Here is an 82,823-nt window from a genome sequence, read left to right as displayed (position 1 = left end):
CTTCTGCCCAGTCTTTCTTGGTACGGCGTTCCCGTACACTTACATGCCTGAAATTTGCCAATGTCTCTGTGAATACAAAAATGCTACATGTTCCTTCTCTGGTATATTCAAAATCTATTTTTTCTTTCGCCCCCGGCCGTATGGACAAAAGCTCTCTGGCCTCTCCAAGAAGCTGATAAGGTTTTTCGTCCATACACACGACAGGAACTTCCGGATGAAAAGGCAAAGAATAAATGTGAAGGATATCTTCCATACAGGCAATGAATTCTGCATTTTCTTTCGGTGGAATACACCAATAATCACTTAGGTGAGGTTTAAGTTCATTTTTTTTAAAGTAAGACGGACTGTTTCATCGCTGATATCCTCTACGATTTTTAGTTCAATCAACTTCTGTGTCAGCATAACAACGGTCCAGCGGGAATGCCCTCGCGGTACCTCACCGCAAGCAATCTTTATTAAGGCAGCCTCGATATCCCCTGTCACCTTTCTTCGGGAATTTGAAGAATTCGAATTGCGTTTATAGGAGAGTGCGTACTCAAGACCTTTGGTGCAATACTCATTGATAATCCTGGTCACAGTACCTCGTGCAGCATGATAGGTATCTGCTATTTCCTGATGAATTAATTTAGACTCTGCATTTTCATCCAGAGCAAGTAGTATGTTAGCACGTTTAATTGTTCTGGCATGGCTTGAGCTGTCATTAATGACAGTACACTAGTCACCTTAAGATCTTAGAAAATGCATCATAATATAATTTCTCATTATATGTTTTATATGAAGATTCTTACTATATTTTGTTGAAAAGTGACAAAAATTATTGGATTAATCAAAATGAACTTTACAAATTGAATAAACTATGATATAAAATGCATATAGGCCTATAAATAATTTAATAAAAACTTGATGCGGATTGTTACTGGTTGACAGGCAATACTAAAAGTGATTCTTTACTTGTTTTATAACAAGTTAGTTACTTTTGTATTGACCTGTTTTTTGTGTTTTAAAGGAGGTGTCGTGTGAAAATTGCAAAAATACTCAATAACAATATTACAATTGCTGTAGATGATCATGGGAATGACATCATTGTCATGGGATGCGGTGTTGCATACCAGAAGAAACATGGTGATGAAGTTGATGAAAGTAAAATTGAGCGTATCTTTACAAAAAGTGTCTCTGAACTTGGCAAAAAGTTTGAGGCTCTGTTAAAGGAAATACCTCATGAGTACTTGGAGGCGGCGGATCATATCATTAATAATGCAAAATTACGTTTGGGAAAAGAATTGACGAATAATTTATATTTGTCATTAACCGACCATATATATTTTGCAGCCCAGCGCAATAGAGAGGGATTGGAATTTCGCAACAGGCTTCTGTTGGAAACAAAAATGTTGTATAAAGATGAATTTAAAGCAGGTATGGAGGCTATAGAATATTTAAATGAGAGATTTTTCATTTCTCTGCCGGAAGATGAAGCGGCATTTCTTGCCTTGCATTTTGTCAATGCCTCCTATGGGATGCATATGAACGAAACCCTTGAAATTACAAAGATTGTACAGCAAATCAGAACAATAATCAGAAATTATTATCGTATAGAGTTTAATGAAGAATCCCTGGAGTATTATCGGTTAATGACACATTTAAAATTTTTTGTACAACGAATGGTGACCGATAAAAAACAACCATCCGATAATGAGGATTTACAGTTACTAAAGATGCTCAGTGAAAGATACAAAAGCTCATATATATGTATGCAGCGTATTATGAAGTTCTTGGAAAAAGAGTATAATTATTTAATTACTCCATCGGAACAACTGTACTTAACCATTCATATCGGCCGTATTTCAAATGAATTTCAATCGAAAGAATAGAAAGAGGTGTAATTATGATCAACGTAAATCAACTGGCATCTGATATTATCAGAGAAGTAGGTGGTAAACAGAATATAAAAGAATTGTTTCACTGTGTTACTCGTTTGCGTTTCTATTTAAAAGATACTTCGGTTATTAATGTTGAGAAAATTAAAAAGCTGGATGGTGTTTTGGGGGTTCAATTTCAGACGGAACAGCTTCAGATCATCATTGGTAATGACGTAGAAATAGTATACAATGCAATTATTACTAAAACCGGCTTTGTGATGGATCAGGAAACAAAAGAAAAGAAGGAAAAAATGCGGATTGGAGGATTCTTTGAGACGATTTCAGCAATCATCCTGCCGATTATTCCTGTTATGGCTGGTACCGGTATTCTAAAAGGTATTATTACCATCATGACAAGCTTTTTGGGCTTTGATTCCGCATCAACGTTAATTACTGTTATGAGTATCGTTGCTGATACAGTGTTCTACTTTATGCCATTTTTTATAGCGTATACCTCAGCAAAACGATTTAAAACAAATATCCCCATGGCGTTATTACTGGCCGGATTCCTTTTATATCCGACGATGACAGCGGGTCTGGCAAATAAACTTGGACCAATGAGCCTGTTTGGACTTCCTATTCCGTTTGTAAAATATGCGGCAAGCAGTATCCCAATTATTCTTAGTGTTTATGTTATGAAGTACATTTACAAATGGGTGGATTCGATAGTACCACAGTTATTACGTTTGGTATTTACCCCATTAATTGTGGCTGTAGTTATGGCACCAATTACTTTAGGAATTACCGGACCTATTGCAAATTACATAAGTCTGGGCATAGCAAATTTATTTACATGGTTATTTAATACATCTCCTTTATTGGCAGGAGCAATAATTGGAGCCACACGTTCCTTACTTGTCTTTACCGGTATGCATTTGTCTCTTGGAGCAGTTATTTTGCAAAATATTGCAGTGCGGGGTTATGATGTGATTCTTCCGGTTAATACGATGGGTACAATGGCAATATTCGGAACCTGTTTAGGAGTTTGGTTTAAAGTAAAGAAGGCCGAGAACAAATCTATAGCAGCATCTGCTTCGATATCTTCGTTTTTAGGTATTACGGAACCGGGAATTTATGGTATTTTATTAAAGTACAAAAATGCATTGATTGCTGATATGATTGCAGGTGGAATAGCCGGCGCTTTTGTAGCATACTTTGGAGGTACCTCAAATGCATATGTAAACTCTTGTATTTTATCTCTTCCTGTTTTTGTAGGTCCTGGATTCTGGGCAGTATGTGTTGGAATGGCGATTTCCACAGTTCTTGGATTTTCGATTGTTGTATTTTTGGGCGTTGATGAGAAGGAGGGTTCAGAGAAGCAGAAAGCTGAACCGGCAAATAATGAAATAGCCGAGAATGGAAGTAATACAATTGGGTCAATTTATAGTCCGATTCAAGGGAAAAGTGTACTTCTGAGTAAAGTATCGGATAAGGTATTTTCGTCGGAAGTATTGGGGAAAGGAATTGCTATAATTCCTACTGGTTTGGAGGTGAAAGCACCCTTTGATGGTACGGTAACTACTGTAGCAGGACATGCTCTGGGGCTCACTTCAAGCGATGGGATCGAATGTGTAATTCATGTTGGACTGGAAACTGTAAACATGAAAAAAGCACCGCTTGATGTAAAGGTACAACCAGGAGATCAATTTAAAACCGGTGAGCTATTGGCTTATATGGATATCAAGGCGATCAAGGCAGCTGGTTACGATGCGATAACACCAATTGTTATTACAAATAGTGACAATTATAAGGATGTATTTACTAATCTTGAAAAGGAAGAAGTTGTAATAGGCGAAAAAATACTTACAATCATAATGTAAAGGAGAAATTAAAATGGAAGAAAAGAATTATAAATTCCCTGACGGATTTTTATGGGGTGGTGCAACCGCGGCTAATCAGATAGAGGGAGCCTGGAAGGAAGATGGTAAAGGAATAACGGTAGAAGATTGTTTGCCATATCGTGAAGTAGGTATTGCAGATTTTACGAAGCAGTTTCACTTCACAACGAAGGATATGGAAGAAGCCTTAGCTGCGGGAGCAGATTCCAATTATCCAAAACGGCGTGGGATTCAGCATTACCATTACTATAAAGAGGATATACGTCTGTTTGCAGAAATGGGTTTTAAGGTATATCGAATGTCAATTGCGTGGTCGCGAATTTTTACAGATCCCAGAGATGAAAAGCCAAATGAAGCTGGAATTGCCTTTTATAAAGATTTACTAAAAGAGTGCAGGAAATATAATATAGAACCGCTGGTTACACTTTCTCATTATGATCCGCCATTGGTTTTAATTACAGATTACCGTGGCTGGTATTCCCGTGAGGTTATTGATTTGTTTATAAAATATGCCAAGGTATGTTTTGAACAATTCGGTGAATATGTAAATTACTGGATTACTTTTAACGAGGTAGATGCTATGCTCCGCCATCCGGTTACCAGCGGTGCACTTGTCGAAGATCGTTTTCAGGATATGAATTTTGAACAGGCCATCTATCAGGCAATGCATCATCAAATGCTGGCAAGTGCATTGGCAGTAAAGCTTTGCCATAGTATATATCCAAAGGCACAGATTGGATGCATGATGACAAAACTCTGCTTTTATCCATTTACTTGTAAACCGGAAGATAATCTGGCGACACAGCAGCGAATGAGAGGAATCTACCGATATGTAGATATTCAGGTATTTGGCGAATATTCACTTCATCTATTGAAAGAAATTGAAAATAAGGGATGCGAGTTAGTAATGCTTCCAGAGGATAATAGTATTCTTAAGGAAGGAAGAGTTGACTTTGTAAGCTTCAGTTATTATATGACAAGCTGCATGGCTGCTGAAACGGAAGGACTTGATATGGCTCCGGGTAATACCGTCAATGGAGTGAAAAACCCGTATCTGGAAAGCAGCGAGTGGGGGTGGCAGACGGATCCGATTGGGCTGCGTATTTCGCTGGTGGACCTGTATGACCGTTATCGTGTTCCGCTATTTATAGTAGAGAACGGGCTTGGTGCAAAGGATGTTATTTCAGAAGATGGAAAAATTCACGATCCATATCGCATTGAGTATTTACGGGAGCATGTGAAAAATATGAGTCTGGCTATCAATGAAGATGGGGTGGAATTGATAGGTTATACCTGGTGGGGCTGTATTGACCTTGTATCGGAATCTACAAGACAGATGTCGAAGCGTTATGGTTTTATATATGTAGATGTGGATGACTATGGCAAGGGCACGTATAAGAGAATGCCGAAGGATAGTTTCTACTATTATAAAAAGCTTATTGCAGCAAATGGTGATGTTTCAAATATAAATTAATTACAGCGGTTAAATAAATGAAGGAAGTTTATGGAAGCGGACGATGACCAAGGGGGTTGTTATGGAGTTTTGTTACACGAGAACCCTTATTCCACTGTTATGTAGTGACCTCCTGTCAAGAGTAAAATTTAGGGAAATCACTTTTTTCTTTATTCAGTATTAACTCCAATGCCTGAGGACATCTGGAAAGAATTTTTTCATTTTCAATGGTATAGCAGCAAAGTGTATAGCTTGTGGAATGGACATCCATTCCAACATAGATTATAATGTTCATGTAGTGACCTCCTTTTATATGCGGTAATCCCTGTTACTATTAGTCTTAACAATTAATCGTACAGGTAAATCCACGATGTTATAAAATGTGGGGTCACTACATATTGTCTAAAGCGGCAGAAAACGTGACTAGGCAAATCAATGCCAAACTCGCTGTAACAAATAGGGCTGTGTTAGTCATCAAGCTCAAACAGTGGCATTGTTTTACCTAGTCACGTTTCCTGCCGCTTACGTGTCATAAGAAACCTCTTGAGACAAAATGTCAAAACAACCCCCTTGGTCATCTGTGCATATCTATTATTTGATCTTATGCGTTTGCTGTGCTTAAAGATAAAAAAACAATAACTGTCCAAGGGTTTATTGCCAACCCCCAGATGATTTTGGCTTACCTTTCGTAATTTTCTATTGAGGAGTTCCCTAATGACACTTAAATGGCAGCAGCTGTTCCTAGGTAAAATTATACCACTGTCTGAGCTCACAGCTCTTCATTGATACAACCTTCCAGCGAGTTTGGTATAATTTCACCTGCCAGGAACAGCTGCTGGCATTTTAGTGGAATTCGGAACCCCGAACGAGAAAATTACGAAAGGTAAGCCAAAATCATCGTCCGTTCCCAACCCCCCCCTTTCCTTCCTACAATCCTCACAAGCTAAACGCTTGAGTAAATAAATCGTGAACAAAATTTATGCTTCTCAACAATTCACACTAAATAATAAGAAAAATTATCAAAAGTAAAAATAATACTTGCCTATACATACAAGGTGTGGTATCTTCTAATATATAAATGAAAATGAATATCAATTGCATAATATACTGAAAATTTACATAATAATATTAAAAGCCGAAAGGTTAACCGTAGACTAAAGCAGTAAAAGAGGTGATTATATGAGTATTGTTATTGTAGGAGGCCATGACAGAATGGCCTGTACCTATAAAGAAATATGCAAGCAGCATAATTGCAAGGCAAAGGTATTTACCCAGATGCCCGCTAATTTCAGAACCCAGGTAGGAAGTCCTGATTTATTGATTCTTTTTACCAATACCGTGTCCCATAAGATGGTGGTATCGGCATTAAAGGCAGTGGACGGAGACGATACCATCGTGGAAAGGTGCCATAGCAGCAGTGCCTGTGCACTAAAGGACATCTTATGTGAATACTGTAAATAACAATAAAATGGGAGGATTGCGATATGAGCAAAATTAACGTTGTATACTGGAGCGGTACGGGAAATACAAAAGCAATGGCAGAAAAATTAGGAGAGGGTATTAAAGAAGGCGGAAAAGACCCGGAAGTAACGGAAGTTTCCAAAGTGAAGGCAGAAAGCTTAAAAGACGAGCCGGTATTTGCACTTGGCTGCCCCTCCATGGGAGCGGAAGTTCTGGAGGAGGAAGATATGGAGCCCTTTGTTGCAGAGCTTGAGCAATACGTACAGGGTAAACAAATAGCCTTGTTTGGTTCCTACGGCTGGGGTGATTGTGAATGGATGCGCGATTGGGAAGAACGTTTAAAAAATGCCGGGGCACAAATAGTAAATGGTGAAGGCATTACCTGTTTAAATGAACCTGAGGAAGATACGCTTTCTGCATTGTTTGATTTAGGAAAGAAACTGGCAGAATTATAGTATAAAGAGATTAGCCTATCAGTCTGGCCGCTGCCAGGAAACTGATAGGTTCTTTTTTTATCCAGCTCCCGTGTATATCACAAGCTTGCTTGTGGTACTGCATAAATAAGGGTGGGAATTACGCTTCTAATAATTAATTCACAAAGATTCTGTGCATATCCGGTAAAACAGTTATATTCTTAAGCTTGACTCCCTTGTAGAAAAAGGAACAACGTGATAACATAAAGAAAACAGTCAGGAATACTGCGACAAAGGAGGTACACACTATGAGTGGAAATTTAAAAGAAAAGGCACTTAGGACCTTCACCCATGAAGGAAAATCCTATGCTTATTACAGTATATATTCATTGAAAGAATTAGGCTTTCCCATTGAAAAACTGCCCATAACAATCAGAATTCTGTTGGAAGGAGCACTGCGGCAGCTTGACAATAACCGGATAACGGAGGAGCATATATATAATCTTGCAGGCTGGATGAAAGAGCAGAAAGAGGCAGCAGAGGTCCCTTTCAAGCCCTCCAGAGTGCTTCTTCAGGACTTTACAGGTGTTCCTGTTTTGGTGGATTTGGCTTCTATGGGACTTGCTCTTAAGGAGGAAGGAAAAAGAAGCGGTAAAGTAAGTGACATCCATCCGGAGATTCCTGTCGAGCTTGTTATTGATCACTCTGTCCAGGTGGATTCTTATGGAAAAGCCTCCTCCCTTTCTGAAAATATGGCGCTGGAATATGAGCGCAATAAAGAACGGTATGAATTCTTAAAATGGGCACAGAAGTCTTTTAAGAATCTTCGTGTAGTGCCGCCGGGAATGGGAATCATCCATCAGGTGAATCTGGAATACCTGGCATCTGTGGTTACAGAAAAAGCAGAGGATGGAAATACCCTGCTGTTTCCTGATACCCTGGTAGGAACCGATTCCCATACTACCATGATTAACGGCCTTGGCGTTCTGGGCTGGGGAGTAGGAGGCATTGAGGCAGAAGCAATTATGCTTGGAGAACCCTCTTACATGATGCTGCCGGAGGTGGTTGGAGTCAAGCTTACGGGAGAGCTGAAGGAAGGCGCTGCGGCAACAGATCTGGCATTAACTGTAACTGCCACGTTAAGAAAACTGGGCGTAGTAGGGCAATTTGTAGAATTCTTTGGAGACGGGCTTGACAGCCTGACATTGGCAGACAGGGCAACCATTGCCAATATGGCGCCGGAGTATGGCGCTACCTGTGGTTATTTCCCCTTTGATGAGGAAACCTACCGCTATCTTTTGCTGACTGGCAGGCCAAGGGAGGAAGCAGACCGGATAAAGGCTTATTTAACAGAAAACGGGCTGGTAAGAAGAGCAGAAGAAGAGCCTGAGTATACAAAGATGGTAACTCTTGACTTAGGTACCGTAACGGCTTCCTTATCGGGGCCTAAAAGGCCTCAGGATATTGTACCCCTGCAGGAGGTAAAAGAATATTTTAAGGAGTGTGTAACCAGAGAGACAGGGAATAATGGCTATGGACTCTCCGGAGAAGAATTTGATAAAAAGGCAAAGCTTTCTTTAAAAGAGAGCGAAGTTGATTTAAAAACCGGTGATATTGTGCTGGCGGCCATAACCTCCTGTACCAATACTTCCAATCCTTATGTAATGCTTGGAGCGGGCTTGATGGCAAAAAAGGCAGTTGAACTGGGACTCAGTGTTCCGCCCTATGTGAAGACTTCTCTGGCACCGGGCTCAAAGATTGTCAGTGATTATCTGGATAAAGCAGGGCTTACACCTTATCTGGAACAGCTTGGATTTCATACCGTGGGCTACGGCTGTACTACCTGTATCGGTAATTCGGGTAAATTGCTGCCAGAAATTGAAAAGGCGATAGCGGAGGAAAATCTGCTTACCGTATCCGTGCTGTCCGGCAACAGAAACTTTGAAGGAAGAATCCACCCTTTGATTAAGGCAAATTTTCTGGCATCTCCCATGCTGGTTATAGCTTATGCTCTGGCAGGTACCATTCTGATTGACTTTGAGAAGGAGTGGATAGCAAAAGACCGTGATGGAAAGAAGATATTTCTTAAAAATATATGGCCTTCTTCCAAGGAAATCCAGCTGCTGATAAAGACAGCACTGAAAGAAGAGATGTTTCGGAACAGGTATGAAGAGGTATGGCTGGGCAATGATAAGTGGCAGGAGCTCAAAACGGAAAAAGCTGATACCTTTGCCTTTCATGAGGAATCCACCTATATCCGTAATCCGCCATATTTTGATTCTCTGATTCCCAAAGAAAATCCTGAAAACAGCCTGAAAGAGCTGAAAGTATTGGCAAAGTTCGGAGACTCTGTCACAACGGACCACATTTCACCGGCTGGAAACATTGGAAGAAATACACCTGCCGCCGGATACCTGCTGGAAAAAGGGATTGCGGTAAAGGATTTTAATACCTACGGCTCCAGAAGAGGAAATCATGAGGTCATGATGAGGGGAACCTTCGCCAACATCCGTATTAAAAACCAATTGGCAGAGGGCAGGGAAGGAGGCTTTACCAGGTATTTTAAGACCGGCGAAATCCTATCCATATACGATGCCGCCCTTTTATATAAGAAAGAAGAGACAGGCCTTCTTGTTATTGCAGGAAAGGATTACGGAATGGGCTCCTCCAGAGACTGGGCTGCTAAAGGAACCGCTCTTTTAGGAGTAAAGGCCGTTCTGGCAGAGAGCTATGAGAGAATACACCGCTCCAATCTTGTTATGATGGGAGTGCTGCCCTTTGAATTTATGGAAGGGGATTCGGCAGACAGCCTTGGACTTACGGGAGAAGAGATATTTACCTTCCATTTTGAAGAGGGAAAAAATGTCCCGGCTTTCGTTACTGCGGTTAAAGGTGAAAGTAAAAAACCTTCAAATACCAATGTATCTTCCGGTACCACAAGCCAGCCCGGGGATAGCATCACATTCCAGGTAAAATTAAGAATTGATTCCCTTGCTGAGTGGGACTATTACCGCAATGGAGGGATACTTCCGATGATTGCAAGAAATCGAATGGTAGTAGGCCGGAAGCCATTGACATAATTTATTTGATACTGTACTGGGAATATTTCTTCGGAGATATTCCCACTGCTTTTGTAAAGGATTTTAAGAAGTTGCTGTAATCGTGAAAACCACTGTCCTCACAGACTTCATTTACAGTCCTTCCCTGGGCTAGAAGTGCCTTTGCAATGGTAATCCGCCTTGCGGTTATAAATTTATTAATGGTAGTTCCCGTTGCGGCCTTGAAAATGCGGCAGATATAGGACTCACTTAAGAAAAATTGCTTTGAAAGGTGCTCTATGGTAATGGAATCACTGATATTCTGGTTGATGTATTCCAGAATCTGGTCCACCTGTCTGTTATACTTAAAATCCTCCTCCCCAGCCTCCAGACGGCAATGGGCATAGAAGGCTTTATTTAAGAATAGGAGAAGCTCCGTAAAGGCACTGCGCTCTAAAACATCCGTGCCGAAGCCTGTGGGGCTTGTTATTTTATAGATGTAATAAAGAAATCGCTGCTGTTGTTCCTTATCCAGGGAAATACGGTGGGAGAAGCCCGCTTCCCGGTAGGAAAAGCAATGGTTTAAATCCGTTGAAGGGGTGGATAAGGATTTTATCAAATCAGGATGTATGGATAAGACAATCCGCTCATGTATGGTACTGTCAATTTGGGACAGGTAATGACTTTCATAGTTGTTTATAAGGAATACATCACCGGGCTGGATGGTGTAAAAACGATTGTCAATCAGGAACTGCCGGCCGCCTGAAATGGAGTAATAGACCTCGTAGCAGTCATGAATATGCATATTCATGGGCTTTTCCTCTTGATAAAGATGCGCCACGGCAAAATATTTCTGGCTAATGCAGGCTTCTACTGCTTCCTTGCAGGAGGTATATTCTTTCATGAGAGATCCTTCCTTTCTTCTAAGTGCTATGAGAACAAAATTCTTTAAATTCTACTATCCCTGACCTACTAAAACTAAATATAATTATAGCAGCGCTGTTCATAATAAGCAAGTTTTAGAGTAATAAATGACAGGAATAAGTAAAAATAGTATGATATACTGCTTATAACAGATAAAAATAATAACAAATTTCATAGTGAAAATCAAACGACAGGCATAAAGGGAGGATAAAACCATGGAGCTCAGAACAGCAGCATCACCCAAGGATGTAAAATATTATACAACAGAGAGGCTAAGAGAAGAATTCTTTGTAGATAATCTTTTTAAACCAGGAGAAATAACAAGTGTTTACAGCCATATTGACAGGATCATACTGGGGGCTGCGGTACCGTTAAAACCCATAATGCTTACACCCGGAGAAGAAATCCGGGCGGAATACTTCCTGCAGCGCAGGGAGATGGGCATTATCAATGTAGGCGGAAACGGGAAAATTAAAGTAGATGGTACCGAATATGCTCTTAAGGGCAGGGACGGAATGTACATCGGCATGGGGGCAAGAGAGGTTATCTTTAGCAGTGAAGATGAAAATAATCCTGCGAAGTTCTATTATAACAGCGCACCTGCCCATAAAGCATATCCAACCGTATATATTAAGCCGGAGGATTGCGTACGTGTGGAGCTTGGTTCCCTGGAACAGTCAAATCACAGAACCATTACGAAATATATACTTCCCGGACAGGTGGAAAGCTGTCAGCTGGTAATGGGACTTACCAGTTTAAAGCCCGGCAGTGTATGGAATACCATGCCATGCCATACCCACGACAGAAGAATGGAAGCCTACCTCTATCTTGATCTTCCGGAGGAGGCCCTGGTCTTTCATTATATGGGAGAACCCAGCGAAACAAGGCATATTGTAGTCCGGAATGAACAGGTTGTGATTTCGCCAAGCTGGTCCATTCATTCCGGCTGCGGTACCCAGGCCTACTCCTTTATCTGGGGAATGCTGGGCGAAAACCAGGATTTTGACGATATGGACGGCGTGTCTATGAGTACTTTACAGTAAAAGTGAATATTTGCGGAGAAGGAGGATTTCTATGAATATTTTGGATACATTTTCTTTAAAGGGAAAGATAGCACTGATTACGGGGGCTTCCTACGGTATCGGCTTTGCTATTGCCAAGAGCTATGCGGAGGCAGGAGCCATCATTTGTTTTAATGATATAAAGCAGGAGCTTGTGGATAAGGGAATTGCAGCTTACAGGGAAGAGGGCATTAAAGCCTACGGCTATGTCTGTGATGTTACCAAAGAAGAAGACGTAAAGAAAATGACAGCCCAGATTGAAACCGAAGTTGGTGTAATTGATATTCTGGTTAACAATGCCGGAATTATTAAGAGAACTCCTATGCTGGAAATGTCCCCCGAGGATTTCAGGGCGGTAATCGATGTGGACCTGAATGCTCCCTTTATTGTCTCCAAGGCAGTTATACCAGGGATGATTAAGAAAGGCCATGGGAAAATCATCAACATCTGCTCCATGATGAGCGAGCTGGGAAGAGAAACAGTTTCCGCCTATGCGGCTGCCAAAGGCGGACTTAAGATGCTGACAAAGAATATTGCGTCAGAATACGGAGAATTTAACATTCAGTGCAATGGCATCGGACCGGGTTACATTGAAACTCCCCAGACAGCACCCTTAAGGGTAAAAGGAAATCCCTTTAATGATTTTATTATTTCCAAAACACCTGCTGCAAGATGGGGCAGGACAGAGGATTTAATGGGGCCTGCCGTATTTCTGGCTTCAGAGGCTTCTGACTTTGTAAACGGACATATCCTGTACGTAGATGGCGGTATACTTGCTTACATCGGCAAGCAGCCTGGCTGAGAAGCAAAGCAGAGTAACCCAGCTGATAGCAGGCAGCCCAGCTAAGAGGTAAACAGACACGGCTAAGAAGCAAGTGAGCCTGGTTGAGAAACAAACAGCCCAGCTGAGAGGCAAGTAAGCCTGGCTGAGACGCAAGCAGCCCAGCTGAGAAGCATGGTAGCCCGGCTGAAAAGCAAGAGCCTAGCTGAGAGGTAAGTAACCCAGCTGATAGCAGGCAGCCCAGCTTAGAGGTAAACAGACTTTCGGTACATTATTAAGTGAATAAATTGTCTAATCATATATTAACAAAATAACAATTATAAAGTTGATATCCAAGATTGAGGAGAAGATGGAGGCAGGTATATGTTAGAGCTTAAGGTAGTTGATAAGAATGGGAATTTGCTTGCCCTTAATAAGGGAGAAGGGGAAGTGAGCCTGGTATATAAGGAAGAATACAAGGAGGGGGATAAGCTTCTGATTACCTCTTCAAAGAAGGACTGCTTCCTTTATATCCAGGTTGATGATGCCCTTGGAACTGCCCTTGTTTATATAACAAAGAATGAGATAACCTATCAGATACCCTTTGAAGAAGCAAGGTTCTCCCTCTCTCCGAAAGCTTTTTCCGGTAATATTCATCTTCTTTCCGTGAGGGAAGTGATGGAAGAGGAGAAGGAAAATTACCGTAATCTTGCACAGAATGTAATGGACCAGCCTGAAGTTGACGGATGCTATCCCCATGCATCGGCTAACGCAGAGACCAGAGGGGAATCGGTTTTTGCGGCAAAGAATGCCATTGACGGTGTGATCGAGAACCATTCCCATGGAAATTGGCCCTATGCTTCCTGGGGCATCAACAGGCGGGAAGATGCGGAATTTAAACTGGAGTTCGGAAGAAGTGTCATTATAGATAAGATAAATCTTTATACCAGAGCGGATTTTCCTCATGACAACTGGTGGGAAAAGGTTACCCTCGCCTTCTCTGACGGAAGCATTTCTGAATTGGAATTGGAGAAGAGCGATAAGGCCCATGTCCTGAAGTTAAATGGGAAAAAAGCAGAATGGCTCCTGCTGCATAAACTGGTAAAGTCAAAGGACCCCTCACCTTTTCCGGCACTTACACAGATAGAAGTATACGGAAGAGAAGCATAAGACAAAAAATTACATAAATGGGAATATATACAAACGACCTGCTGCAGAATTAGCTTATTGTTAGCTTTTTTGCAGCAGGTTTGTCAGTTTAAAGAGAAAAAGAAAGTATGAATCTTTCAGGAGAACTAAAAAAAGGGTACAAAAATAGAGGGAAGTATATTATAATACAATAGAGATAAGCATATGGAAAATTATTACAAAATCCTGACTGCTGTATTACAGTGGATGCTTATTGGTGATGCAGAAGAATGAACAGAAAGAAAGGAAAGCCATTATTTTGCCCCCTGGAAAGGAAGCAAATTTTTGGCAGGGCAGCGCGGGATGAAAGGAATAATATTAGCAGGAGGATCCGGAACCAGGCTGTATCCGGTAACAAAGGCAGTATCAAAACAGATACTTCCCATCTATGACAAACCGATGATATACTATCCACTGTCTGTGTTGATGTTAGCCGGCATAAAAGAGGTGCTTATTATATCAACACCAAGAGACCTTCCGGTATTTGAAGAATTACTGGGGGACGGGACGGAGCTGGGAATGTCCTTTTCTTATGCCGTACAGGAGGAACCCAGAGGCCTGGCGGAAGCTTTTATCATCGGAGAAGAATTTATAGGGAAGGATAATGTCGCTCTTATATTAGGAGACAATATCTTTTACGGCAGGAGCTTTTCCGGGACCCTTGACAAGGCAGCTTCCAGAAAAGAAGGTGCGACCATATTCGGATATTATGTAAGGGACCCCAAGGCATATGGAGTAGTGGAATTTAATGAAAGGGGACAGGCTGTGTCCATTGAGGAGAAGCCGGAGCATCCGAAATCCAACTATGCCGTTCCGGGATTGTATTTCTACGATAATGAGGTAATTGAAATAGCAAAGTCCATTAAGCCTTCCGCCAGAGGAGAGCTAGAGATAACTGCTGTTAACAATGTCTACCTGGAAATGGGAAAATTAAATGTCGAGACCATGGGCAGAGGAATGGCCTGGCTTGACACAGGAGGGCATGATTCCCTTTTGGAAGCCTCCAATTTTGTTGCCTCCATCCAAAAAAGGCAGGGACTGTACATATCCTGTATTGAAGAAATAGCCTACAAGCAGGGATTTATCGATAAAGCCCAGTTGATTAAGCTGGCGCAGCCTTTACTAAAGACAGAGTATGGGAAATATCTGCTTGACATAGCAAATGGATTATAGGAGGGAAAATAGTAAAAAATGGGACAGTTTCAATTTACACCTTTAAATATGGAAGGTTTATTTCTGATAGAGTCAAAGGTCTTTGGAGATAACAGGGGTTATTTCATGGAAACCTATAATTATGAAGACTTTAAAAAAGCAGGAATATCCGATGTTTTTGTGCAGGACAACCAGTCCGCCTCCTGTAAGGGAGTATTAAGAGGGCTTCATTACCAGAAGAATTACCCCCAGGGAAAGCTTGTAAGGGTAATAAAAGGTGAGGTATTTGATGTTGCCGTTGATATCAGAAAAGGTTCGGATACCTTTGGCAAATGGCATGGAGAAATCTTAAGCGCGGAAAATAAGAAACAGCTTTATATTCCCAGGGGCTTTGCTCATGGCTTCCTGGTATTGTCCGAGGATGCTGAATTTGTATATAAATGTACGGATTTCTACCATCCGGAGGATCAGGAAGGGATTTCTTACAACGATCCGGCTATTCACATAGACTGGCCCATAAAAGTAGGCATGGAGATAATCCTGTCAGAGAAGGATAAGGTAAACGTTGGGTTGGAAAGTATTATATAAAGTATGGAAGAAAGGTTAAATATATGGAACGCAGAATACTAATAACTGGTGCTAACGGACAGCTGGGACTTGCTATCAATCAACTTTTAAGTGAGAGAGAAGATATCACGTTAATTAATACCTGTTTGTCGGAATCATCGGCCTATTGCCCTATTAAGCTGGACATAACCAATCCCATGGGAGTTATGAATCTGGTCCAGGAACTTAGCCCGCAGATAATTATTAACTGTGCAGCCCATACCCAGGTAGACCTGTGCGAGAGTGACCAGGAGAAAGCCTATACCATTAACGCCTTGGGGCCGAAGTATTTAGCAGAGGCAGCAAAGGCAGTGGAAGCAAGGCTTATACATATTTCCACGGACTATGTCTTTAGTGGAGAGAAGACAGAACCCTATACAGAGGAAGATGACACAGAGCCCCAAAGCGTATATGGAAGTACAAAGCTGGCCGGTGAAGAATTTATAAAGAGCATCTGTGATAATTACCAGATTGTAAGAACTGCCTGGCTGTATGGCGAGGGCAAGAATTTTGTAAGGACCATGCTGCGCCTGGCGGAAGAAAAGAAGGATATCAAGGTGGTATCCGACCAGTACGGCTGCCCGACCAGTGCGCTGGAACTGGCAAGAGTCCTGGTATTTCTTATTGATAAAGAGGAAAGCGGTATTTTCCACGCAGTATGTGAGGGAGTTACTACCTGGTATGAGTTCGCAAAGGAAATCTTCCGGCTGGCGGAAAAAGAAGTGAATCTTTCTCCGATTCCAACAGAAGAGTACAGGGTGGCTGCTAAAAGACCTGCCTACTCCGTTCTGGATACCGGAAAATTAAATGCAATGGGCTGCCATTTGAAACACTGGAAGGATGCCTTAAAGGAGTATATGGACGGTCTGGCAGCAAGTGAACTTTAGCTATGGGCAAAAATGAAGAAAGGAAGCCACATAAGAAGCTGTACAGCTTTATTTGTGGCAGCGTGGCAAAAAAATGAGGACATACCTTGTTACAGGAGGAGCAGGCTTTATAGGCTCCAATTATATTCATTATATGTTTGAGACCTATGGACAGGATATACATATTATCAATGTGGATGCCTTAACTTACGCAGGCAACCCTGAGAATCTGAAAGCGGTAGAGAACTATCCCAATTACACCTTTATTAAAGAAGATATCAGAAACAAGGAAGCGGTACTTGAAATATTTAAGAAGTATGACATTGACAGGGTGGTGCATTTTGCTGCGGAAAGCCATGTGGACAGAAGTATCCTTAATCCCGAAGTCTTTGTCAGTACCAATGTACTTGGTACTTTGAATCTGTTAACGGCTGCAAAGACTGCCTGGGAAACGGAGGGGGGATATAAGGAAGGAAAAAGATACCTTCAGGTTTCCACCGATGAGGTATATGGGTCCCTGGAGGATGGGGATACCTATTTTTATGAGACAACGCCCCTGGATCCCCACAGCCCCTATTCTGCCAGTAAGGCTTCAGCGGATATGCTGGTAAAAGCCTATATGGATACCTTTCAATTCCCGGCTAACATTACAAGGTGCAGTAATAATTACGGTCCCTTCCAGTTCCCGGAAAAACTTATACCTCTTATGATAAATAACTGCTTAAAGGGTGAAAAGCTGCCGGTATACGGAGACGGAAAGAATGTCAGGGACTGGCTTTATGTAAAGGACCATGCCAAGGCCATTGACCTGGTAATGGAAAAAGGAAGGCTCTTTGAAGTTTATAATGTAGGCGGTCATAATGAAAAGCAGAATCTTGAGATTATTTCCTTAATGATAGAGACCTTGCAGGAGCTGCTGCCGGAAGAAGACAGCAGGAGAGCACATATTAACGAAGGACTTATTAAATTTGTGGCAGACAGAAAGGGCCATGACAGGCGTTATGCCATAGCGCCGGATAAGATCCGGGATGAAATCGGCTGGGAGCCGGAGACCTCCTTTAAGGACGGAATACGTCTTACAATAAAGTGGTATCTTGAAAATAATGGGTGGATGGAGCGTATTACAAGCGGCGAATATCAAAATTATTACAAGGAAATGTACCGCTAGTCCCACTGAAAATGTCAACTTTACGTCAAAATAATTACAGATTTATTACAAAATGTTATATAAAGGCTTGCAATCCTAAAATTGGTATGCTATAATTATTACATAATTATTAATTGAATATTACCGGTCATTAATAGTTGTATCATTCCTGTAATATTTGCAGGGAAAATTAAGTGGCATATGCCAATAACAAGGAGCCTATTATGAAATTCAGAAAGTTACTATTGTGTATGTTAGCAGGAATATTTTTAGCAGGCTTTGCTAATATATACACATATGCAGCAGAAGAAGATCAAAATGTTACAGTTAATACAGATACCACTGATAAAACAGCTGACACACAGAATGATGCGGCTAATACAAATATAGTAACTGTTCCGGACAGCACGACCGAGGATTTACAGAAACCGGCTGATGCAGCAGGAACTGCCAATGCTGATACAGCAAAAGAAGAAACAGCAGCGGCAGACAACACTACGGTGAAAGAGCAGGAAACAAAAACTGCCGATACTACGAAAAAAGCACCTGTAAAGACCAAAGCTAAGAAAGCGAAAGCTGCAAAAACAGCAAAAGCAAAGGTAACAAAGAAAGCAACCGTAAAAGCAGCTGCCAAATACAGCAAAGCTGACTTAAGACTGCTTTCTGCATTGATATATTGCGAAGCCGGCGGAGAGGCTTATAACGGAAAGCTTGCAGTTGGTATCGTAGTTATGAACCGTGTTAGAGTATCCGCATTTCCGGACAGTGTAAAGTCGGTTATCTATCAGAGATATCAGTTTGGACCGGCAACCAATGGTTCCTTAAACAGAGCACTTGCAGAATATGATAACGGTAAATTCAATTCCCAGAATGAAAAAGCATGTGTCAGAGCAGCCAAAGAGGCTTTAAGCGGCGCAAGAAATATAACGATAGGCGGAAAGACCAAGAAGTTTGGCAGCTATTTATATTTCAGCGGCAGATTAAGAGGTTATACCTATAGACTGGGACATCATCAGTTCAAATAATACGAAATCAGGATAAAGCTGTTATGATTGCCTTTTACAGGCGGTTGTAGCAGTTTTTTATTGTCTGCGTGCCCAGTTTTGCAAGGGCAATACTTGATTAATTGACAGGCCGGCGGCCAAATGATATACTTAAGCGCATAAGCAAGATGTCGGGAGGCTATATATGTCTGATAAGCGAATTACCATGAAGGATATAGCAATAGAAGCAGGTGTTTCCACTGCCACAGTTTCCTATGTGCTGAATTATTCAGAAAAGGAAAGAATAAGCCATGAAACAAGAATGCGTATTTTTGAAGCTGCCAATAAGTTAAAATATGTGCCGAATATGACAGCCAAATCCCTGGCGAGCCAGAGAAGCTACCTGGTAGGAATCATCCTCAACATGGGTGGAAAGGATAAAAAGAGTAAAGTATATCAGTACTATGATCTGGCCAGAGAAATACAAAGGTGCCTGTACCCAAAAGGATATGATGTGGTGTTATTATCCACGAAAGAAATGGAAAAAGACTACAGCATAGGCCAGAAGCGCTCTCTGGATGCGGTATTTGTTATGGATATGGACGAGGAAAGCATCAAAGCAATTGCCTCACAATATTATGTCCCGGCTATATTTATTGAAGGTTATATAGCGGATCCGATTTTCTGCAAGATACTGACCAGCTATGAAAGTGTACTAAAACAGGCAGAGGAACAGTTAGGAAGTAATTACTATGTTATTATGGAAGACCATGCCAATAAAAATGTCTTACAGACGATAGCAAAAAAGGTACCGGAAAAAAATATTTTTATAAACCGTTATGATGCAAGCCTGATACAATTCCTCCAGGAACACTATAATCAAAAGGGGCTTGTAATAGGTGAAATACTTGGCATGCAAGTGGAAAACTATGTGGATAACCGGAATATTTCGGTGGTAGTCAACTCGGAAAGAGACATTATGCTACTGCCGGATACGAAAACCATCGTAATCAGTAATAAAAAGAAAGCCGAAAAAGCAGTAGAAATCATGGACAGGCTCCTGCGCCTGGATAATCCCAATGAGGTAGAACGGGTGACCTATATACATCCGATATAAAGCTTCTTAAGGCATAGACGTAGCTGATCTGATGTTGTTGATGTATCATTGTGAAACGATGGATGAGCAAGGCAAAACAACCAAAGCAACCAAAGCAAAATAAAACCAGGTATCTCAGAACTGAGCAAATTTGGTTATGCTAAGTAAAACATAAATGAAGTTGAAAAAGAGGGAATCGTGATTTTAAACAAAACATGATTACTTCTTTTTTTTATTACTTTAGCTTTTAAGTACTTAACAAAACAAAAAAGGATGGAAGGTTCAAGAAAAGAGTAAGGTTGCAGGAAGAGGCATCTGCTTAACAAAATGCTATTAAGTTTATTAAGTTAAAAACAAACAAAAATATCTTTGTTTAAATTGATGAAAATATAAAAAATGCACAATTTGAATTGACTCAATAACAAATAAAAGCTATAATTGCAGGTAGTTAAGCGCATAAGTAAAACGTTATGAATGCGAATACTCAATCGTATGAATAATGTAGGAAGCAGGTATGAGAAATGAGAAAGCATAAGGCATTATGGCTGTCTGTCTTTCTATGGGGAAGCGGACAGTTTATAATATGCAGACAAAAAATGAAGGGCTTGTTCTTTTTTATGATGCAATTGGTGTTCATAGGAATTGAGCTGTTCAGCGGTTACTGGATTCAATATGCCAGTGGATTGATCCCGGATTTTTCTATCAGACTTCACGGAGGTTTCTTCACCAAAGGAATCTGGGGGCTAATAACTTTAGGTGAGAAAACCGGAGGAAAATATGGAGATCATTCGGCCATGCTGTTGATCCGGGGAGTTATAGCTCTGTTTGTTATCATACTGTTTGCACTGATATACCTATGGAATTTAAAGGATGCTTATTATTCAGGCCTGATGATTGACAAAAATGGTACCTGCATAAATACAAAAGAGGCCTTTAAGAGGTTTTACAGCAGGAATTTTCCTTATTTTATTTTAATCCCGATTGGAATACTCTTCTTATTTATTGTGGTCATGCCAATTGTATTTTCCGTGCTGACAGCTTTTATAAATTATAACAGGGATCATCTGCCGCCAGGAAAATTATTAAGCTGGGTAGGGATTTCCAACTTCAGGAAACTGTTTACGGTACCTATCTGGTCCCATACATTCTTAAAAGTAATAATCTGGACAATTCTCTGGACGCTCATAGGGACCTTTAGTACATATTTTTTTGGTATGCTCCAGGCGTTAATACTGAATCATAAGGCGGTGCGCTGCAAGAATATATTCCGTACCATACTGATACTTCCCTGGGCAATACCCCAGATGGTATCACTGCTGGTTTTTCGAAATCTGTTGAATGGTCAGTTTGGACCGGTAAACCAAGCCTTGCTGAAGCTGGGTGTGATTTCTGAGAATATCCCCTTTTTATCGGACCCCTTAATAGCAAAGATATCCATAATAGTAGTAAATCTATGGCTGGGATTTCCTGTTTTTATGGTTATGATGCTGGGGGTATTGGCAAATCTTGACCAGAGCCTTTTTGAAGCTGCTGCCATTGATGGGGCTGGCAAATATCAAAGCTTCTTAAAAATTACCCTGCCGCTTGTCTTTCAGGCAACAGCCGCCAATCTGATTATGAGCATGGCAGGGAATTTCAATGCCTTTGGCGCGATTTATTTCCTGACCCAGGGCGGTCCTAACAATCCGGATATGCAGTTTGCGGGAAGCACGGATATCCTGATATCCTGGATTTATAAGCTGACTCTGAATCAGCAGATGTATGATATTGCTGCCGTTATGAGTGTATTGCTGTTTGCCGTAATCGGTGCGGTTTCCTTCTGGAATTTCAGAAGGACCGTATCCTTTAAAGAACTATAGGAGGGCTGGAGATGAAGAAAAAGATAACAGTATTCTTACTGCATGCTGAACTTATATTGATATCACTGGTGGTGCTGATACCGGTTATATGGATTGTGTTGTCCTCCTTTCAGAAGGGCAGCGGCCCGCCCGCAGCCATTAACTTAAAAGAGCTTACCCTGGCCAATTACAGCCGCCTGTTTTCAGAGACCAGTTATGATCTATGGTTTTTTAATACCTTAAAGATTGCTCTGGCAAATATGGTCCTGTCGGTGCTGCTGATTATGATTACAGCCTGGATTATGTCAAGATTCCTGTTTTGGGGAAGAAAGGCAGGGCTTATGGCAATTATGATATTATCCATGTTCCCTACCTTTTTATCCATGACAGCTATTTATACCCTGTTCCTTACCCTTGGGCTGGTGGGAAACTCCATCTCCCTTATCATTGTATATGCCGTTGGAGCGATACCCTATAATACCTGGCTGGTCAAAGGTTACCTGGACGGAATACCAAGAGCTATCGATGAAGCGGCCTATATGGATGGCTGTACCCGGTTACAGACCTTTCGGAAGATAATTCTTCCTATGTCAAAGCCCATTATTACATACTGTGCCGTATCCCAATTTATGCTGCCGTGGATGGATTATATCCTGCCCAATATTTTGTTATCAGGAGATAAGAGCAGGACTCTGGCAGTGGGGTTATTCGCTCTGATTAATGGCAAGGAGAGCATAAACTTTACGGTATTTGCCTCAGGGGCAGTATTGATTGCAGTACCTATAACGATTATATTTATAATCTTTCAGAAATATCTGGTACAAGGGATTTCGTCAGGAGCGGATAAAGGGTGACAATTTTATTAATTAAATTTTTATGTCTGGAGAAGAGCAATACTGTAATTCAACTTATATAGTATGAATTCAGCTTATATAATCAGAGGAGGAAAGAAAGATGAAATGTAGAAAAATTCTCAGTATTTTACTAATGGCTGCACTGGTTATCAGTATGCTTGGCGGCTGCAGCAGGAACATTCCCACAGAACAGCAAGGGGATAAACAGGGAGGTGACGGAGCAGCACCGACGGAAGCAGCAGGAGATGCAACAGGAGCGGAAGATAAGGAGGCTGCCGTTACACCGGAAGAGGGTGCCAGTCTTAGCTTCTGGACTCTGTCCGGCTACCTGGAATACGGAAAAGCAGTAGCGGAATTATTTGAAAAGAAATACGGCGTTAAAGTGGAAGTACAGGAAAACGGACTGGACTCCGTTAACAAAATGATGCTGGATGGCCCTTCCGGTAACGGAGCGGATATCTTTATGGCAGCTCACGATTCCTTTGGAACGGCTAAAGATGCCGGTATTATAGCTGAGCTAAGTGAAACGGCTTCCGGCACTGTTAAGGATAGGATTAATGAAACAGCGGTAAAAACAGTGACTTCGGAAGGTAAAATCTATGGTGTGCCTGTTTCCATAGAAACTTATGCTCTTCTGTATAATAAGAAACTGGTAACAGGTAAGCCTGCTTCCACCTTTGAGCAGATCAGGGATGAAGCCTTAGCATACAATAATGCCGGGGCAAATAAATTCTGGTACCTGACTGTACCCACGGACGGTTATCCCGCATATCCTTTCCTGAGCCTTTATGGCTTCCAGCTCTTTGGAGCAGATGGTACCGATGGTGATAATCCGGGGTTTGATTCTCCTGAATTTGAGAAAGGTCTGGAAGCAATCGCATCTTTGAAGAAAATTATTCCCATTAAAGCCGATGACTTAAAGATGGAGACTATGTCACTTTTAGAGCAGAATTTTAAAGACGGTAAAACTGCCTATTACCCCATTGGACCATGGCTGATAAAATCCCTGAAGGATGAGAATATTGACTTTGGTGTGACTGAACTGCCTACTTATGACGGCAAGACCATGAAGTCTTTCAGTGCAGTGCAAAACGCTTATGTATCCGCATATACCAAATATCCCAAAGCTTCGGAGCTCTTTGCAACCTTTCTGACCAGTGATGAGGCAGCGGCACTTCTATACAGCAAATGCTATAAGATAACGGCAAACAAAGATATCTCAAAGGTAGAAGGTTTAAAGGATGACGAACAGTTAAGAGTATACTGTGAAGAATTTACCAAATCTGTGCCCATGCCCAGTACAAAACGGATTTCCTATTATTGGACCATTGCCCAAAGCGTGTTAAGTGCTGTATTTGACGGTACCCTTACACCTCAGGAAGGAGCTAAAAAGGCACAGAAAGACTTTGACGCACTGGTAGCCAGTGAATAAAAGCAGTAAATACGAAGAAAAGAATAAAGAGAGGAAAGTGCTATGATATTTTCATCCATAATACATGAACCCAAAAGTGCACTGTCCTATGCCTATGATGAAAATACTTTGCATCTCAGGCTGAAAACAGCCAAAGGCGAAGTGAAGGAAGTAAAAGTACTGGCTGTTGATCCCTTTAATTGGATACCCAGGGGAGACGGGACACCAATATATGATTTTGACAAAAGCTCTGTCATACAGATTACCATGGAAAAGGAGCAGGTAACAGCGACCCATGACTGCTGGTTTGCGGAGATACCGGATATAAAGTGGAAAAGAACAAAATATTGCTTTATTGTTACCGGGGAAACGGAAACTTATATCATAGGAAGCCGGTACTGGATTCCCTATAAGGAAGCTGACAGCGTTTTGTATAACCTGGGAAACTATTATAATTACCCCTATATCAATGAAGAGGATCTATACAAGGCTCCGGACTGGGTAGCTGATACTGTTTGGTATCAGGTATTCCCGGAACGCTTCTGTAACGGGACGCCGGAGGACGGAAGGGATGTCCTGCCATGGGGAAGTGATGCCCAGGATGGCTATCATAAGAAATTCGGGGGAAATCTGGAAGGAATTATAGAAAAGCTTGATTACATCAAAGAATCCGGATTTAACGGAATATATCTGAACCCAATTTTTGAATCACCTAGTTCTCATAAATACGATACAACGGATTATTTTAAGATCGATCCGGAATTTGGTGACAATGACATATTTGGACGTCTGGTAGAAGAAGCCCATAAGCGTGGAATAAAGGTAATGCTGGATGCGGTATTTAACCATTGCGGATTTTATCATCCCTTTTGGCAGGATGTCCTCAAGAATGGCGTACATTCCAGGTACTTTGACTGTTTTTATATCCTGGACCCGGAAAAACCCTTATATAGCGGAGAACTGATTGACGGACTTCCGGCGGAGTGTCCCAAAGAATTGCTCAACTACCGGACCTTTGCCTATGCCCAGACCATGCCAAAGTGGAATACGGGAAATCCCATTGCCAGAGAGTATCTGCTTAAGGTAGCGGCTTACTGGATTGAGGAGTACCATATCGATGGCTGGAGGCTGGATGTGTCGAATGAAATATCGCATGATTTCTGGCGGGCATTCCGAAAGACTGTTAAGTCCATTGATCCCGAGGTCTATATTTTGGGTGAAAACTGGGATAATTCCTATCCCTGGCTGCAGGGGGACCAGTTTGACGGAGTAATGAACTATGAATTCAGCACACCTGTATGGAATTTTTTCGGAACAGATAAAGGGAATGAAATGAAAATCCATGGGGAGGAATTCAAAGCAGCGGTCAGCAGGCTGCTGGCAGACTATCCCAGGCATATTACAAAGAACCTGTTCAACCTGTTGGACAGCCATGATACGGAACGAATCCTCCAGGTAGTACAGGGCAATCAGGATATCGTAAAGCTTGCCTATGTATTTCTCCTGACCTTTCCCGGATCTCCCTGCATCTATTATGGCAGTGAGATTGGAATGGGCGGCGGTGAACACAGCAACAGGCAGTGTATGATCTGGGATGAGAGCAGGCAGAATAGGGACTTATATAATGTTATCCGAAAGCTTGTAGGTCTAAGAAAAGAAAAGGAGAGTTTCCGGACAGAGAACTTTCAATGGATAGATCTGAATACTTCCATGGATACCTTGCTGTATAAAAAAACAACTCCCGAAGAATCACTGTATGTCCTTCTGCACAACGAAGAAAGCCCGGGAGTACTGGATTTACCGGAAGACTTACAGGGAACTGCCGGCATAGACTTAATGACCGGGAACAGAATTCAACTTGAAAAAAGTATTGCGCTTACATCTTATGATTACAGACTGTTTTCCTTAGAAAATAAGTAAAGCCACGAATATCTGGAAACAGCACCTTTTTGACTTCATTGGTTTATACCAAACCTATTCAGAAAGGTGCTGCATTTTCCATATATCAAAATTTGCATTTCCATATACTATTTTCCATACAACTATAGCTATTTTCCATTTGACTAACAAAACGCAGTATGCTACAATAGCCTTGTTGTAAGCTTATGTAAACAATATCAGAAAGGATAAGAATATCTCCAGACAGGAGTATTCCGTGTGAATAAGAAATGAGCAGAACATTCAATTCTATACAATTGAATAACTATTTTTATACGGAATGTTTATTACTGCCTGATAATTTTGCAATGTGCATATAAGAGGCTTTATTACAGCCAGGCCGGAAGGGTGTGTCCCTTTTTAAGCAAGATTTATAATTGAATAAATTCAGCCGGTAAACATTTTCCACAAGGAAGGTGTTTTTTTATTGCCCCAAAACAGGAAGAAGCTTATTTTATTATTGGAGTGCACATTGGCAGCGGATAATTGAGAGGAGAATGTGTATGTTGGATATAAGAAATGTAACGATAACAAACAGAGAAGATAACAGATGTATTATTAAGGATTTTAATTTTACCCTGAACAGGGGACATAAAGCAGTAATAATAGGAGAAGAAGGCAACGGTAAAAGTACCCTGCTCAAATTTATCTATGACAGATCAATGATAGAGGATTATTGTGATTATAGCGGACAGGTAACAGCAGGTATCCGGTGCGGGTATCTAAAGCAGGAGGCAGATCCACAGTGGCTGAAAATGAGTCCTGCAGAATATCTGAAGGATAATGATATTTACAGCATAAGGGATGATAATATCTGGGCCCTTAATCCGGACCCCATGATTTTTACCTCTACGGACCCTATTCAGAACCTGTCGGGAGGAGAGCGGGTCAAGCTGCAGCTGTTAAAGCTGCTGTCAGAGGAACCGGAGGTGCTGCTTTTAGATGAGCCCACCAATGACCTGGATATTACTTCCCTGACCTGGCTGGAGGAGTTTCTTAACCGAACCGATAAGCCGGTTCTTTATGTATCCCATGATGAAACCTTGATAGAACGCACGGCAAATGTTATAATTCATTTGGAGCAATTAAAAAGAAAAACAGAACCTCACATTACGGTCAGCTACATGTCCTATGAGGAATATAAGGCAAAACGGCTGGCTTCCCTTGACAAGCAGGAAATGACGGCAAGGAAGCAAAGGGAGGAATACGAGGATAAGGTGGAACGGTTCCGCCAGATTTATGACAAGGTGGAATACCAGCAGGATACCATCTCCAGAGGAAATCCGGCCGGAGGAAGGCTCTTAAAGAAAAAGATGAAGAATCTAAAGTCCCAGGAGAAGAGGCTGGAGAAGGAAAGGGAAGAATTTCTTGAGATTCCTGATACGGAGGATGCAATCCTTTACGATTTTCCGGATACCATTAATATTCCCAGGGGCAAAAGAATACTGGAATTTTCCCTGGAGGAATTAAAGGTGGGAGTGAAGGGGGAAGAACGGATTCTTTCCCAAAATATATTTCTTCGGGTTATGGGACCGGAACACATTGCCATTATCGGTGATAACGGTACGGGAAAGACCACCTTGCTTCGAAAGATTGCAGAAGAGCTGCTTGCCAGAAGGGATATAAAGGCAGCCTATATGCCTCAGAATTATGAGGAGGTTTTGGACTTTAGCCAAAGGCCCATCGATTTCCTGAATACCAGCGGCAGCAAAGAGGATATCACCAAAGCCTTTACTTATATGGGAGGTATGAAATTCACCAGAGATGAGATGGAGCACACCATCGGGGATTTAAGCGGAGGCCAGAAGGCCAAGCTGATTCTTCTTAAGATGATATTAGATGGAGTGGAAGTATTGATACTGGATGAGCCTACAAGAAATCTGAGCCCTCTGTCAAACCCTGTTATACGCGGGGTGTTAACCTCCTATAAGGGGGCTATCATAAGTGTTACCCACGACAGAAAATATATGGATGAAGTAGCGGAAAAACTCTACCGTCTGACCGAAAACGGGCTTATTATAAGTGAATGAAATTCTTTACCTGTGTCAGGAGTAAAAATATCACTTCAGGTATTTTTACTCTTGACATAAAAAAAACAAAAGTATGGCCTATATTAAAAGAAACTTATGGAAATGGGAAAGCAGACATAACAATAGGCAGCGAGAGGAGAACAGAATGATCAGGACTATTATACTGGATATCGGACAGGTATTAGCAGCCTTTCGATGGGAGGACTATTTAAAGGAGTGCGGCTATGATGATGAAACAAGAGAAAAGGTAGGTAAGGCTACGGTGCTCTCCCAATATTGGGGCGAACATGACAGGGGAGTGCTTTCAGATGATGAGGTCATGAAGCTTTGCTGTCAGCTGGACCCTTCTGTAGAAACAGAAATCAGAAAGCTTTTTCAGGAGCTTACCCAAACCGTTGTGGAATATCCCTATTCCAGAAATTTCATCAGGAGCTTAAAGGAAAATGGCTATAAGGTCTATTTCCTGTCCAATTACGAAGGGGGAAGCTTTGCCTATGCCAGAGAGCATTTCACCTTTATCCCGGAAGCGGACGGGCAGGTAATATCCTATGAAGTAAAGCATATCAAGCCGGAGAAAGAAATTTATGAGGCCATCATTCAAAAATATGGCATAAATCCGGAGGAGTCCGTGTTCCTGGATGATTCTGCGGCAAATATCAAGGGTGCGGAAAGGTTTGGGTTCCATACAATTTTATTTACAGATTATGAGAAAGCTCTTGGAGAATTGAGAGAGCTGGGAGTGAGAATTTAATTTTATGGAACGTGATGATATCATTATACGTAATGCCATTGTACATATACTGGATTCTACCATAGGGATGCCGGTATTTTCCGATCAGCTTCTGGAGCTGGGACCGGACCTGAATGACTTCCTGCGGGGGCATATTTACAAGATAGCTGTCAGTGATGATAAGAAGCACTGCCGTTTTAATGACGAAGAGGGCTTTATGTACAAATGTATGAAAAGCTTTCGGGAGGAGGATATCATTCCTGCAAGTCAGGAGATGTCTGGCTTTCTATATACCATAATGAACCAGAATATCACCATTCCGCCTGGGGATTTCTTTATAGTTACCTATCAGACGGACAGTACCCCTTATCTTGCCCTTTTAAAGATGAATTATAAGGAAACATATATTCACTACGCCTATTCCCAGGAGGGAGTCAACTATAACGATATTATCAAGCAGAAGGTAACCTTGCCCTCGGAAGGTGCAAGACTTTCTGAAGCAGTACTGATAAATCTGCAGGATTTCACTCTTCAGCTGGTAGAGCGCAAATACGAAATAAACGGAGTGAAGGCCAATTATCTCTCTGCTATGTTTTTAGAGTGTGCTACGGAGCTGTCCCAAAAGAGCAAGCTGAATATTATAACAAAGGCCGTAGAGCAGGTGCAGGAGAAGTATTATGGAGATGATTTTGATAAGGCAATGGAAATAAAATCAGTTATCCATGAGGAATTTACCAACCAGGGAGCCATCAGCGTGGAAAATGTCAGTGAAAAGCTCTTTGGCGAACAGGCGGAAATGAAAGAGGAATTCAACGAAAAACTTAAAAAATACAATCTGGAAACAGAGGAAGTAAAGCCTGTCAACAAACAGACCACAAAAAAATTTGAAAAGCAGTATCTGACTACGGATACCGGGATTGAGATAAATATTCCAATGGAGCAGTATAATGATAAGAACAATGTTGAATTTATCAATAATCCTGACGGTTCCATATCCGTTTTGATTAAAAATATTAATTCTATTACAAGTAAGTAATAGACAAGCTGGAGGTAGCAGAATGAGACTCAGAAGAATTACGTTATTCCTTGGCATTGTAATGATGATAGCTGTTCTGGCAGCCTGCCATAAGAAGGAAAAAGATAAACCGGTAGAGGAAACAGTAACCACAAGCCCCACCATTACCGTAACTCCGGAGATAACAAAGGAAGTGACCCCCACGCCTACAGAGGCCCCTTCTCCATCCGTGACAAAAGAGGGCGGAAAAGAGCCGGAGTCTGAAGTTAAAGAGGATGAGAAGGAAGAGAATGAGGAAGGCAAAAAGGAGGAGCTGACAGAGGAAGAGGCTACTGACAGAATCAGGAAGGCACTGGTGGATGAGAGCTATTACTATGAGCTCCTGGATGACCATTTGAATGTCGATGACAGGATTTATTATATCTTTCAGGTCAGTGATGAAGGCAAGGTCATTTCACCGAATATTATTGTAGATAAAACCTCCGGTAAGGTAATGTGCTATGGCAGTGACGGGACCACCGCCTCCATTAAAAAGCATCCTCTGTATAAGAAATCCGGAAGCTCTCAGAATTCAAAAGTATCTAAGAATAAGAAAGAAATTACAAAAGAAGCTGCCCTTCAGAAGCTGGAAAAAATTTCCCATAAGACCTTGGGCTTATCAAAAGCTCTGACAGAATATACAATTATCTATGATGATTGGCTTTCCACTATTAAAGGCAAAGAATGCTATGGAATCAGTGCTTATGAAAAAGGAGACTTAAAGGATACCGCTGCAGGCTTTTATTATGTGGCAACGGATGGCAACAGGATTTATCTTTATGATGTCATTAAGGATAAGACAACCGATATTACACCATGACGTCCATTAAAAAAGAAGCTTCCTGTTTTTCCTGAGAGAAGGAAGGGCAGAAGCTTCTTATTAGTTCCGGAAGAAATGCGGTACCCAATAATTTTTTAGTATTTTACTGCAGCATCCTCAAAGTTAAAATTTATTGCAGTTGGAATAAAGGTAGAACTTTTTGATTTCCATTTATAAGTCAATTTAAATTCTCCGATAAAGAAAGCAGGTGCCACCTGAGCTGGAAGAGTAACTGTAAAATAAGTATCCTGAAGGTCATATTGTATTATTGATTCATAGCCGACAGTATTAAAAAAATGGGATAGTTCAGTATCCGGACAAGTTGAAGTCCAGGTATTATTATCAATTTTTATTTTAACAACGGGAGCATCAATCTTCGAAATGACATTGTCCTTCAGTACATCTAATGGATTTTCAATTTTTAATTCTTTTAATGTCTTTTTGTTCAATATATATAAATTTTCTGTGTGGACACCTGAGCCTGTTCCTGTTGTACAGATTACTGCAATATAATTACCTTTTAGTGCACTAACGCTGATAACAGCACTTGAGCTGGTTGAACTCTCCCAATCGAAATGCTTGACTTTGCTGCCGGACTTTAAATAAAACCCTTTATACATGCCATCTGATTCTTTATCATAATAAAGATAAATATTTTCTTTTGCGTTTTTGGCAATTAAGTGTTTTTGGTCGTAATTACTTGCGCATACTGTAGTTATTGGTATAGAAACAAATAACATAATCAATATTAGCGATAATGTGGTCAAACAAATCAAATTTTTCTTTTTCATAATAAATTTCTTCCTTTACCTATATTTTGTAAAATTAGTATAACTTATCCAGTAGTCATTTTCAATTGAATTTTACAATAATATGGTAGTTTTTGCTTTCAGCTATTCCCCCAAAGCCTGACCTAAATCATAGATTAAATCATCTACATGCTCCGTTCCGATAGAAAGGCGGATGGTATTAGGCTTGATACCGGAAGCCAAAAGCTCCTCCTCATTCATCTGGGAATGGGTGGTGCTGGCAGGGTGGATTACAAGGGATTTTACATCTGCCACATTAGCAAGGAGAGAGAATAATTCCAGTTTATCAATAAACTCCATGGCTTCTTTGGCTCCGCCTTTAATCTCAAAGGTAAAGATAGAGCTTCCGCCGTTAGGGAAATACTTTGTATACAGTTCGTGATAGGGATTATCCTTAAGGGAAGGGTGGTTCACACTTTCAATCCTGGGATGCTTTGTCAGAAATTCTACGATTTTCAAGGTGTTTTCCACATGACGTTCCACGCGGAGGGAGAGAGTCTCCAGGCCCTGTAAAAAGAGGAAGGAGTGGAAGGGGCTGAGGCAGGCACCGGTATCCCTCATCAGGGTGACGCGGATTTTCGTAACATAAGCGGCAGCGCCCATTGCCTTGGTAAAGCTGACACCGTGATAGCTGGGATTGGGCTCTGTCAGACCGGGAAATTTACCGGAAGCCTCCCAGTCAAATTTACCGGAATCAATAATCACACCGCCTATGGCAGTTCCATGTCCTCCGATAAATTTTGTGGCAGAATGCACAACAACATCAGCACCATATTCTATGGGACGAAGAAGATAAGGGGTGGCAAAGGTATTGTCAACAATCAGCGGAAGCTTATGCTTATGGGCAATTTCAGCTAAGGCGGCAATATCAATGATATTGGAGTTGGGATTACCAAGGCTTTCGATAAAGATGGCTTTGGTATTGGGCTTAATAGCCTTCTCAAAGCTGCCTTCCTCATCCGGGTCCACAAAGGTTGTGGTAATGCCGTATTCCTCCAAAGTATGTGCAAAGAGATTATAAGTACCCCCGTAAACGGTTATGGCAGAAACGATATGGTCACCTGAGTGGGCAATGTTGGTAACCGCATAATGAATAGCCGCAGAGCCGGAAGCAGTGGCAAGGGCAGCGACACCGCCCTCCAAGGCAGCAATTCTCTGCTCAAAAACATCGGAAGTTGGATTTCCAAGGCGGGAATAAATATTACCTCCTTCTGTTAAACCGAATCTTCCTGCGGCCTGCTTTGAGTTTGCAAAAACATAGGAAGAGGTCTGGTAAATGGGGACGCAGCGGGCATCGGTAGCGGGATCGGGCTGTTCCTGGCCTACATGGAGCTGGAGAGTTTCAAAATGGTATTTGCGTTCTTCTGACATAGTATCCACCTTTCTACATACATAATTTTATAGTTTAGATAACATAATCATTTCCGCTAAGGCTGTTCTGCTTATCCACCAAATCTGCAAGGGTTATATTATCTACTACATTATTAATGGCTTCGTACAATTCCTTCCAGACCTCTAAGGTTGCACACTGGCTGGTTCTTGAACAGGGGTCGGCCCCATCCTCCAGGCAGCTTACAGGAGCCAGACTGCCCTCGATCAGCCTTAAGATCATTCCCACGGTATATTCTTCCGGTGCCTTGGCAAGACGGTAGCCGCCCTGGGCGCCTCTTGTGCTTTTTACATAGCCGGCACGGCTGAGCTGGGTAATAATTTGTTCCAGATATTTATCGGATATTTCCTGCCTGGCAGAAATACTCTTTATAGTCACGTATTCACCTGTGTTGTGAAGAGCAAGGTCAAGCATTAAGCGCAATGCGTAACGGCCCTTTGTTGATATTTTCATTGGTTCCTCCTTTAATAGATTTAGTTATTACCTTATAATAACATCTGAATAGTAGGATTTCAAGTAGACAATGAAAATTATAAGCATATTTTGTAAATAACATGGATATTTATTATATTTGACAAACGGGAGCTTTACCAATAAAATAATGAATAACGAGAAAGAATAAGAAGAAAGGTGGCATTATATGAAACGGATAACCAGAAGAACGACCAAAGGGCAGATTATGCTCATTATGCTGCTGTTTGTTGTACCGCTTTTGGCAATGCTGCTCCTCTATAATGTTTACATGCTGCGGGTATTGAATAAAAAAATAACCCTGAATAATGAGAATACCATATATTTGTATGAGACACTTCTGGAGCAGGATATCAACAGTGCCCAATACTACCTTTCCAACTCATTGGCAAATGACAGGAACTTTCTTCGATGGAATTACCAGCTGGATACCCTTGAGACATATATGTGCGGGCAGAATATCATCGAAACTTATGAGGACTATCTGAATACCCATAAAAATACCATAGGGGCTTTGTTTGCTTACTCGGAAAAATACGATATGTTCCGTATCAGCTACAACAAGGAAAAAACTTATCGGTATGAGCAAAAAACCGCCATAAAGAACTATCTTTATAAGATCATGAAAGAAAATAAAATAGGCTCCGGTTGGTCAGTCTATAACATAGACGGCAAAAAATATGTTATGCTGATACTAAAAAACGGTGCCACCTATGCCGGTACCTTTATCGATTTTGATTTGGTGATAAAGCCCCAGGACAAGCAGGGAAGCGGTGACATTGATTTTCTTATGTATGCTTCCATGGAGGGGGAGCCTCTGATATATCAGAATTATTTGGAGGATAACCATATTGAAATCAGACAGACCAAGAAGAGCTATTATATAACGGGAAACAAAAATAATTTTATGGTAGTGCAAAGACCGTTGGTCTCTGCCGGTATCAATCAGCTCTATATCACTCATTATCAGGGGATTTTAAATTATATGGATGTGAGCCAGATAATCCTCCTTACCATGTCCTGCCTTATAACGCTGTCCCTGCCCCTTGTATATCTGATTCTGCGAAGAACTTACTTTGTGCCTCTGAACCGCCTGATTACAACGATGGAGTCCATCAAGGAGGGAAACATGGAGGCAAAAATGAGTGAAAACTATCAGATTGATGAATTTCTGCAGGTCAGCAAGACCTTTAATGAAATGATTGAACAAATCAAGTGGATGAGAATTGCTGCCTATGAAAAAGAAATGGAGACAAAAAATGCCCAGATGCAGTATCTGCAGATTCAGATAAGACCCCACTTCTTTTTGAACTGCCTTAAGAACTTTTATGCTCTGGCAGAGCAGAAAAAGTTCCAGGAAATACAGGATATGATAATCGTACTTTCAGATTATCTCAGAAGAATGTTCCGGAATAATTCCGTATTGATATCCGTGTCCGATGAGATGGAGAATGTCAGAAACTATATCCTGCTGCAGCAGATGAGCTTATCCAATCCGCCAAGCTGCAACATCGATATTGATACGAGCCTGATGGACTTTCAGATTCCGCCCCTGTCCATTCTTACCTTTGTGGAGAACTCGGTAAAGCATGGGAGGCAGACGGATAGAAATTTAATCATATCCGTCAGAATTTCATTTATAAAAGATGAACAGGAATCTTTTGTGTGCATCACCATCCTGGACAATGGGTCCGGCTTCCGGGATGAGGTTCTGGAAAAAATCAACGGGACAAAGGGAGAGCTGGACAGGGAAAATATAGGTATCAGCAATGTAAAGAAGAGGATAGAGCTCATATACGGTGAAAGAGCCAACATTATCTTCAGCCGTTCAAACGGTTCCTGTATAGAAATCTATCTGCCCTATGAGAATAAAGCAAATGAGGCGAAAAAATGACAGTATTAATAGTAGATGATCAGACCATTGTAGTCAGCGGAATCCTATTTGGAATAGACTGGAACAAGCTTAAGGTGGACCGTACCCTTAAGGCCTACAATGCTTATGAGGCGAAGAAAATATTAACGGAATATCAGGTGGATATTATGCTCTGTGATATTGAGATGCCTGCGGAGAACGGATTGAGCCTTTATGCCTGGACCAAGGAGCAGAATATGGACCTGGAATGCATCTTTCTGACGGCTCATGCAGATTTTATGTATGCGAAAGAAGCAATCCGGCTGGGAAGCTTCGAATATATCCTTCAGCCTGCGCGATACGAAGAGGTGGAGAATGCCATTCTCCGGGCCATGGAAAAAATACGGGCCAAACGGAAAAAGACAGAATACTCCTCCTACGGCAAGGTACTGTATGAGAAAAAGGATGTTCTTTTAGAAGGTCTGCTAAAGGAGGTATTTCTGGGAAAAGGCCAGGATGTGGAAGCCTCCTGCCAGACTCTGGAGACCCTGGGGGTCCATTTAAAAACAAGCAAGCTGGGGTATGTCTGCCTGGTTCACATTCAAAGGTGGAGTATGGCAATCGATTCCTGGGAATCCCAGCTGCTGCGCTATACAATGAATAATGTGGTATCGGAGCTGTTTTCCTATTATGGACAGAAGGTGCTGCTATTACAGGTGGACAGGGAAAATTATGTGTTTACGGTATACACGGAGGAAGTCCTGGAGATGGAGGAGGAGGCGGTTTTCCGTCAGCTGAACCAGCTCGTGGAGGTCTATGATAAACATTTCCAGTGCAGAATCGCCTGCTACTATAAAATCTGCCATGAGGTCAGCCAATTGCCGGTATGTATCGAGGGACTGATTAAACAAAGAGAAGATAATGTAGCAGCTTTCAGTAAGGTATTTATGCCGGAAAAGGCGGAAAAAGCAGCGGAGAAGGAAGAAGCGGCGCAGAATCTGTGTGCCGGTCTGGAAGAACTGCTCCTTAACGGTGCGGCTGAAAGCCTGCAGAAAGAGGCCTTTCAGATACTTGACCGTATGTATGCGGAGGAAGGGCTTGGAGCGGATTTTCTTCGACGATTCTACCATGAATTTATGCAGCTGGTATACACTGTTTCAGACCGTCTTGGCATAAAGCCCGGACAGATATTTGAAAGCCAGGAAGTGTTAAAAAGGTCCCTGACGGCATATACCTCCGTAGAAGAAATGAAGTGGCTCATAAGCTATGTTGCGGCATTCTTTAACGAGACCCTGACCTCCGATGAAAAACAGAAGAATCAGATCGATACGATTTTACAGTATATCCGAAGCAATCTGGACAAGGATATCCGCCGCTCGGACATTGCCGACCAGGTATTTCTTAACCAGAATTATGTTTCAAGGTTATTTAAAAATGAAATGGGCATCTCCCTGAAAGAGTATATCATTCTGGAAAAAATGAAGCTGGCCCAGATTCTGCTGAAGTCCACCAATATGTCCATCAGCATGATTGCCTCAAAGGTCGGCTATTCGAATTTCTCGCATTTTTCCCAGACCTATAAGAAAATAATGGGGGTCACGCCGGTAGATGACCGGTTAAGAGAGGATGGAAAATAAAAAAGTTACATTTCTGATAAGAAATGTAACTTTTTTGTTGGTATGGGAGCAAAGTGGTTATTTTATTAATGATAAAAGGTAACAGAATTGGTAGAGCAGGTTAAAAAAGAAGTGTAAAATGGGTACATAAACATTGGAAGGAGTAAAGAGGAGTAATGAAAACTATATTTGGTAAAAAAACAGCAGCCCTGTTATTAATTGTAACAATGATAACAGCAGCGCTTGCAGGCTGCAGCTCATCCGGTAATAAAAACAGCACACCGGACGACAAACAGACACAGGGGAAAGAGGAGGATACTTATACCGTTACAATTTATGCACCTTATGCAGCTACTACAGAGGAATGCGAGGCTATTGCTGCCAAGGTAAGTGAAATAACAAAAAAATTGATTGGCTGTGATGTTGAACTGGTACGTAATGTTACCAAGGAGCAGCTTAATCTTGCCCTTACATCAGGAGAAAAGCTGGACTTATTCTATGCATTTCCCTGGGAAGTATCCCTTTCTTCCATGGCTTCCAGCAATCAGATCGTAGCGATGGATGATTTACTGAAGCAATACGGAACGGATATGCAGAGTACCATATCAGAAGATGACTTTAAGTGTGTAACGGTAGGGGGAAAAGTCTACGGTATACCAATGAATAAAGACAAAGCCCAGGCAAGAGGCTTTTTAATGGACAAGGCTATCGCAGATGAGGTAGGAATCGATTACAGCGTAAAGAAGACCTATGACGAGCTGGAAGCTGATTTACAAAAAGTAAAGGATGCCCATCCGGATATCTGGCCTATCGTAGCAAATGCCGGAACCATGATGAGACCTTTACCGGTGGATACACTGGGAGATTCCCTTGGTGTTCTTGAAAATGCCTTATCAGACAGTACAAAGATTGTTAACCTTTATGATTCACAGTCCTATAAAGACTATGTCAGCCATATGTATAAATGGGCACAGAATGGCCTTATGATGCCCGATGCTGCAAATACCACAGAATCCTATGATGCTTTAATCCACTCCGGTGTAGGCTTTGGTACCTTTACACCAATTAAAGCCGGCTTTGAGGCAGAGGAAACCAGAAAATGCGGTAAGGATATTGTTTCAGTTACCATGTACGATTCACACTCCATTACAACTATGGTTAATGCTGCATGGTGTATTGCAAACAACAGTAAGAAACCTGACAAAGCAATGCAGATGCTGAACCTGATATATACCAATCCCGAAGTTGCTAATCTTCTGGCAAATGGTATTGAAGGAAAGAATTATAAGTATGTGGATAAAGAAAAGAATATCATTTCTTATGCAGACGGCGTAGATGCTTCCAATACAGGATATTCCGTAGTAGGCTGGGCTTGGCCGAATGAGCAGATAACCTCCGTATGGCAGGGAGATGACCCGGATGTATGGACAAAGCTTGGTGAATTCAACAAATCTGCCAAGGCTTCACCGGCAAAGGGCTTCGTTTGGGATAATTCCAATGTATTAAATGAAGTTACAGCCTGCCAGAACGTAGTAAGCAAATATGAAGCAAGTTTGGATTGCGGCTCTGTCAATCCTGACGATGCACTTCCAAAAATGAATGATGAGTTAAAGGCAGCAGGTCTTGACAAGATAATTCAGGAAAAACAAAAGCAGTTGGATGCCTGGCTGGCAGACAACAAATAATTCAGAAAGAATATCCGGTAGTGCGGCAAGAAAGCATTGCCGGATATCTGTTTAAGAAATAAAGGAGCCTTACATGAAAAATATCCCCAACAAACCCAAATACAGATTTAAGCAGTTAAAAAAATTCCTTCCCTTTTATCTGATGATGCTCCCCGGTATTTTATACCTTATTATCAATAATTATATTCCCATGTTTGGAATCGTAATGGCTTTTAAAAAGTTTGACTATAAGCTGGGAATGTTTAAAAGCCCGGGTATCGGTTTTAAGAACTTTGAATTCCTTTTTGCCACAAAGGATGCCTGGACGATTACCCGCAATACATTAGCTTATAATGCGGTATTTATTATACTTGGCACCCTGGTGTCTATCGCAGTGGCAATTCTACTGAATGAAATCAGAGCTGACAAGGCAAAGAAGCTGTATCAGACAGTAATTCTGATCCCTTTTCTAATCTCAATCGTGGTTGTCAGCTATATTGTATATGGATTTTTAAATAGCCAGACAGGCTATTTTAATCAGACCCTGCTGCCTTTGTTTGGTGCGAAGCCCATTTCCTGGTATTCTGAACCGAAATACTGGCCCATTATCCTTGTAATTGTCCAGCTATGGAAGAGCTTCGGCTATAACTGCATTATTTACTATGCAACCTTAGTGGGAATTGACAAAGGTTATTATGAGGCAGCTGTTATAGACGGAGCGGGGCGCTTTCAGCAGATACGCTATATCACCCTGCCAGGCTTAAAAGTAACCGTTATTACCTTGACCTTAATGGCTATCGGGCGTATATTCTATTCCGATTTTGGACTGTTCTACCAGGTACCTATGAACAGCGGAGTTCTTGTGGATGTTACCAATACAATCGATACTTACGTATACAGAGGACTGACTCAGCTGAATAATCTGGGAATGGCTGCGGCAGCAGGCTTTTACCAGTCCGTTATAGGATTTCTTCTGGTTCTTAGTGCCAATGGCATTGTACGAAAATTCAGCAAAGAAAATGCACTGTTTTAAAGGAGAAGACCTATGGTAGAAAAAAGCAAAACATTTCAAATCGTTGCCCATACAATAATGATAGTACTGTGCCTGTTCTGTGTCATCCCAATCCTGCTGCTTATCAGCTCTTCCATTACGGCAGAAGGTACATTGATGAAAAGCGGGTACAGTATCTTACCCGGAAAAATTGATTTAACTGCTTACAAGTACCTTCTGTTTGACAGCAATTCCATCGTCAGAGGATATGCAGTTTCCATCATTGTAACAGTTATAGGTACACTTATAAACCTTACGCTGACCACCCTGCTGGCCTATCCCTTATCCAAGAAGAATCTGCCGGGTAGAAATATCCTTGCATTTTTTGTATTCTTCACCATGCTCTTTAACGGCGGGCTTGTGCCTTCCTATATGATGTGGACCCAGATGTTCCATATTAAAAATACCATATGGGCACTTATCATTCCAAATCTGATGCTCGGCGCCTTTAATGTTATCATGATGCGTGCTTATTTTGCTACCAATATACCGGAGGAGGTCATGGAGGCTGCCAAGGTTGACGGAGCGGGAGAAATGCGTATATTGCTGCGAATCGTGCTTCCTATGTCACTTCCCATTCTGGCGACCCTGGTGCTCCTGGTCGGCCTTGGATATTGGAATGACTGGGTTAATGGTTTATACTATGTAAATAAAGATGAATTCTACAGCATCCAGGTATTTTTAAATAAAATGCTCCAAAATATTGATATGCTGAAAAAGGCAGCTGCAGCCGGAGCTTCCGGAGCTCCCATGCCCTCTACGGCAATCCGAATGGCAGTGGCTGTTATCGGTGCCGTTCCCATACTGATTATTTACCCCTTTTTCCAGCGGTATTTTGTTAAAGGTATTGTAGTCGGCGCGGTAAAAGGTTAAGCTGAATAGATGCTGAACAAAGCAGGACAAGTTAAGATAAAGCAAGATAAAGAAGAACTATGCTATTTTTTACAGAACAAGGTGGATTGCGTAGAATAAATCAATAAAATGAGGAGGGATAAATAAATGAGTTTTCCAAAGGATTTTTTATGGGGGGCGGCTGCGGCTGCCTACCAGATAGAGGGCGGAGCAATGGAAGATGGCAGAGGACCTTCCATCTGGGATGTTTACAGCCATGATAAGCGCATTGACCCCAAAACCGGACGTATGAATATCGATAACGGAGATACCGGTGATGTAGCCTGTGACCATTACCACCGGTATAAAGAAGATGTTGCCCTGATGAAGAAAATCGGCCTGAAGGCATACCGCTTATCCATTAGCTGGTCCCGTGTATTACCCGAAGGAAAGGGAGAAGTAAATGAAAAGGGCCTGGATTTTTACAGTGATTTGGTGGATGAGCTTTTAAAGGCCGGAATCGAGCCCTATATTACCCTCTTTCATTGGGATTTGCCCCAGGCACTAATGAATCTTGGCGGATGGTCAAACCCTGACAGTCCGGACTGGTTTGCGGAATATGTAAAGGTCGTAACAGACAGGCTGTCCGACCGTGTAACCCATTGGATAACCTTTAATGAACCCCAATGCCATGTTATTATAGGGCATCTGCTGGGAGAATGTGCGCCAAAGCTTAAGCTTCCCTGCCAGGAGGTATTTCAGGTAATGCACCGTGTATTCCTTGCCCACGGTAAGGCAGTGCAGACAATAAGAAAATATTCCAAGGTGCCCTGCAAGGTGGGCTATGCCCCCTGTGCCACCGAGGTGTATCCGGTGACGGATAGGGAAGAGGATGTAAAAGCAGCCAGAAAAGCGGCCTTTGATACCTCTGCTGAGAATTTATGGAATACCAGCTGGTGGATAGATCCCATTATCCTTGGAAAATATCCGGAGGATGGGGTAAAAGCCTTTGCTGAATACTTTCCGGAGTCCCTCCTTAAGGAAGAGGACCTGAAGCTCATCAGCCAGCCCTTGGATTTCCTGGGAATTAATCTATACAGGGGTGCTGGGATCAAACATGCGGAGGGAGGATATGTGCAGGCCGAAAATAAGACCGGCTTTGACCGTACAGCTTTTAAGTGGCCTGTTACACCGAGAATTCTTCACTATATGCCGAAATTTCTTTCTGAAAGGTACCAGCTGCCAATACTGATAACCGAAAATGGATTATCCATGGCGGATTGGGTAAGCCTTGACGGGAAAGTACATGATCCTCAAAGAATAGACTTTATGCACAGGTATCTTTTAGAACTGTCCAAGGCAATAGAGGAAGGTATTGACGTTATCGGATACTTTGCCTGGTCCATTATGGATAATTATGAATGGTCCCAGGGGTATGGAGAACGCTTCGGACTGATCCATGTTGATTTTGAAACACAAAAGAGAACCTTGAAGGATTCTGCCTATTGGTACCAGGAGGTCATAACCACGAACGGAAAGAGTTTACAGGGATTGTAAGCAGTATATTTTTATGGTACAATAAAAAATGCACCATAAAAATACGTAACGGGAGATGATTTCATGGTAGAGCATAATAGCGGAAAAGAAGTAAATGAGCTTGCCTGCAGGCATGAAGGAGAATTAATCCCATCCGGCAAAAGGGAAGTGGCAGGAGCAGTTAATGCAGATACCTGCCGGGAACTAATCAGAGAAGCCATAGATAGTCTGAAATACTCTTATACACCATATTCCGGTTTTAAGGTAGGCGCTGCCTTGCTTACAAAAAACCATAAGGTTTATAAAGGCTGCAACATTGAAAATGCATCCCTTACACCTACTAATTGTGCAGAGAGGACAGCCTTTTTTAAAGCGGTCAGCGAAGGAGAAAAGGAATTCCTGGCAATAGCAATTGTTGGCGGTAAGGACGGCATATTAGAAGATTACTGCTCCCCTTGCGGAGTATGCAGGCAGGTTATGATGGAATTCTGCAATCCCAAGAATTTTCTTGTAATAATTGCAAAGTCAGAATATGATTATTGGATTTATTCACTGGAGGAGCTGTTACCCTTAGGTTTTGGCCCTGCTAATTTAACAAAATAGGAAAATAGGATAGAAAAATAGAAGTGCCTTAACAAGTAAAATGTCTGTTAAGGCACTTTTTTGTTATATTTTACTAAAAATCATGTCAAAAAATGATGAATTTTGACTTGACTGATTCCCTGGTGAAAATTAAAATGATAAATAAAGGTAATAAAAATTGAGAACTGAATAGAGGAGGTACTATGGTGGGAGAAGCGTCGTCAAGAAGGAAATTAGGAACGAAAGGTAGAATGATATCTATCCTTATACCGGTAGTTACACTTTCAATTGCAGGTCTGCTAACAATAACTTTTATTACAGCCAGAAATATCATTCTGGATTATGGCAGTGAAATTGTGAAATATCAGGCAGAAGCCAACGTCAAAGAAGCAGAAAACTGGTCCGGCGAAATACTCAGCAGCCTTACGGAGATAAAAAATACGCTGGATTTTAAGCAAATGGATGATACCGATACCATAAACTACCTTGCAACTACCAAGGATAGAAATCCCAATATGCCCTTAGGTGTCTATATTGGAGCAAGTGACGGAAAATTACTGAATTCCTTTGATTTTGTTCCTGGAGCTGATTTTGTGGTAACAGACAGGGATTGGTACAAGGATGGGGAGCAAAGGGACAGCTTTGCCTTCGGAGAGCCTTACACCGATGTGAATACCGGTGATTACTGTATAACGGCATCAGCCAGGCTAAAGACAACGGACGGAGCAGTGAGGGTTGCTGCAGCAGATGTTTATCTAAGTGAAATAACCACGGAAGTAGCCGCCATGAAGGTCCTTAATACCGGCGCTTCCATGCTGATCGATAAGAACAGCGGAGTGATTCTTGGTTATAAGGATAAAGAACTCATATCAAAAAAACTGGAAGCCGGCTCTGATAATGCTTTGATTTCAGGGATAGCAGAACAGCTGGGCAAGAGCAATAATAAAGTATTCACCTTAAAGGATACGAAGGAGTCCTATCTTGGATATCTTCGGGATATTGAAGGAACTGATTGGGTATTGGCTTCCTATGTGCCCAGAAGCGAAGTGCTCTCCTCTATCAACAAATTGATTATAATTGTGGTCCTTGGCTCTATTGCAGCAATTGCGCTGTTAGCCTTTATCATAGAAAGAGTTTTGCATTTTGTTATTGTACCCATTAAGAAAGTAACAGGAACCATTGAAGAGATTACAAAAGGCAATTTTACCATACAGGTGGAAGTAAAAGGTACAAATGAAGTAGCAATAATGACAGAAGACCTCCAGAAGTTTATCAAAACCATGAGGGCAATTATTAAACAATATTATGAGCTTATAAACAAATTGAACCTGCAGGCTGAAAGCAGCAGCGAAGCGGCGGAGAGCCTGACGAATTCAGCTAAGATACAATCCTCCTCCATGCAGGAGCTTAACCTGACAGTGGATGAGCTGGCTAAGACCATCAGTGAAGTAGCAGAAAGCGCCTCCTCTCTGGCACAGGTAGTTTCCCAGGCAGATTCAATCAGCAGGGATGCCGGCACCAGGATGAAGGAGACCGTAACACTTTCAAAGGATGGAAAGCAGAAAATAGATAAAATCAATCTGTATGTTCAGGACGTTGAGAAAGACATTTACAGCCTGGAAGAAGTAGTGGAAGAGGTAGGAATTTCAACTAGGGAGATAAATGATATTATTTCCTTAATTGGTGAGATTGCGACCCAGACCAACCTACTGTCCTTAAATGCCGCAATTGAGGCTGCAAGAGCCGGTGAGTCCGGAAAGGGCTTTGCAGTCGTAGCAGAGGAAATCCGAAAACTGGCAGAGACCAGTTCGGAAGCGGTAAGCCGGATAACCGGAAATATCGGAAGGGTCAATACCCTGGTAGACAATACTATTAAAAAGACAAAAGAAAGTGTTGTAAGCATTGAAAACAGCTCCACTCTGATAAAAGAGACCAGTGCTGCTTTTGAAGACATTTTTATGGCAGTTAATGAAACGGATGCCCTTGTAAAGTCTCTCAGTGAAAGAGTTCAGGAAGTGGATCAGGTAGCGGTATCCGTTGCGGCAATCACCCAGGAGCAGTCGGCCGGCGCCGAGGAGATATTAGCTACATCGGCTGAATTGTTAGCAGCTGCCACGGAAGTAACAAAAATCAGCGAGGTGGTAGGAGAGGATGCTTCCAGTCTTGCTCTTACTGCTTCCGATTTGGAGAATAAGTTAGAATTTTTTAAACTTTAGGAACAAATCCAACAAAAAACACTTGACAAAATAGTGTTTGATAAATATAATATAAAAGTACCTGTTGAGAGACAAGTACTAATGGGATCTTAGCTCAGCTGGGAGAGCATCTGCCTTACAAGCAGAGGGTCATAGGTTCGAGCCCTATAGGTCCCATTTTTATGAAAAAACAAAGAAAATAAAAGTCCTGGTTGAACTTGGCTTTTAGTTATTTGCTTATACATGGCGAAGTAGCTCAGTTGGCTAGAGCATGCGGTTCATACCCGCAGTGTCGGCGGTTCAAATCCGTCCTTCGCTATTAGAAAGATTGTCTTACCGACAGTCTTTTTTTGTAATATAAAATTTTATAAAAGGAGTAATTGCGGTATATCCTATAGAGAGAAGGATACGCAAAGTGATATAGATGCGGATAGGTTCAGGATATGATGTACACAAACTGGTGGAAGGCCGGGATTTCATAATCGGGGGAGTTACAATTCCCTATGAGAAAGGATTGCTGGGGCATTCGGATGCGGATGTTTTGACCCATGCCGTCATGGACAGCCTGTTAGGGGCAGCAGCCTTAGGCGATATCGGACAGCATTTTCCCGATACGGATGAGGCCTATAAAGGGGTCTCCAGCCTGGTATTATTACAAAGGGTAAAGGAACTTTTGGAGGAGAATTTTTATCTCATCGAAAATATAGATGCGACCATTATTGCCCAAAAGCCCAAGATGGCACCTTATATTCCAGCCATGAGAGAGAATATAGCACGGGTTCTTGGAATACAATTAAATCAAATTAATATAAAGGCAACTACGGAGGAAGGTCTGGGCTTTACGGGGGAAGGGCTTGGTGTAGCCTGCAATTCCATGTGTCTTCTGACCAGTGCCGCAGATTACCGCTACGATGACAGGAGCTATGAATATCAGGGAGCGTCAAATGGCTGTGCCGGCTGCAGCGGCTGTGCTTTAAAAAACAAGTAAGGGTAAGAGGGGATACCATTGCCGGTGCTGTATAGGGCAGGAACATCTGCCGTAACTTAATACCGGAAAAGGTAAGCTCAAAACAGGAAGCTGTACAGAAAAGGATGCAAAGGAAAGGATGGGTGAAGAACGCAGGATGGAATATGAGATATTTACTTCCCTGGAGGAAGCCAGAGAAAAGGGAATAGAGAAGGTCAGAGAAGATATCTACTGTCTTTGGCAGGAATGCTTTGGGGATACGGACTCTTATACAGATTTCTATTTTCAATGGGTGGTTCCCTATAACCGTATTTTCACCCTGTATAAGGAGGATAAATTATGCTCCATGCTTCACCTTAATCCTTATACACTGGCAGTGAAGGAGAATGAGGTAAAAGCCGACTATATAGTAGGAGTTGCTACCAGAAAAGAAGAACGGAAAAAAGGATATATGGGACTTCTGATTGAAAAAGCACTTCAATGGATGTATGAGGAAGGAAAGCCCTTTACTTACCTGATGCCGGCAGCGGAGGCAATTTATTATCCCTATGATTTTCGCAAGGTTTACACCCTGGAAAACTGGGGGATGGAAATGGAAAAAGCAGTCATAAAGGGAAACAGTAAAAATACCGGCAGCAGGCTCGTAAAGCTTACTGCCTCAGACATAGACAGCCGGAGAGTGCTTACGGAATTTACGGAGGATATCCTAAGGCGGGAATACGATATTTATGCCCTAAGAAGCCGTAAGTATTATGAAAAGCTCTTGGCTGAGATGAACAGTACAAAGGGCGGAATCGCACTGGTATTAAAGAAGGATGAATTAATCGGATATGCAGCCTATATGCAGGATGATGGTTTTCAGATTGCGGAATGCATCTATGAGCGGTCAGATAAGGAAGAGGTACTCTTGGAGCTGTACCGTGAATTCTCATCGGGTCTTTCTCTTAGTCTTAATGACAGAAAAGCAGATTTTGAACCTGCCATTATGATGAGGATCGTAAATCTGAAAGCATTTCTCCTAAGCCTTTATTCCGAAAGGGAAATTTCCCTTGTAATAGAAGCAAAGGATGAAAGAATTGCGGAAAATAACGGGGTTTTTCATCTTGTTACCAGCAAAGAAGGAAGCAGTGTTGACAATACGGAAGAACCGCCCATGCTAAGGGGAAATATCTCTGACCTGACACTATTGTTCTTTGGTAAGCTGGAAGAAGAAAAAAAGAAGGAGCTTATTACTGTAGAAGAGAAAGACAGTGTGCTTGCTGTTTTATCAGAGCTGAAAATTGGCAACAGGCTTTTTCTGAATGAGATTGTTTGATTGTAATTGACATTTTGATTACTTTTGCATAGAATAAGTATATAATATTTGAAAAGCGATGAACAGAAAAGTAGTCCGTAAAAGGGCAGCAGAGAGAGGATGTCACCGGCTGAAAACATCCTTTACCCGAATACCGATGAAGTGCATCTGGGAGCTGATTAAGTGAGGCTTAAGCTTAGCTTAATCCGGTCTGGACCGTTATCCTTTAAGAGTGCAGGTGATTTTTCCTGCATAATAGAGTGGAACCGCGGATAACTTCGTCTCTAAGTGAGACGGAGTTTTTTTATTCTTTTCATTTGCTTATTATTGAATAGCGATAGTATGAAAATTAAAAAGCAATTTTCATACACAAGATTGAGCCTGCGAAATCCTCGGCCCAATCTTGCGGCGCGTTGGAAAGGCATGGCGGATAGTATGAAAATTAAAAAGCAATTTATTTTCAATTTTGGCAGTTTCGCAAGTAAACTTGCGTATGCATGGGATTATTATATTAAAAGGCAATTATCACTTTCAATTTTTTAGCAGTTTAACAAGTAAATTGCAAAATGTATGGAGGTTATTATGGGTATCATAAAATATATAAAGGGAGAAATTGAAATCATAAGAGAGCGGGATCCCGCTATAAAATCCTCATGGGAGATATTTTTATATCCAAGCTTTAAGGCAATACTCAGATATCGTATAGCGCACAAATTCTATGAGCATAAGCATTATTTTCTGGCCAGGTGGCTTTCCCAGAGAACTGCCAGAAAGACGGGAATAGAGATTCATCCGGGGGCAACGATAGGAAAAGGATTGTTTATTGACCATGGGCATGGAGTGGTAATTGGAGAAACCGCCATTGTGGGCGATAATGTCACCCTGTATCAGGGAGTGACCCTGGGAGGAACCGGGAAGGAAAGCGGAAAAAGGCATCCGACCCTTGAAAATAATGTTATGGTCAGCGCCGGGGCCAAGATTCTTGGTTCCTTTACGGTAGGAGAAAATTCCAAAATAGGAGCTGGCTCCGTAGTTCTTTCGGAGGTACCGGCTAATTCTACTGTTGTTGGCGTTCCGGGGCATGTGGTCAAGCGGGATAATCTGAAGGTGCCAAGAGAAGACATGGACCAGGTGCATCTGCCGGACCCTGTATTTACAGAACTCTTAAGCTTAAGGGCGGAAAACTGCCGTTTAACGGAAGAAATCAAACAACTCCAGTATGAATTTAAGATGATGGAGTCCTTGAATAACAGGCCTAGTGAGGAAATCTCCTTTGACAACAGTATGCTGTAACAGGAAATAATAAAAGTATGAAGAACATGGGTATCCATTTCAAATAAAAATTTTAAAACTATACTATAAAGAAAATGAAATCAAAAATGATTATTAGGAAAGAGGTTACTATGAAAATCTATAATACCCTGACAAAGAAAAAAGAAGAATTTATTCCTTTGGAAGAGGGCAAGGTAAAGATGTACGTCTGCGGCCCCACTGTCTATAACTATATCCATATCGGCAATGCAAGGCCGATAATAATTTTTGATACCGTAAGACGTTATTTTGAGTATAAAGGATATGATGTGAATTTTGTCTCCAATTTTACGGATGTAGACGACAAGATTATCAAGAAGGCAATCGATGAGGGTAAAACTGCCGCAGAGATATCCGAGCGTTATATCCGGGAATTTAATAAGGATGTGGAAGGGTTAAATGTAGAGCCCGCTACCCGTAATCCGAAAGCAACGGAAGAAATTGACGGAATGGTCGAGATGATTGCTGCTCTTATTGAAAAGGGGCATGCCTATGAGAAAAACGGCACGGTATATTTCCGTACCAGAAGCTTTCCGGATTATGGTAAGCTTTCAAAGAAAAACATCGACGATCTGGAAGCCGGAATACGTATTGCTGTAAATGAAGATAAAGAAGACCCCATGGATTTTGTGCTCTGGAAGCCGAAGAAGGAAGGAGAACCCTTTTGGGAATCTCCCTGGAGTGAGGGAAGACCCGGCTGGCATATCGAATGCTCGGTCATGAGCAAGAAGTATTTAGGGGAAGAAATCGATATCCATGCAGGCGGTGAGGATTTGATCTTTCCCCATCACGAAAATGAGATTGCACAGAGCGAGGCCTGCAACGGAAAAGAATTCGCCAGATATTGGATGCACAATGGATTTTTAAATATAGACAATAAGAAAATGTCCAAATCCACCGGAAACTTTTTTACTGTCAGGGATATCAGCCAGAGCTATGATCTTCAGGTACTGCGTTTCTTTATGTTAAGTGCTCACTACAGAAGCCCCATAAACTTTAACAGGGATCTTATGGAAGCATCTAAAAATGCCCTGGATAGAATTCAGACGGCAGCAGCTAATTTGGAGCATTTGATAGATACAGCTGGGAAAATTGAATGTGAGATGGTCAGCGGGCTGTCAACGGGAGGCAGTCAAGCTCTTTCCAAGGAAGAAGAGGAGCTTTTAAAAGAAAGTGCAAAGCTTCAGGAGAAATTCGAAGCAGCAATGGAGGATGATTTTAATACTGCGGATGCAGTATCTGCTATATTCGAACTGGTAAAGCTTTCTAATACCTACGGTACAAAGGAGTCTTCTCCTGCCTTTTTGAAAGAATTACTGGATAGGATAACCTTATTGTGCGGCGTTCTTGGAATTAAAGCTCTTAAAAAGGAAGAACTCCTGGATGAGGAGATTGAACAGCTTATCAAAGAGCGCCAGGAGGCAAGAAAGCAGAAGGACTTTAAAAGGTCGGATGAAATCAGAAATCTGCTCCTTGAGAAGGGAATTTTATTAGAAGATACAAGAGAAGGTGTACGATGGAAAAGGGCATAGAGGATGGCGTAATCCGTAACATAAAGGAGACCTTTTCCCTGCCGGATACGGATTTAAAGACATATTCCCCTTTAACGCTTGCCTTTATCGGGGATGTAGTATACGATTTGATTATCAGGACTTTGGTGGTAGAACAGGGAAATGCACCGGTGAATAAGCTTCATAAAAGAGTAAGCAGCCTTGTCAAGGCTTCTGCTCAGATGGAGCTTTACCACGGAATTGCGGACATGCTTACGGAAGAGGAGCTTTCTGTTTATAAAAGAGGGCGCAATGCCAAATCTTTTACAACTGCCAAAAATGCTTCCATATCAGACTACCGCTCTGCAACGGGATTGGAAGCTTTGGTGGGATATTTGTATCTGGATAACAGGCTTGACCGGGTTCTTGAGCTTATAAAAGTAGGGCTTGAAAGAAGAGGCACAGGAGCAGAGGCAAAAAAGAAAGAACCTGAAAAGCAGGTACAGCAAGACTGTGAATTAACAGAATAGTTGAAATATTTATTTATGCCGTAAGCAGGCTTACAATTTATAAAGAAATAGTTTTTAGACAGAGTATGTTCAGTTAAATATGAATAGATTGGTTATTCAGAAAAGAGGTTAGGTTGAAAAATGCGTTATTTTTCAACTACCTATTTAGAAATATCAAATCAAAGGTTTGATATTACGAAAGGAGTTAAAATGAGGTACGAAGAACTTACCATAGAAGGAAGAAATGCTGTTTTGGAGGCATTTCGCTCGGGAAAGACCATTGACAGGTTATTTATCCTGGATGGTTGTCAGGACGGTCCTATCAAGTCCATCTTAAGAGAGGCAAGGAAGGGTGACACCATCCTTAACTTTGTGAAAAAGGAAAGACTTGACCAGCTTTCAGAAACCGGGAAGCATCAGGGGGTTATAGCCTATGCCGCAGCCTATGAATATGCAGAGGTAGAGGATATTCTAAAAGCGGCAGAAGAAAAGGGGGAGCCGCCCTTTATTATTCTCCTGGACGGAATAGAAGACCCGCATAATTTAGGAGCAATCCTTCGTACCGCCAATCAGGCAGGGGCTCATGGAGTTATTATACCAAAAAGAAGAGCAGTAGGACTAACCGCCACTGTTGCCAAGACCTCCGCAGGGGCAATCAATTATATTCCCGTGGCGAAGGTTACCAATCTTTCAGTTGCCATCGAAGAGCTGAAGGAAAAGGGTCTTTGGTTTGTATGTGCGGATATGGAAGGCGAAGTGATGTATAAGCAGAATTTGAAGGGACCAATCGGCCTTGTTATCGGCAGCGAAGGCGAAGGCGTTGGAAGGCTGGTTAAGGAAAAGTGTGATTACATGGCTAAGATTCCTATGTTTGGAAACATTGATTCCTTAAATGCATCTGTGGCTATGGGAATACTTGCTTATGAGATTGTAAGGCAAAGAATGGCTTAATATCAATTATATGAATGATAATAGGGCTTTTGGGGAAGGATTTATCCGGAACTTTTCTGCCTTTGGATAGAAATAAAGACCCCTTAGAAAATGACCTGGTTCCAAAGCCAATAAGCCTTTGGAGCGGATAAGTCATCCACTAAGGGGTTTATGAATTTACGCTTCTTTCATTCTCTTTTGCAGATAGCGTTTCTTGTATTTCAGCCTGCTGTAGGCCGTAATCCTGTTGATATAGCTATGATTTACAATACCGCCTACTACACCGATCAAGGGAGTACCCTGAATGAATTTGGCGGTAAGAAGTACCTCGGAAAAACAGGAGGAAGCAGCCTTCATCTCCTTCTTGACATCCACAGAAGGAAGTGCTCCGCTGTCTATCTGTCCGGCCAGTTGATCCACTCTTAAATTAAGCTCCTCCTGTTTCTTTCCCTGCAACAGGGCAGCCTGTATCAGAAGGCAGATATAAGCCTTTTCTTTTTCCGTGTCATAGGGAAAACCATAGCTTATGGAAATCTCGTTTACGGATTTAATTATAAGGGCCAGAAAAACCGGAATATCCGGCAGGCCGATTCCGAGTATTCCTAATATGCCTCCTTCCACTGCGGAAAAGGTAGAATTAAACCGGCTGGAAGAAAGGGAAGGTTTATCCAGCTCTTTCAGGTGTTTTTTTGTCAGCTTTCTGTTAACGGCATGGTTATTAATATCATAATCTACCCGGAGTCTGTCTTTGTTGTAGGTTTTTTCGATAACGTCGATTCCCTTATCATAAATTAGTTCAAAGGCCTTAAAAAAGGCTTTATCCAGTGTTTCCTTCAGATTATCCGGAATTTTATCCCTTACCTTTTCAAGGAGGGGATTAATTTTGGTCTTAAAATAAGAATCATCCTTAGCCTGAAGGAAATGTTCTTCTTTTTTTTCTACTTCTTTTATTTGTTCCTCTAGCAGCTTCTTCATAATCGTTTCCTTTCTATGGATTAATGTTTAAGAGTGTTCTTTCAATTCACTATTACAAATATATGATATCCATTTTCGGATTCTTACTGAAATTAGATTTAAAGTTGATTCTTTTCTGATATTAATAAAGAATTATATCTTATAATTAAAAATCCTTCAATTAAAATTATAAAATGTTTTAATTAAAAAATAGATATTTCTATGAAAAATTGCAGATAAATAGCAACAAAAAACTGGAAATCCACAACCATCTATGATATACTGATTACTGTTTAAGAAAACAATATAAATCAAAACGCATAAGGAGGTGGCTTTACATGGGAAGCTTTGTATTTCGTAGTGTTAATCGTATTATTGTAATGGAGGGAATGCTGTTTGACTTACAAAAAAGGAGCAGATGTATTGCCGGACCAACTGTTAAAGGAAGTACAGCAATATGCTGAAGGATGTCTTGTTTATATCCCTAAGAGGAGCAGCAAGGCAGGCTGGGGACGTTTAAGCGGAACCCGCGAATGGATTGATAAGAGAAATGAAGAAATTACCTGCTTATTCATGCAGGGAGAACCGGTTAAAGAATTATCGGAGGAATATCATCTGAGCGAAGATACTATTAGAAAAATTATATATAAGAAAAATCAGATATAATCATTCTTACCCTGGTAATGCTAAGGAGGCTGTGAGATAATACAGTTGACCGGTCGATTCCATGAGGAAAGGGGATGGTTGTATTGTATCACAAATTAGAGGTGTTTAAACTCTAAGGAGTAAGGAGGGACTGTTTCGAAGCTAACCTTTTAGCGGAGAAACGGTCCCTTTTTTATGCTGTGAAGTAAAAAACGCATTTCGAAGAAGTTTTTGGCTTAACAGTTGGTTGGGAACAGGAGTATTATGGGGAATATATCAATGTTTTCAGTCGGATTCATCTTACAAAAAGCAATGAATTCTATAAAGGATTCATTGAGTAAGGGGAGCGAATATGTTATTCTTAATAATACCATATTTCCAAAGAAATGCAGCAGGAGTACTCAAAGAGGTGATAGATAGTGGATCAGGAAAAAGTAATAGATTTATTATGTGAGAGAGCATTGATAGAAGAAAATGACCCTGTAATATATAAAATATGGGAAGAATTAACTGAATTATTGAGCCAAAATTTAGATGAAACGATATGTTTCTTAAAAGGATGTACCGAGAATCAATTGTATTACATAAGTGAGATTTTTGAGGATATATCATATAATTTGAAAAGCCCAAAGTTTATTCAGGTATTGTATGATTTAAATCATAAATACCCTGAATTAAATATGGAATCAGATATAGAATTAGCAAAAGAGTATATGGAATAATGGAGCAAAACAATGGACATGGAGTCGTTTTATGAATTTCGCTCGGAAGTACGAAAAAAGCTAGGCAGAATTTATTTCTTTCCGCAGAATATGGATTTGTATGCTGAAGGTATCGTGGAATTATTTTTATTAGATACAGAAATTACAAAATTCTATTTATCGAATTGTACTAAGAATGAAAAGAAATATTTATTGGAACTGGCAGAGTATTTACAACAGACTAATAAAAATTTACAAGTGGCTAAAATAATTATAAGAAGCTTATCGTCAGCAAAAAAATGATAGAGTAACATCCCAAAGATTGTCTAAACCTCCAAATTGAAGTAAGATAGAATTACTCACCTTGGAGGTTTTTGGATATAAAGAATATTAATTGGGGATTAGTTGGCGTTTTACATAGGAGGTAGAGATGGATAATGAAGTTTGGGACTTTTATACAGGGTATGAAGGAGAAGGAGAAATTCAATTTATTCAGATTCTTGACAGTGGCAATAGAAACATCATAAGAATATGGGATGGATATTTTGACGATATCATGGATAAAATCGAGCCAGAAGCAAGCGGTTGGACTGGCTTAGCGTATTGTTATAATCTTGTCGTAGGGTGGTATGATGAAAGTCCATGGAAAATACCTAATACTATAAAAGCATTGCAGCAGATTAAACAAACTGAAAAGGCAGAATTTCGGTTTCAGGAATCTAAAAGGGTAACAGAAGAAATTTGCAATCTTTTGAGTAATGCAATTGATAATGACAATGTTGTTTATATCGCTAGAGAATAATTTAAAGATGGAAGAAGTATTCGATTTTTGATAATCAGGGAGAAAATAAATGGATTTTGAATTATTATTATTTAGTATTAAAACACAAGAGGAATACGGATACTTTTTAAAAGGGATACTGGAAAAAAATCTGAAGGTTGATTTTACATTTAAACATAGCGAAGATGATATTAGTTTGTGTTTTCAATGTATGACGATTAGTCTGGACTTGGAAGAAATCTTTGGTTTAGATGTAATAGAAGAAGACTTTAATTTTAAAGCAAATCTAAGCGCTCGTATTCAAGTTTTTAGTAAATTCTATAGTGATGCATTAGATATCATTTTCAGAGTAATAAAAGAAATAACAATGAAGTCGGATTGCAATTTATTGTTGTTGGGAAATGGATCAAATGTAATTATAAAAAAGGATAATGGCAAATTTTATTCATCAGAACTCAAGGATTATTATTATTTTGAGTTTCCATTTGAAATATTAGAAGCAGATATTGCAAGATCATAAATTTGCTTTAAAATGCTTACTAGCAGCACGGCCTACGCCAAGAGTAGCAGCCAAATAAAGCCTATAATATAGGGTAACAGAATAAAACAAAGCAAGGTAGTGAAAAGTACCATGATTATAATAGATTGGCTTATAAAAAATTTCTTTTATAGAATTTCAAATAAGGAGGCTTAAAAGTGTCGTCTTCAGTTTCGCTAAATGTGAAGTTAGATTCAAATAAATTGTTTAACTGTAAAGAAGTTATAAACCTATTACTAAAATTTGGATGGAATATCCATAAAGATGGTAAAATCACATTTTTACCTTTAAAGGATGACGATATGTATGATTGGACAACATCAAATATTACCTTAGGTGAATTTATTAAACTGGTGGATGAAAAAGATTATGCGAAAGAGATAGTGGGGGTAGAATTATACTGGGAAAACACGGACATTGGTGGACACCTGCTGATGTTTAATAAGAGTGATTTTTCTTTTGCATTGAACATCCATACTAAATATATAGGAGAAAAGGACAAAATCCCTGATTTTAACTGGTATGTTGAAAGGATAATACCGTATTTGAATCTGGAATACCATGTGATGGAGTATGAGTTTGAATTTATTTATTAATAGGAAAGTGATAGTCTTGCGGCGCGTTGGGAAGGCATAATGTAAAAATTAAAAGCAATTTTCACTTTTTATTTGAGCAGTATCGTAGGTGGGCTTACGATATGCATGGAGGTATAATATGGATAAAGTAAATTACGATGAACTGTTTACAGATACAGATGTTAATACTGGAGAGGATATATTTTTTATAGATAGCAGTTTGAAAAAGCCTTATAATGGGGTAGTTTTTGATTATTTTAAAGGGGCCCTATCCTGGGAATTTGAGGTGAAAGATGGTTTTAAGACTGGAATAGAAAGGAAGTATTATGATACTGGGGAGTTAATGGATGAAAATGAGACAGATCATAATACTGTAAACGGAGTAGCTAAAGAATTTTACAGAAATGGAAATATTAAAAGTATAAGTGTTGTAATACATAATGTTTTTATTGATAGTATTTTTTATAACGAATCCGGAAATATAATTCGTAAAACTTTGATAAGTGAAAGTGATAGTAGTTACTGGCTTGTAGAAAATAAAATGGAGGAATACAGAGAAAAGTATAAAATAGGTAATTATAAGAGCCAGTAATTCAATTTTACCAGAAGTCAAGAAGAGGATGGTATACCTTAGTTGACTGCGATAATATTAAAATCTTTAAAATACGGAGGTAGTTGTTTGGATGAAGAATTAGAATATATCAAAGAATTAGAAACATACAAGCTGATCGAGATAGTGCAAGATATATTGGGCTTTGAAGAAACAAGCGCAGCATTGCTTGAATTATATAATAGAGATATTAATATAGCCTTTGAATTAGGCATAGATATTCTTGATAATAACAAAGGTGATGATTATTTACAAGCTATCGTTTTCGATATTATATATTATATTAATCCCAATCGTACATTGGATAGCATATGTAAGCGAAAAGCTGAGATAGGAGTAGTTTTATTAGGAGATATCATGTCTGAAATGTCTATAGACTATTATAGTAGCGCAGAAATGGAAATGTCTGACAAATTGTTATATATGTTACTAAGAAGATATAGTAGTCTTAGCAAATATGAGCAAGAAAAAATAATTAATTATTATATGGAATTTGAAGAGTTTCTTAAGAAAAAGGGAGATTTGGAGAGTTGATTTATTAAAGAAATAGTGGTATTGACTCTATAGAGGAGAGCAGAGGATGGAGAAGGAAAAATTATCATCGGTAAAACACTTGGAAGGAACCCCTTTGTATTGTGAAAAATACAAGGAAGAAAGTAAGCTAAATTATGTTATGCATGCAAGAAGAGAATGTCCTTTCTATAACAGTAATAATCCAATAAAAGTAGAGAAGACAAATGATTTGAGAAATAAATTAAATGGAGGTTTATTTGGCTTTTGTATCGGTGATGCATTAGGAGTTCCAGTAGAATTTTCATCAAGAGAAGAAAGACAGATGGATCCGGTAAATGAGATGCGGGCATATGGAACGCACCATCAGCCATTTGGAACATGGTCAGATGATACATCCTTGATGTTATGCTTAATTGAGGCCATTAATCATGGTTATTCAATTAAGAGTGTGGCAGATAATTTTGTTAAATATTATACAAAGGGATATTTAACACCATATGGTGAAGTTTTTGATATAGGCATTTCAACGAGGATTGCTATCGAAAAATTACATGCTGGTATAAATCCGATTGAATGTGGTGGTAAGGCAGAAAGTGACAACGGAAATGGCTCATTGATGCGCATATTACCTTTAGCGTTTTATGGAAGAAATATGAATGCAGGTGATTTAATTAAAATGATAGAAGAAGTTTCAGCGTTAACACATGCCCATAAGCGTTCCAAACTGGCATGTATATTTTATACTGTTTATGCAATTCAGATTATATCGGGTAATAACAAAAAAGATGCATATGAAATAACCATAAATTTTATAACGGATAACTGTTCAGAAAAATATTCTGACGAATTTGGTAACTACAAAAGTATATTAAGCAGAGAAGTATTAAAATATAATGTAAGTCAAATAAAGTCTTCAGGATATGTTATTGATACATTAGAAGCAGTTTTATGGTCGTTTTTGATATCAGATAATTATAAAGATGCTGTTCTGAAGGCTGTTAATCTAGGCGGGGATACTGATACTATTGCAGCAATAGCGGGTGGCCTTGCAGGTATATATTATGGATTTGATAGTATACCGGATAAATGGGTACAAGGCATTGTCAGAAAAGAAGAATTGTATGATATATTTACACAGTTTTCAAGTCTTCTTGAGTAGTAATAACAGTATTTAAAAATCGTTAATTAAATACAACGTTCGACTAAAAGGAAGGCTGTGAGAAATAGCATTCATTCCCGGTCATACTGAATTAAAATTGTTACTTTGGATAAATGGGTATGAGGATTTCAGAAGATAAAAAATATTACTTAAAATATTATTTAGACAGTATTTGCTTCCTTGGAAAGCTGCAAGTTAGTACCATAAAAAGTCTAGCTCATTCAAATGAATAGGGTGCCGAGTATATTTCATGCTCCTTTGATTCAAGTGATGAAGATTATAAAGAAGGTTACATTACTTTGCTATTTTGGAAACCCGCCGATGATGATACTATGGCCTTTGGTGAAAACGATATGTTCTACGAACATCTGTCTGGATGTGTGAAACATTTATTTTAAAAGATAGTAAAATTAAAGATGAAATTCATTCCTATTTAGAGCAAATAAAAGATGTTCTTAAAATATAGCTTAACCTGAGCATTGTATAAATTTTATAATTTATATATAAACTAAGGAGTTATCAATCCATCCATAAATTAATGTTGGTATAGAAAAATTTTTGTCGTATTTATGGGAAAATAAATTTATTTAAAGATTATGCTAATGAATTTAGATATTATCCTATTTAAACGAACTATAAGAAGAAAAGTACTTAGAAATTTAAAACATCTAAGTACTTTTTTTATTTTGAAAATCTAAAAAGTAAAAGAAATTTTACAAAATACCTAAAAATGATAAAAAAATAAAAATTATTCATCATATTATCCTTATAAGATTAAATGACCTATTTAAAAAATTGAAAATAAGAGTTTGTAAATATCAAAAGTTTGCAAAAAACCAGTATATAAAGAGAAGTGAAAATAAAAGGCGAGGTTTGATTTATGTCAGATTTTATCTTAGAGTATGATATGTTAGAATCCATAGCAGTATATTCAAAGTGCTTAGGTAAATATGCAGAGGAATATGGGGAGAGCCTGGAATACAAAATCATAAGTGGAATTGCAAACGTTACAGGTCCTTCTTCCGGGTATCTGCAGAATGCAGGTGATTCAGTTAGGGATAAAGTCAAAGCTTTAAAACAAAAATCCGATACTTTCTATCATTATGCAGAACAAATAACAAATCTGCGGGAAGTAGCCGAACGAATTGACCAGGAAGTAGCAGATGCGATTGCAGCACAAAGAGGGTATTTCCTGGATCATAATGAATCCCAGCGGCTTGATGACTGGAAAGTAAAGTTATTGGGGTTATTAGTGGATATCAAAATTCGTAACCGTCTCTTAAAAAGTATTGCAAACTTGTTGATGGGTTCCAATATTATAAATGAGTTCCTCGAAGATTCCATCAGACATTGGTATGAATGCGGGAGAGGGAAACAAATTATTAGTCCAGTAGTATTCAATAAAATTGAGCCGCTGTATTATATCGTAGGATTTCAATTAAAAGAGCCAGGAATTACTGGCTTATTTAGCAAAGAGGTGTATAATCTGTTATTAAATGATCCATTTAGCTTTTGTGACTTGAATGGAAATAAAAATAATGGTAAGGTGGATTTAAAGAGTAATATCAAGCAAGGGTATAAGAATTCCAAGGGAAGTCCCGCCTGGTCAATAACGGGCAATTTCTTTTCAGGGGTATGGGATGGAGTAAAGGATTCAGTTGTTGGAACCATAGCTGTTGTAAGTCACCCTGTAAAAACAATAAAGGATTTAGTAAAGTTAGCCACTCTCTCTCAGAAGGACCTAGTAGAAATCGGCGCTAAAGCAGGATTTGCTTATTGCGAGAAAATGATAAATGGGACTCCTGAAAAAAGAGCTCATATGGCCGGAAAACTTGTGGCAGAAATTGCTTTGCTGGTAGCAGGGACTAAAGGTGTGGACAAAATTGCAAAAGCAGTAAAGGCAAGTAAGGCTGCAAAGGCTGCAAAAGTACTGGATAATCTGGAAGAGGGGAGCTCGGATTTAAATAAAGTAAACAGTGTTATAGGAAAAGCTGATTCTACTCTTGAGAAGACGATTAAAGATACATATAAACCTGGTAAGGTAGATACGGAAGTGGGGGGAGCGGATGAAATAATTGAGGGTTCGGGGAAAATTAAAGGTAGCTGGAAGAAGCATTTGACAGAAGCAGAGGGTTTTTCAAAAAGAAACGGTGTAAAAGGAGCACATACACAGGAAGCTTTTGATAAATATTTTGCAGAACAAAATATTAAATATAAAATTACCGAAACCACTAAACATCCAACAATAGATGGAATAAAAGATGTAGCATACCAAATTCAAGCAAAGGATTATAGAGGAGTTCCGATTGAAGGACAATACAATACATCAACATACAAAAAGACAATTATAGATACATCTAAAATTTCGACAGAAACAATAGGTCAGTGGGCAAGTGAAGCATTAAAGAATGGCTCAAAAACTACTTTACCCAACAATAATATATATTTTAAAGGGACTGCTAATAATGGTCTAAAATTTGAAGGTTGGATAAATTCAACAACAGAAACATTCGATAGTTTATATCCCGTTTTAGAATGGTCAAATTAATAGAGTTAGGAGAAAATTTATGCTTACTGAGAATCTAGAAAAAGAAAATTTGGAAAAAATATTTGGAGTCTACAATGATAATATTGATGTAATGATACTATCTTTAAATTATTGTTTAGGAGATAGTACACTTAAAACATTAAACAATATGTTAAATGGTCAAGGAGTAGGTGGTAACAGCATTGGATATTTCTTTCCACAAAACTTTGATCTATGGGATGAAGATTATTTTGAAAAAGGTGTTATGTTTCAATGGGGGATAAGAGGAATTATTGTCGATAATCAAACTTTTTATAAATATCTGAAGAGGGGAGTTAGTGAATTTATAAAATTATATCCTAAAGAACAAACAGATGCTTTCAAATTACTACAAGAAATTAAAGTGAAATATAACTGTTTAGACGATGATAACAAAAATGTAATTTTAAAAGAATTAGTATTTAATGATTAATTTAATATTAATTGAAACATTATCAAAATGACACATTTTATGCCACTTACAAACCTTTTAATCAAGTGATTGAAACCTACTTTAAAAAAATAGTCTGATTTTATGCCATTTGGCAAACTTAAATGCCTTTTTATATCAAAAAACTGGCACTATCGACTTTTGCTGGTGTTGCGGAAAGGTTTTTATTCCGCAACTTTATCCTGCATCATTTTTGATCCCATGGTTTACCCCTGTTTTAGTATAAGGATTGATAGGAGAATTTCCGTTTTCGGATATTAAAATTGGTTGCAAATGTGCGATCTGAGATATGTAAAAAACTGACATACATGCGACTTTTTATAAAAGCATAAGAAAGACGAACAGGAGGTCGTTTTACTTTTGTAATTTGGACATTTTGCGATTGCTACGCTTGCCTTATTAGATGATGAGAAATATAAAAATAATTTTAACAATACATTTAATAAACTTAGTGAGAATGATAAATTCTTAGTTAACAATTTTATAAAAGCTGAGGCATATAAGCTGTTAAAAGAGAGCTTGCATAAATGAAATTTCTTTTTATACGTAAACCTGGTTATGACTTCAATGCCTTAAATCCGCACACTATAAAAAGCCCTGTCAGAGAGTGCACCAAAGTTTGTATAAACCTAAAGCTGATGTAAAAAAGAATTACTCAGTTTGGAGGTGTTTTGTAAAAATAATTCGGTACCATAAAGACAAGCTTCAGTTGTTTACTATTTATAAATGTAATAATTTGCATAAATATATTGTAATTTGGTAAAATAGCCCTTAATATATAAGTATGATGCAAAAGAATATCAAAATTAATATTATTAGGGAGGGTATATGAAAATCAAAAAAATATCTATTTTTATATTTGCGTTTTTTATTACTTTATTCTTTTCCACAAACTATTCTTTAATTTCATCTTCTGCAGCGACTTCTGGTGCTATAGCATTAAACACAACAACTTCCTATTTGGTAAAAGGTGAAACGACTGTTCTAAAGGTAACAGGAATCTCAGCGAAAGCTACCTGGACTTCAAAAAACAAGAGGATTGCAAACGTTTCTTCATCCGGTAAAGTCACGGCAATTACATACGGAACAACAACAGTTGTAGCTACTGTTAATAATAAAAGCTACACCTGTAAAGTGATTGTAGTGGATCCATCTGAATTATATTTGAAGCCCTCCGCTGAAATTATCATGGTTGGCGGTAAAGAGGTAACCTTAAATCCCCAATCGTATTTATACAGCACAGTTGCTATCCAAAAGATGGGTATAACCTATGAAATAACCGGAAATGACAGTATTAAAATAAGCTCTGCTGGTGAGGTAACCGCTGCGAAAGCTGGAAAATTTAAAGTGACGGCTTATATTCATGGAAAAAAGTTTGGAACTGTTTCAATCACAGCAGATGACTTTAAAGGATTTTCTGATTCGGAAGCCAATGTAGCAGTAGAGGATACTAAAGAAATTTATTTTGCGGATAACTATAAGCTGTATGATAAGCTGCATAATGAAGATGTTAATGTAACTTCTTCTGACCCTAAGGTGGTAGAGGTTAAATTAGCATATTCAGTAGAGAATCTGGACTATTACTATGGAATTGAAATTACTGGTGTAGCAGACGGTACAGCCATTGTTTCAGTCAACGTTTCCGGAGTGAAAAGACAAATAAAGGTTACTGTCGGAATAGGGACTACAGTACTTGCACCTGTAGATGCCGTAAAGACTGGTAATTATACTGGTTATACCGGGAATTCACTAGAAACATTAAAGTGGGTAAGAAAATTCATTGATTCTAACAATCTAATGTCTTCTTCAGTAACAGATAGAGAAAAGGTATCAATTATCCAGAATTACCTTATCCAGAGCTATAAGTCTAATGTTGGAGACACCGTTTACAAAAACAGTATCTCACGAATACTTTTTGATGGTGACGGAGTCTGTGGTGATTATGCAACAACATTTTGTTTTTTATGTGAATGTATTGACCTTCCTTGCTATTATGTTGGAGGTGTTTCAGATAATGGTAGAGGTGATGGATGGGTAGGGCATGCGTGGAATAAAGTACAAGTTGATGGAATCTGGTATTATATTGATACATACTGGTGCGCTGGTTTACATAGCCTTGATAAGTACTATCTGACAACAGATTTATGGAGTGACCATAAGGTAGGAGAAGGAGAAGAAGGCTATTATTCTGATATTAATTTTAGCCGGTATGCTACATATATCTATGATTTAGGGTGACTTGAGTCATTATATTATAATCATCTTATTAGTACAGCTTATTGATAAAATAAATTTGATATAAATTGATTATATAAATTGATTTTAATTAAGTATAAAAATATTATCTCAACTGATATAAACTATATTAAAGTAAAGTACTTAGAAATTAAAACTTCTAAGTACTTTTTTATGTTCTGAAAGTATGGCTAGAGAAAATAACTCTTAGAATATACCCAAAATGATTAAAAACCTTAAATTATTCATCATATTATATCTATAAAAAAACTTGACTTTTTTTGATCAAATTTTGGTGAACGGAGGAAAACAAAATGTTAAGAAGGTTTTTGAAAAAACAATTAAAACCATATATAAATAGTACTAAGATTCTTAATAAAATAGCATTTCTTATTCTAATACTTTTTTGTTGTTGTTTTGTTTTTTCCTTAAATAATGCTTCTACTTCTGCATATACTTTGGCGGAAAAAGGAAGTATGATTGTGCCGGGGGTAGTAGGAGGAGGTAATTGTACTATTTATCCCGTTACTCATCCACTCTTTATCGTCCAATTATATAAAACGGAAGGAGGTATGAAAACAGATACAAACGGATTTAATAATCAGGCTAATACCATAAAAACTGTTATTCCGCATGCGTCGGAAGAGGCGTTATGGTTATGCTCCAATGTTTTGTCAGAATATCTTATCAATCAGAATTTTAATACGGCAGAGCAAGTCTATTTAGCTCGAAAGTCAAGTATAAGTGCGATGTCAATGGATCTTTCTGGTGGGGAAAATAATAAGAAATCAACAGGGCGTATTAAATATCTCTCTGAATACAAGACAACAGAACCCAATAAGGATTTTAACAACGGTATTTTTTATAATACATTGCTGCAATATTATATTGCTGATAATAGAAGTTTTAAAGCTTTAGCAAATGACAGTAAGTTTGCTGTTTTACTGAATAAACCAAGTGATGCTGGAGTAATGAATTCACTAAAGTGTTCTATGGAGCTTTGGTCCTATATTACAGAAGTAAATGCAAAAGGGTCGAGTGCTGCCGGATGGAGTTACACTATCGATACAAAACCGAAAATTGATGGTTTTTTACAAATAAATGTTCCGTCGGATAAACAACACAAAGGTGGTGAATTGTATGAAGCTGGTTTAAAAATGAATGACTGGAGTACTTCCAGTTTAAATCAAATCACAACCAATAAGCAAACGATTACAGTTGGCGAAGCATTTAATTTGCGATATCTGGATTTACTAATTACATTATATACCATTGCCAATAATAAAGAATATTGGAAAAAAGGTATTATAAGCTATTTAACGGATAATAACGGTGCTTCTAACATTTGCATTACATCCGGTATTGTTGAGAGAACAACCAGTATAGGTACTCAGGGAGGAAATGTAGAGCCGGCAACAGTTCTTGCTCCTTGTAACGATGTAACTCAAGTAGCATACCGTATAGGAGCAAATTACAATTTATCCGACAGGAAATCTTCAGAAACAGTCTATGAAAAGGCAAAAAGTACAGAATATTTAGAAAGGCTTAAAAAAGCGGTTTCCTTATCTCAATCTAGTACATATTATCATACTGCTATTTACGATCCGGCAATAATAAGCCGTATTATACCAGAGAGGGTAAGAAAAGTCAAAAATAACAAGTTGATATGGGGAGATTCATATAATACAACCAGTGTAAGTAAATTTCTCTGGTTTAAAATTGAAAAAGAAAAATGGTATGGTGCAAATTGGGTATTAGAACCTCCAATTTCTACTGCAGCAGTAAATTACCGAGCAGTATTAAAAATTGACTCAGTTAACTCCAATAAATTAAATAATAAAACAGGTCCATTTTATCAAAAGGGAATGGTTAAAATTATATTGTACAAACTTAAAGATCTTTTTTCAACAGAGATTTCAAATAATCAAAAAACTGTTAAAACTAAAGATGAAGTTCATGTTCAGGTTGCATTAGAAGCACTTGCTGTTAAAGATGGCACTCCTGGAAAACCGGCTCTGCAAGAGTGGGAAAATTTTATAAAGAAAAATACTATATCAGATTTTCAGATAAAAATTATACTTTCAAGAGCCATACTTCCCCAAAAATATGATGGTACAAGTTTTACAACCATTCCACTAGATAGTAGGGAATTTCCACAAACTCATGCAGGTACGAATGAATGGTGCACTTCTAGCAAATGGATACCTATAACGGCTCAAAATTTATTAATACTGCTACAAGGTAAAAATTCAATTGGAGAGTGGAAAGATAATTCTATTCCGACATTAGATGTTACGGAGGGCGTAGCAAAGGATATTGCTTTGTGTTCGAGAGTATATATTCAATATAAAGCTAAGAATGGCAAGTGGTATTACTTAACTGGAAAAGAAGGCAATACAACTGAAAAATTGTCTATAAGTAATAAGAATACAACTATAGCTGATATAAAAGAATCCAATAAAACTACAATTGAATATAATTGGAAAGCAAATACTTCACCTCCTGGTGATACAGTTGACTACCCTTCCGACACATGGACCTCCGAAGAACCATCCTTAGCCTATGCAGAATTAAAAGAAGGCTCCTTTTCCAACGAAACCTCCATTTTCAACGAAACCTTCGAGGCAATGGCCGGTGTACCTACAACAAGAACCTTGTACTTTTCATCCGGTGGAAATGAATTCATGGCTGACTTGCAGGTAAATTATGAAGCCAATAGCTCAGCTGTCCGAAAATATACTTCCCACTTTAATGGGAATGAATGTGAGTTTAAGACCGGAGATCAGGCAAAATCCTATACGGTACCATCCCCGCCTGGAAATCCTTCTTCCGATGTAACGGTTAACGTACATGAGGGGGATGTTACAGTATCGGCAACATGGACAGGGGATATTCCCAATAAAGCAACTGCTAAGACCGTTACAGCCTTACATGAAGCGACAGCAACGTGTCCGGCAATACCCGACAGAACCGCCTATAATGCTGCAAAATCCCAGGCAAGCTCCTGGGCGAGCACCTTACAGGGGTATTCCATCAGCCATACAGCAGCTTCTGACGGAAAAACCAGAAAGGTCTTTTTCTCCAATGCAAGTATAACGTCAGATAGTGCGGTTGATCCCGTGACTACAACGGCAAGTGACAGTAAGCCCTGTTCCTATAAAGATCCTTCTTATGATTCAAAAGGAAATATTACATCTCCCGGTGTGCCTTGCGGAAATGAAATGGCAACAGCAAAAGCAGAACCGGGTCCAACAGGCAGTTATACAATTACTGTTACAGCAACAATACCGGCCCATGTTATCTGCGGACCCTGCTGTCAGCATGACCTGCCTGCAATTTCAGACACATGGACCCAGTACATTTCCTATGACACGATTGATATTACAAAATGCAAAGTATACAAGATTCAAAAAGGCTATGTTACCGGAATGGATGAAATTACTTATAACAGTGATGAAAATGTGATTGCTTCGATTACACAAGGTGACCCTAATATTTTTTATAATATTGCAGCCTATAATAATCCGGCTTTTTCAAATGGTACTTTAACAAATGCATCTCGCATAGGGCGTATCCGATATACCCTGCAGGAAGCACAGGGAGATGATGTGTATTATGAAGAGATGGCATCCGGCGTTACAAAGCGTACCAATAAATGTGATGGTATGGCAAGTACCGTATGCGCCTCCAATCCAGTTCCGGCAGGGGGAAAAGGACATAATGAAACTTACGCAACGGGATGCTTATATACAAATACGGCATTCAAAAATGAAGAAAGAAAAAATATAGCCACCACTGGGGTAAAGAATGCATATAGTTCTGAAACTGATACAAAAGACCTTGCAACGGCAGAGTGGCAGAGGTTCTGGCAAAGAAGGAACCAGTCCGTAACGGCAACGGTTATTTCGGATATGCTGATTTTACAGACTTCAAGCGGTGACCAAAGCCCCGTTTACTTTACAGAAAATTCAACAGCAAAGGCACAGGAAAATTTCCCTACCTTAAGAGCTGTTGCAAACGGAAGTACCAGTATCAAATCAAACTCAAATGAGGATAAGGCACTGAAGGATACTCAGGATTCAGTCGATGCGAAGTGGGCAAAAATGTGGACAAACAACACCTCTTCCTTTGCAAAGGTCGTACCAAATGGAATCAATGTCGGCTCCTATAATGGTAAGTATAATACTCCGGCTGCGAAGTACCAGGGAACCGGCAACGCTGCTGTAATATCCACCAGATTTGACAATGATACCACTGTATTTTCTTCGGCAAAGGATGAATTAGGGCTGGCACAGGTCAGCAGTAAACAATCCTTCCCGAAATCGGCTTATGGTGCTGCGAACATTGCTTCATCCGGTAAATCACAGGCACGTATGGACAGAGTAACAAACTTAAGAATGTATGCGGATAAAATAAAGCAAAAGCCCACAAATAAAAATGCAGAATATATTACCGGAGATTCCTATGTCTTTTACCTTCCAATCCTGAAATACAGTTTGGCTAACGACAGCAAAACCGGCCTTGGCGGCAGTACATACCAAAATAATGAGGTTGGGGAGAATGAACAAATTGCCGACGACGGAACTGCAGACGGTGAAGTATATTCGGATACCTTTGAGGAAAAGGAAAGTGACATCTTAAAAGCTGCAGGGTACAACTATGGACCCGGACTAATATATAAATCGAAGTATTCTGCTTATAATGATAATTCTGATTATAAGGTTAACAATATCGTTACTTTGGATGCGGTGTCCGTGCAGAATGCCATGATAGTAAAATCAGGTGTGGAGGATAAGCGTACAACGGATGGTATTGTGAAAGATGCAATGAAAACCTTGTCGGCCCTTGAAAAATGCCCGGGTACACCGGAATTATGTGAGTACAGGGTTCTAAACTGTAAATATACACTGGATACAGCAAGCCTTTCATTTGACTTTGAAGATAAGATAAATACCGATACCGGTTCAGAAGATGATGGGGCATACGCGCCTTATACCGGACAGACGATTAAAAATAACCTTGTTAATTCAGACGGGGCGCATACCTCTTTTGAATTGCCTGATTCAATGACTTTAATTTTGGGAGATTCCGGGTATTCGGGTTTTGGAACAGGGCAGATGGTCAAAATAAGCGGAACTGGAAGTAGAATGACCTTTCCTTATAACGATTGCCAGATAACAACAACAGCCAGTTCAAGAGTTAAAATTTCAGCAGATATATACCTGCCATCAGCTCCTGCCGCAAATACAATGTTGTTTTCTATCGGCGGTGTCGGATTGTATGTTCCGGCGAACAGTACTTCTCCTGTATTTGTCACCAGCACAGGTCAATCGAGAGCAGCGGCTGTAAACATTATTGGTAAAAAGGTTAAAATTGCAGCAACCTTCAGTCTGGGCTCTTTATATGACTGTGAATTATCAATTGATGGGGCACAAGCAATAGCGCAGATAACAACCGGTCTGACAGAGGAACAGATTGCTGCAGCAGCTGTCAATGATGACATGAGAGGAAATGGTCTTAGTATCGGATGCTGGAAAAATGACAACAATTATTCTACGAATTTCTATTTTGATAATGTTGTTATTACGAGATGCGGCGGAACACTGAAACATACTGCAAGCTGCTATACAACGTATAAACAGAATGATTACTATTTCCAAAATCTTTATAATGGTTTGACAGCAGCAGGTACTACCATTGACTGGACAGCAAAAAATGATGACGGTACTTACGGAAATACCTCTATCTATTCAAAGCATGAGCACTCCTCCTCCTGCCTAACAATAGACAGTAAAGGTTACCAGATAGCGTTGGCAGAGGCGAAAAATGGTGACTGGACATCATTAAAAAAGGAACTGGGAACAACGCTCTTCAATATGGTAGTATCAAAATTTGACATAGACACAAATAATGTCGTAACCGTAGGAACCGTTTATAATTTCGCATACACAGGTAATTATCAGACATTTAAGGCGCCCAAAGCAGGCAAATATATATTTGAAACCTGGGGAGCACAAGCCAGCGGTTCCTATGCAGGTCTTGGCGGTTATTCGAAGGGAACTTATTCCTTAACTGCAGGACAAACAGTAAATATTTATGTAGGCGGTCAATATGGTTATAATGGCGGCGGGACATCAATGGGTAATGGCGGCGGCAATGAAACCACTTATGGCGGCGGTGCATCGGATATTCGTGTTGGCGGGATGGCATTAAGCGATAGGGTAATAGTCGCTGGCGGAGGCGGCGGAGGTAGTTATAATGGCTCGTGGTATCCTGGTATAGGTGGTAATTATGCATATGCCTCTTACTCCTTGGGACAGGGCGAGGGTTACTCCCATGGATGCTCCAACTATGTTGGTGCCGGCGGAGGTGGCTACTATGGCGGCGCAGCCAGCTCTGACGGTGCGTCAGCAGGAGGACAGGGTGGTTCCGGATATATCGGTGGAGTAACAGATGCCAGTATGTCTTCCGGATTAAGAGCCGGTAATGGAGCGGTGACAATAACCAGTATTAAAACATTTCCGGAAGATAGTGAGCTGTTCGATTACATTAAAGCCAACATGAATTTAATTCCGGATATTGTGACTACAAACAGGGCGACTATCATAAACCCGATATGGAATTGTAAAGAAATTAACAATACAGGAGCAAGTTTTACCGAAAAAACCGTGTTATCCTGTACCGAACCCCATCACTTTGGCAGCCATTATGATTTTTCAAGCACCATTTGCTGGGATCCATGCAACGATGATAAAAAACACGAGCATACGAAAACAGAAGTATTTGACGCTAATGGTACTAAAGTAGAACAGGCAGCTTATGTGACCCTTGATAATTTCTTTAAGGTTTATTTCCCCAATACCGGTGATTTTTACGGGGACGGTTCCTATGGTCTCCTGCAAACGTCTGTGAACAGAGGTAAGGGATACAGCCAAAACATGGATACAACCGAATGGACAAGAGAGAAATATGTTAAGTTTGACTTTGATGTTCTGTATGAAAGAAATGGGGTATGGGAAAATCATCAGGCAGGAGACTGGATTTCACTAGAGCTTATTGATAAGTCAACTACAAATACTTATACCTTAAGCGGAGGAAAAAACCTCTCCTTAAACGGAAACACTTATGTATTTGATACTGTGAATAACCTGATGAACTATAATGGGGGCAGTACAACTCTTGTTGAAGGCGGTACAATGGCTGTAATTGACGGAAAGATTTTTGTTTTAAACGGTAACGGTACAGTTAGTGTAAGCAGCCCTTGTACGGAATACAATTTCTATTGCCTGCTGGAAAACAACGAAGCATCCTGTATTGAAGCGCAATTTGCAGCTGAAGCAATTAATTATGATGACCAAAGCTCTATAGATGCTCCTTATGCTGGCAGCGGAGACCATGAAGAGGAATTTGATATCTATACATATAAAAATACGTATATAACTAACAAAGATAGATTCGGTGATTTAACTTCTCATCACACTGCAAGGAAGTTGGGCTATCTTGACATTATCGGACGAATCGGAAACTTAATTGTGGAAGATACAGATGATATACGGTTCAGTAACTACTTTAAAAAGTCAACGGTTACAAATAACGATGACTGGATAATCCAGGGTATTGTTTCAAAAGTTGACTGTTCCATTTCTGAACATTATCTGTCCTGGCACAGGAATTCAGCCGGATATCCCTTAGCGGCTGATGTCCGGGGAGAGCAGGTAAGTGAAGGTACGAAATACTATAATACCTGGGGTTCCCAAGAGTGGACGGTAAAAGCAAAAAGTGATGGTATGGGGTTATCAGCGGATAAGAACTCAAATGGTATTCTGCAGACGGATCAACAGAAGCTTGGGTATAATGTCCTCTATGATATCACTACAATGGGTGATTATAACCGGTACTTACAGGTTATACCTTACTTCTATGCATTGAACAAGAGGACAAATGAACTTACTCCTGTTGATGTTTACATCAATGATAGTGGAAATACCAGACCGATTAATTATTTTGGCTTATATTCGGAATATATGGATAGTGATGGAAAGTATCTTGATGGTTATGAAACCTTAGCAAATAAGCTGTATAGGTATACGATGTATCTGAATTGGACGGACGAGTCTGCAAGACGCAATTATACTGCCGGAGGACGTGAATCAAGTATTACAGATGCAGTAAGAGATTACTTCATCGAAGATATAAATGATTCTGAAGGGGAACTTATGGGATATAAGTACCTAACAGTACCCTATGGAAACTATTATAATGAAGGGACCATGCAATGCCTGCAGCCAGGTCTTAGAGCAAGAACCTTTTTAGGTACCAGCCTGGTAACTGCTATAAAAGAACAGTCCGCAAGATTAGGAATTACTTCAAATGGTATCAATGGCGGTATTGATACGAACTTTGATGGTGCTTATCTTGCTCAGATGTTCAACCATCAGGCACAAAGATGGCATCTTAAGATGGGACTTCCTTCCTCTGCGGTATTTTCGGCTTACAGGGAAAAAGGCATTCATGTAGAGCCGGAAGAGGATTGGTATGTGGCATCCTATGTGGAAAATGGCATAACAAAGACAAAGCAATTCTCTAAAGCCTACCTTTCTTCTCAAGCTGTGAATAAGGAATATGCTATTGGAAGTACATTCCTGATTTCAGGAACACAGTATACCGTTACGGGCAAGTATAAAGCAGGAACAGAATTCAATAACAACAATGACTACGTTATTATAATGACAGCTGACATCAAAGCAATCGGTGATGTTTGGAACATAAAATACAGCACCGGCAATGATAACGGAAGCATAATAATCGATGGTAAGACTTTTTCCTTTGGCAGTAATATTCCAACTTTCATCGCCGCATATGATACAACTTCATCATTGGTTGATATTTCAACGCAAAATACACACTAATTTAATCAGAGCCCCTGGAGCGAAAGCTCCGGGGACTGATAGATATTCAGTATGGAACAATTGCAGAAGCTGTTATTGTACTTCCACGGCTAAAATTTAATAGAGTTTAGCTGTTTCTAAGAAAGAAAAGAAGAAACCAGGAGGAATCTATGTCAGATTTCATATTAGAGTATGATATGCTAGAATCCATTGCAGCATATTCGAAATCCTTAGGAAAACGGGCAGGAGAATATGAGGAAAGTCTTGAAAAGAAAATGATAAGTGGTATTGCAAGTATTACGGGCCCCTCTACCGGCTACCTGCAGAGTGCAAGTGATTCTGTCAGGGATAAAGCCAATGCTTTAAATCAAAAATCTGATGTTTTCTATCACTATGCAGAACAAATTACAAATCTGCTTGAAACCGCAGAACGAATTGACCAGGAAGTTGCAGATGCCATCACTGCTCAAAGAGAGTATTTCCTGGACCATCATAAATCCCTGCGCCTTGATGACTGGAAGGCGAAATTATTGGGTTTGTTAATGGATTTGAAAAACAGTATCCCTCTTTTAGGAACCATTGCTGATTTACTGGAGGGGCTTGATACTGTCATAGAATCACTGGAAGATTCTATCAGGCATTGGTATGAATGTGAGGGAGGAAAGTATGTTATTGGGGAAATCGCAGCCATTGCGGAAGCATGTTTGGCAGTAGCGATATTTGCCGCTACATTTCCAATCTCAACTTTCACCGGCTTTTGTCTGGCGGTCGGATTCGGAATTGCAGCATTGAACAGCTGTGTCAATGTAAAAACTTCCTATAAAGCAGCAGAAGCAGCAATGGAGGGAAACCCGGCGTTGGCAGAAATCTATGGAAAGCAGGATACACTATCGGATGTATTACGCCAGAAAAACTATGGGAATGGAACAATGAATGACTTATCCAACTTTACTGCAGGGGCTTTGGATGTAACGGAGGCTGTTTGCATTACTGTTGGAATGGCGGGACAGATAGTAAATTTATTCAAAAAATCTTACAATTTACTAAAATATAGGAAGTCATTAAATTATTCCGGCTTGCAAAATAATTTAGAGAGTGGTAGTGTAAAATTAGAGAATGTTATAAAAGAAGAGTATAAGAGTACAAAGAACATAGGTTTAGCGGATGATACCGGTGCAGTGGGTGAATTGGAAAAGAGTGCAGACCTTATTAAGGGTTCGGGGGCTGGTGTTAAAAGTAGCCTAAAGACTACTGAAGTGACACCACCAGGCTCTAGCCATCCTGTAAAAGTTTATACTGATGGTAATGCACAGATTAATACAGGAAAAATTGATACATATATGAGAGGAAAAGTTGAATTAGATGTTGATGCTGTTAAATCACGAATAAATGAGTTGAAAAATATAAAGAAAACTAATACTGAAACCTTTAACAAAAATATGAAAAGTGAGCTTAAATCGTGTGAAGATAAATTGCACAATTACCAGAGATCACAGGAAATGAGCAAAACACTAAATAATGCTGGCATATTGGACAATGCTGAGAATAATCAGATGATAGCTGAAGAATTATTAGAAGCAGCTAAGTCTGCGAAGACTGGTAATACGGAAATTATAAGTTATATTAAAGGGGCTAATGGAAAAATTCAAGTCGTAAGTAGATGGAAGATATTGGATGATGGCACACCTTATTTGGCTACAGTAATACTAAAACCTATTAAATAATGGAGGTAGTTGTATGGAAGATGAATTAGAATATATAAAAAAATTAGAAACAAGTAAGTTAATCGAAATAATACAAGATATTTTTGGATTCGAGGAAACTAGTGCAGCATTGCTTGAGTTATATAATCGAGATATTAATAAAACCTTTGAATTAGGTATAGATATTCTTGAAAATAATAAAGGTGATGATTATTTGCAAGCTACCGTTTTTGATATTATATATGATATTAATCCAATGAGAACATTAGACTGCATCTACAAACGAAAGGCTGATATAGGAGTAGTACTATTAGGAGATATCATGTCTGAAGTATCTATTGAAATTTATAAAAAGACAGATATTGAAATACCAGATGAGTTATTAAATTTATTATTGGAAAGGTATCAAAATCTAAACGAATATGAACAAAATAAAATAATTAATGATTATACAGAATTTGAAAGGAATCTTAACGCCACTTAAGTTTAGCAAGAGATTTTTTTGATTTGAATATAATGTTAAATCGCAGTTGGATGATTACAAAATATTTTGAGGAGTAACAGGTAAAAAGCGAAATAGAATTTCTATCTTATGGTTATGTTGACCTCCAAGCTGATTTAGTCTAAAGAAATCAGTTTGGAGGTGTTTTCATTATTATAATTTTCTTATATATTTTAGAGCCTTTATTCCATCTATGAATCCATGCCGATATAGAAAAGTTTCCTCTATAGCAAGTTGGCTTGTAAGAGAGTCAATGTAATTTTCAACCAGTTTCTTCTCTTTGTCTGGCAAATTTTCAATAAAAATCTCAGCTTGCAGAATTCGTGCTTCCTCTTGTTCAGATTTGATAGACTGGTTTTGATGTAATGCATCAATTAACATGTTGATACGCTCCTGAATAAACATATCTAGTAATTCTTGTTCGGTCATAATGCTTCCCCCCTTTGAGAACATATATACCGAAACAGTGTCAGAAAGTCGATACCAGAAACTACTAAAAATAGATGCTTTGAATGGGGTAAATAGTTCAAATGAATTCTCAAAATGCCTATTGTATTGATTCGCTGGTTATGGATTTAAAGGAGCCGTTCATAACCCTGTAACTCTTTTGCATAAATGGGCATTCCGTGCAAATGCGACCTAGATTTTAACCCCAATGCCAGGAATTCGACCCCGATGAAAAGGTCTTTTCAGTCCGCATTGCGGGCTGATGTAAGCGGAGCCGGGGAAGTTTTTGACCCCGGCTATTTAACCCGCATCATTTTCGACCCCATGGTTCACCGCTGTTTTAGGGTAAAAAATGAGGACTCCATGAGCAGATATCCATGGCATATCCCAGTTATAGTAAATTTTTTAGCGAAATAGACGGGAAATGTGCCATGTATTTCTGGAAAACCTACCCGTCCCCTGTCCATTTTGAGGAAAAGACGGCAGAAGAACTAACGATGGAATTCAAAGAAATATCTCCAATTATCAGAAAAGATAAAGCGGAGATAATTCTGGATTGTGTCAAGAATGATGGAAATACCTTTTCGAGAATACCAGGAATCCAGGGACTTTATTACAACAAGTCTGGTAAGAGACTTGGAACATCAGAAAGAAGAATTGGCAGGGCTTGATAAAGAAATCGAGAAAATCCTGCTTGGTTTTGATTATAAACTGACCAGTATGCCCGGGATTGGAACTTCTATTGCCAGTAAGCTGATTGCAGAAATCGGAGATATCCGAAGATTTTCCAATGCTGATAAGCTGGCAAGATTCGCAGGAGTGGCTCCTGTAAAGTTCAGTTCTGCCGGAAAAGGTAAGGAACAAAGCTCCAGACAGGGAAACCGTCAGTTGCATGGATTATTTTATTTCCTGGCGGTAACTATGGTGTCCAAGCCAAACGGAATACCCAATCATCCGGTATTTTATGACTATTATATGCGGAAAATCGGTGAAGGAAAGACAAAGTCTCAGGCACTGGTCTGCATTATGCGCCGGTTGGTGAACATTGTATACGGAATGATGAAAAATAAGACCGAATACCGGGAACCCATTCGAGAAGAAGAACAGTAATTTCTTTTTTAAAAATAGCACGAAGATTTGCTATACTTTTTTAAACGAATACGAATTCTAACCCCTTTCCGTATATCTCAGTACTCCACCTGAGGGTTCGGGGGCTGTATCAAAAGAAATAATAGAGAATGGTAAGAAGATAACCCAGTTTGAGACTCCTGCTGATCCAATAAGAGATATTCTTGGAGCTGGTTCGAAATCAAACCCTAAAGAGTGGAATAAAATAATTAAAGAATTAGAAGATAGCGGTGTTGAAATAGTTTATAGAGAAGGTACTATGGGATATGGACCTTTGAAAAAGGGTGAGCCAGGTCAACTTATAATAGACCCTGATGCATCACTAAGTGCGTTGCAACATGAAAAAAGTCATTTCCTAGAGGCTCAATCAAAGGGCTTTCCTTCTGCGGCGGAAGCATATCAAGATTGGGAGGGGAGAATTGCTGACGAATTCAAGTCCTATACTATTGAGATTGAAGAAGCTAAAAAACTTGGGTTAGATAATGTTGCAGAGCAGCTACAGAAAAATTTTAAAGTTGAGAAACAATATATTATTGACAGGTATGGACCTATTGATTAATACTATAAAAGAGGTGAGCTTATGGCATCTAATTTAGAACTATTTGAACAACTTAAGAATGATGATATTAGTGACAACGACCTAATATTAAGTCTACAATCTGAAAACTTTCGCATCGTCTCAATGGCAATGTCAAGGTTAATAGAAAGGAATTTTTATGATGATACTATTATTAAAAGACTTGAGGAATTAAGCCGACTTTTAGCAAATAATAAATTCGTTGGACCTTGGCAATTTGGACACTTTGCGATTGCTACCCTTTCTTTATTAGATGATGAGAAATATAAAAGCAAGTTTAATGATATATTTAATGAACTTAGTGAAAATGATAAATTCTTAGTTAACAATTTTATTAAAGCTGAGGCATATAAACTATAATAAAAACTTTTATTCAAGGAGTACAGCAGAGTTTTGCCTATGTACTCCTTTATTCTGATAAGGTTAGAGTTTACAATTTATCAATATATTTTAACACCTTTACGCAATCCAAGAATCCGTTATGATATAAAAATGCTTCTTCTAAAGCAAGATGGCTTATAAGTGAGTCAATGTAATTTTCAACCAGTTTCTTCTCTTTGTCAGGTAAAGTTTCAATGAAAATCTCAGCCTGTAGAATTTGCTCATCTTCCTTCTTAGATTTGTTAGGCTGATTTTTGTGGAATATATCAATTAGCATGTTGATTCGCTCTTGAATAAACATATCTAGTAATTCTTGTTCGGTCATGATGCTTCCCTCCTTTGAGAACATACGATACCGAAACAGTGTCAGAAAGTCGATACCAGAAACTACTAAAAATAGATGCTTTGAATTGGGTAAATAGATCAAATGAATTCACGAAATGCTTATTGTCTATCCAATCATCTTGGACTCGTTTCTGAAGATGAAATTATTGTTTTTACTGAGTTTGACTGGGGCGTTATTGAGGAACTTAAAAATGATTGCAAATACACGACCAAGAGTATATGAAAAACTCTGGCACAAACATGAGGGATTCATTGATCAGCTCTGTTGATGATCCCACTCTTAAAAAATCTATTGATGAAGTATATAGATCATCTATCTGAAATCGACAGGTACCACTTAATACAGGATGCAGTTGGCAGCAGAAAAAATTGCAGAAATGATGTACAAAAAAACACCTACTTTTATAAATGGGGAAGAGGCAGTCGAATATTTTAAAAATAAATGTATAATGTGTAATATTTAATTTGTGTGAAGAAAAGTCTGTAAGTGTGATCTTCTACGATAATAACCGGTCCGAAGGCTTAGCGATAAGCTTTTAGACCTTGTTTTATATATAACATCACATGTTGATACATGCCAATAGAAGGCGGATATTCCGCCTGTAAAAATTACGTATGAATAAATGATTATATAGGTAGCCGTCTTTCATACATGATACTGAGTTCACCGTAGACCTGTCCCCAGTTCCTAAGTGGCATGTTCTATTTCTTGGTTGTCTCAAAAGTAGATAAATACAGGGCTTTCAGAAGTGTTCTGATTTATCGGTAAAATCAATCACCTACCTGACACACTTATGGTCATTCCGACCATCTAAGCAAAAAATCTATACCGTCGGTACTGCCGGAGGTTGTTCTTTAAAACGGGGCGATTGCAGCCACGTTACTTTATCCGGCGTCATTTTCGACTCCACGGTTCCCTCCTGTTTTAGCACCAAAACAGAGTGAAAATCATCCGATGCCGAATTTCCAAAATAGTTTCAAATGTACGACCTAGAGCATATGAGAAAATAAGCATATATGCAACTTCTTAAGAAAAAGCAACAGGAAGATGAACGGAAGATAACATCAACCTTCCCTACCTTGTAGATTCCTAGTGAATATCGCTGCCCGCAAAATTTGCTGCATTTCAAAGTTTTCTAAAAAATATATCCTAGAAAACATCTAATATAATGAAAAAATAAAAATTATTCATCATATTATTTTAAAGTATAGGACTAACTAATTTTTAAATTTGAAAGAAAGGATTTATCAAAAATTTCATTTCAGGAAGAAAATTAGAAAAGAGGTTTAACGTATGTCAGATTTCATATTAGAGTATGATATGTTAGAGTCCATTGCAGCATATTCGAAATCCTTAGGAAAACGGGCAGGAGAATATGAGGAAAGTCTTGAAAAGAAAATGATAAGTGGTATTGCAAGTATTACAGGCCCCTCTACCGGCTACTTGCAGAGTGCAAGTGATTCGGTCAGGGATAAAGTTAATGCTTTAAAGCAAAAATCCGATGTTTTCTATCACTATGCAGAACAAATTACAAATCTGCTTGAAACCGCAGAACGAATTGACCAGGAAGTTGCAGATGCCATCACTGCTCAAAGAGAGTATTTCCTGGACCATCATAAATCCCTGCGCCTTGATGACTGGAAGGCGAAATTATTGGGTTTGTTAGTGGATTTGAAAAACAGTATCCCTCTTTTAGGAACTGTTGCTGATTTACTGGAGGGGCTTAATACTGTCATAGAATCACTGGGAGATTCTATCAGGCATTGGTATGAATGTGAGGGAGGAAAGTATGTTATTGGGGAAATCGCAGCCATTGCGGAAGCATGTTTGGCAGTAGCGATATTTGCCGCTACATTTCCTATCTCAACTTTCACCGGCTTTTGCCTGGCGGTCGGATTCGGAATAGCGGCATTGAACAGCTGTGTCAATGTAAAAACTTCCTATAAAGCAGCAGAAGCAGCAATGGACGGAAACCCGGCGTTGGCAGAAATCTACGGTAAACAGGATACACTATCGGATGTATTACGCCAGAAAAACTATGGGAATGGAACAATGAATGACTTATCCAACTTTACTGCAGGGGCTTTGGATGTAACGGAGGCAGTTTGCATTACTGTTGGAATGGCGGGACAGATAGTAAATTTATTCAAAAAATCTTATAATTTACTAAAATATAGGAAGTCATTAAATTATTCCAGCTTGCAAAATAATTTAGAGAGTGGTAGTGTAAAATTAGAGAATGTTATAAAAGAAGAGTATAAGAATATTAAGAACATAGGTTTAGCGGATGATACCGGTGCAGTGGGTGAATTGGAAGAAAGTGCAGGGCTTATAAAGGATACAGGTAATTTGGAACAAATGCCATCTGGAAGCCCTCAAACATATACAGCTGACTTATCACAGGTAATAGGAAAAGGTGCAAAAGCAAGAGAAAAAGCAATTAGGGCTATTATAGAAGAAGATTTCCCTGACTTGAGCCTTACACATACTCCGGAATATAGCCCCTTTATTAGAACAGGTATTGCACAGAAAGATACAGGTACTCAAATTGGAAAAAATATGTTTTCGTCCAGAAATGATTTAAGGGATACAATTATACATGAGGAACTCCATCACAGATGGTGGAAACGAGGAATAGTTGACCACCATCCAATGGGATCAGAAAAAGAAGCATTATTTTATGAAACAATAAGACGCTATAAAGAAATGAGAGGTTGGAATTGATGAGTAGTCTGCATGTAAAATGTGTTTGTGGTAGCCCTATGAATGTTAATGCAGGAGATATCATATTAAACGGCAAATATAGATGGTATGTGTCTTATTATTGCAAAGACTGCGAAAGAGCTTCAGAAATAGATGGATATGGGATTGACAACTTGCCCAAAGAAGTGGAATCACTAATAATAAAACAACATGGTGAGTGGAGAATTTTTTCAAATAATAAATCTACTCAATTAAAAATCAAATACATGCTAAGAAAAATGTCTATATTTGATAAAATTTCCTTTCTTGATAACGAATATCAAACAATAGTTAGTGGCAGTGAAAATGAAATTAAATGGATACAATGTAAATTGGAAGATAAAAAAGTGACAGATTATGAGGTTCAAAAAGTTAATTAGTTTTACAAGTCCAATAACTCATTAGCAACGTTGTGGATAAGAGATCTATTATTGATATGAGATGACTTGCAAGAAAGTATTACGCATAAAATGATTTGGAGCTCTTAATTCATGAATACTATTAATCCGATTCTTAAAGTATCTTGGTACAAATAATCAAGTTCTACAGTTCCTGGTGTAAGGCAAATTGAATTTAATATGCCTAAGCTTGATGGGAGCACTTACCCAGCAATATCGATACTTGGCGAATATGGTACAACATTTTTCCCATCGAATTGAGGTGATTAATTTGGAAAGAAATCCGTTTATTAAAAAACTGGATTTACAAAAAGAAGAGCATTTTCCAATCTATGTGTTTTTTAATTTTATTAAAAAAAGTGAATTTTTAGAAGTTTGCAAAAATTTTTCTAAAGGTATAGGAGAGGGTATTGAAGTGGCTGTATGCTTATTTTTAGATGATGTAGCTATTGAATCAAATAAGATTGGTGGTGTTGAGTTTTCATTACATAGTGGAGAGGAGGTAGTGGTTGATTATTCAACATTTTATTGGTATTTGAATAAGGCTTGTCAGCGATATGTAGAGTTACGCCCTGCTGATAACGAAATAGTAAAAGAATATTTAAATATAATAAAAGATAAATTTGAGATTTTTCCAAAGCTTGCGTAAGCTGGAAAAATATTCAATAACAGTCCACATTGTGGGCTGATGTTATCCAAGCCGGGGAAGTTTTAACCCTGACTATCCATGATGATATAGAAAATTTTCTCTAAGGCACAAATAAGTTTGTGCAGGAATTACTTCCTATAAGGTGGCAGAAGCAGCAATCTTCAAAAATATTGAAACTTATAAAAAAAGGTGAGGAACTACCCGACATGACAAGTTATAATTCATAGAATCATATAATTATTCTATGAAATCATACTGCATAAATTAAAAAAGAGATGGAATTTAAAACTGTTTTTGGGGTTGTCGGGAGTGTCCAAAGGATTGTGTAAACCTTCAAGCTTGCATAAAGTAAAATTACCTAGTTTGGAGGTAAAGAACCCTTTGTGCCAATTTGGATAAATATTTCATTTTTAGAATCAAGAGAGTCTTTTACTGTATTTAATTTGGAAACAAGCTTACGTTTCAGGAATCATCATTATTAAGATATGCTGATACAGAACACGCACCGTTTAAAGCAGTTTTTAATTAAATGTAGTACCTCTGTTTAAGAATGGAAATAGAAATAAAACAGAGAGAAGAAATTTGCACCTATATAATACCTTAGAAAGTCTTTAATTTGGCTTATTTCATAGTTATTACCCGCCGTACAGGTGGCTTTTGGTAATTGATCCAGAGACATCTTACAGTGCATTAGTTCATGAATATCAGCATTACTTAGATGATGCAGCAGGTGGGTTCCAGGGTATGCGTCAATTGTATGACCAAAACGGTAGAATTATCAAAGAATTGAGGGCATATATGCAAGAAATAAAAATGGCTGACAAAATGGGGTTAAAAGACATTGCAAATCAACTTTGATAGAATTATAGACAAGAAAGGTTCAATACTCTTAACAAATAAGAGGTATATTTTTGAGTACATATAAGATTATTAGTGAAGTTCAGAATGGTAATAAGTCAAATTTCGAATTAGAAGAATATTTGCTATTGAATAATATATTTGTATTGAATATTGGCAGTAAAATGCTCTAATTTGATAATGAATTTCATTTAGACCTAATGATTTTATGAGGAAAATACTTTATGGATATTAACAAAAATTTAATACAAAATTATGATTTGAACGATGAGGCAGGTTATATAGATGAGGCAGATGAGGATTTTGTAAGGTATGGAAATTCTGATTTACCCTGTCCTCGCTGTGGTAGTAAATTAATATATGAGAATTATGGTTCGGCACATATTATAAGGTGTGAAAAAGATAATTGTTTAAAAGTAACTTATAGAGGATTATAAAAAAATATAAAATTATATTAATGAGATTGATTAATGAAGTGAACTCATAAATTAATTTCAATTACCGGAGGTCCTTATGAGTGAATTTTTTGAGTACAAATTTTTAGCAATGGAAAATTATTATAATTATATCTGTAATGAAAATTTAACCTTTACGCAATCTGGTAAAAGATGTTTTTTAGATTTTACTCTGATTTTAACAGAACAAAGTATTAAAACACTTGCTATTTACAGCACGATTCTAACACAAGTTTCTAAATATGCCGAAAACTTAAATAATTTTTATGAAGAATATTCTAAATTAAATGAAATTTATACAGTTCTTCCCATAGATGAGCTTTTATCCGAAAATGAAAAAGGTTATTTAAAAGACGATATTGATTTTATTAGATATAAATTTAAATTATAATTGTAATTTATTTTGTATTGTAAATACTTACATATAGGAATTTTGTAAGGATTTCTTAACTATGAATAGAAACTGAATTATTTTAAATAAAATAACCTCCATACTGTTATATAAAATTCAATTAATCAGTTAGGGGATACTCTTTACCAGCGTTTGTTATAGATATAGATAAATATTGTTGATGAAGAAAGAGTATTTTATAAAGCAGTTGATGAAATACTAAAAAGTGGACAAACAAGTATAAAATGTACTAGTACAATGTTTTTGAATTAACCACCAAAACTATACACTGATCTCATCCATCTTGTATTTCCACCGTGGAACAACCGGTGCAGCGTTGACTTCATCCATATACTGATAGATGCGATCTACCAGTTCCTGTTTGGTTTGAACTCTTATGCCACGCAGGCATACACAAGCAAATTTACCAAAGAACGCTTCTATCATATTGAGCCAAGAGCCGTGTTTTGGTGTAAATACAAATAGGAACCTTCCGGGCCTTGTTGCAAGATACTCCCTGGTTTTCTTGGATGTATGGACTGTATGATTGTCCAG

General features: G+C 39.2%; 72 protein-coding genes, 2 tRNA genes, 1 pseudogene and 1 other annotated feature. Of the genes and pseudogenes, 64 read left to right on the top strand and 11 right to left on the bottom strand.

Annotated features, from left to right (window positions below):
• Together BUB77_RS23690 and BUB77_RS23685 are read right to left on the bottom strand one after the other, a co-directional pair.
• Positions 1–193 (bottom strand): annotated as a pseudogene (locus BUB77_RS23690) (IS630 family transposase); the annotation flags it as partial.
• 110 nt (positions 194–303) lie between these two features.
• A complete protein-coding gene (locus BUB77_RS23685) occupies positions 304–576 on the bottom strand; it encodes a helix-turn-helix domain-containing protein (protein ID WP_242962573.1) in 273 nt (90 codons plus the stop codon).
• 440 nt (positions 577–1,016) lie between these two features.
• Here BUB77_RS23685 and licT point away from each other — a divergent pair, with 440 nt between their 5' ends.
• The 3 genes from licT to BUB77_RS23670 are packed head-to-tail and all read left to right on the top strand — an operon-like array spanning position 1,017 to position 5,228.
• Complete coding sequence (gene licT / locus BUB77_RS23680) at positions 1,017–1,868, top strand: BglG family transcription antiterminator LicT (protein WP_073279522.1); 852 nt, start codon at positions 1,017–1,019, stop codon at positions 1,866–1,868.
• Positions 1,869–1,882: 14 nt separating this feature from the next.
• Positions 1,883–3,736, top strand: coding sequence for a glucose PTS transporter subunit IIA (locus tag BUB77_RS23675; RefSeq protein WP_207650859.1), 1,854 nt, complete (start codon positions 1,883–1,885; stop codon positions 3,734–3,736).
• Between the two features lie 13 nt (positions 3,737–3,749).
• Positions 3,750–5,228, top strand: coding sequence for a glycoside hydrolase family 1 protein (locus BUB77_RS23670; RefSeq protein ID WP_073279520.1), 1,479 nt, complete (start codon positions 3,750–3,752; stop codon positions 5,226–5,228).
• A gap of 115 nt (positions 5,229–5,343) precedes the next feature.
• On the opposite strand, the gene BUB77_RS30090 is transcribed toward BUB77_RS23670, so the two are convergent.
• Entirely contained in the window at positions 5,344–5,502 is a 159-nt protein-coding gene (locus tag BUB77_RS30090) for a hypothetical protein (protein WP_170866727.1), read from the bottom strand.
• An 884-nt stretch (positions 5,503–6,386) separates the two neighbouring features.
• Here BUB77_RS30090 and BUB77_RS23665 point away from each other — a divergent pair.
• The 3 genes from BUB77_RS23665 (at position 6,387) to acnA (ending at position 10,161) form a co-directional block, all read left to right on the top strand.
• Positions 6,387–6,668: a DUF2325 domain-containing protein gene (locus tag BUB77_RS23665; protein ID WP_073279518.1), complete on the top strand. Its 282-nt coding sequence runs from the start codon at positions 6,387–6,389 to the stop codon at positions 6,666–6,668.
• Positions 6,669–6,691: 23 nt separating this feature from the next.
• On the top strand, positions 6,692–7,123 hold the full coding sequence (locus tag BUB77_RS23660) for a flavodoxin (RefSeq protein ID WP_073279516.1): 432 nt from the start codon (positions 6,692–6,694) through the stop codon (positions 7,121–7,123).
• A 266-nt stretch (positions 7,124–7,389) separates the two neighbouring features.
• Positions 7,390–10,161: an aconitate hydratase AcnA gene (gene acnA, locus BUB77_RS23655; protein ID WP_073279514.1), complete on the top strand. Its 2,772-nt coding sequence runs from the start codon at positions 7,390–7,392 to the stop codon at positions 10,159–10,161.
• A gap of 1 nt (position 10,162) precedes the next feature.
• Here acnA and BUB77_RS23650 read toward each other — a convergent pair whose 3' ends face one another.
• Entirely contained in the window at positions 10,163–11,023 is an 861-nt protein-coding gene (locus tag BUB77_RS23650) for an AraC family transcriptional regulator (protein WP_073279512.1), read from the bottom strand.
• Between the two features lie 235 nt (positions 11,024–11,258).
• Between BUB77_RS23650 and kduI the strand changes: the two genes are divergently transcribed.
• The 17 genes from kduI (at position 11,259) to BUB77_RS23565 (ending at position 30,577) form a co-directional block, all read left to right on the top strand.
• Positions 11,259–12,086: a 5-dehydro-4-deoxy-D-glucuronate isomerase gene (gene kduI, locus BUB77_RS23645; protein ID WP_073279510.1), complete on the top strand. Its 828-nt coding sequence runs from the start codon at positions 11,259–11,261 to the stop codon at positions 12,084–12,086.
• Between the two features lie 31 nt (positions 12,087–12,117).
• Complete coding sequence (locus BUB77_RS23640; RefSeq protein WP_073279508.1) at positions 12,118–12,906, top strand: gluconate 5-dehydrogenase; 789 nt, start codon at positions 12,118–12,120, stop codon at positions 12,904–12,906.
• 342 nt (positions 12,907–13,248) lie between these two features.
• Entirely contained in the window at positions 13,249–14,034 is a 786-nt protein-coding gene (locus BUB77_RS23635; protein ID WP_073279506.1) for a DUF7402 domain-containing protein, read from the top strand.
• Between the two features lie 321 nt (positions 14,035–14,355).
• Entirely contained in the window at positions 14,356–15,225 is an 870-nt protein-coding gene (gene rfbA / locus BUB77_RS23630; protein WP_073279504.1) for a glucose-1-phosphate thymidylyltransferase RfbA, read from the top strand.
• An 18-nt stretch (positions 15,226–15,243) separates the two neighbouring features.
• A complete protein-coding gene (rfbC, locus tag BUB77_RS23625) occupies positions 15,244–15,792 on the top strand; it encodes a dTDP-4-dehydrorhamnose 3,5-epimerase (protein WP_073279502.1) in 549 nt (182 codons plus the stop codon).
• Positions 15,793–15,815: 23 nt separating this feature from the next.
• The gene (gene rfbD / locus BUB77_RS23620; RefSeq protein WP_073279500.1) at positions 15,816–16,697 is read left to right on the top strand and encodes a dTDP-4-dehydrorhamnose reductase; all 882 of its coding nucleotides are present in this window, start codon (positions 15,816–15,818) and stop codon (positions 16,695–16,697) included.
• A gap of 73 nt (positions 16,698–16,770) precedes the next feature.
• Positions 16,771–17,844 carry a dTDP-glucose 4,6-dehydratase gene (gene rfbB / locus BUB77_RS23615; RefSeq protein ID WP_073279498.1) on the top strand — a complete coding sequence of 358 codons (1,074 nt, stop codon included), beginning with the start codon at positions 16,771–16,773 and terminating at the stop codon, positions 17,842–17,844.
• Between the two features lie 203 nt (positions 17,845–18,047).
• The gene (locus tag BUB77_RS23610; protein WP_139241300.1) at positions 18,048–18,848 is read left to right on the top strand and encodes a cell wall hydrolase; all 801 of its coding nucleotides are present in this window, start codon (positions 18,048–18,050) and stop codon (positions 18,846–18,848) included.
• 163 nt (positions 18,849–19,011) lie between these two features.
• A complete protein-coding gene (locus tag BUB77_RS23605; RefSeq protein WP_073279494.1) occupies positions 19,012–19,923 on the top strand; it encodes a LacI family DNA-binding transcriptional regulator in 912 nt (303 codons plus the stop codon).
• A 500-nt stretch (positions 19,924–20,423) separates the two neighbouring features.
• A complete protein-coding gene (locus tag BUB77_RS23600; RefSeq protein WP_073279492.1) occupies positions 20,424–21,761 on the top strand; it encodes a carbohydrate ABC transporter permease in 1,338 nt (445 codons plus the stop codon).
• A gap of 11 nt (positions 21,762–21,772) precedes the next feature.
• The gene (locus tag BUB77_RS23595) at positions 21,773–22,594 is read left to right on the top strand and encodes a sugar ABC transporter permease (RefSeq protein ID WP_073279489.1); all 822 of its coding nucleotides are present in this window, start codon (positions 21,773–21,775) and stop codon (positions 22,592–22,594) included.
• 100 nt (positions 22,595–22,694) lie between these two features.
• A complete protein-coding gene (locus BUB77_RS23590) occupies positions 22,695–24,026 on the top strand; it encodes a sugar ABC transporter substrate-binding protein (RefSeq protein WP_073279487.1) in 1,332 nt (443 codons plus the stop codon).
• A gap of 42 nt (positions 24,027–24,068) precedes the next feature.
• Complete coding sequence (locus tag BUB77_RS23585; protein WP_073279485.1) at positions 24,069–25,925, top strand: glycoside hydrolase family 13 protein; 1,857 nt, start codon at positions 24,069–24,071, stop codon at positions 25,923–25,925.
• Between the two features lie 521 nt (positions 25,926–26,446).
• Entirely contained in the window at positions 26,447–27,973 is a 1,527-nt protein-coding gene (locus BUB77_RS23580) for an ATP-binding cassette domain-containing protein (protein WP_073279483.1), read from the top strand.
• Between the two features lie 145 nt (positions 27,974–28,118).
• On the top strand, positions 28,119–28,724 hold the full coding sequence (locus BUB77_RS23575; RefSeq protein ID WP_073279481.1) for an HAD family hydrolase: 606 nt from the start codon (positions 28,119–28,121) through the stop codon (positions 28,722–28,724).
• 4 nt (positions 28,725–28,728) lie between these two features.
• The gene (locus BUB77_RS23570; protein WP_073279479.1) at positions 28,729–29,739 is read left to right on the top strand and encodes a nucleoid-associated protein; all 1,011 of its coding nucleotides are present in this window, start codon (positions 28,729–28,731) and stop codon (positions 29,737–29,739) included.
• 22 nt (positions 29,740–29,761) lie between these two features.
• On the top strand, positions 29,762–30,577 hold the full coding sequence (locus tag BUB77_RS23565) for a hypothetical protein (protein WP_073279477.1): 816 nt from the start codon (positions 29,762–29,764) through the stop codon (positions 30,575–30,577).
• 95 nt (positions 30,578–30,672) lie between these two features.
• On the opposite strand, the gene BUB77_RS23560 is transcribed toward BUB77_RS23565, so the two are convergent.
• From BUB77_RS23560 to BUB77_RS23550, 3 genes are all read right to left on the bottom strand, one after another.
• Positions 30,673–31,368, bottom strand: coding sequence for a hypothetical protein (locus tag BUB77_RS23560; protein ID WP_073279475.1), 696 nt, complete (start codon positions 31,366–31,368; stop codon positions 30,673–30,675).
• Positions 31,369–31,470: 102 nt separating this feature from the next.
• Positions 31,471–32,757, bottom strand: coding sequence for an O-acetylhomoserine aminocarboxypropyltransferase/cysteine synthase family protein (locus BUB77_RS23555; protein ID WP_073279473.1), 1,287 nt, complete (start codon positions 32,755–32,757; stop codon positions 31,471–31,473).
• A 34-nt stretch (positions 32,758–32,791) separates the two neighbouring features.
• Complete coding sequence (locus BUB77_RS23550) at positions 32,792–33,229, bottom strand: RrF2 family transcriptional regulator (protein WP_073279471.1); 438 nt, start codon at positions 33,227–33,229, stop codon at positions 32,792–32,794.
• Positions 33,230–33,416: 187 nt separating this feature from the next.
• Here BUB77_RS23550 and BUB77_RS23545 point away from each other — a divergent pair, with 187 nt between their 5' ends.
• From BUB77_RS23545 to rlmB, 16 genes are all read left to right on the top strand, one after another.
• Positions 33,417–35,141, top strand: coding sequence for a sensor histidine kinase (locus BUB77_RS23545; protein ID WP_073279469.1), 1,725 nt, complete (start codon positions 33,417–33,419; stop codon positions 35,139–35,141).
• Complete coding sequence (locus tag BUB77_RS23540) at positions 35,138–36,736, top strand: response regulator transcription factor (RefSeq protein ID WP_073279467.1); 1,599 nt, start codon at positions 35,138–35,140, stop codon at positions 36,734–36,736. The genes BUB77_RS23545 and BUB77_RS23540 overlap by 4 nt, the downstream gene beginning before the upstream one ends.
• Positions 36,737–36,891: 155 nt before the next feature.
• Positions 36,892–38,400 (top strand): ABC transporter substrate-binding protein, encoded by a 1,509-nt coding sequence (locus BUB77_RS23535; RefSeq protein ID WP_073279465.1) that lies wholly within the window; start codon positions 36,892–36,894, stop codon positions 38,398–38,400.
• Positions 38,401–38,473: 73 nt separating this feature from the next.
• Complete coding sequence (locus BUB77_RS23530; RefSeq protein WP_073279463.1) at positions 38,474–39,412, top strand: ABC transporter permease; 939 nt, start codon at positions 38,474–38,476, stop codon at positions 39,410–39,412.
• A gap of 12 nt (positions 39,413–39,424) precedes the next feature.
• Positions 39,425–40,303, top strand: coding sequence for a carbohydrate ABC transporter permease (locus BUB77_RS23525; protein WP_073279462.1), 879 nt, complete (start codon positions 39,425–39,427; stop codon positions 40,301–40,303).
• Between the two features lie 126 nt (positions 40,304–40,429).
• Positions 40,430–41,818 (top strand): GH1 family beta-glucosidase, encoded by a 1,389-nt coding sequence (locus BUB77_RS23520; protein WP_073279461.1) that lies wholly within the window; start codon positions 40,430–40,432, stop codon positions 41,816–41,818.
• Positions 41,819–41,881: 63 nt separating this feature from the next.
• The gene (locus tag BUB77_RS23515) at positions 41,882–42,400 is read left to right on the top strand and encodes a cytidine deaminase (RefSeq protein ID WP_073279460.1); all 519 of its coding nucleotides are present in this window, start codon (positions 41,882–41,884) and stop codon (positions 42,398–42,400) included.
• 182 nt (positions 42,401–42,582) lie between these two features.
• Complete coding sequence (locus BUB77_RS23510; RefSeq protein WP_073279459.1) at positions 42,583–44,595, top strand: methyl-accepting chemotaxis protein; 2,013 nt, start codon at positions 42,583–42,585, stop codon at positions 44,593–44,595.
• 83 nt (positions 44,596–44,678) lie between these two features.
• Positions 44,679–44,751 (top strand) — tRNA-Val (locus BUB77_RS23505).
• Between the two features lie 68 nt (positions 44,752–44,819).
• Positions 44,820–44,893, top strand: a tRNA-Met gene (locus BUB77_RS23500).
• Between the two features lie 105 nt (positions 44,894–44,998).
• The gene (gene ispF, locus BUB77_RS23495) at positions 44,999–45,562 is read left to right on the top strand and encodes a 2-C-methyl-D-erythritol 2,4-cyclodiphosphate synthase (RefSeq protein ID WP_073279458.1); all 564 of its coding nucleotides are present in this window, start codon (positions 44,999–45,001) and stop codon (positions 45,560–45,562) included.
• A gap of 118 nt (positions 45,563–45,680) precedes the next feature.
• Complete coding sequence (locus BUB77_RS23490) at positions 45,681–46,856, top strand: GNAT family N-acetyltransferase (RefSeq protein ID WP_073279457.1); 1,176 nt, start codon at positions 45,681–45,683, stop codon at positions 46,854–46,856.
• A gap of 49 nt (positions 46,857–46,905) precedes the next feature.
• Positions 46,906–47,124, top strand: a binding site (T-box leader).
• Between the two features lie 293 nt (positions 47,125–47,417).
• A complete protein-coding gene (gene cysE / locus BUB77_RS23485; RefSeq protein ID WP_073279456.1) occupies positions 47,418–48,128 on the top strand; it encodes a serine O-acetyltransferase in 711 nt (236 codons plus the stop codon).
• 110 nt (positions 48,129–48,238) lie between these two features.
• Positions 48,239–49,678 carry a cysteine--tRNA ligase gene (gene cysS / locus BUB77_RS23480; RefSeq protein ID WP_073279455.1) on the top strand — a complete coding sequence of 480 codons (1,440 nt, stop codon included), beginning with the start codon at positions 48,239–48,241 and terminating at the stop codon, positions 49,676–49,678.
• Entirely contained in the window at positions 49,663–50,166 is a 504-nt protein-coding gene (locus BUB77_RS23475) for a Mini-ribonuclease 3 (RefSeq protein ID WP_084124650.1), read from the top strand. The genes cysS and BUB77_RS23475 overlap by 16 nt, the downstream gene beginning before the upstream one ends.
• Before the next feature lie 189 nt (positions 50,167–50,355).
• Positions 50,356–51,096: a 23S rRNA (guanosine(2251)-2'-O)-methyltransferase RlmB gene (gene rlmB / locus BUB77_RS23470; RefSeq protein WP_073279528.1), complete on the top strand. Its 741-nt coding sequence runs from the start codon at positions 50,356–50,358 to the stop codon at positions 51,094–51,096.
• A 156-nt stretch (positions 51,097–51,252) separates the two neighbouring features.
• On the opposite strand, the gene BUB77_RS23465 is transcribed toward rlmB, so the two are convergent.
• On the bottom strand, positions 51,253–52,050 hold the full coding sequence (locus BUB77_RS23465; RefSeq protein WP_073279454.1) for an EcsC family protein: 798 nt from the start codon (positions 52,048–52,050) through the stop codon (positions 51,253–51,255).
• A gap of 375 nt (positions 52,051–52,425) precedes the next feature.
• Here BUB77_RS23465 and BUB77_RS23460 point away from each other — a divergent pair, with 375 nt between their 5' ends.
• The 15 genes from BUB77_RS23460 to BUB77_RS23390 all read left to right on the top strand — a co-directional run bounded on the left by BUB77_RS23460 (position 52,426) and on the right by BUB77_RS23390 (position 73,878).
• On the top strand, positions 52,426–52,695 hold the full coding sequence (locus BUB77_RS23460) for a CD3324 family protein (protein ID WP_073279453.1): 270 nt from the start codon (positions 52,426–52,428) through the stop codon (positions 52,693–52,695).
• A gap of 398 nt (positions 52,696–53,093) precedes the next feature.
• On the top strand, positions 53,094–53,396 hold the full coding sequence (locus tag BUB77_RS23455; protein WP_073279452.1) for a hypothetical protein: 303 nt from the start codon (positions 53,094–53,096) through the stop codon (positions 53,394–53,396).
• A gap of 12 nt (positions 53,397–53,408) precedes the next feature.
• Positions 53,409–53,678 (top strand): hypothetical protein, encoded by a 270-nt coding sequence (locus BUB77_RS23450; RefSeq protein WP_073279451.1) that lies wholly within the window; start codon positions 53,409–53,411, stop codon positions 53,676–53,678.
• 127 nt (positions 53,679–53,805) lie between these two features.
• Positions 53,806–54,177, top strand: a complete 372-nt coding sequence (locus BUB77_RS23445) for a hypothetical protein (protein ID WP_073279450.1) — start codon at positions 53,806–53,808, stop codon at positions 54,175–54,177.
• Positions 54,178–54,226: 49 nt separating this feature from the next.
• Complete coding sequence (locus tag BUB77_RS23440; RefSeq protein WP_073279449.1) at positions 54,227–54,676, top strand: hypothetical protein; 450 nt, start codon at positions 54,227–54,229, stop codon at positions 54,674–54,676.
• Positions 54,677–54,852: 176 nt separating this feature from the next.
• Positions 54,853–55,290, top strand: a complete 438-nt coding sequence (locus BUB77_RS23435; RefSeq protein WP_139241299.1) for a hypothetical protein — start codon at positions 54,853–54,855, stop codon at positions 55,288–55,290.
• 118 nt (positions 55,291–55,408) lie between these two features.
• The gene (locus BUB77_RS23430) at positions 55,409–55,861 is read left to right on the top strand and encodes a toxin-antitoxin system YwqK family antitoxin (protein WP_073279447.1); all 453 of its coding nucleotides are present in this window, start codon (positions 55,409–55,411) and stop codon (positions 55,859–55,861) included.
• Between the two features lie 87 nt (positions 55,862–55,948).
• The gene (locus tag BUB77_RS23425) at positions 55,949–56,413 is read left to right on the top strand and encodes a hypothetical protein (RefSeq protein ID WP_073279446.1); all 465 of its coding nucleotides are present in this window, start codon (positions 55,949–55,951) and stop codon (positions 56,411–56,413) included.
• 46 nt (positions 56,414–56,459) lie between these two features.
• Positions 56,460–57,551 (top strand): ADP-ribosylglycohydrolase family protein, encoded by a 1,092-nt coding sequence (locus BUB77_RS23420; protein WP_207650858.1) that lies wholly within the window; start codon positions 56,460–56,462, stop codon positions 57,549–57,551.
• A gap of 880 nt (positions 57,552–58,431) precedes the next feature.
• The gene (locus tag BUB77_RS23415; RefSeq protein ID WP_073279445.1) at positions 58,432–60,099 is read left to right on the top strand and encodes a CdiA family toxin C-terminal domain-containing protein; all 1,668 of its coding nucleotides are present in this window, start codon (positions 58,432–58,434) and stop codon (positions 60,097–60,099) included.
• A 19-nt stretch (positions 60,100–60,118) separates the two neighbouring features.
• Complete coding sequence (cdiI, locus tag BUB77_RS23410; RefSeq protein WP_073279444.1) at positions 60,119–60,550, top strand: ribonuclease toxin immunity protein CdiI; 432 nt, start codon at positions 60,119–60,121, stop codon at positions 60,548–60,550.
• 846 nt (positions 60,551–61,396) lie between these two features.
• Positions 61,397–62,806 carry a transglutaminase domain-containing protein gene (locus BUB77_RS23405; protein ID WP_073279443.1) on the top strand — a complete coding sequence of 470 codons (1,410 nt, stop codon included), beginning with the start codon at positions 61,397–61,399 and terminating at the stop codon, positions 62,804–62,806.
• Between the two features lie 569 nt (positions 62,807–63,375).
• Positions 63,376–71,712 (top strand): glycine rich domain-containing protein, encoded by an 8,337-nt coding sequence (locus tag BUB77_RS23400; RefSeq protein ID WP_170866726.1) that lies wholly within the window; start codon positions 63,376–63,378, stop codon positions 71,710–71,712.
• Between the two features lie 149 nt (positions 71,713–71,861).
• Positions 71,862–73,415 (top strand): hypothetical protein, encoded by a 1,554-nt coding sequence (locus BUB77_RS23395; RefSeq protein ID WP_073279441.1) that lies wholly within the window; start codon positions 71,862–71,864, stop codon positions 73,413–73,415.
• A 13-nt stretch (positions 73,416–73,428) separates the two neighbouring features.
• On the top strand, positions 73,429–73,878 hold the full coding sequence (locus BUB77_RS23390; protein WP_073279440.1) for a hypothetical protein: 450 nt from the start codon (positions 73,429–73,431) through the stop codon (positions 73,876–73,878).
• Between the two features lie 171 nt (positions 73,879–74,049).
• Here BUB77_RS23390 and BUB77_RS23385 read toward each other — a convergent pair whose 3' ends face one another.
• Positions 74,050–74,325, bottom strand: coding sequence for a hypothetical protein (locus tag BUB77_RS23385; protein WP_073279439.1), 276 nt, complete (start codon positions 74,323–74,325; stop codon positions 74,050–74,052).
• Positions 74,326–74,720: 395 nt separating this feature from the next.
• Here BUB77_RS23385 and BUB77_RS30085 point away from each other — a divergent pair, with 395 nt between their 5' ends.
• The 4 genes from BUB77_RS30085 (at position 74,721) to BUB77_RS23365 (ending at position 76,408) form a co-directional block, all read left to right on the top strand.
• Positions 74,721–75,014, top strand: coding sequence for a hypothetical protein (locus BUB77_RS30085; protein ID WP_073279438.1), 294 nt, complete (start codon positions 74,721–74,723; stop codon positions 75,012–75,014).
• Complete coding sequence (locus BUB77_RS23375) at positions 74,980–75,453, top strand: transposase (RefSeq protein WP_170866725.1); 474 nt, start codon at positions 74,980–74,982, stop codon at positions 75,451–75,453. Before BUB77_RS30085 ends, BUB77_RS23375 begins: the two co-directional genes overlap by 35 nt.
• A gap of 277 nt (positions 75,454–75,730) precedes the next feature.
• A complete protein-coding gene (locus BUB77_RS23370) occupies positions 75,731–76,030 on the top strand; it encodes a hypothetical protein (protein WP_084124644.1) in 300 nt (99 codons plus the stop codon).
• A gap of 21 nt (positions 76,031–76,051) precedes the next feature.
• On the top strand, positions 76,052–76,408 hold the full coding sequence (locus tag BUB77_RS23365) for a hypothetical protein (protein WP_073279435.1): 357 nt from the start codon (positions 76,052–76,054) through the stop codon (positions 76,406–76,408).
• Positions 76,409–76,478: 70 nt separating this feature from the next.
• Here the strand turns inward: BUB77_RS23365 and BUB77_RS23360 are convergent, their stop codons facing one another.
• Complete coding sequence (locus tag BUB77_RS23360; protein ID WP_073279434.1) at positions 76,479–76,754, bottom strand: hypothetical protein; 276 nt, start codon at positions 76,752–76,754, stop codon at positions 76,479–76,481.
• A gap of 1,314 nt (positions 76,755–78,068) precedes the next feature.
• Here BUB77_RS23360 and BUB77_RS23350 point away from each other — a divergent pair.
• The 6 genes from BUB77_RS23350 to BUB77_RS23325 all read left to right on the top strand — a co-directional run bounded on the left by BUB77_RS23350 (position 78,069) and on the right by BUB77_RS23325 (position 82,268).
• Positions 78,069–79,499, top strand: coding sequence for a hypothetical protein (locus BUB77_RS23350; protein WP_073279433.1), 1,431 nt, complete (start codon positions 78,069–78,071; stop codon positions 79,497–79,499).
• Entirely contained in the window at positions 79,499–79,897 is a 399-nt protein-coding gene (locus BUB77_RS23345; protein WP_073279432.1) for a hypothetical protein, read from the top strand. The genes BUB77_RS23350 and BUB77_RS23345 overlap by 1 nt, the downstream gene beginning before the upstream one ends.
• Positions 79,898–80,186: 289 nt before the next feature.
• Positions 80,187–80,564: a ribonuclease toxin immunity protein CdiI gene (gene cdiI, locus BUB77_RS23340; protein WP_139241297.1), complete on the top strand. Its 378-nt coding sequence runs from the start codon at positions 80,187–80,189 to the stop codon at positions 80,562–80,564.
• Between the two features lie 657 nt (positions 80,565–81,221).
• Entirely contained in the window at positions 81,222–81,422 is a 201-nt protein-coding gene (locus BUB77_RS23335; protein WP_073279430.1) for a hypothetical protein, read from the top strand.
• A gap of 224 nt (positions 81,423–81,646) precedes the next feature.
• Positions 81,647–81,859 (top strand): hypothetical protein, encoded by a 213-nt coding sequence (locus BUB77_RS23330; RefSeq protein WP_073279429.1) that lies wholly within the window; start codon positions 81,647–81,649, stop codon positions 81,857–81,859.
• Between the two features lie 76 nt (positions 81,860–81,935).
• Positions 81,936–82,268, top strand: coding sequence for a hypothetical protein (locus BUB77_RS23325; protein WP_073279428.1), 333 nt, complete (start codon positions 81,936–81,938; stop codon positions 82,266–82,268).
• Positions 82,269–82,550: 282 nt separating this feature from the next.
• Here BUB77_RS23325 and BUB77_RS23320 read toward each other — a convergent pair.
• The coding region (locus BUB77_RS23320) for a transposase (protein ID WP_170866724.1) at positions 82,551–82,823 on the bottom strand (273 nt) is incomplete at its 5' end.

Origin of the sequence: Anaerocolumna jejuensis DSM 15929 (assembly GCF_900142215.1) — a bacterium.
GTDB classification, from domain to species: domain Bacteria; phylum Bacillota; class Clostridia; order Lachnospirales; family Lachnospiraceae; genus Anaerocolumna; species Anaerocolumna jejuensis.
Note: the sequence above shows the minus strand (reverse complement) of the source record. Positions and strands in the feature narration are given on the sequence as shown.

Bases quoted from the DNA above. Each gene is read 5' to 3' on its own strand.
- cysS (WP_073279455.1), top strand. From the start codon at position 48,239: ATGAAAATCTATAATACCCTGACAAAGAAAAAAGAAGAATTTATTCCT.
- BUB77_RS23465 (WP_073279454.1), bottom strand. From the start codon at position 52,050: ATGAAGAAGCTGCTAGAGGAACAAATAAAAGAAGTAGAAAAAAAAGAA.
- BUB77_RS23390 (WP_073279440.1), top strand. From the start codon at position 73,429: ATGGAAGATGAATTAGAATATATAAAAAAATTAGAAACAAGTAAGTTA.
- rfbB (WP_073279498.1), top strand. From the start codon at position 16,771: ATGAGGACATACCTTGTTACAGGAGGAGCAGGCTTTATAGGCTCCAAT.
- BUB77_RS23560 (WP_073279475.1), bottom strand. From the start codon at position 31,368: ATGAAAAAGAAAAATTTGATTTGTTTGACCACATTATCGCTAATATTG.
- BUB77_RS23635 (WP_073279506.1), top strand. From the start codon at position 13,249: ATGTTAGAGCTTAAGGTAGTTGATAAGAATGGGAATTTGCTTGCCCTT.
- BUB77_RS23650 (WP_073279512.1), bottom strand. From the start codon at position 11,023: ATGAAAGAATATACCTCCTGCAAGGAAGCAGTAGAAGCCTGCATTAGC.
- BUB77_RS23475 (WP_084124650.1), top strand. From the start codon at position 49,663: ATGGAAAAGGGCATAGAGGATGGCGTAATCCGTAACATAAAGGAGACC.
- BUB77_RS23670 (WP_073279520.1), top strand. From the start codon at position 3,750: ATGGAAGAAAAGAATTATAAATTCCCTGACGGATTTTTATGGGGTGGT.
- BUB77_RS23350 (WP_073279433.1), top strand. From the start codon at position 78,069: ATGTCAGATTTCATATTAGAGTATGATATGTTAGAGTCCATTGCAGCA.
- ispF (WP_073279458.1), top strand. From the start codon at position 44,999: ATGCGGATAGGTTCAGGATATGATGTACACAAACTGGTGGAAGGCCGG.
- BUB77_RS23610 (WP_139241300.1), top strand. From the start codon at position 18,048: ATGAAATTCAGAAAGTTACTATTGTGTATGTTAGCAGGAATATTTTTA.
- BUB77_RS23400 (WP_170866726.1), top strand. From the start codon at position 63,376: ATGAAAACAGATACAAACGGATTTAATAATCAGGCTAATACCATAAAA.
- BUB77_RS23405 (WP_073279443.1), top strand. From the start codon at position 61,397: ATGAAAATCAAAAAAATATCTATTTTTATATTTGCGTTTTTTATTACT.
- BUB77_RS23675 (WP_207650859.1), top strand. From the start codon at position 1,883: ATGATCAACGTAAATCAACTGGCATCTGATATTATCAGAGAAGTAGGT.
- BUB77_RS23440 (WP_073279449.1), top strand. From the start codon at position 54,227: ATGGATTTTGAATTATTATTATTTAGTATTAAAACACAAGAGGAATAC.
- acnA (WP_073279514.1), top strand. From the start codon at position 7,390: ATGAGTGGAAATTTAAAAGAAAAGGCACTTAGGACCTTCACCCATGAA.
- BUB77_RS23515 (WP_073279460.1), top strand. From the start codon at position 41,882: ATGGTAGAGCATAATAGCGGAAAAGAAGTAAATGAGCTTGCCTGCAGG.
- BUB77_RS23665 (WP_073279518.1), top strand. From the start codon at position 6,387: ATGAGTATTGTTATTGTAGGAGGCCATGACAGAATGGCCTGTACCTAT.
- BUB77_RS23550 (WP_073279471.1), bottom strand. From the start codon at position 33,229: ATGAAAATATCAACAAAGGGCCGTTACGCATTGCGCTTAATGCTTGAC.
- BUB77_RS23360 (WP_073279434.1), bottom strand. From the start codon at position 76,754: ATGACCGAACAAGAATTACTAGATATGTTTATTCAAGAGCGAATCAAC.
- BUB77_RS23540 (WP_073279467.1), top strand. From the start codon at position 35,138: ATGACAGTATTAATAGTAGATGATCAGACCATTGTAGTCAGCGGAATC.
- kduI (WP_073279510.1), top strand. From the start codon at position 11,259: ATGGAGCTCAGAACAGCAGCATCACCCAAGGATGTAAAATATTATACA.
- BUB77_RS23365 (WP_073279435.1), top strand. From the start codon at position 76,052: ATGGCATCTAATTTAGAACTATTTGAACAACTTAAGAATGATGATATT.
- BUB77_RS23330 (WP_073279429.1), top strand. From the start codon at position 81,647: ATGGATATTAACAAAAATTTAATACAAAATTATGATTTGAACGATGAG.
- cdiI (WP_073279444.1), top strand. From the start codon at position 60,119: ATGCTTACTGAGAATCTAGAAAAAGAAAATTTGGAAAAAATATTTGGA.
- BUB77_RS23565 (WP_073279477.1), top strand. From the start codon at position 29,762: ATGAGACTCAGAAGAATTACGTTATTCCTTGGCATTGTAATGATGATA.
- BUB77_RS23590 (WP_073279487.1), top strand. From the start codon at position 22,695: ATGAAATGTAGAAAAATTCTCAGTATTTTACTAATGGCTGCACTGGTT.
- BUB77_RS23510 (WP_073279459.1), top strand. From the start codon at position 42,583: ATGGTGGGAGAAGCGTCGTCAAGAAGGAAATTAGGAACGAAAGGTAGA.
- BUB77_RS23345 (WP_073279432.1), top strand. From the start codon at position 79,499: ATGAGTAGTCTGCATGTAAAATGTGTTTGTGGTAGCCCTATGAATGTT.
- BUB77_RS23395 (WP_073279441.1), top strand. From the start codon at position 71,862: ATGTCAGATTTCATATTAGAGTATGATATGCTAGAATCCATTGCAGCA.
- BUB77_RS23530 (WP_073279463.1), top strand. From the start codon at position 38,474: ATGAAAAATATCCCCAACAAACCCAAATACAGATTTAAGCAGTTAAAA.
- BUB77_RS23660 (WP_073279516.1), top strand. From the start codon at position 6,692: ATGAGCAAAATTAACGTTGTATACTGGAGCGGTACGGGAAATACAAAA.
- cysE (WP_073279456.1), top strand. From the start codon at position 47,418: ATGGGTATCATAAAATATATAAAGGGAGAAATTGAAATCATAAGAGAG.
- BUB77_RS23535 (WP_073279465.1), top strand. From the start codon at position 36,892: ATGAAAACTATATTTGGTAAAAAAACAGCAGCCCTGTTATTAATTGTA.
- BUB77_RS23600 (WP_073279492.1), top strand. From the start codon at position 20,424: ATGAGAAAGCATAAGGCATTATGGCTGTCTGTCTTTCTATGGGGAAGC.
- BUB77_RS23385 (WP_073279439.1), bottom strand. From the start codon at position 74,325: ATGACCGAACAAGAATTACTAGATATGTTTATTCAGGAGCGTATCAAC.
- BUB77_RS30090 (WP_170866727.1), bottom strand. From the start codon at position 5,502: ATGAACATTATAATCTATGTTGGAATGGATGTCCATTCCACAAGCTAT.
- rfbD (WP_073279500.1), top strand. From the start codon at position 15,816: ATGGAACGCAGAATACTAATAACTGGTGCTAACGGACAGCTGGGACTT.
- BUB77_RS23605 (WP_073279494.1), top strand. From the start codon at position 19,012: ATGTCTGATAAGCGAATTACCATGAAGGATATAGCAATAGAAGCAGGT.
- rfbC (WP_073279502.1), top strand. From the start codon at position 15,244: ATGGGACAGTTTCAATTTACACCTTTAAATATGGAAGGTTTATTTCTG.
- rlmB (WP_073279528.1), top strand. From the start codon at position 50,356: ATGAGGTACGAAGAACTTACCATAGAAGGAAGAAATGCTGTTTTGGAG.
- BUB77_RS23490 (WP_073279457.1), top strand. From the start codon at position 45,681: ATGGGTGAAGAACGCAGGATGGAATATGAGATATTTACTTCCCTGGAG.
- BUB77_RS23525 (WP_073279462.1), top strand. From the start codon at position 39,425: ATGGTAGAAAAAAGCAAAACATTTCAAATCGTTGCCCATACAATAATG.
- BUB77_RS23575 (WP_073279481.1), top strand. From the start codon at position 28,119: ATGATCAGGACTATTATACTGGATATCGGACAGGTATTAGCAGCCTTT.
- rfbA (WP_073279504.1), top strand. From the start codon at position 14,356: ATGAAAGGAATAATATTAGCAGGAGGATCCGGAACCAGGCTGTATCCG.
- BUB77_RS23370 (WP_084124644.1), top strand. From the start codon at position 75,731: ATGGGATATGGACCTTTGAAAAAGGGTGAGCCAGGTCAACTTATAATA.
- BUB77_RS30085 (WP_073279438.1), top strand. From the start codon at position 74,721: ATGGCATATCCCAGTTATAGTAAATTTTTTAGCGAAATAGACGGGAAA.
- BUB77_RS23640 (WP_073279508.1), top strand. From the start codon at position 12,118: ATGAATATTTTGGATACATTTTCTTTAAAGGGAAAGATAGCACTGATT.
- BUB77_RS23430 (WP_073279447.1), top strand. From the start codon at position 55,409: ATGGATAAAGTAAATTACGATGAACTGTTTACAGATACAGATGTTAAT.
- BUB77_RS23580 (WP_073279483.1), top strand. From the start codon at position 26,447: ATGTTGGATATAAGAAATGTAACGATAACAAACAGAGAAGATAACAGA.
- BUB77_RS23595 (WP_073279489.1), top strand. From the start codon at position 21,773: ATGAAGAAAAAGATAACAGTATTCTTACTGCATGCTGAACTTATATTG.
- BUB77_RS23415 (WP_073279445.1), top strand. From the start codon at position 58,432: ATGTCAGATTTTATCTTAGAGTATGATATGTTAGAATCCATAGCAGTA.
- BUB77_RS23585 (WP_073279485.1), top strand. From the start codon at position 24,069: ATGATATTTTCATCCATAATACATGAACCCAAAAGTGCACTGTCCTAT.
- BUB77_RS23555 (WP_073279473.1), bottom strand. From the start codon at position 32,757: ATGTCAGAAGAACGCAAATACCATTTTGAAACTCTCCAGCTCCATGTA.
- BUB77_RS23450 (WP_073279451.1), top strand. From the start codon at position 53,409: ATGGACATGGAGTCGTTTTATGAATTTCGCTCGGAAGTACGAAAAAAG.
- BUB77_RS23325 (WP_073279428.1), top strand. From the start codon at position 81,936: ATGAGTGAATTTTTTGAGTACAAATTTTTAGCAATGGAAAATTATTAT.
- BUB77_RS23570 (WP_073279479.1), top strand. From the start codon at position 28,729: ATGGAACGTGATGATATCATTATACGTAATGCCATTGTACATATACTG.
- BUB77_RS23420 (WP_207650858.1), top strand. From the start codon at position 56,460: ATGGAGAAGGAAAAATTATCATCGGTAAAACACTTGGAAGGAACCCCT.
- BUB77_RS23545 (WP_073279469.1), top strand. From the start codon at position 33,417: ATGAAACGGATAACCAGAAGAACGACCAAAGGGCAGATTATGCTCATT.
- BUB77_RS23445 (WP_073279450.1), top strand. From the start codon at position 53,806: ATGGATAATGAAGTTTGGGACTTTTATACAGGGTATGAAGGAGAAGGA.
- BUB77_RS23520 (WP_073279461.1), top strand. From the start codon at position 40,430: ATGAGTTTTCCAAAGGATTTTTTATGGGGGGCGGCTGCGGCTGCCTAC.